Origin of the sequence: Niveispirillum lacus, assembly GCF_002251795.1 — a bacterium.
Classification (GTDB): Bacteria; Pseudomonadota; Alphaproteobacteria; order Azospirillales; family Azospirillaceae; genus Niveispirillum; species Niveispirillum lacus.
Map to the genome: position 1 here is coordinate 173,015 of NZ_NOXU01000032.1, position 115,343 is coordinate 288,357.

Below are 115,343 nucleotides of genomic sequence, written 5' to 3' on the forward strand. Positions count from 1 at the left end.
CGTAAGGTCCGTTTCGCACCAAACCGCATCGCTGATTATCTTTATACCCAGGTCCTCAGCGAGAGTGGTGGCCTGGATGGATAGGTCGTGGCGCTGCCAGTCGGGCCGATCGGCGCCGGCGAGCTGTGCAAGAACGCGCGGGACATAAGCTGTAAGCTTCGTCTTGTCTGTGTCAGGGTGCAGCCAATACCGCATCCGACGAACGTAGGCTGTATCGGCGACAGCCATTGGATCGTCATGAATCCCAGAAACGAAGCCGGGTTCGCCTGGCTTCACGCGGTTTTGCCCGGCACCTGCGGCTGCCCAAAGCGTCGGCCGCAGGGACAGGTCAACAACATCGCCGTGCTGCTGGAGCGTGACAAGGGTCGGTTGGTCAGTAAGCGCTGTTGCCTCGAACTGGGCAACCCGGCCGTCCGGCCCACGGGCCGGGTAGGAATAGCGTATTATGCTGTCAGCTGCTGCCAGTCCGGCGGTGGTCATGTCTGCGATCTCCTGGCGCTGGCGGTGGCTGCCGCCTTGGTGCGCTTCTTTGGATGACAATAGCCCGGATGGATGATGTGTCGCAAGACGTTTTTCGCCAAATCGACGAAAGTGCGGTAATCCAGAAGGTGGACATGTAGTCATGTAGGAGCTATGTAGGGCCGCTACATGGCGTAACTATCTGATATGACTGCCAAAAATGCTGAAAATGTAGTTATGTAGTCTAAACCGAAGAATCCCTATACGTATATATAAGGAGCCAATATATCAGTTCGATACCCTCCCATATTTTTCCATCACAAAAATTCTTTTGAGCTACATAACTACATAAACTGCAAAAACTCTAATTAGATCAATGCATTGATGGATGTAGTGAGGCTACATAGCTTCTACATCCCTACATAACCTTGGCCAGGGTTTCTGCACCGAAAATTAATGAATGTTAACCACCGCCTTCACCGAAGGCAGGATTCCGCCATGATCCCCACCGCCTTAACCACGGCGCCGAAGGCGTCGGTGGACCCGCAGGGAGGGGCGAGTGCGATGGCTGGTTGTGTCGGTTTTGCTGATCGTCAACGACAACCGAATCAGCGCAAAAAGACGAATGGCGGCCCAACCGAGCCGCCACCCATCACTCATTTATAAATGTAGCAGGCTGGGCCGTCTCTTGACCTCTCAAAACCGCATTCTGCGCTGCTGCTGCGCCGGAGCCTGTTGCTGCACATGACCGCCGTTGTAATAGCTGCCAGTCCTACCGGCGGCCTGGTCATTTCGATCCGAAGAAGCCGGCTCCGGCAACAGATACAGGCCCTTCCAGATCATTCCGCCTGCATTGCGGCTTTCATGAAAACCATGATCCTTCAAAGCACCCTTCAGCCGATCTTTCGCCATCGGCTGCGTTCCAGAGTCCAGGCACCACTTCTTGTATGCGTCGTACAGCCTCGATTGTGCGACCCAGGGCTTATCACTACTCTCATCCCGCTCAACCCGCTCAGCAATGAACTGACCAACGCGGTCTTGCTCCCCGCGGTACTCAACCACAGCATCCGTCACGCGTCGCGGCCGGATCAGCCCATGTTTGTGCCAGTCCACAGCCCCCTCAACGATCCAAGCCAGAATCCCGTCCATCTCCCCACGCAGATCCATAGCGAGATTCTTGTCCGCCAGCGGCAAATCCTTCATCCGCTGGTCATTTTCTTCACCAGCGACGCGCCACAGACGCAGGAACCGCAGAACTTCCTGCCGCCTCCAGATGCCCCTGTCGGTACCCGAAATGCGCAGCAAACTATTGCAAAGCAAGAAGATTTTTCCGTTGAAGCGAAACTCGACGACCTCGTTGCTGTAGCCATACCGGGCGCTCATCTGATCGCCGCCGGTCAACCTTTTCACGAGCCCCTCAGCCATCGCTTCCCCGCGTTCAGGTTCGCTGGCTAACACGAACCGGGCTGCCCGCAAGGCAAGAATGTCGGCCCGGGGCTTACCGCCGGAGTCAGCGTCAGCCTTTATCAGCAGCGCCGGTTCTATCGTCCGGGCGTAGCTACCGAGGATGTCCCTGACTGCCTCGAACAACACCGTTTTCCCGTTCGCGCCTTCGCCCCAAACCGACACAAGCTTCTGTTCTGTCGCAATCCCCCATGCAGCGTAGCCAATCAAAGCTTTGAAATACCGCACATATTCAGGATCAACGGAGCCATCTTCTTCAGCCAGCACCTCCTCGACGAACCTGGTCCAGCGTGGGCACGACGCCGGCCTGGGCGACCATCCGCAGCTGGTGATTTGGGTAAGTAGCATTGCCGGATCGTGGGGTGTCAGCGCGCCGGTGCGGAGGTCAACAATGCCGGACCGGGTGTTGAGAAGGTGCGGGTGAGCATCCAAGGCTTTATCGTCCACCTCCAGGTGCGGCCTAAGGAAAGACACAGCGGAGCGGATGAAAGCAGCGGACTGAGTGTGATCACAGTATTTCGCGTGTTCGGCCCGCTCTTTGTCAGCAAAATCCCGCATTTCTCCGTCGGACGGGCCGTGAAGATTCCCGGCGACTTTCCTGTATTCAGCGGCCGCCTTGGATGCCTTCGTTGGCCCGTAAACCCCTGCAAGAGCGCACGCTTCTGCAAAATCCAGCTCAGCCTCGATCTCGAAGGTGAGCTGTTGGGCTTTGGCCATGACTCGTACCTCGTCCGGGTCATGGACCCACGACATGCCGTCCCATACGTACCAGCCAAGGCCGCCGGCATGCAGGATTTCGTGGCGGAAACGGGCGGCCATACGAAGCGCAAAGCCGACCTCAGTCCGAGCGTGTGAGAGGTATCCTTCAAGGGCCCGGCGGGCAGGTGCGGCGAAGCCGTCGGCCGACAGGGCTGTGTCGACTTTCCTGAAAAGCTCAATGATGGGCTTGTAGATGCGCAGCCGGGTGCATTCGGCTTCACCGAGCGTTTCCACATGCGCCAAAAAGGCCCGCCTGAGATCGTCATCCAGAAGCAGCTCCTTCCGGGGGCGGTCAACGATCCGGCGAACAGCGACCTTGGCTGCGTCGACCGCGAATTCCTGCTGTTCCTGCATTTCCATCTTCCGTATATGCCCCTCGCTGCCCACTTCCTGGGTTTCGTCAATCAAGCCGCGCAGCGCGTCACCCGCCAGCCGATCGTATTCTTCGTAATCATCCTCGCCGCCGATCGCAGGGCTCTCATCAACGCCGCCAGCCGCAGCAGCAGCGGCATCCCGCCGGTCCTGCTCTTCCTGAAGCAGCCGGTCCGCCAGAGCCTGCAGCTCTTCAACCAGCTCTTCCGTCACCTGCCGGAACGTCGCGCCGGCATACAGATCTGGGCCACGGCCAGCACCTTCGCGGGTCAAAAAGTCATCCAGGCCTTTGCCCAGGGCCTCGGGCCAGTCCAGCACCGAAGCGGGGATATTGCGCGCCAGTGCTTCTGCGGCCATTGCCGCAACTGCTTGAGCAACGCCAAATTTCCGTTTGAAATCAGCGTCCAGTGCGATGACGAGTTCATTGTAAAATGATCCGCCGTCAGCATCTACCAGCTGGCAATCGACGACCTCATCGATTGCCAGGCGCCACGATGACACACCCGGGATGGACAGGGCGTAATCGCCTATGGACGTAACGAGATCGGCCTTGATCTCACCTTCTGTAACTATCAGCCTGCCGCTTTGACGGGCGGCCGTAACGGCCGGGAAATGGACAGCGGGTACGCTGCCCGGAAGCCACAGATACTTTTTCCCGCCATCCTCAGTCTCAACGCGCTGGCGCATTCCAACGATGTCGCCCGCGTGATTGCGGACTGGTACGAGCAGTGCGCCGGCGACCATTTGAAAACGCTGCGAACCGGGTTCAGGCATACCGGGAACTTTTTCGGCGCCCTTGATGTCTCGTATCAGCAGCCCCACGCCGTCCAGCGCCTTCGCCGTAGCATAGCCAGCCACCTTCATGATCTCTTCGGTCATGCCGGGCCGGGCCAGCAGCGCGCCCCTATGCCCATCGCTCAACGGGCACATAGAAAGCACTTTTTCATAAACGGCGTCGCAGGTCAGCGCGCTGGCCGCAGGCTTCCTGGCGCGGGCCTCGGCTTTCGCGTCCCGCGCTGCCAGCCGCCGCCGCGCTGTGGGCACCCAACCGTCGCGCCGTTCGTACCCACGGGCTTCATGCCATGAGATCTCGCGACCTTCTGGAGAATAATGGAATTCGTCGTGCGCATGTCCGCAGGTCCAGCGTATCGCGCCAGTCGTGACGTGCGTTTGATAGCAGCAAGGCCAATCCTTCGCGCCACAAGCCCAACAAGGGTTTTTCCGATTTGCCCGTGTCGCCGACGTTATGTCGGACCACACTCTACCTTCTGCCATTTTTCCTACTCCTGTTTGCCTATTTTCCTAAAACCGCCTTGTTTGGCGAGATGTTTGATGATGGCGTTCGGTGTTTTCTACACCTTAGGCAGCCAAAAACGCCTTTTTCGTGGCCGCTTTACCCTGCCGGTCGCCGAAGGCGGCCAGGTTTTCCCCGATCAGCCGCCAGCCAGACCTTTCCGGCTTCGCCTTGTCCGCCTCGGCTGCGATTCTGATCCTTGTCTTAATGCATGCTGGGATAGCCTCGATCCCGGCATAGTCGCACAAGTCCTGAATCTCATTGCAACGGGCTGGGTCCAGAATCATGGCCCTGGCTTCCAGCGTCACCGCCGCACGGTCTCTGGCGTCTTCATAGCGCTCATCGTCTGCCACCATTCCCGAAGGGAGGGGCCGGCAGGCATCGGATATGACTTGCTCGACAACGGCCCCCCAAAGGCGCCGGTAAGCCGCATCAGATATCGGTTGCGGCTGGCTTCCTATCACGGGTTCCGTCGTCGGGCGCATATTCGTATCTCCTAGCTGGCTCTGGGACTGGCTTCCTCCCTGGCTCCAACCTATAGCTCCAAAATCGCCTGTTGAAAAGCATTTTGTTGTCGACCGACAAATCGGCATATGCTATACCTAAAATGCAGAAACACGGACCGCCACCGACCATCCCCAGGGCGGCCCTTATATAGAGTGTGGAGAGCCAGCCCAGATGACCAAGTCCAGCGCAGTCCTTCCGCCGCCGACCCTTGCCGGCCCCAGCCTCCTCGACATTGGCGCGCCCGCCGAAGCTGTGAAGGCCGATTTCGCGCGTCGGTTGCAGCATGCGCTGAACGCGAAGGGCTGGAATCAGAGCGATTTGGCCCGTGCGGCTGATATCGGACGGGACAGCGTTTCGGTCTACCTGCGCGCAAAGAGCCTGCCGGGACCCAAGCATTTGACCAGCATCGCTGCGGCTTTGGGCGTCGAACCGGACGATTTGTTGCCGGGCGCATCGGATGCGGCAACGGCGCGGACTGGCGTCGCTGCCATGGAAGTGATGCAAACCGCCGCTGCCGGCCGGGTCTGGCTGAAAATCAACCGTAGCGTGTCCATGCGCCAGTTGGGAAAGATAATAGAGATCCTAGATAGTGAGCCCGCCGGCGACGATAGCTGAAATCGGCAGTCGTCCCCGTGGGAGCAGTGGATCGGATCTCATCACGCTCCAGGTGATCCTGCGTCATGACCATGCTTTTGACTCTTGAAGAAGCAGCCGTCCGTCTTCGACCGGACGGTCTGATCTCAGCTCGGAGCTTGCGCTCCGAAATCTCAGCCGGCCGCCTTCAGCCGACACGGATCGCGGGCCGTATTTTCGTGGCTGAGTCCGATTTGGACGAGTTCATCCAAGCCGCCAGACAGTCCGCTCTGGTGCCTAAAGGGCGTGCTCACGCCGACGCAATCGCTACGAAGCAACCCCGTGCCCGCCGCACCGGGGCCGCTCCCATTTCGTCCTCCGCTCATCTCACCGCCGTAGCCGATAGGCTGACGCGCCGTCGGGGTTGACCGGAACTCTCTCTACAATACATAGGGTCTGCTCCACATGGCCAAGGCCAAGCCGAAGACGGCGACAACCGGTGCGTCCAGCCCCCATCTCGTTCCTGTGCTGTCACCAGGTTCGGTTACCTGGCGCTGGTCCATTCGTTGGCGAGAGGATGGTCGTAAGCGGGAAAAGGCAACCGGCCTGCCGGTCGAGGACCGGGCAGGTGCAGAGCGGCTGTTAGGTGAATTTCTGGTAGAGTGGTCTGCGCGACAGAGCGCTGCGCCGGGCGCTGCTCTGCGGCCGGACCGTATTACCTGCGGACAGGCAATGACGATTTACGCCCATGAGCACGTCCCAGGCACCGCAGCGCCCGAACGGATCGGTTGGGCACTCAAGGCCCTGGCAGAATTCTGGGGCGACGTTCCTGTTTCTGAGGTACGTGGCGAAACATGCAGGCGCTACGTCGCCAGCCGCACAATGGAAAGGCGCATTCCAGACACAGACCCGGCGGAATACCGAACGGTTCCCATTGCTCCGGCGACAGTGCGTCGGGAACTTGGCGTTCTTGCCGCTGCCCTCAACTACTGCGCAAAAGAGGGGCACATTACTGCGGCGCCAAGGGTGTGGTTGCCGGAAGCGCCACCGCCCAAGGAAACTTATCTGTCGCGGCAGGAGGTTGCTGGACTGGTCAAGGCCGCTCGAAGGGACAGGCGGACCCGATGGCACCTACCACTGTTTGTGCTGGTGGGCTATTACACGGGCAGGCGCAAGGATGCGATCTTGTCGCTTCGGTGGGAACCGAACGCGGAGGGAGGACATGTCGACCTGGATAAGGGCGTCATTGACTTCCGGCCGGTCGGGCGGGCCGAAACTGCCAAACGCCGAGGACGGCTTCAGGTTCCGGCCAGGCTCTTGCGCTTCCTGCGGTACGCTCGGCAGCGAACCGAGAAGTTCGTCTTCGAATATGGAGCAGACGGGAAAGAGCCGCGTCGAATCAAAGATGTGAAGCGCAGCTTTGCCAGCGCGGCAGCTGCTGCTGGCCTGGATCCGACGAAGGTCACTCCCCACGTCCTGCGCCACACTTGCTTGAGTTACCTGGCCAACGCTGGGGTGCCCCTATTCAGGGCTGCCGCCTGGGTCGATCTGACACTGGATACCGCAGAGAAGGTCTACGCTCACCACGACGGGCGCCATGACGATATCAGGGACCTGCTGGACCGCGGCGGTCGTGCAGGGCGCTGACACCTGATTCACCGCCGACGATCCCGCCTGACCGACCACCACCACGGCCACGGTCGGGACCATGGCGTCAGTGATGCGGTCAGTGATTTGACTTCAATCACTGCCGTAACATGGCTAAGTTATTGATTTCATTGAGAGAAAATGGCGGACCCGACACGATTCGAACGTGCGACCTCTGCCTTCGGAGGGCAGCGCTCTATCCAGCTGAGCTACGGGTCCATGCCGGCATTGGGGGAAAACCCCAAGCGGCGCGGACCATAGCGCATCGGTCCGGCCGGTGCAAATGCTTCTTACATAAAATGTGATTGTACAATATCACGTTGGAATCGATAGGTTTTTTAACCAAGCATCGCCCGCAGCGCCTGACGCGACAGGTCTTTCAGGGCGTCACGCATGCGTTGAAGCTCGTCGGCGGCGGCTTCGTAATCCTGGATCAGGCCGCCCACAAGGGTCGCGGGGTCGTCCGCTTCATCGGGGTAACGATCACGGGCACGGGCGGCGCGACGGCGCAGACGTTCAACAATATCTTCTTCTGCCGGCATATCGGCCTTCCTTCTACAGGGCCTGAGACCAGGGTCCGCACTATCTGAGCCTGGCCCCCGCGCCGACTGACGCGGCGGCGCGCGCATAACGTCCTTAAAACATGCCCTCCCCTGCCGCGTCATCCCTTTCCTGCATTGCGTATCACGACCGCAGAAGCCTATCCGGATGGGGTATGGCACTTGCACTACACGTCAGGGGTTGATTTTAGGAACGCTCATGCCCTATTCAGAGTTTGGGGCGTTCATCTAGATTACGGTACGAGGTTTCCAATGTTTTCCATGATCCGTGTGTCAGCGGGCCTCGGCGCGCTGGCCTGGATATGGGCGTTCGCCCCGCTGTCGGTTGCCCAAGCCGCCACCGAGTCCGCACATGAACAATGCATCGCCCCTGCGGGCTATTGCGATTTCACACCAGGTCGGGAAGGCGTACACCGTATCCAACTGCGTCTTCCTGCCGCGCAAGCTGAAAAGCTGGGCGAATTGTCAATAAGCGGCCAGCAATGCCCGCTGACCCGCGGCAAGGCGGAAGACGGCGCCGTCAGCCTTTCTTGCTTTGCCTATTTGTCGGGCGGCATGAGCTACCGTGTCAAAGTGCCCGCCGAGACGGCGGTGACCATTACCAGAGCCGACCCAGGAAACGGGGAACCGGTGACCCTTATCCCTTGATACTGGCGCTGGCCGCGGCCTGCCGGGCCTTTTCCGCCGCCACCATCATGGCGACAAGGGCCGGCAGATCGACCGTGGGGGACCAGCCCAGCCGTTCGCGCGCGAGGCCACTGTCCCCCCGGAGTTCCCCCACCTCCGCCGGGCGGAAGAGGGCCGCATCGACCGTGACGCAGGTGCGGCCACTGTCCAGATCAATGGCCGTCTCCGCCGTTCCTTTTCCCCGCCATTCCAGACGCAGGCCCAGAGTCTGCGCCGTCAAGCCGACAAAATCGCGTACACTCCATGTACATCCGCTGGCCAGCACATAATCGTCTGGCGCGCCGGCCTGCAGCATTGACCACATGCCCCGGACATAATCACCGGCATAGCCCCAGTCGCGGCGAGCATCCAGGCGCCCCAGCGTGATTGGGGCATCTTCTGCTCCACCCTGCCAACGCACCAGACGCCGGACAATCTTGGCCGTCACAAATTCCGGTCCACGCAGGGGCGATTCATGGTTGAACAGGATGCCGTTGACACAGAACAGGCCGTAAGCAAGGCGATACAGGGTGGTCATCTGGTGGGCAGCCACCTTGGCGACTGCATAAGGGCTGCGCGGCCGGAACAGGGTGGTTTCCCGTTGCGGCACCTCCGGCGCGTCCCCGAACATCTCTGATGTGGATGCATGGTAAAAGCGGGCTTCCGGATGCCGGGTCCGGATAACCTCCAGCAGGTTGGTGGTGGAGACCGCGTTGCTGGCAAAGGTTTCTGCCGGCACGTGGAATGAGGAATGGACCGAACTATGGGCCGCCAGATGGTAGATCTCGTCTGGTGCATGGTCGTCCAGCAGCCAGGAAACGGCACGGGCATCAGTCAGATCGACGGTCACGCTGGTCACCCGACCCGTCAACCCCATCTCCGCCAATCGCCAAGCCGCGCTGATCGGGGTGCCGCCGGGACGCAACGTGCCGGTCACGCGATACCCCTTATCCAGCAGCAAGGCAGCCAGATAGGCCCCATCCTGGCTGGTAATGCCGGTAATCAGCGCCCGCCGGCCCCCTGTTCCGCTATGCCCACTCATACGCCAATTCCGACAATTGCGATGGCATCGGCAGTGCCGATGCGGATAATGACTATCTATAGAGTGTTCGGCACCGGTTTGGTTCGGGAATATCGGTGCCAATGGTGGTCTTTCCCGATGTTTCATTCGGAACTGGTCTATGCCCCCGCCACCCGATCTTTTCGCCGCCGCTTCCGCCGATCATGACGCAGGGCGCATCAATGAGGCGCTGGCGGGATACAGGGCGGTGCTGGACCGTAACCCGGCCCATGCGGGGGCGCTGCATCGGCTGGGTATCCTGCATCTTCAGACCGGGGATTTTGTGGCAGCCCTGCCTGTACTGGAGAGGGCCGTGATGGCGGAACCGGATGGTGCGGTCCAACATTCCAACCTGGCCAGCGCCTTGCGTCGGCTGGGCCGGCTGCCTGAGGCCCTGAACGCCTGTATTCAAGCCCTGCGCCTGTCACCGGATTTTGTCGATGCCCATATCAATCTGGTCAATATTCTGGACCAGATGCAGCGTTACGGCGATGCCATCAGGGCCCAGAAACAACTGATCTCGCTGCGTCCGTACCAAGGTGAGGCCCGGTTGCAGTTGGCCCGGCTTCTGATTCTGGATAACCGGCCCGAAGAAGCGGTGGAGGCGCTGTATGACCTGTTAGGCATGCAGCCGCTGTCGGTACACGCCTATACCAATCTGGGCGTGGCACTGCGCCGGCTGGGCCGGCTGGACGATGCCGCCGCTGCCTATCGGACGGCTTTGGGGTTTGCCCCCGATGATACGGGCCTGCTCAATAATCTCGGCATCGTGCTTCAGGATCAGTATCGGTATCCAGAAGCCATGGATTGTTTCCGGCAAGCCCTGGTTCGACAGCCAAACAGTGCGACCACCCATCTCAACTTGTCCGTCGCCTATCGGGAAGAGATGAGGATCGCGCAATCGGTGGACTGTGCGCGCGCTGCTGTCCGATGTGACCCCAGCCTTGCCGCCGCCCACACGGCCCTGGCCGTCAGCCTGCTGATGCAGGGAGAATATGAAGAGGGCCTGGCCGAGTATGAATGGCGCAGCCGCATGGCGGACTTTCCCTCACCCCGCCGCGACTTCACCTCACCCGTTTGGGACGGGTCGGACCGCGCGGGTGGCACCCTGCTGGTGCATGATGAACAAGGTGTGGGTGATGCACTGCAATTCGTGCGCTATCTGCCGATGCTGAAAGCGCGCGGTTTCAAGGTCATCTTGGAATGCAACAGCCAACTGGTCCGTCTGCTTGGGCGCATGCCGGGTGTGGATCAGGTTGTCGGGCGGTTCCAGCCGCTGCCGCCGCACGATGCGCATATCTCTTTGCTGTCGCTGCCCTATCTGCTGGGGGCGCGTGTCGATAATGTCCCCGCGCAGGTGCCTTATCTCGCCACGGAGCCGGATGTGCAGGCGCACTGGGCAAACCGGCTGTCGGATTTCGCGGGAGTGAAGGTCGGCTTGGTCTGGGCTGGCAATCCGGAATTCAAGGCTGACCGCCTGCGTTCCCCCGGTCTGCGGGCCTTCCGGCCCCTTCTGGACCTGCCTGGCGTTTCCTTCTTCGGGCTGCAAAAAGGGCCAGGGCGTCAAGATCTAGACACCATCGGCCCCCTGCCTGTCAGCTTCACGGATCTGGGGCCGGAGATCGGGGATTTCGCCGATACGGCCGCCATCATGGCAAACCTGGACCTGATCATCACCTCCTGCACCGGCCCTGCCCACCTGGCGGGGGGATTGGGAAGGCCAACCTGGACGGTGCTGCCCTTCTCCCCTGACTGGCGCTGGCTGGCGGCAGGGGAAGACACGTTCTGGTACCCAACCATGCGCTTGTTCCGACAGCCTGAGCGGGGTGACTGGGGCACGGTCATCGGCCGGGTAAGCGCTGCATTGCGGGCCCGGACCGGCCTCGTTTTCACCCCCTAGACCCATCCAACGAAGGGTTTGATCCCGCCTGTCGCCAGATCGGGTTCCACACATAGTACAGCATTCTTGTTCAGGCGGGCCGCCAACTGACTGAATCCGCTGGCAGCGCTGATACCGACAATGTCGGCCTGTGTCAGCACATGGAAATCCTGGAGGAATTCCAGCCCCGGCCAAGCCGGCCCCGCATCATGCAGGGTGACGGGCCGAAATTCGCGGAAGGCCGCTCTCACACCTGGAATATCATCGCTGGCAAGGTAGAGGACCGGCTTATCCAGCGTCGGCCACAGACGGCGCAGCCAGTCAACATAGCTCTGGGTTTCCGTGATCGGATAGCCGTACTGCAGAAAATCCCCGCGCCTGATATGAATTGCCACGATTGTCTTCCCCACGGCACGCAGCGCGTTCACGGGCGGGTCAATCCAGGGGGCCCATTGCCGACGCGGGCGAAGCCACGACCGCACGCGATCACGCAACGCCAATGGATAATCATAGAGGAACAGCGGCGACAGGGCGTCGCGATCCACCGGTGCCTCCCCTTGGTAGTGCCCGGTGACAAAGCCGTTCAGGATGCGGCGGCCAAAGGGCCAGGGCGGCAAGGGACCGCTGGGTACCGGATCGTCCAGTTCGAAATAGGCACCGCCTACCCAGTCTGGTGTCTCAAGGATGCAGCCCCGCTGCTGCGCGTAAAGGCGCAGCAGCACATATTCCAGCACATTGTGGGCGAACCGCCCCCGGTTGCCCAGGGTGGTCGATGTCAGGCGGGGGCGCGTCGGATCATGGTTGGAGGGCCGATGCCAGTGCCATCCCTGCTGCCGGCGTGTCCGTTCCAAGGCGGCCAGGGAACGCACAGTAAACATCCAGCAGTTGTCGCTGCGCAGATTTTCCAGGCGCGCGACCGCCTTGGCCGGGTCCCCATCAGCCAGATCCAGGGCCGACAGCGCTGTACGACATTCTACCGGATAAAGCCGGCCTGCCATGGGCACCGTTTCCAGCCTGCTGAACAGGCTGCGTGCCTCGGACTGCCGGTCTCCGCGCACCAGAAGCAGGTAAAGATACTCAAGGCAGGTGGATACATCCGTACCGTCCAGCGGCAGATAGGCCACCAGCGCCACCTCGGCCTCGCCATCGCGTCGAAGATCGACCAGGGTCGCAACGACACGCGCCCGCGCTGCCGCCAGCCCCAACGCCGCCGAGCGCCGGTAACAGGTCAGCGCCATCTCCAGATTGGCATTGCGGTAGTGCAGATTACCCAGGTTAAACCAGATTTCCGGCCGATGCGGTGCCAGACAGATGGCGCGTTTGAGGGCAGTTTCGGCCTCCAGCACCTCGCCCTTTTCCAGCAGCGCGTTGCCCAGACTCATCCAGGCGGACAGCATGCCCGGCTGCAAGGACAGGGCCTGCCGCTGGCAGGCGATGGCCTCCTCATTCTGGTCATCCTGGCGAAGCAACAGACCCAGATCATGATGGATTTCAGCCCGTGTCGGTTCCAGCCTGGCGGCGCGACGCAGAGCGCGGATGGCACCAGCCCGGCCCGCCCCCCCATGCCCGGCCGATGCCGCCCCCAGCGCATGCCACGCCGCTGTGTTTGACGGGTCCAGCGCCAGTACGGACCGCCACATTGCCAATGCATTGTCCCTGTCACCCCGCTGCGACAGCGCATTGGCTAGGTTCAGTCGCGCCTCGACCATCCAGGGGGCCAGTTGCACAGCGCGCGCCATCAATGCCACGGCCTGATCGGTACGCCCGGCCTGCAGCTCTGTCAGGCCCAGCAGATGGAGGGCATCAACATTGTTGGGGTCAGCCTTCAACATCTGCCGATAGGCATCGGCCGCGCGGTCGATATGACCGTCGCGATGATCGGCCAGCGCGGTGGCCAGACGCTCAGATATTGTTTTCATTCGACAGATCGACGGGACCGTGCCGGAAGGGCACCCAGTCCTTGTGGTCCGGCCGGTACTGTAATCCATAGGGAGATTTCAGGAAGATTTTGTCGTGCAGCGGGCTTTCGCGCAAAGTGCGCTCATGATCCACCAGCGGCGAAGGAGCAAACACCTTCTCCCACACCTCCGATGCCTCTACAGAACGGCCTGCCTTTTTTACATAGTCCAGGGCCGCATCGCTTAGCTGCCAGCAGCTTTCGACCATATCATAGTAGCCCATAACATTCCTCCCCTGCGCCCGGCCAGCAGGCTGACTGATACAGGAACCCGGTCAGGCCCCGCAAGATTTGACGGCGGCGCGCCGGGCACGGGCCAACTCGCGCAACCCTTCCACCGCAGCCTGGAACACCGGTTCCCAGTCCTGGTCGCTGGTCTGCCGGAACAGCCGCATACTGGGATACCAGGGGGTACCAGCCGTACGGTCGCCATAGACCCAGTAAGGCATGTACTGCACCAAGTTCCAGACCGGCGTACCCAGCGATCCTGCCAAGTGCGCCGTGGAGCTGTCGGTCATGATCAGGAGATCGAGCTTTTCCAGCATAGCGGCGGTATCGGCGAAATCATCGATATGCGGTCCCAGCGGTGTGACCAGAAGCCGGCTGGACAGTGCGTCTAGCTGTTCTTCTGGCGGACCTTTCTGCAAACTGTACAGGCGTACGCCTGGCACCTCGCCAAAACGCAGGAAGCGCGACAGGTCAGTGGCCCGGCGTTGGTTGTCGGCGAAGGTCACACGACCAGACCAGATGATGCCAACGCGCAGGATACCCGGTTCCGCAGACCCCAGGACCCGGGCCGCCTTGGCCCTGGCTTCGGGGGGTATATGAAGCCGGACCGGCGGCGGTATTGTGTCAAAGGTGGTACCGCACAGATAAGGCAGGCTCATCTGCGAAGCCTGAACATCGAATTCCGGGAAGTCAGATCCGGCGGGCACGAACTCATCCACCGGCAATCCGCCCAGCACGCGACGCAGTTCCGGGTGGCATTCGAACAGGATGCGGCCACCGCGGGCCTTAACCAATTCAACATAGCGGGCGGCCATGAGCGTGTCGCCGAACCCCTGTTCGGTGGAAAGGAAGATGCGCTTTCCATTCAGGGGACTGCCATCCCAGGCAGCACCCGGCGTCGGCCGGGTCCGATAGGCGGCAATATGCCGGCGGGCTTCATATTCGCGAAAGCCCAGCTCGTACTCGCCCACCTGCAGAAGGGTCAAGGCTCGTTCCCAGCACAGGGCCGGTGTGACCGGCCCCAATGCCACAGCCTTGTCCAGCAGGAACAGCGCTTCACGATAGGCCGCAGCCTTGCGGCGGCCGATGACGGCATTGAACAGCAATTGCGGGTTGTCGGGGACCAGACGCATAGCTTGGGCGTGGGCTTCCGCAGCTTCATCATGGCGACCGGCCTCGGTCAGCAGATTGCCCAGGTTGGACCAGATGCCAGCATTGCCGGGATCAAATTCCAGACCACGGCGATGACAGATCATCGCCTCGTCAATGCGGCCGAGCCGTCGCAATAAAATCCCCAGCGTGCTCCATGCCCCGCCATCGCGTGGATTGGCGCGCAGCGTCTCCTCGGTCGCCTGCAACGCCTGTTCATCCGCATTGGTGGGGGCTGGCACGGCCGCTGTCAGCAGCGGCGCCGCCGGAAGTGGAACCATAGCCGGCGCGCCGGTCACCGGCACCGGTGCCGGGGCGGCACGGTGGACGGGCGGTGGTTTCGGTGAGGCAGCGGCTTTACGCTTCTTGGCGGTCACTTTACTCTGGCTCTCAGACGCGGGCTGCCGCCTCACCAGGCGACGCGGACTTGGGCGGTCAGCGCATGCTGGGTGCGGTTATCGCTCAACTCCGCATCATAGCGCGCCGACAGGCGGATGTTATCGGCTATTTCGGTGCTGACACCACCGCCCAGGACAGCCATATCGCGTCCCGGCTTTGCCGCGCGGATCCTAAAGGACTGGCCCAGCAGGGTCTGGCCGGTGCTATAGCCGGGATTGACCAAGTCATGTTCCCAGCGGGCTGACAGTTCCGGGACCAGAATGCCGCCACCAGCCAGCGCCACCGGATGGGTGAAGCGAAGGCCGAAGCCACCGCGCAGACCGGCCTGCTTATCATTAGTCACTGACAGGTTGAGGGCGTCGGCCCCGACCTCCGTAAACCCGTCAGCATCGCTGCCGTCATAACGCAGGAAAGCGCTTGGCGTAACCACAGCGGGGCCCATGTGCAGCCGATAGCCCGTCTCAAAGGCGGCACCGACACTCTTGCCGTCAGTTTTGCCAGTGGCAATGCGGTTCAGACTGCCAACAATGACGGCCCGGCGCGTCTCATAATCGCTAAAGGTCATGCCGGCCTGAGCATCGATAAACAGCGCTGCGTCGCTCCAACCTAGGTAACCGCCAACATAGTAACTGCTGATGCTGGCCCGGCCGCTGTCGTTGCGGCCTGTCACACGGCTGTCGGCATAACCGACGGCCGCACCGAGTCGCACCCCGTCTGCGGCGACACCATAATCGACCCCAGCCAAACCACCCGCCATGCGGTGGCGAAAGCCTGGATTGTTACCGTCACTACCCGTGTGCGCCTTGTTTCCAAAGGCGCGGCCCCAAGCCTGCCAGCCATCGGTGCTCTGTTGCAGACTGCCCTGACGACTGGCCACCAGCGTCCCGAAACCTCGGCTGACATCAATGGCGACCAGGGGCAAGTTGGCGTTGAACTGGCCGGAGAGGCTGGATAATGCATCAGGGACAGCATTGAGACCCAACGGGATCAGCGCATTCAAGATCGGCTGCGCCGCCGTGCTGCGCGCCGCTTCCAACGCATCCACGGCGCTGCCGGCCGCACGCTGGTTAAACGTCAGACCCGACAGTCCAGCATAAGAAGCGACGCCGACATAAAGATCGACACTGTTGGCGCTGTACAGGGCCACGATGCGGCCGCTGGCCGGCAAACCCGCCGTCGGCTGCGTAATGGTGGTGAAGGTGCCAGTCACCCCACCTTCCGCCTGCACAACACCCGCCAGACGTTGGCCCAGCGACAATGTATAGCTGTTGCTGCCAGCCGGTTCCCCGGGGGCGTAGGTAATCCCGCGCAGAACCGGCGTGAGCGTGACGCCCGCACCAATCGTGTATGCATTGCCCGCACCCGTGACGAGGACACGCGAATAATTGCCCGCGCCATTGCCCGTTCCAGCGCCGTCGATCTCCAGCACCAGGCTGCTGTTGGCCTGTTGTGTGACCGGGCCGGTGAAGGTCATCGTGCCGGGGGAATTGCCGGGGCGCAGGGCACCGACGATGGTCGTGGTGCCCACAACACGGCCCGTTCCACGCAAGATGCCCTGGGCGCCCACTGTAACGGGTGCAGTCAGCAGACTATTGACCGAGAGTTGGCCATTTTCTACCTGCACCACGCCCCCGGTCAGCCCCCCCGTCAGGTTGGCCTGGCCACCATTCCGCACTGCGACAGTGCCGCCAGCATTGTTGATGGCACCGGTCAACAGGGTGCGCCCGCTCGTGGCAATGACCAGGGTACCCAAATTGGTGATCGGGCCGGCAATCACCCCCTGTCCCGAACCGATAAGGGCAAAGGGTGTAGCAGCGGCAGCCGTATTGATGATGCTTCCTGCCAGCCCGATATTCTGCCCGGCATTATCAAGAGCACCACCAACCGAGCCAATATTCAGCACTAGTGTGACGGGTTGGCTGATGCTGCCCAGCGCGCCGACGGCACCTGGGCGCAGGGTGCCGCCATCGAAAGTCAGGGTCCGGGTTCCCGAAAGAGTGGTCCCCAGACCCGCTGCGTCATTCGTCGTATAGAACGCCTGGTTCCGGTCGATGACAGCACCCAGATTGCCAGCGACATTGGGCGTACAGGTCGGGCACAGCGTGATCATGACATTGTCAATATTCTGCGCGGCCCCAAGACTGTTCGCCACAAAGCGCAAAACCGACTGGCTGCTGAAGGCCTGAACATTGAAGCTGTAGGTGACCCAACCCGTTGGTGGGGCGCTGTCACCGGCATAGTCGAAGATGCGGGCATCGCCGAAATAGGCGGTCAGACCTTGGCCGCCATCGCTCTTATACTGAAACGTGACATTGTAACGGGCACCAACGCCGGTCGCCACCGTCTGGGTCAACATGTTGGTGGAGAACAGGAATTCCACACTGTTGCCGCTGCCGTCGGCACCGATGCCGGCCCGCAGGCCCGTAGGGTCGGTACTGGTCCAGTTATCGAAGGCCACCGTCTCTGACCCTGCGATTTTTGTCATCGCCTCAAAACTGCCATTGCACAGCAATGCGCCGGCATCACAGGCAGCGGCGCCAGCCTCCCCGGCCAACAAAGGCGGCATCATTACGCTCGCCAGGAGGGCCATCTTGATGCTGGACAAGGCCACAGGCCGGCGCGCAAACCCGTTCATGAATTCTGCCCCCACATCAAGATTAACGGCACTTGAACAGCCAATAGAGGTGAGTATGTAGAGTATGCCCAAAACCAGAAGGCATATGGACAACAGACAGAGTTTATAACCCACGATCGTCGGAAATGCTTATCATTTCATAAAGTTCATCCCTGGCACGGTATAACCTTAAGGTTAATAAGATCAATTGTGCTCTGTGCGATCCGACGCAGGACGCCGTCCCATCCACTTTCCCGTTCGCATCTGAACATACGGATGCCGTCGTACCAGACGGTGCGGTCGGGGTGGGTCAGCCAGCGCCAGTCGGCCAACCAGGGCAGGGCCAGGAACGCCGGCTTGCCCATCGCCCCTGCCAAGTGGATCATGGCGCTGTCACAACTGACGACCAGATCCAGGTTGGCGATGATGGCCGCAGTATCCATAAAACTGCCATGGGTTTGGTCCTGCTCGGCATCGGGGAAACAGGTGATCCCAAAAGGGCCGGCAAGCGCCTGCAACTGATCCAATCCGACCTTCTGCTGAAGATTGAACAGCCTTATTCCCGGCACCGCCGCCAGGGGCGCGAACGCACCCAGCGGGATAGACCGTTCGTCCCCGGCTGCCTGCCAGTTGATCCCCACCTTGAACCCATCCCTTGCGATGCGCCGACCCCAGGCGGCAACCCTGTCGGCGTCAGGATGGAGATAGGGCTCCTTGGCCCCCGGCACGGACTGTGGTGAGCTGCCGCACAGGCCCGGCAAGCTCATCAGCGGTGCGTGACAGTCAGCCTGCGGTAATGGCTCACCGTGACACACAAGCTGGTCGATACCGGCCACGCCACGCAGGATATCCCGCATCGTGGGCTGGCATTCGAACAGGGTCCGGGCGCCCTGGTTCTTCAGCACCGACAGGTAGCGGATAAATTGCAGCGTGTCGCCCAGCCCTTGCTCAAAATGCACCAAAATGGTGCGCCCGGCCAACGGTGACCCGTCCCAGCGCGGCACACCCGGAATGTCACGGCGCCAGCCCCACGCCGCCTGCCGATGGCGCCAGTCATAGTGCGGCCATCCTTCCTCCCACTGGCCCAGGCTGATTAAACAAGCCCCTAGATTCTTATGGTAGTCGGCGAAGTCTGGCGCCAGTCGGACAGCCCTCTTGTAGAGCCGCGCCGCCTCAACCGCCCTCCCCTGCCGTCGTAGCGCCCCAGCCAAGTTGTTGGTTACCGACCCTGCATCAGGGGCCAGCACCAGAGCCCGACGGTAAGCCGCCGCCGCCGCATCGTAACGACCCAGGGCCATCTGTACGTTACCCAACCGGAAGGCCGCGTCCGGGTAGTCGGGCTGACCCTCCAGCAGCCGCATCAGCAGCGCCGTCGCGCGCTCCAGCCCTCCCTTTAACACCAGTAGGCTGCCCAGCCGGAACAACGTATGGGCATGGTCGGGGCGCCGTCGCAAAGCCTCTTCCAGCACTGGCAGCGCCGCATCGCCCTGGCCGGCATCCTCCAGCGCAATGCCCAGATTAAAAAGCGCCACGGGATGGTCGGGCGCGATTTTCACGGCATGGGCAAAGTGAGCAGCGGCCAGATCAGGCCGGCCACCGGCATGGGCCTGCACACCCGCGTTGATTGCCATACGGAAAGCATCATCGACCATCGCCCGCCCCCCGCCGCCGTTCCTCTGATGCATAGGACCTGACAAGCGGCTTGGCAATGCCGCCCCAGCCCGGCATCCTTACCGGACCCTGCTGAAAGACGCCCCCTGTTGCCCCCCGCCATGCCTACAGACCTGCTTCGTGCCGCCATGGTCGCCTATCGCCAGGGCCAGATGGCGACGGCAGAGGGGATGTGCACGGCACTTCTGCGCGCGCAGCCAGGCCATAGCGGTGGTCTGTTTCTGCGGGCCGTATTGTGTGTGGCCACAGGACGGGATGATGCGGCGGCCGATCTGTTCCAGACGGTCTTGACCCTGGACCCAGCCATCGCCGATGCCCATGGCAATCTGGCCATGATCCGGCAACGGCAAGGGCGCCTGATTGAGGCAGAAATCCTGTTCCAGCGCGCCGCCACCTTGGCGCCGGACAATGCCGGCTGGCGGATCGGCCGTGCCCTGCTGCGCCTGAACAGGCCGCAGGAGTCGGCATGTGATTTCCGCTATGCGCTGTCCCAGGACCCCGCTTCGGCGGCAGCTTGGCGGGGTCTGGGCCTGCTATATCGAAGGCAGGGTAACCTGACCGCAGCGGCGTGCGCATTGGACCGGGCCTATCGCATCGATCCCACCCTCGAACTGGCCGACAGTGAAGCCTTCGGCTGCCGCCTGCAAGCCGCTGACTGGCGGGATTACGCATCCCGGCGGCAGCGGATTGTAAAGCGCATAGATCAGGGAGGGGTCGTGCTGCCACTATTGATGCAGTGGATCGGGATCGATCCCAGACGTCAACACCGCGCCGCAACGACAATCTTCGGCACGCATGTTGCTCCGGCCCCGGCTTCGCCGATCCCACGCCGCAATCGGGGCGATGGCACTCTTACGATCGCGTATCTGTCAGCCGATTACCATGATCATGCCACAGCCCATCTGATCACCGGCTTGTTTGAATGCCATGACCGGCGGCATTTCCGCGTCCTCGCGGGCTGTTATGGGCCTGACGATGATAGTGCGGCGCGGCGCCGCATTCGCGCGGCTGTAGACAGCTTCCACAGCTTGAGCGGACTGACAGCCGACGATGCCGCCATGTGGGCGGCGTCGGAAGGCATCGATATCCTGGTGGATCTGAAGGGTTATACCGCTGGGGCACGGCTGGACCTGCTGTCGCGCCGTCTGGCCCCGGTGCAGGTGGCCTATCTGGGCTATCCTGGCACAATGGGCGGTGCGGTACTGGACTATCTCATCGGTGATCCTGTGGTCACCCCGGCCAGTGACCAACCTTATTTCACTGAACGGTTGGTGCTGCTGCCCGACAGCTATCAGGTCAATGACCGAAAACGCCCACTGCCGGGGGCGTGCGATCCGTCCGTAAGGTCGACCTCCGGCTTCGTCTTCGGCGCGCTGCATCCCCCGCACAAGCTGACACCGGATCTGTTCGCCTGCTGGATGCGGCTTCTGTGGGCTGTGCCCGACGCCTGTCTGCATCTTTACGACCCTCATGGGGCTGCCACCCCCAACCTGCGGGCTTCGGCACAGGCAGCGGGGATCGATCCGGACCGACTTGTCTTCGCTGGCCCAGCCCCTCTGGCGACCCATCTGGCCCGATATCGTGCTATTGATCTGTGTCTGGACAGCTTTCCCTACACCGGCCACACCACATCGTCCGATGCACTGTGGATGGGCGTGCCGGTTGTCACCTGCCGGGGAGATGCATTTGCTGCACGGGTGACAGCCAGCCTGCTTTATGCCGTCGGCCTACCGGAGTTGATCGCCGATGACCAGATCGGATACGAAACACTGGCCCTATCGCTGGCCCGTAACAGGGACCGTTTGTCCCGACTAGCCGCACATCTGGAGCGGGTCCGCAGCACCGCCCCGCTGTTCGACACGCCCCGCTTTACCCGCCATCTGGAAACAGCCTATCGGCTGATGTGGGAACGTCACACCGCGGGGCTGGCGCTGGCCGGGTTCAGCATTCCGCCACAAACCTGACCAGGGCCGCGCGCATACGCCCTACCACTGGCTCCCAGTCCCCCGCACAATCCTGTCGGAACAGGGTCATTGACGGATACCAGTTGGTCCGATCCCCATGATCCCGCCAGCGCCAATCGGCATTCAACGGCAGAATGGTCCAGGTCCGCCGACCCAGGGCACCGGCCAGATGCGCGGGCGCCGTACAGGAACTGATGACCAGATCAAGATTGGCCATGATGGCTGCGGTATCGGCAAAGTCCGTGATCTCCGGCCCCAGATCGGTGAATTGCAGCCCCGGTGACTGAGGCGTCAGCAACGCCAGATCGGCACGCCCCCCGCCCTTTTGCAACGCGACGAAACGCACCCCCGGCACCGACAGCAGCGGCAGCAGCGCCGCCAGCCCCGGCGACCGCCGCCGGTCGTCCTTGAATTCCGGATTGCCAGCCCAAACCAGCCCAACCTTCACCCCATCATCTCTACCCAGCCGTGCCGCCCAGCGTTCCACCAGCGCAGGTTCTGCTGATAAATATGGGGCGAAGGTCGGCTCCACCGCCTCATTCAACAAATAGGGCAGGCTCAGCAGCGGCGCGTGGGCATCGTGCGGCGGCAGAGGCTGGCCTGTCGTCAGCACGCCGGCCACACCGGGCAGGCTGGCAAAAAGACGGCGCAGCGGTGCAGCGCATTCGACAAACACCCGCGCCCCGAGTCCTGCCAACAGCGGGGCATAGCGGGCGAACTGGATACCGTCCCCCAGGCCCTGTTCATCATGCAGAAGCAAGGTTCGCCCTGCCGGGTCCCCGCCCTCCCAGGCCGGCGATGGGTAGGCCTGCGCCGGCGCCCGGAATTCCCGCAGCTTCTTACGCCATTCATAGGCCGCGAATCCTGCCTGTATCTTCCCCTTCAGCAGCAGGCAGGTGCCCAGCAGCGTATTCGCCTCCGGATGAAGAGCATCGACGGTCAGGGCCTGACGGCAAAGCACCATCGCCTCGTCCACGCGGTTGCGGTTGCGTTCCAGCAACGCCAGATTGACCCAGGCATCGGCGAAGTCGGGCTTAAGCCGGATGGCACGGTGTAGCCAGACCGACGCGTTCGCGTCGCGCATGCCGGTCTGCGAAAGGACCAGGCCCAGATTATTCAGCACGGCGACTTCACCCGGCATCAGCATCAGCGCCCGATGGTAGGCCTCGATCGCTTCGCAGTAGCGTTGTTGCTGTTTCAGGACGACACCCAGATTGGCATGGGCACGGCCATCCTGTGGCGTCAGTTGCAATAGCTCACGCCAAGCCATCTCGGCCTCTGCATCCCGCTGCAAGGCCATCAGTGCGGTCGCCAGCAGGAAACGCTGCTGCGTACAGTCCGGCACCAAGTCGATATAACGGCGCAGCGGCGCCAACGCGCCTTCGTTGTCCTTCTGATCCAAAAACACAGAGGCCAGATTATGATGGGCCAGCGCAAAATCCGGGTCGATCAGCACCGCTTCGCGTCCCGCGATAGCGGCTTGATCCAACCGTCCCAACTGGCGCAGCGCCGCGCAAAGGTTGGAAAAGGCCGGTGCATTGGCATGTTGCCGGCGCAGCGACCGGGCCAGCAACGGTACCGCACGCTCCGCATCGCCAGCCAGCAGCGCCCCGGTCCCCAGCGCATGCAACGCCTCGGGGTCCTCGGGGCGGATATCCAGGATAAGGCGGAAGACTGCATCAGCCTCTGAGATCCGGCCCGCCCCCTGCAAAGCAATGCCGTCGGCCATCAGTTGCTCAACAGACAGGGTCATGGGCTGGTACCGGGTGCGATCCAACCCATCCGGACAAAATCCGCTAGCCGGGCGCGAAGAGTGGCCGGGAACCCCTCATCAATTGGCACACGGGTCAGGGCCGTCCACATGCCGGGGATGGCACCCTCCTCGAAACGGCCGGTTGCGAAGAACCTTTCGAGCCGCGCACGGTTGATTGCATCATCGGCACCGAAAGTGCCAACCATCTCGCGATGCGCAAAGGCGTCAAGCTTGGCCAGAAACCGATCAATGCCGCCCATCCAGGTAAAATGCCACCCGGCCGACGCGATCACCTGCCCGATCCCCTGCTTGGCCAAATAGCGCATATTGTTGGCGCCCACCCGGCGCACCAGCTCGACCGGTGCTGCCGCGACGGAGACCCAGGGGTCTGGCGCCCGCAGGTTCAGGAAATAGAGATGGATATCCAGATGCGGGGCAAACAGCGACGGCCCGTCGGCCCCCATCGCGCGCAGCCGTGAGATGATCTCCGGCCGCAATATCTCATCGGCGTCACTGACAATTACCATGTCCGCAGGTCCAGCCGCCGTCAGCCCGCGCTGAATGGCCTGACGCTGGTGCGCTTCCCGCACCCAGGCGAAGCCGCCGGGGTCATCTTCCACCACCACATGGATGATCTTGTCCTTATAACGGGCAAACCGATGCCTGTTTTCTGCAAAATACAGTGGTTTGGGCGCGCCGGCATGGGTAAAGGCCGCCTCCACGAGCACAAAATGGTCGACCACGGGAGACAGTTCGGCCAACCGCAGGTCCAACAGGTCCAGTTCGTTATAAAACTGAAAACAATCATAGATCTTGCGTCCCTGCGGCGGCGGCAGTGGCAGCGGTGCGGCCAACGGGCCGGTGGCATCGAACCAGGACAGAAACGCATCATAGCCGCGCAATGTGCCCCACATTAAGGACCGTTCACCCTCATCATTCGCGGGCAGATCCAACAACTGCCCGATCTGGACCATCAGGGCCCGCGCGGTATCCCGCCAATCGACGCCCATCCGGCCATTGGCTCCTTCAGTCAGCACTGTGCCCAGCATCTCCAGCAACAAACGCTGTGACAGGGCCAGCCTTGCGGCGTTCAGGCGGCGATGTCCGTCAGGGTCGGCGCCCGGCTGCACAGCCTGGCGCAGCAATTCCACTTGCTGGTCACGCCGCCCGGCCAGACGGTGACGCGCCGCGATCATTCGCAACATCAGTGACCGGCGCTGGTCCGCATCGGTAGTCTTAGCCGCCTGTCGCGCCAGACTGGCATCCTCTCCCAGCGCAGCCGCGACAAGGGCCATTGCTGAAAAAAGACGCCCGGCCTCAGCCATACCCATACCGTCAGCAGCGGCCAAGGCCGACTGTTCGGCCGCGGACAGCCACAGGGTCAACAGATTACGCCGCTGCCGCCCGCCGAGCACGGCGGCGCTGTCAATGCGCAGGGCTGCCGCGGCCAGTTCCAGGGCGAGCGCATGGTCGCCCAGTCCATGGGCCGCGAGCCCGGCCGCCAGCCGGATGCCGATATCTTGCGGTAGAGCATTGGCGATCAGCAGACAGGCCGACAGCATGGCAGCCCCATCCCCCGCCGCCTGCGCCTGAGTGGCAAGTTGCCGGGCTGTCCCGATCAGCGACGACACCCAGGGGCCATCGGACAAGAGCGGCCAGACACCGCACAGCGCACGCACCCGCAGGCCCAGCGGTCGGTCATCATCCCCGGTGCTGACGCCTTTCAGCAGCGCTCCCATCCAGCCTTGCCATTCCGTCGGCGCCAGCGACACATCCAACCGCAGGGCACGGCCAAGTGACAGAAGGGCATCGGTCGGCCGCGCCAGTGCGGCCTGTATCTGCACTGCCAGGCGCCATGCACCTGCATGCACGGGGTCCAGGACCAAGATGCGCTCGCACAGATCCGCCATGGCGTCATGATCGTTGACCGTCGCCGGGCGGCGCAGGCGGAACAGCAGGGACGACACATTCTCTTCCCGGCCGTCCGTCAACATGTCGGAAAGCAATGAAAGCCACTGCGCTGCCCGCCGGTCCCAACCGCCCTCGGCGCCCGCTTGGGCCATCTGGGCGCGCAGATGGGAGTGCGTGCCAGCGGCATCATCGCGGTGACGACGCAGTTCCTCGACCAGCACCCCGGCGAATAGGGTCGCGTGCTCTGCCGGTGCCGCTGGTACCGGCAGCAGACGCGCAAAGCCGGCGGTTGTTTCCGGCAAGGCGCCGAGCCGGCTGGATACCACCAGACATCCCGCCGCCATCGCCTCCATCACGCTGATGCAGGAAGTCTCGGCGAACCGGTTAGGGTAAGCCAATGCCGTCACGCTACGCAGGGCCGATGCCAGAACCGGCTGTGCGACACCGCCGACATACTCTACCCCATCCATGCGTCGGCATTGTTCGTAAAGCCCGACATAGGGATCGCGGTCCAGCGGCACCTGATAGGCTTCCAGAGAGGAATAGACCCGCAGGATGGTACCGGGGATGGCGGCCCGGATCTGGGGCATGGCAGCCAGCAGTACATCCAACCCCCGAAACGGCGTACTGGTATAGGCCAGTATGGGTGGCCATGGCTTGGCAGCCTGAATGTCGGCATCGTCCGGAAACAAGCCAGCAAAGTATGGGGCCGGCGCATTGCGCAGAATATGACACCGATCGCGGCGCAGACCGAACCGACGGATGAAATCCTCTCGCTGCCATCGGCTGACAAAAACAAAGGCATCCCAGACGGCTGCTGTCGTCGCATCGCTGAGGTTGGCGACGCTGGGTTGGTCGCCCGCATGCTGAGTCCACAAGACCAGTTTCTGCCCATGGGTCATAGCCCCGCGCAGGTTCAACGCCCCTTCCCGGTCGCAGCCCCCCATCACCACCAGCACATCAAACTGTGCCAGCAGCGACAGCGGCATGGTTCGGTGGTGGCGGCACATCACGCCATCAACAGCACCTGGCGTAGCAGTGCCGTTGACCAGGGTGACATCAGCCCCAGCCCGTGCCAGGGCCAGCGCAAGATAACAGGCAGCCGACTGCATACCGCCCAAGGGTGCAGCCCGCACGGTGTGCGGCGTGTAGTCGCCGAAGGTCGTGTCGAGGAATCCGAGTTTCATGACCCTTTGAACCATACCGCCATTCAGCATCTTTGCTGTTAGCATAATCTGACTGCTATTGGATGCGTGAGGATACAGGCTAGGGACTGGTTGATGCGAATGAACCCGGCGGAATGCCGCCGCCTGCTGGCGGACGATCCGGCCCATCTGTTGGCCTTGCAGCATCTGGCGACCCATCTGCGTGATGAAGGCGACGGCCTGCATGCCATGCGCCTCTTACGGCGCGCCTACGCCCTGCATCAGGACAAACGGGTGTTCGACCATCAGGTGGAAACCACCCTTCATGTGGCCCTGAACCAGATTTCCGGGCTGCTGGACCCCGGCCGTTTTGAGGAGGCGGCGGTCCATCTGGAGTGGCTGGCGGCATTCATTCCGCCATCAGGCCATCTTGCGCGGCTGCTGACCATCGTCTGGCTGATCCTGGGACGGGAGGGCGATGCCATTGCCATGCTGCCGAAAGCCGGCGTCACGGCGCCATCCGACAGCGGCATCGCCATCGCCCTGGCCGCCCTGGAAACCCATCGCCGCCATTATGGTGTGATCGGCACCGTTGTAATCCCCGCTTATAAGGCGGCTGGCACCATTGTCGAAAGTCTGGACAGCATCCGGGCCACCCTGGCCCATTACCGCACCGCTTCGGGTCGCGAAGATGCCCAGGTTCATATTGTTGTGGTTGATGATTGCTCTCCCGACGACACGGTAGATGTGGTCAGGGCCTGGGGGCGGGCACATCCCGACCAGGGGTTGGCGCTGATCGTGAACAACCGGAACTGTGGGGCTGGTCGCGCCCGTAATGCTGGGGTGGCGGCCGCTTTAGGCCCCTATCTCTGGTTTCTCGATGCTGACGACCGCTATCTGGAACGGCATTTTCATTTAACGGCCAGCGCCCTGGATGCCAATCCGCATTGGGATTATGTGCGTACGGACATGGTGTTCGACCAGATCGACAGCCAAGTGTCCACGGTCTGGCGGGAAGCCTCGGTGCGCACCTATCCGTGCAACCTGTGCATCCGGCGGGAGGCCCATGAACGCACCGGCGGTTTCCCAGAAGAAACGCCCTTCTGGCCGGCCACCGCCGACGATGTCGCCTATTCGCGTGCGATTACACAGACCCTGAAAGGCGTAAAGATCGGCATCAAGACCGTCTTCTACCGAATGAGTCCCGGCAATGTCCTGGACCGTTTGCAGGCGGAGATGGTCAGCGGCCGGCAGCCAGGAGAAGGGGCGCATGTCGATGGGCGCTTCATGGCCATCGAAATCCTGATCCGAAGCCGTCTCCATGCTCTGTCCACCGGGCCAGAGATGATGGCGCAGGTACGGCACAACACCGTCAATCCCCTGCTGGCCTTGGCCAACGAACGGACCCAAGCTGGTGACCATGCGGAGGCCCACAGGCTGCTGCGCCGGGCCGTCGATATCGCCCCATCTCAGCCCCTGGCCTGGTTTGAACTGGCGATGGCCGCGCATCGATTATCACGACGCGCGGAGGCGAAATCAGCGTTCGCCCGCGCTGCTGGCCTGCGCCCGGACCTGGCAGCGGCACAGACCAATCTGGGCCTGCTGATGCTGGAGGATGGAGAGGCAGCGGATGCCGTGCCGCATCTGCGCCAGGCCATGGACAGGGCGCCAGGGAACCCCAATGTCCCGTTCCTGCTGGGTCGCGCCCAACGCCGTCTTGGCCAACGGGCCGAAGCAACCGCAAACCTCCGGCGTGCCATGATATTGGACCCTGCCCGGGCCGAATATCAGGCTGAATGGTCGGGATTGCTGCTGGATGGCGGGAATGTGCCGGCGGCCCTGTCAGCATCGAACCGTGCCGCGACCCTTTCCCCCAGACTCTATGATGCCCATGCCGCCCGCGCCATGGCCTTGGAAGCGGCTGGCCGTAGGGCTGAGGCATTGGGGGCCTGGGAACGGGCCATTGCCTGCAACCCAGGCTATGGCGAGGCCTTCACCCGCCGTGCCCTGCTTCTGTTGACGGAACAGTGGGGCCCTGCGCCGGTCGCGCGACCCAATGCCAAAAAGGAGAGCCACCGGCTGGCTGTTACCCGCCTGGGCTGCAATGGGCGTTTTGGCAATCAGTTGCTGCAATATGGTGTCGCGCGGCTTTATGCGGAACGCCATGGCCTGACCCTTGAAACACCGGCCTGGATAGGCCGACATCTCTTCGATCTGGACGATCCGTTACCCGGACCGTCACTGCCGCGCCTGTCGGAACAGGATGCCGGCCTGTCCGCTGGTCTTGCCCCTGGATCAACACCCGATGCTGCCGGTCATGATATTGATGGCTATTTCTGTGGGGACATGACACCCCTTGCCCCCTACGCTGAGGGTTTTCGCCGTTTGTTTACCGGCAGTCGCTTCTGGCAGGAGCGGGCGGAACAGGTTGCAGACCGGTTATGCCGGCCGGGCGGCACGGTCATTGCCCTGCACCTGCGGCGCGGCGATTTTGGCTGGGGTCCCTTCTGGATCGCACCGGAATCCTGGTACCTGGAATGGCTAACCTCAATCTGGCCGGGTTTGAACCGCCCAACCCTCTACATCGCCACCGATGATCCGACCAGCATGGCCCCGTTTGCGGCGTTCCAGCCGGTTTGCGCTGCTGATCTTGGGCTGCCGCCGGTGCCGGGGGCTGATTTCCTTGATGATTTCCAGGTGCTGTGCGTGGCCGACATCGTCGCCATCTCCAACAGTACTTTTTCATTTACAGCCGGCCTGCTTAACCGTCGGGCACAGGCTTTCTATCGCCCAGACCGAGCCTCGACCAGCCTTTGCCCCTATAGCCCTTGGTCGTCACCTGTGCTTCTAGGGTAAGAAAAAAAGTCTGAGAAAGTTTGAATATATTAATCAGAAAGCAATTATCTTATAAAATTATTTACTAATAATACCCCCTATTGCGATTAAGACGCAGCCTTATATCGCGGCCCCTAATGTAAATGCCATCTTAATGGTGTTTGGGGAGAATGATTCCCAATCGGCTCCTCGTCGCCTAACATACTTAAGATCTTTTCAAAACAAGCAATACCAATGGTTTTTCATTTTGCCGCGCCATCTTCATAGGGTACTACAATAGTGTGTGATGAGAGTGCTCCGACCCCACTCGGGCGGTGAAGCTTATTTCTTTCGGACGGGCGAAGCCTGGGCCGGAACTGAATTGGGGAATAGACATGGCTGCTGGTGGTACCTTGACCCTTTCGGGTGGTGCAGACGTCACCCTGTCCACCGGTACGGTTTATTCCTTCGTCCGGGGTGTCGGTGGTTCCCAGGGCCTGGTGCTTAACACCAACGGACAAACCCTCACCGTCACCAATATTGATCATATTTATTCACCTAAAGTCACGGCATCGACATCCAGGAAATTAGTAAATCTAGGCTCTACTGGCGGGAACACCCTTGGCATCACCTTTATCGATACGCTAGTAGGCAATACCGGTAGAGACACGCTGACATTTCTGTCTACTGGTAACTCGATATTGGTCAGCAATATCGAGACATTTATTGGCGCCGCCACCGGAACCGACTTCATCACTTTGTCCGGTACCGGTGGCAACACCGTTTCCATCAGCTTTATTGAATCGATGTTGGGCGACAGTGGCAAAGATGTCATGGTCTCCACCAACACGGTCGGCACGACGACGACCGTCGGCCTGTTTGAAACCATCATCGGCAATGGCGCCAATGACCTTGTTGCCAGCGTAGCCTCCGCCAATGGCAACACCATGCTGGTCATTGGTTTCGAGTATGTGATGGGTAATGGCTCAAGGACCGACGTGTTGACGCTGGGCAATGGCGGCAACACGGTGGGCGTTTCATTCGCTGACACGCTGTTTGGCGGCTCCGGTTACGACATCGTCACCAACGCCTACCAGTTTAACACGATCCAAACCCGCACCGGCGGCATGACACTGAGCGTGTCGGGCATTGAATACTTCGCCGGCGGGTCGGCCGGCCGCGATGGGCTGACTCTCACGGATGTTAACACCACCATCACCATTGCCGATATCGATACGCTGACCGGCTCCAGCGGGGGGCAGGACGTCGTTACCCTTGACGAGCGGCGGACAACCCCGATCGTCGGATCCACCGCGCTGGTTACCGCGACCAGCATGGGCACAATGCTGATCTCGCTGGTCGAAACGCTGATCGGCACGGCGCAAGTCGACGTGGTCGTGATGGGTGCCCCTGGCTCCACGTCCGGCACCACGATGAGCATCAGCCAGATCGAGACGCTGATCGGCTCTTCCACCAGTACAAGTGATTTCGCCCGCATCCGGCAAACCGGCGGCAGCACGACCAATGTGGCCCTGCTGGAAACGCTGCTGGGTACAACCGGGGCCGACATCGTCACGATGACGAAGGTCGGCAGCTTCACCAACAGCATGCTGATCCAGGATATCGAAACCCTGATCGGCAGTTCAGGTACCGACGCCATCACCTTCACCAATGCCGGCACCCTGACGGCGGCCGCCATTGAAACACTGACCGGCACCAGTGGCGCCGACACCGTTCAGTTCATCGCCGGCACCAGCACGGACGGCTGGGTTGTTGATATCGAGACCCTGACAGGCGGAAACACGGCCAACATCATCCGGCTGTCCAGCGCATCAACCATCAGCGTGGACATGCTCGGTACGCTGATCGGCTCCAGCCAGACCGACATCGTGACCTTGCGTACCGCCGCCTCCGGGCTGGAGGTACGCGCCGTGGAGACACTGATCGGCAGCAGTGCAGTTGATACGGTGCGGGTCGGCGCGGACGGGACGTCAGGCGTCACCATACTCGTATCGCAGATTGAAACCCTGGTCGGCAACGGCGCCGGCGCCGTGCAACTGGCGGGCAGCGGTCAGACAGTAACAGCCGATATGCTGTCTACCCTGATCGGCAGCAGCGGTAAGGATGTCGTCACCCTTGCCAACACTGGCAGCACCATCCAGGTAACGGCGGTCGAAACCTTGATCGGCAGCGGTGGCACCAACGCCGTTACCTTCACCGACACCCAGGCCACCATCCTTGTGTCTGGGGTTAATACCGTCATCACCGCCTCACAAACCCTGGCCCTGGCCGGTGCCAGCCAGACCATTGTCATTGGCGGTGTCACCAACATTCTGACCATGCCGGCCACCGGCGGCAGCAGCGATGTTGTCCTGCCGTTTGAAACTGTCATCGGCAATAGCGGCACCGACATCGTCACGGTCACACAAACGCAGGGCTCCACGCTGGCCGTGCAGTTGCTGGAGAGCCTGGTCGGCAGCAGCGCCGTTGAGCAGGTGAACATTATTGGTACGCATGGCATCACCATGCAGGTCAGCCAACTGGAAAGCCTCGCGGGCGGCACGGGTGTCGATGCCATTCTGTTTGGCACCAACGCTGGCACTGTGGCCGTACAGGGCATCGAAAGCCTGATCGGCAGCGATGGTCAGGATGCGGTTACCGGCGGCGGGACAACCGGTTTCACCATGGCCGTCACGGCCATTGATACCATCACCGGTAGTGCCGGCATCAACGTGATCACGGCGACCGGCAGCACGGCTACGTCAGCCGCGACCATGCTGGTCAGTGCGTTGGAAACAATCATCGGCAGTGTCGGCGCCGACAGTGTGACGCTGATCAGCGGTTCAACGTTACTTGTCTCGGCGCTGGAGACCCTGGTCGGTAACAGCGTGACCGACATTGTGACGATCGACAGCGGTGGCAGCACGATGAATGTTTCCACAGTGGAGACATTGATCGGGTCGGGCGCCGGGGTGGATGTCATCAGTTTCACCGGGAACAACAGCAATGTTCTGGTGACCGGTATCGAAAGCCTGATCGGCTCCGCCGGCCAAGAAGCGATTGCGCTGTCAAGCAATGGCAACACCGTCAATGTCTCGGCGCTGGACTCACTCATCGGCGGCGGCGGCACCGACGTTGTCAGCATGGGCAGCAATGGGAATTCGCTGGCAGCGCAACAGATCGATACCCTGATCGGTGGCTCCGGCCTGGATCTGCTTCAACTTTTGGGTACTGACCGAACGACTATCGCGGTCTCATTGCTGGAATCGATCGCAGGCGCCATTGGTGGAACCGATATTGTTCTTCTGAATAACACGAACGGCAACACGCTGGTTGTGGCGACCATCGAGACACTGATTGGCAGCGCCGGTTCGGCCGATGTTGTCGGCAGCACAAGCTTCAGTGGCCTGAGCGTGTTGATTTCGGGGGTCGAGACATTTATCGGCACCTCAAACCGTGAAATTCTGACTTTCGCCAGCGGGGGCGGCACCATGATGGTGACCGCTGTTGACAGCCTGATCGGCAGCGCCGCGATCGATCTGGTCAGTTTTACCACCACCAGCGGCACGGTCAGTGTGCAAGGGGTGGAAAGTCTGGTTGGCGGTGGCGGATCAGACCTCGCCAACCTGTATCACAGCGGCGGGAACACCGTCACGGCCACCAATGTTGAGTCCATCATCGGTGGCAGCGGAACTGACAGGGTTACCCTGGCCGGCACAACGGCAGGCACCTTCACAGTGTCTCAGATCGAGACATTGGTGGGCAGCAATGCCACGGAAACGGCAATCTTCGACAGCTTTGGGTCGACCACAACCGTCTCCATGATTGAAAGCCTGGTGGGCAACTCCTCCTTCACTGAGGTTGCCCTGCTGGTATCGGGCGGCAACACCGTCTCTGTTTCCTTTATGGATACTTTGATCGGTGGCAGCGGTGCGGACACCGCATTGATGAGCAGCAGCAGCAGCACCATGTCGGTGTCGCAGATCGAAAGCCTGGTCGGTGGCGCCGGGAACGATGCCGTTGTGCTGCGGGCCGACGGTAACACCGTCAATGCCAGCTTGATTGAAACGCTTGTCGGCGGCAGCGGCAGCGATGTCGTCAACTTGGGTGACGCCGCTGGAAGCACCGTCCGGGTCTCGCTGATCGAAAGCCTGATCGGTAACAACGGCGCAGACATTGTGACAGCCGGCAACAGCGGCTCCACGCTTGCCGTGACGTTGGTCGAAAGCATCATCGGGGGTAGTGGTATTGACCAGGCCGTCATGGGGGGCAGCCTAGGCGGTACTCTCTTTGTCGCCGGTGTTGAGAGTGTCAGCGGCAGCGACGGGGGCGATCTGGTCAGCATTGGCATGACTGCCGCCAACACCCTCGCCGTTTCCCTGGTCGAAAGTGTGCAGGGGGGCAGCGGCAACGACACCCTTGTGACGGGGCCGGGCAGCAACACATTGCTTGTTTCCCTTGTGGAAAGCATTGTTGGCAACAGCGGTGTCGACACGGTCCTACTGGCTGCCCGCACCAATGGCAATGTGTTGACAGTCCAGGGTGTGGAACGTGTCCTGGGTGCAGCGGATGCCACGGTTGATCAGGTGATCATGGCTGCGGGCGGCGGTACGCTGGCCGTCTCGCTGATTGAAAGCCTGACCGGCAGCACCGGCACAGACATCGCATCGGTCACGGGCACCAACGGCAGCACCATGATGGTCGCGTTGGTGGAAACCCTGACCGGTGGCACGGGCACAGACCATGTCACCCTGGCCGGCACTGGTGGCGGCAGCATCAGCATTACCGCTGTAGAAAGCCTGACCGGCAACAGCGGTACCGACAACGTTACCCTGGCGAGCACGGGTGGCAGCACCCTGACCGTCACACAGGTGGAAAGCATCACCGGCAATAGCGGTAATGACGCCGTGCTGATCGGCAGCACCAGCGGCAGCACCGCCACCATCGCTGTCACCCTGGTGGAAAGCCTGACCGGTGGTGACGGGTCTGATATTGCGTTGCTGTCATCGGGCGGGAACACACTGACCACACGCCTGCTGGAAACCATCATCGGCAATACCGGTCCGGATGTGGTGCAGTTCGGCAGCGGCGGTAGCACCGTCAGCGCCATCGGCCTGGAAAGCCTCATCGGTGGCGCCGGGACGGAGTCGGTCACCTTCACCGATAGCGCTGCGACAATCTTTGTCACCGGCCTGGAAAGCGTCTTTACCAATAACGCCACGCTGGCACTGGCCGGCGCGACCGCCACGGTCGTGATTACTGCCGACAGCATCCTGCAGGTACCCAGCATCAGCGGCAATACCGTCAGTGTTGACAGTTACCAGACCATTATCGGCAAGGCCGGTACAGACGTTGTCACGTTTACCCACGCGTCCACCCTGGCGACGCAACTGCTGGAAACGCTGATCGGTAACGGTGCCATAAACGTCATCACCGATACGGGTACTGACGGCTCCACCCTGTTGGTTTCCGATATAGAGACGATTATCGGTGGGACGGGCCTGGACCGGCTGCGGCTGTCGAGCAATGGCAACAGCCTTTCCGTAGCGGCGTTGGAGGCCGTGACCGGCGGTGCGGGTACAGATGTGGTCGCCACGGCTGGCACAGCCGGGTTCACCATGGCGGTGGAGTTGCTGGAAACCATCATCGGCAACGCCACCACCAATGTCATTGTCAATACGGGTTCCTTTGGCTCTACCCTGGCGGTCAGCAGCCTTGAAACCCTGATCGGCCATATCGGTCTTGGCAGCGACGTAGCCTTGTTGGACAATGGCGGCAGCACCTTGTTGGTGGGCGAGTTCAGCAGCCTGACCGGCGGCACCGCCACAGATATCATCAGCCTGACCACGCATAGCAGCACGCTGTCAGTCTCTGCGATTGAAGCAATCATCGGCGGCAGTGGGACCGATGCGGTGTTGGTGACAGACGCAGGCGGCGTCACCATGACCGTGTCGCATCTGGAAACGTTGCAGGGCGGTAATGGTGCTGACCATTTCACCCTGGGCAACGACGGTCAGACATTGATGATGGCCGGCGTCGAAACGATTGTTGGCGGCAGTGGCCGGGACGAACTGTTTGCCTATTCCGCCGGCACGACACTGACGGTCATCGGGATCGAGGCTTTCACCGGTACTGCCGGGCATGATCAGGTGACCGTTGCCGGCAACGCTGCCAATACGCTGTCGATCAGCCAGGTGGAGAGCCTGACTGGCGGCACCGGCGCTGACACGGCCCTGCTAGGCACGGGCGGCAACACCAGTGCGGTTTCGCTGATCGAAACGCTGATCGGGAACACCGGTTCCGATTACGTGCTTCTGACCGCCGGTACCACGCTCACCGCTTCGAGCCTGGAAACGCTGATCGGCAGCGGTAGCGGCAATGCTGTGACCTTCACCGACCCCGCCGCGACCATCTGGGTCGTGGGGATCGAGACCGTTCATACGCCCAACGGCACCATCACCGTCAGCGGCACCGACCTCACCAACGGTCGCTACATCATTATCAACAACCAGATCATCAATCTGCCCAGCGGCAACGATATCTCCACCTACCGAACCGTTATCGGCAGCGGTGGCGCGGATGTCGTCACCTTCACCACACCGTCGACCATGTCGGTGGAAGCCGTGGAAACCCTGATCGGCTCCAGCGGCACGGATCTTGTGTCGACCACGGGTCCGTCCGGCATCACCATGCTGGTCTCCCTGATTGAAAGCCTGGGTGGCGGCGCCGGGCTTGATCATATCACCATGGGCACCAGCGCAGGTACGATCGACATATCCCTGGTGGAAACGATCATCGGCGGGAGTGCCACCGATACAGTCCTGCTGGCAGCATCGGGCAACACCGTTGTCGCTTCCTTGGTGGAAAGCCTGATCGGCGGGACCGGCAAGGATGTCGTAACCTATGGTGGCGGCGGCACCTTTGCGTCCAGCGCTATCGAAACCCTGCTTGGCGGTACGGGCGACCAGTTTGTCACCACAACCGGCACCTCTGGCTCTACCATGCTGGTGGAAGAGGTTGAAACCCTGATCGGCGGCACGGGTATCGACGATCTGACACTGGCTGCGTCTGGCAATACTGTCAGTATGGGCGGCGTCGAGACGCTGCGCGGCGGCGCCGGCACCGACATCGTGACCCTGTCGAACCTGGGTAATACGATAACCCTTGTGTCGATAGAGACCGTGACCGGTGGTAACGGTAGTGACATTGTCAGCCTGACCTCTGGCGGCCATACGATCAGCATCAGAAATATCGAAACGCTGCAGGGTGCCGCAGGTACTGACGTTGTGGCGGTAGCAATAGGTGGCAGCACCTTCGCCGTCGCGCTGATCGAAACCTTGACCGGCAGCGCCAGCATAGAGGCAGTGACCAGCACTGGCACGGCGGGTATCACGCTGCTGGTCGACGCCATTGATACCCTGATCGGCGACAGCGGTACTGACATTGCCACACTGGTCAGTAATAGTGGCAACACCATAACCGTTGCCTTGTTGGAAACTCTGACCGGCGGTACTGGGCAAGATGCTGTGCGCTTCCAGGATGGGCGCGACACCACCCTGCGGGCCATCGCCTTGGAAACCCTGATCGGCGGCACCGGCACCGATCATGTTGTTCTGACCAGCAGCGGCACCACAACCACCGTGTCGCTGATCGAACGGTTGGCGGGTGGTGCGGGCACCGACACTGTGGCGCTGGCCGCAGCCACCACCTTGTCGCTGGCGCTGATCGAAACCCTGACCGGGTCAGCCGGGACGGATGTTGTCAATGGCACTGGCACGCTGGGTGCCACCCTTTCCATTCTCTCCGTAGAAACCATCATCGGTGACAACGGCACCGACCTGGTCACATTGGCCGGCACCGGCAACACGGTAGCAGTGGCCCTGCTGGAAACCCTGATCGCCAGCAGCAGTCTGGATGTTGTCAATTTCGCCAGCCTGGGCGGTACCATGGCGGTTTCGGGCGTCGAAAGCCTGATCGGCGGTAGTGGCACCGATGATGTGACCCTGACCGATACCGGCAATAGCGTCACGGTCCGGGCATTGGAACAATTGACCGGCAGCTTTGGTAAGGACGTCGTGACATTCTTGTCCGGCGGTAACACCACCACCGTTTCCTTGGTTGAAACGCTGGTCGGTTCCACGGGCGTCGACGTGGCACTGCTGAGCAGCCTGGGCAACAGCTTGGCCTTTGGTGCTGTGGAAAGCCTGATCGGCAATGTTGGTACGGACGTGCTGACGGCTACGCAGGGCGGCACCTATGCGGTCGCCCTGATTGAAAGCCTAGCGGGCAGCAGCGGCAACGACATTGTCAGCATCGCCAGCAGCAGTGCCACGATGGTTGTCTCGCAGGTGGAGACGCTGACGGGCGGCACGGGTGTGGCGGACACCGTCACCTTGGGTAACCAGGGCAACACCGTCCGGGTCTCCTTGCTGGAGACACTGATTGGCGGTAGCGGCAGGGATCAGGTGACCTTTGCACCGGGTGGCAACACCATCCTTGTTGGTGACATTGAAACGCTGACGGGTGCCTCAGGGACGGATGCCGTTACCCTGACGTCGACCGGCAACACCTTGGGCATGTCCCTGCTGGAAACCATTATTGGCGGCCTGGGAACGGATGTCCTTCTGGCCCTTAGCAACAGCGGCAACTCAGTCGGGATCAGCGGAATTGAAACCCTGATTGGCGGAACAGGAACAGAAGTCGTTACCGTTGTTGGTGTCGACAGCAATACAATGCTGGTCGAGAGGATTGAAACCTTCGTCGGCGGCACCGGGACCGATGTCATTGCTTTGAGTGATGGCGGCGGCAGCATAACAATACGGTTTGTCGAGACATTGACTGGCAGCAGCGGTAACGATGTCGTCACCCTGTCAACCGGCGGCCATACCATTACTGTGTCCGCCGTAGAGACCCTTACCGGGGGCAGCGGGATCGATAACGCCAGTTTGGCCAGCACGGGCAACACGGTACAGGTCTTCCGCTTGGAGTCGCTGACGGGTGGCGCTGGCGTGGATGTAGTCAGCTATCACTCCAATGGCAGCACGTTTGTCATGCGGTTCTTGGAGACGCTGATCGGGGGTGTAGGCGGCGATGCGGCATTGCTCGACAGTGGAGGCAACACACTGTCCGTCAGCGCCATGGAACGGTTGATCAGCACCGGCGAAGGGATCGATGTTGTTACCCTGGCAGCCACCAGCACCTTGGCTGTTGTTGAACGCGTGGAAACCCTGATCGGCACCAGCGGAACAGATGTTGTCAGTTCTCTGGGTACGTCGGGCGCCACCATGCTGATGTCGTCGTTTGAGACAATCATCGGCGGTACCGGCACGCATGTCGTCACCCTGGCCAGCAGCGCGACCGTTCTGGTGACATCGCTGGAAACACTGGTGGGTGGTGCGGATGCCGATCAGGTCAGACTCTCCGCCTCCGGCGGCACCCTTGCCGTTTCGCACATCGAGACCGTGACCGGTAACAGCGGACTTGATGTCATTACCAACATGGATACCAGCGGCGGCACGTTGGCCGTGACGCTGCTGGAATCCCTGACCGGCAGCGGCTCGCGGGATGTCGCTGTTATGGTCAATACCAGCAACACAGTCTCCCTCACCGGGTTTGAGGCGATCATCGGTGGCAGCGGCACCGATCTTGTGCGTCTAGCCGGCAGCACGCTGACCGCTACGCTCATCGAAACACTGATCGGGAATAACAGCAGCGCCGCGGCGATATTGACCAGCAGTGAGGGCAACACGGTCACGGCGTCTGGCCTGGAGGCACTGGTCGCCGGGGCCGGGACCGATGCCGTCACCTTGTCCGGTACCAACAACACCCGCCTGGTTGATTTTGAAACCATCACTGGCAGTGCCGGTTTGGACAACATTACGCTGGGGTCCGGCGGCAACACGCTGGTCGTCGAAGCGCTGGAAACCCTGACCGGTGGCATTGGCACCGATATCGCCACGGCAGCGGTCAGCGCGACGATGGCCGTGGCCCTGCTGGAGACCCTGACAGCCGGCAGCGGCACCGATGTCATCACCGATACCGGCACTGCCGGCCAGACCATCGCCATGCAGGGGGTGGAAACCTTGCTGGGCGGGAGCGGGACCGATGTCGTCAGGTTGATCAGCGGCAGCGGCAACAGCATGCTGATCACGCAGATCGAAACGCTGATCGGCAATAGCGGCGTTGAAAGCGTGACGCTGGGCGATGGCGGCAACAATATCCTTTTGTCCCGGATTGAGACCATCACGGGTGGTGCGGGCGCCGATATTGTGGCGCTGCAATCCACATTGGTTACCATCGACGACGTACCGACTCTGCTGAGCAGCGTTGTGGTCACCGGTATTGAAACCCTGATCGGTGACAATGGCGCGGATCTGGTGACGCTGGGCAGCGGCAACGACACAATGAGCGTGTCCCAGATCGATACGATCAATGCCGGTGCTGGTATTGACCATCTTCGCATGGCTGCCGCTGGCACCATGACCGTCACCAGCCTGGAATCCCTGACGGGCAGCATCGGCTATGACTTGGTCACCTTTGGCGGCACCGCCGGTAGCACCATCGCTGTCACGGATATTGAAGGGCTGATCGGCAGCACCGGCAGCGATGTCGTAACGGTGACCAACGCCGCCACCGGGGGCAGCACCCTGACCCTGACCCTGATCGACACGCTGACCGGTGGCGCCGGTTATGACGTAGCCATCCTGAAAGGCACCGCGGTTGACCGGCAAGAGTTGGATGGCAACACGACCGTAACCGTAACGATGCTGGAGTCCCTTGCCACTCTGACCAATGTTGAAAGCATTGTCGGTGCTGCCGGCACGGTTGATGTGGTGCGGCTCGGCGCCGGCGGCGGCACCACCCTTTCGGCCATCGGCCTGGAAACGCTGATTGGCAACAGCGGCACTGACGTGGTCACCTTCACCGATACCGGCGCCACCATCCTGGTATCCGGGGTGGAGACGGTCTATACGCCCACTGAAACCCTGTCGCTGGCCGGCGCACTGACCACGGTCACGATCTTCGTCCCCGCCACCATCCTTTATCTGCCGTCGGCAGGGGCGACGGTCAGTGTTGATGCGTTCCAGACCATCGTTGGCGATGTGGGCAAGGATGTCGTCACCCTGACCAAGACGACGGGCTCGCAGGTCGCTGTCGAACTGCTGGAAACCCTGACCGGCAGCAGCTACGTCGAGAATGTCACCATCGCCAACACCACTGGCTCCTCCATGCTGGTGGCTCTGCTGGAGACGCTGATCGGCAACAGCGGTGAGGACCTGGTCCGCCTGGACAGCACCGGCACCACCATGGCCATCACCCGGTTGGAGACGCTGCTCGGCGGGTCCGGTACGGATGTCCTGCGCGCCAATGGCACGCTGGGCTTCACCATGATGGTGTCGCAGCTTGAAACACTGGTTGGCAGTGCGGGCACCAATATCGTGAAGGCCATGGGCTCGGGTGGCAACAGCATGCTTGTATCGCTGCTGGAAACCATCGTCGGCGGCGCTGGCCTGGACATGGTCACCTTGTCCTCTGGCAGCAGCATCACCGCATGGCTGTTGGAAACCGTGGTCGGTAGTACCGCCGCCGACATGATCAGTGTCGCCACGGCGGACAATGGCATCTTCACCACCGACGGCACGCTGACCACAGTTCTGGATGGTGGGGCCGACAATGACACGCTGACCGGCGGGGCCGGCAATGACACACTGATCGGCGGGATCGGTAATGACAGCCTGACCGGTGGCAGCGGCAGCGACCTGTTCGATGTCGGGAACGGCGATACGGTGACCGACCTGGCGGAAAGCGAACAGCTACGTGTCTCTGGCAGTGTCTATAGCGAAAGCCAGATGACGATTGTCGATAGCGGCGCGAATGCCGTGCTGACCATCGATGGCGCGATCACCATCACGCTGCTGGGCCGCGCTGGCCTGACCCTAGACAATCTTTATACGCGTGAAAGCACCGGCGGGACCTTGATCAGCGTCGATACGGTCAAGCCCACGGTCACCTCCTCCAGGCCATTCAATACCCACACACCAACCGTCACCTCGATGAGTTTCGAGGTGAAATTCTCCGAGGCGGTCACAGGGGTTGATCTGGCGGATTTCGTCATTACCGACGCTTCCGGCTATGGCCGCACAGTCACCTACACCATGGCCTCGGTCACCGGCAGTGGTGACACGTATTACGTAGCGCTGGAGCGGATTGAAGGCGAGGGACAACTGCGTCTGGATGTGGTTACCGGCGGCATCCGCGACCTGGCCGGCAATATCCTATCGACCAGCTTTAATGGCAACGGGCTGCATTTCGTCGATACACGGGCCCCCACCACCATCACGGGTCAGTTCACCTCGGTTGTGGAAGGCGCGACATCGGGGACAGCGGTCGGCTATGCAAGCGCATTCGACGTCAGCACCGTCACCTATAGTCTTTCCGATAGCGCTGGCGGGCGCTTCGCCATCGACCGCAACACCGGTCTGGTAACCGTCGCCAATGGCGCTCTGATCGACTTTGAAACTGCCACCAGCCACGATATCACGGTGACGGTCTCCGACGGTCGGCTGACCGGTTCGCAGACGCTGACCATCAATGTCACCAACGTGGCCCCAGCCACACCGACCGACACCGACAGCAGTGCCAACAGTGTGGTGGAAGGGGCAGCAACAGGCACTCTGGCCGGCGTCACAGTCAGCACCAGTGATCCGGGCAGCGCCAACCTGGTCTATAGCCTGAGCGACGATGCCGGCGGCCGGTTCCAGATTGATGCCGCGACCGGTGTTGTCTCGGTGAAGGATGGCAGCAAGCTGGATTTTGAAAGCGCGACCAGCCACACGATCACCGCCTTGATCAGTGACGGCAGGACGGGCGTGGCCTTCCAGTCTTTCACCATCGCCGTCACCAATGCCCCACCGGCCACCCCAATCGACAATGACACTGCCGATAACAGTGTCGCCGAAGGTGCAGCAAATGGCACAGCGGTGGGTGTCACAGCCCGTGCGGCCGACCCCGGTCAGTCCGCCGTTACCTATAGTCTGACCAACGATGCCGGCGGTCGTTTCGCCATCGACGCCACCAGTGGTGTCGTGACGGTGAAGGACGCAACCCTGCTGGATCACGAGGCAGCGGCCAGCCACACCGTGACGGTCCAGGCCAGCGACAGCCGCGGCGGCACCAGTAACCAGACTTTCACCATAGCCGTCACCAACGTTGTCCCCACCGCACCGGTGGACAATGACGGCGCCCCGAACAGCGTGGCCGAAGGAGCAGCGACCGGCAGCCTCACTGGGGTGACTGTCCGTGCCACCGATCCCGGCGCCACCGCCGTGACCTACAGCCTGACCAACGATGCAGATGGTCGCTTTGCCATTGATGCCCGCACCGGCGCCATCACGGTCAAGGATGCCAGCAGGCTGGACTTCGAAACGGCAGCAAGCCACGAGATTATCGCCCAGGTCAGCGATGGCAGGGGCGGTGTCAGCAGTCAGGCTTTCACCATCGCCGTCACCAACATTGCCCCTACAACGCCTGTTGACACCGATATTGCGGCCAATCTGGTACGGGTCGGGGCCACGGCCGGCACAGCGGTGGGCATCACGGCCGTCGCCACAGACCCCGGTAGCACCCCCCTCACCTACAGCCTCATAGACGATGCTGGCGGTCTTCTCGCCATCGACAGCAAATCCGGTCTGGTCAGCGTCAAGGAAGGTGTGACCTGGACAACCGGCATCAGCGGTGACCGGACCGTGACGGTCCAGGCCAGTGACGGCAGGGGTGGGCTCAGCCAGCAGAGCTTCACCCTGTCCATCATGGCCCAGACCAAGGCACCCTCTGCCCCAGCCCTGGTGGCGAGCAGTGATCTTGGCCTTTCGGCGAATGACGGGATCACCCGCACCGGGAGCCTGCTGCTGACCGGCACAGCCGAAGCTGGCGCCACCGTCAACCTTTTGATCGGTGGCACCGCTACCGGCCAGACAACCGTGGCCGATGCCAATGGCGCCTACAGTTTCACCGTTGAAGCCACCACAGCCGGCACCCTGCTCTTCAGCGCCACGGCTGTTGGCAAATCCGGGCTGACCAGTGAAGCCAGCACCGCAACCAGCGTGACTGTGGATGCAACCGCACCCACAGTCACCGGCGTGGAACTTGTCGGCACGCCGGCCAGTACGGCCGGTACCCTGACCTGGCGGGTCACCTTCTCTGAACCCGTGGGCGGCGCCACGGCTGCCGGCTTCGGTGTGGCTACAACGGGAACGGCCACTGCTGCAATCGGGGCCGTCAATCTGGTCGATGGCCGGACGGTGGAGGTCACTGCCACGAGCATCACCGGCGGCGGTACCGTCGCCCTGACAGTAAACGGTACAGGCATCATCGACATTGCCGGCAATGGCCTTGGCGGATCCGTGTCCGGCACCCCCTTCATCGTGGGACAGGCGCTGATCGCCGCCACTGGCCTGTCACAGGATCTGATCTATACGGAGGATGGCGGCAGTGTCTCCCTGGCCGGCGCCAGCCTGACCCAGGCACCGGCCAATGCCGTCCTGACGGCGACCTTGACCCTGGCCGACCCGCGCCTTGGCCGTATTGATGGCGGCGGCACATACAACCCGGCAACGGGTGTTTGGACTGCGACAGGCACCCAGGCCCAGATTAACGCCGCCCTGGCGGCGGCTGGTTTTGTGCCCGTGGCCAACAATGACAAGCCGACCAGTATCTTCCTACTGATCACTGACAATGTGGTCGGTAACGCCCCCGTAGGCGGCACCATCCGATTGGTGGCCACGCCAATCAATGATGCACCGGTGGTCGGAACCGCGATTGGCGACCAGACTTTGACGGAAGGCCGGGCATTCAGCCTGACCCTTCCCAGCAGCGCCTTCACAGATGTCGATACTGGCGATACAAGGACGTTGACCGCCGCGCTGGCGGGTGGTGGCGCCCTGCCCGCCTGGCTGGGTTTCGATGCCGCAACGGGCCAGTTCACCGGTACGCCCGGCTTCCAGGATGCTGGCACGGTCAGCGTGACCGTAACCGCCACCGACAAGGCCGGCGCCACAGCCGCACAGACCTTTACCCTTTCCGTGGCCGACGTTAACCAGGCCCCCGTCGCCGTCAATGACACGGGTCGTGTCGCTGAGACGGGCGTGCTGTCCGGGTCTGGCCTGCTGGATAATGATACAGACATTGATCGGGGCGACACGCGTACGATCATCGGCGTCAATGGTGCGGCGGCAGTGGGCAGCACCTTAACACTGGCATCGGGTGCGAAGCTGCAGGTCAATGCGGACGGTACCTATATCTACGACCCTAACGGCGCCTTCAAGTTCCTGCCGACTGGCGGCACCGGTCAGGACAGCTTCACCTACAGCATCACTGACAAGGCGGGTCTGATCTCCACGGCAAGCGTGACCATCACCATTGATGGTGAGAATAACGACCCGCTGATCCAGTCGCCCAAGCAGGTGACAATCGCCAAAAACTCCGGTCCCATCGGTCTGTCCATCGACATGCCGGTTGATCCGGACGGCAACCCGCTGTCGGTGACCATTGGCGAGCTGCCCAGCAATGGTGTGCTGCAATATGCCGATGGCCGGGCCGTTGCTGGCGGCGCCGTTTTGTCGGCGATGGAACTGGCCGGTTTGACCTTCCGCGTTGATCCCGGCTTCTCCGGATCGGCGGGCCGCGTCACCTACTCGGTCAGTGACGGGCAAAGGAATGTAGCAAGCGCGGTGGATATTACCATCGCCGAGGAACAACTGATTTCCATCGCGGTGACGGACGGTACCCCGTCGGTCCAGGTGGAACCCACGACAAACGGGCTTGTCCCCTACACCTTTACCATCAGCCGCACGGCGGGCCAGACCCCCGCGACTGACGGTACTGTCAGCGTTAACTGGCGCATTGATGCGGGCAATGGGATTGACCGGTTCGACTTCGCGAACGACGCACTGCCATTCGGCACTGTGACCCTGCGCCCAGGTCAGGCCAGCCAGGACATCACCATCCTGGTGCGCGCCGATACCCTGGTGGAAGGGGATGAAACCTTTACAATTGCCCTGGATGGTCTGACATCGTCGGGCCTGGTCCTGGCCCCACGCATCAATGATCCTTCCAGCGCGAGCGGCACGATCCTTGATGGGACGCGCGACCGTCTGCCGCCGCAGGTCACCAACATTGACGCACCAGCGGGCGGCGTCCGCTTCGCTGGCGATATGATCGACATTACGCTGACCTTCAGCGAGGTGGTAACGGTCGGTGGTACGCCGTTCCTTGACCTGCTGGTCGGGAATGTTGCTCGGCAGGCCACTTATGTTAGCGGATCAGGCGGCACTGCGCTGACCTTCCGGTACACGGTGGCAATGGACGATGTCGACGGCGACGGGATCTCCGTTGCGGGCCGGATCACCGGGGCCGACGGCATCCGCGACGCGGCTGGCAACGCGACCTTGGCCGATTTTACTGTTCCCGCCAGTGCCTTTTCCAACCTCCTGGTCAATTTTGTCCGCGGCAAAACGGTAGACGGCTATATCAGCGGTGCCCAGGTCTTTGCTGACGCCAATGGTAATGGCCGGTTCGACGCAGGCGAAGCCAACGCCACCACCGATGCTGCCGGCAATTACACGATCGCCGGGGGCAGCGGCGCCTATATCATGGTTGGCGGCACCGACATTTCCACGGGCCAGCGGTTTGATGGCGTCTATGAAGCACCAGCCCGCGCCACCATTATTAATCCGCTGACCAGCGCCATAGTCGGGTTGGCCGGCAGGCAGGCCACAGTACAAGCCAATCTGGCCGCCTCGGCGCAGTTGAAAACAGCCCTGGGTATTGATGCCAGTCTGGATCTGCTGAATGTCGATCCGTTGCAGGCGGCCACGGCCAGCGGTGCCACGGCGTCACAGGTGGCCCGTGCGGTGGATGCGCAAGCAGAGGCCGTAAAGATTGCCAACCTGATCGCGCAGGGCGCGGCCGTGATGAATGGAGCGGCCACGACCACCCTGCCCCCTGGACAAGCGGGTCTCGCTATACTGGATGCGCTGGCCGATGCCATCCGTGTCCTGCCCGCCGGATCTACCCTGAACCTGGCCGACAGCTCCACGTTGGCCACCATCCTGCGGGGCGCAGCGGCACGCCTGTCCGGTGTCGATGCGGGCAGGGTGGGCAACCTGTCCGCCGCTGCCGGCTCAATCATCGCGGCCGGCAATGCCAAAATTGATGCCGCTGCCGCCATTACCGATCCGCTGGCGGCCCTTACCGCCATGGCACGTGTTCAGGTCGTGATCCAGACCGGCAGCCTTGTGGCCCTGCGGGACGGTGTCGCTGCTGGCAGTCTGGACGCCGCCCTTGCCAATCTGACAGGTGCCGGACTGGATGCCGCTGTCACGGGCGCAGTTGTGGGGACGATCATCCCCACTCGCCTGTCGATCACTGCCCTGGATGCCACCAAAGTAGAAGGCGACAGCGGCGCGACCGCTTTCACCTTCCAGGTCACCCGCACGGGCACAGACCTCCGCGCCGCCAGTGTCGATTACCGCGTCAGTGGTGATTCGGGCCTGGATGCGGCTGATTTCGGCAGCACCTTGCCAGCGGGCACCATCAGCTTCGCCGCAGGCGAAACCACCAAGACCATCACCCTCAATGTCAGCGGCGGCACCCTGGTTGAGGCGGATGAACGGTTCACCGTGTCCCTGTCCAATGCCACCGGCGGTATGGATATCCAGGTGGCGCAGGCCATCGGCACTATCTTGAATGACGACCCGGCCAGCCCGCGCATCATTGCGACCGATGGCGCCGCTGTGCTGGCTGGCCGCAGCACACTGCTGGGTGGTATTGCTGTACAGGCCGCCCGCAGCAACAGCGTGACCGTCACCCTGACAGCAACAGGCGGGGCCATCACCCTGGTCGGTCCGGCCAGCCAGAGCCGGGGGAGCGGCAGCGTAACGCTGACCGGTACGCTGGCGGATGTGAATGCCACTTTGGCCGGGCTTTACTTCACGCCCGTCAGTGGCGGCACGGCCGGATCCCTGCGCGTTGTGGCCGGTGACAACGCCGTCCCGTTGAGTGACGATCGCACCATCGCTCTGCGGGTCGCGGCCCCACCGGAGAATATTTTGCCGGTGAAACCGGTTGTGGTGGCCGGTGTGGCCGGAGAGATCATCGGCATCAGCGTCACAGACACCGACAGCCCGACCCTGACCGTCACCCTGACCCCCACCAACGGCACTGTCGCGGTCACCCGATTTGGGGATGTGACAGTAACGGAAGGTACCAATGGTGCGCTGATCCTTGCCGGCTCAACCGCCGCTATCCGGCAGACATTGGCAAGCGTCGAATTCACCGGCCTGATTGGGCAGCCTGCGGCCACGCTGCGTATCGAAACTGATGACCGCGATGCAATCACACCCAACGACAGTGATCTGATCACCATTGAAGTCCTGCAACCGCCACAGACGACCGCACCGGAGCGGCTGACCCTTCCGCGCGGGGCGGCGACCGCGATCTCCGGTGTCAGTATCGCGGACGCGGACAGCCCCGTGCTGTCGGTCACTCTGATTCCGACCGGCGGTGTCGTAGCAGTAACATTGACCGGAAGCGCCAGCCTGACGCAGGTCAGTGACGATGTCATCCGCATCACCGGCAGTGTGGCGGATATCAACGCCACCTTGGCAACCTTGCTGTTCACCTCGTTTGACACGGTCGCAACGGCGCAGTTGCGGGTCCAGACGTCGGACCTGGATGCCCGCACGGCAGACAGTGAAAAGGTCGTGACCATCACCACCGTGGATGATGTGCTGCGCCTGCCAGCATCGGGGGCAACATTGTCCGTCGACCGCTATGCCACCATCATCGGCAATAGCGGCCAAGACGTGATCACCTTCACCCGGACAGCCGGCACCACCATGGCGGTAACCCAACTGGAAACGCTGATCGGCAGTGCTGCCCGCGATGTGGTGACCAGTTCGAGTACCAACGGGTTCACCATGACGGTAGAACTGCTGGAAAGCCTGACCGGTTCCCCGGCCACCGACCTGATCTATCTGGGGGGTGCCGCCAGCAGCATGTGGTTGCAGGGGATCGAAAGCCTGGTCGGTTCTGTTGGGCGCGACACCGTTACCTTGGGGAATGGCGGCAATGACATCACGGTCACGGCCCTGGAAACCCTGATCGGCGGCACCGGCATCGACCGGGCCACACTGGCCGGCACGGGTGGGACGATTAGTGTGGAAGGTATTGATAGCCTGATCGGTGGTACCGGTCTTGATCTGGTCTTTACCAGCCCGGCGGGCGGTTCACTCTGGGCCAGAGGCATCGACGTTCTGGTCGGCGGCAGCGGCATCGACAGCGTAAGGCTGGCCGATGGTGGCAACAGCCTTCTGGTCCGTGGTCTGGAAACGCTGTTGGGCGGCTCGGGCACCGACATCGTGACCTTGGGCAACAGCGGCGCCACAATGCTGGTCAGCGGTATCGAAACCCTCATCGGTGGTGCGTCGAAGGATGTGGTTGCCCTCGGTAGCCTGGGCAGCATTGTCAGGGTCAGCGGTATCGAAACCCTGACCGGCGGCGGCGGGGCGGATATCGTGACGGTGGCTGACGGTAAACCCCTTCGCTTTGATGGGGGGGCCGGGGCCGATCAGGTCACACTCCATAACGACGCGGTGGCAGATCAGATTATCTATCGCACGTCCACTGATGGAGCAGCAGCGGGGACCAACATTGGCTTTGACCGCATCACCAATTTCCAGACCGCGATCGACAGTCTGCTCCTGGCCGGTAGTTTGCGGAGCCAGTTGGATCGCAATGGCGACGGTTTGGTTCAGGCAGCGGACCGGGCAACAGGCCAGATCAACATGGCCACGGACGAGGTGGTTCGCCTGACCACAACGGCCAACAGCCTGACCGATGACAGCCTGATCGCCATCCGCACCGCCATTGGTGCCCTTCGCAATCCACAAGTGGGGGGGAATGTGATGGTGTTGGCCAGCGATGATAAGGATACAGGGGTCTTTGTTGTGACCAAAACCAACAGCGAACAGAGCATTGCGTCCAGTGAGATCAAACTGCTGGGTATCGTCTCCAATACACGGTTGGGGACAGGTAACATCACCTTTGGGGGATGATCCATTCTGCTGACAAAGGGGGCTGACCGGTGCCAAGCTGCCGATCGGCCCCTTTTTTGTCCGGTGCCTTTGACCAGGGGCCATGACCAGCGGCCCAGACACAGGGTTATGCCGGATATAAGCGGGGGCGGGTAATTGGCTGGTGGATGAGAGTGACCTTAGGTCAGAATTTCAGGCCGGTGGCATGATGGGGACGGGGTTTGGCGCAAAATCTGGCTTTGACTTGGCAATTGACGGAGATCCACGGATGGGGCCTGGTGGGGGTCCACACCGCTCTCTGCCTTGTTGACCGTCAACAGCCGCCGCTGCTGCTGGAAAAACCAGCCTTCATCACCATGCGTCCCTCCACCCGGGAGAAACTGGAAGGCCTGATGGAGGGCTATCACCAGATCAGTGCCCTGTCGGTCAAACATGGCGGGCGGAAGCTAAAGCTCCATGACTGCACGGCCCTGCATGCCCTCGGCAACGGGTTCGTCCCCGGCCCACCCTCGGAGCTTTATCACGGCGGTGCCGGCAATATCGGCGTGATCGCGTTCGAGGACACACGGCTGGATGCCGCTACGCTGGACCGCGCGCGCCTTTATGACCGGATCATCGTCCATTCCAGCTTCAACCGGGACCTGCTACTGGATCGGGGTTTGCCCGATGTGCGGGTCGCCTTGCAGGGGGTGGACCCAACGGAAATGCCGCTTTTGCCTGCGACAGGTCTGTTCGGCGACCGGTTCGTGGTCTTTTCTGGCGGCAAGATCGAGTATCGCAAGGCCCAGGATGTGGTCCTGGCGGCCTTCCGGCGGTTCCTGGAACGTCACCCCGACGCCCTGCTGGTCACTGCTTGGCACAATGCGTGGCCGCACACTTCCGCTGACATTGCAGAATCCACGCTGACGCCGACAGCGCCGCGCATCGATAAGGCCACCTTCAAGCTGCGCATCACCGACTGGGCCGCCGATCATGGTGTGCCGGCGAAAAACTTCGTGGATCTGGGTTTCCTGACACGAGCGCAGATCGCACCCATCCTGGCCGAATGCCATGCTGCCCTGTTCCCCAACCGCTGCGAGGGAGCGACCAATCTGGTAGCGATGGAGGCGATGGCCTGTGGTGTGCCGGTGATCCTGTCAGCCAACACGGGCCACCGTGACCTTATCCGAGACGCCAACTGCTTGGCGTTAACGTTGCAAACCCCGCTGCCGGATCGTGAGGGCAGCCGGCAGGGCTGGTGCGACAGTTCAGTGGACGAAGCGCTTGCCCATTTGGAAACCCTCTATGCCAACCGCGAGGCGGCCCGCGCCATGGCCGACCGGGGTAAAATCTTCATCCGCACCGAACGGACATGGCGCGACTTCGCCGAAAACTTTATTGATGCGGCAGCATGAAGCGGCAGGGGGTGTTATCATGTCTGCACTGACCATCCTCACCGGCGGAGCGGGCTTTATCGGCTCCAACATTGCCGGCGCTCTGGCGGCTCGCGGCGAAGAGGTTGTGATCTGCGACCGGCTGGGCTACGGCGACAAATGGCGTAATCTGGCCAGGCATCTGGTAACAGGTTTTGTCGCCCCGGAAGACCTGCCCGGTTGGCTGGCGGCACATGCCGGTTCCGTGAAATCGGTAATCCACATGGGCGCCATCTCAGCTACCACTGAAACCGATGTGGACCTGATCACCGACACCAATATCAAATTCTCCAACCTGCTCTGGGACTGGTGTGCCGCGCAGGATGTGCCGCTGATCTATGCCTCGTCCGCCGCGACTTATGGCGATGGGGCGCAAGGGTTTTCCGATGATAATGATCCGGCCGCCCTGGCGCGGTTGAGGCCGCTGAACGCTTATGGCTGGTCCAAACTGGTCTTTGATCGGTTCGCGGTGGACCAGATACGCCGGGGCCGACGCCGCCCACCACAATGGGCCGGACTGAGGTTCTTCAACGTTTATGGCCCCAATGAGTACCACAAGGGCGAAATGATGAGTGTGACGGCCAAGAACTACGCCACCGCGGTGGCTGGCGGACGGGTTCGTCTGTTCAAATCGCACCGGCCCGATTATGCCGATGGCGGACAATTGCGCGACTTTGTTTATGTGCGTGACTGTGTGGATGTTGTTCTCTGGCTGCTGGACCACCCATCAACCAATGGGATTTTCAATGTCGGCTCGGGTCAAGCCCGGTCCTTCGCAGACCTGATGGCAGCCCTTTACCGTGCCGTGGGTCGGGAACCCGCTATCGACTACATCGACATGCCGGAAACACTGCGGGCCAAGTACCAGTATTTTACGCAAGCCGAGTTGGGGCGCCTGCGAATGGCGGGTTACACCGCCCCGATGACAGTGCTGGAAGACGGGGTGACAGACTATGTCGAGCACTATCTGTCACAGCCCGATCCGTACAGGTAGGTCCATGGACGCCTACGCACAGGCTGTTGCCCATCACCACGCTGGCGAAGGTCCGCAATCCATCGCTGCCGCGCAGGCGGCACGGGCCGCTGCACCTGACGACCCGCTGGTCCACAACCTGCTGGGTGTCTGCCTGATCGACGCCTCACAGAAGGCGGAAGGTATCCAGGTGCTGCGTGACGCGGTTGCGCGCTGGCCCGACCATGAGAAACTGGTCACCAACCTGGCGATGGCATTGTACGCTTACGGGGAACAGGAACAGGCTTGGTACTGCCTGCGACGCCTTTTGGTGTTGAACCCGGCAAATGTTCTGGCCTGCGACCGGTTAGGCTTTCTAACCAATATCTGGCGCGGAGATCGGGAACAAGCAGCCCGGTTGGCAGACCGCGCCGTCCGCCTGTCTCCGAATGACGTCAGTATCCGTGTCAACCAGTCCCTGGCCTGGGCGCCGGATGACCTGAACCGGAGCATCCTGGCACTGAGCGCCGCCACCGTGCTGAACCCACAGGATACGTATCCCTATGTGCAGCGGGCAGGAGCGCTTTTGCGCCAGGGGCGGCTGCAGGCGGCCTTGCACCCGGTGCGCCGTGCGCTGAAACTGGACCCGGCCAATGACGATGCCATCAAACATGCGTTGCGTTGTCAGCGTTACCATGCGGCAAGTCAGTCAGCGGCGTCACAACCACCGGGACCCGGTTCGGGCCTGGTACTACGCGGCCCCTTCTCAACCGCAAGCGGCTATGCCCATATGGGCCGCCGATACATCCAGACTCTGCGTCAGCAGCAGGTGCCGCTACAAATCATCGGGGTGTTTGGGCACGAAACCTGGGCAGACGAGCCCCTGGAAGCGCCGGTGGGCGCCAAGGCCGCCATCAACATCATGGTACCGCTGGCGGTCGAACCGATACCGGGCCTCGCCACCATCCTTTATTCGATGTTTGAAGGCCCCCGCATCTCCCGCACCTGGGCAAAACAGAGCCTCACCGCTGACATGGTGATCGTGCCCACCCAAAGTTCGCGTGTGGCTTGGGCATCTGCGGGCTATCCGGAGGACAGGATCCACGTCTGTCCGCTCGGTGTCGATGCCGAACCGGCGTCGGCGGATGCCCCGCCGCTGACCCTGGTTGACAGCAACGGCCGCCGTGTCGACACGTACCGCCATCGGTTCCTCAATGTATCCGATGCCATCCCACGCAAGAACCTGGATGGCGTGCTGCGGGTTTGGCTGCAGGCCACGAACCGGGAAGACGATGCTGTGCTGATCCTGAAACCCGGCAAGGGTGGGACCGAGGCAGCGCGTCGGCATCTCCAATCCATTGTTGTACGGACACAACAGCATGTCGGCCGTGCCTTTGCGGATGCTGCCCCCATCGTGCTGGTCGACCAGCCGTTGAGCGAGGCGGAAATGACCGGCCTGTTCCGGACCGCTAATCATTATTTCAGCCTCTCGCATGGCGAGGGCTGGGACTTGCCGCTGTCAAAGGCCGGGGCGATGGGGCTGGGCCTGATCGCGCCAGCCCATTCCTCCTATCTTGACTATCTGGATAACCGCATTGCGCACTTGATCCCATGTACCATCGGGCCAGCGCATCTGCCCTATAGCCACGAACCATGGGAACCATTTTTCGGACTGGAATGGTGGGTTCCGGATGAAACAGCCGCGGCTGAGATCATTTCCGGCATCATCTCTGGCCGCGACAAGGGCCTGCCCGATGCCCGTGCTCACCTGATGGGCAATTTCACCTGGGACCAGGCTGCGCGCAAATTGCGGCGCATCCTGGCCGATGCCGGTCTGTTGCATCAGGGGGGTGCGTTGTGAGTGAGCTTTTCGACAAAGCCCTGGCCCATCACCAGCAAGGCAATCTGCGCGAAGCAGAGCAACTCTATCGCGCTGTGCTGGCGGAAGCCCCCGATCACCCTTTCGCCAACAACAATTACGCCATCCTGTTGCGGGCCCAGCGGCGGTGGGAGGAAGCGGTTGCCTGCTACCAGCGGGCGATCACTGCAATGCCGGAAGATGCCAGCATCTATAATAACCTGACATGCGTGCTGACCGATCTGGGCCGCGATGGGCAGGCAGCCAAGGTGGCCATGATTGCCATCGCCTTGCGCCCTGATTACGCAGAAGCGTGGTTCAACCTGGGCAATATACTGCGCAACCTGCGGGGGATGGAACAGGCCCGCCATGCCTATCGCCGGGCATTACGCATCCGCCCGGATATGGCGGAAGCCTGGTCGAACCTGGGTGACATTCATAAGTCAGAGGGTGACCTGACCCACGCTCTGGAATGTTATCGCACCGCGATGCGCCTGCAGCCGCAAATGCCCCAGCCTTATGTCAACCTCGGGGAGGTGTTGAAAGAACAAGGTCGCGTTACCGATGCCATCACCCTGCTTCAACATGCAATGGAACAGCATCCAAACCTGCCTCTGATGCATTCCAACCTGCTGTTCGCCTTGCACTACTCGCCCCACGTGCCGCCGGAGGTTATCTTCCGCGCCCACAAACATTGGGGCGAACGCCACGCCGACCCAGTGACGTCAAACCCGCCCCCGGTGTTCACCAACAGCCGCGAACCCAACCGGCGTCTGCGGATCGGGTATGTCTCTCCCGATTTTTGCGGTCATGCTGTCTCTTGTTTTCTGGAGCCTTTGCTGAGAGGGCATGAAAGGTCACAGGTCGAGATCTTCTGTTACCCGATTTCCAAACGTCAGGATGCCGTCACAGATCGTTTCCGGGCCATCACTGGCCACTGGTTCTCCCTGACCGATCTGACGGACGCACAAGCTGCTGAGCGTATCCGGGCTGATCAGATCGATATTCTGGTCGATGTGGCAGGGCATACCTGCGACTGCCGGCCGCTGATTTTTGCCCATCGCGCCGCACCCGTCCAGGTTTCATGGTTGGGGTATCCGGACGGTACGGGTATGAAAACCATGGATTACCGGCTGACAGACGCCATTGCCGACCCACCGGGTGTAACCGACCGCTGGCACCTGGAAACCTTGGTACGGCTCGACAATGGCTTTCTCTGTTTTCGCCCGTCTTTGGACACGGCCCCCGCCGGGGAGTTGCCCGCGCGCCGTAATGGTTTTGTGACTTTCGGTTCGTTCAACAACAACAGCAAAGTCACGCCTGAAGTGGTGGCGCTCTGGTCGCGCTTGCTGCTGCGCGTCCCGCGGTCCCGGCTGATCCTGAAAAGCAAACCTTTCGCCGACCCGACCACACAGACCCGCTATCAAAGCCTGTTCCATGCCAATGGCATCGCCACCGACCGGATAGACCTGTTGCCCCAGATTGCGGACCAGGGCGACCATCTGCGTGCCTATGACCGCATAGACATCGCACTGGACCCCTTCCCCTACAATGGCACCACGACCAGTTGCGAGGCGCTGTGGATGGGAGTGCCGGTGGTGACCCTGCTGGGCACCCACCATGTCGCCCGCGTCACCGCAAGCCTGCTGCACCGGATCGGCCTGGATGATCTGGTTGCTGACAGCCCGGAAACCTACTTGCAGATCGCCATCGGGCTGGCCGCCGATCTAGACCGGCTGGCAACGCTGCGCCACACCCTGCGCCCGCGTATGCAATCCAGCCCGCTCCGCGATACCTACGGCTTCGCAGCGCAGGTTGAGGCCGCTTATCGCCGAATGTGGAAGGACTGGGTGTCACGCCATGGCGCCGACATCAATGCGGCTTGACCCCAGTGGGGTGCTCTATGCTGTTCAAAGCCTCCGCCAACCGGTGTGATGCGCTGCCCCGCTTGGCCGGCTGCTGCTGCACCGACGCATCCGGCGACCAACCGGCCAGGAAGATCACGTCGAATGTCGCCGGCACGGTGCCGTCCTCCTCGCGGAACAGTTCGGCATAACGTTCGGCGGCGCGGATGATCACCTCCCGCCGGGTCGGGCGTTTCAGGCGCGACAGGGCGGCATTGGTCTCCCCCATACCGCGCAGGTCGCGCATCAGGCGGAACGGGTCGGGATAGGATACGGTCAGGCTATCCATGTCCGCCACCGGCAGGGCGAAACCAGCGCGCTGCAGCAGTCCGGCGGCATCGCGGATGCCGGCCATCGGGCTGATCCGGACCGACACACCGCCGGTGACCTCCATCTCTGCTTCCATCAGGGATCGACGCAGCTCAAACAGGCTATCGCCGCCCAACATCGCGGCGATGAACAGCCCGTCTGGGCGCAAGGCCTGACGCGCCTGGATCATGGCACCGGGCAGGTCGTTCACCCAATGCAGGGACAGGTTGGAGATCACCATATCGAAGCTGTCGGCAGCGAAGGGCAACGCCTCTTCATCCAGCGCCAGGGCGGGGCTGCCGGTATTACGGGCGGCCAGCGCGGCCATGGCCGGGGACAGGTCCGCATGCACCATCTGGGTGATACCATTCCGGCCCGTCAGCGCCGCTTCAACCTCACCGCCATGACTGCCCAGGTTCAGGACGCGGGGAAAATCGCGCCGGATCATATCCAGCCGCTCCCCCAGCCTGTCCGCCACCTCGCGCAGCAGGAAATCATGGGATGCCAGCCCCGCCGCCGCGCGGTCGCGCCGCTGGCGGATCAGGGGCCGGTCGAACAGGAACATGGTATCGGCGTCGCTCATGCCACTGCCATACTCCGGCCGATGGCCGCTGGCAACAATCTGAACCGTTTATCCGTTCTTTGCCGGTGCAGCGAACTTGGCCAGCCAATCGGCGATGGCCTGTGGGGTCATACCGCGCGCATTGGTCAGGTCAGAGCTGTTGGAGGCGTTCAGAAGGGTGCCGTCGGCGGCGACGATCAGGACGCTGGGCACACCGCGCAGCTTTTCCACGCCATAGCGGGCGGGGATATGCAGGTTCTTGTTGATGCGACCCACATCAATCTTCACCACCTCATAATGCGCTGCAACGAAGCCCTTGACCTCGGGCAATTCGGTGATGCCGGCGAAGACCCGGCAATCGGGGCACCAGTCGCCACCGAAATTCAGCAGCACACGCTTGCCATTCACCCTCGCCCGCTCAAATGCGCGGGTCACATCGGCATCCGCGTCGGCTTCTTCATCATAAGGCAGCGGCAGGGGGGTGGGCAGGGCCTTGATATCGGTGACCGATACCGTGGGGGCCACGACCTGGGCCTGGGCCGGTGCCCCAAACACCGACGCCAACAGCAGACTGGCCGACAATAAAGTAATCGTGCGCATGGATGATCCTTGGTTTTTTGATGCCGCCATCATGGCAACCCATGTGGAATTGATAGCGGATCGAACGGCATTGTCCACTTCTCTTATGGGAATACACCATCCATTGCACAGGACCACGCACGGGACGACCGCTGCGCGGTGCTGTCATCAAAATTTGATCGGCTGCTGCTTGACAGGCGGGGTCGGCTTGATTAGGTCTCTGGCACTCACCGGGCGTGAGTGCTAACAACAGGCTCCCGCCCAAACCCTTTTGCCTTTTCAGGGAGAGATCCTATGAAGTTCCGTCCGCTGCACGACCGTGTCGTGGTCAAGCGCGTTGAGTCCGAAAAGAAGACGGCCGGCGGCATCATCATCCCCGACACCGCCTCTGAGAAGCCCCAGGAGGGCGAGGTGGTTGCGGTGGGTCCGGGTGCCCGCGATGAGGCTGGCAAGCTGGTCGCGCTCGACGTTAAGGCCGGCGACCGCGTCCTGTTCGGCAAGTGGTCCGGTACCGAGGTGAAGATCGACGGTGTCGAATACCTGATCATGAAGGAAAGCGACATCATGGGCGTGCTGAACGCCTGAGTCGGATCATCCGATCCCGTCTGACAACCACAGAAATTCAGAGGATAGAGCAATGGCTGCCAAGGAAGTTAAGTTCGGCTCCGACGCCCGCGCCAAGATGCTGCGCGGCGTGGATATTCTGGCTGACGCCGTGAAGGTGACACTGGGTCCGAAGGGCCGCAACGTCGTGATCGAGAAGAGCTTCGGCGCTCCGCGCATCACCAAGGACGGTGTCTCGGTCGCCAAGGAAATCGAACTGTCTGACAAGTTCGAGAATATGGGCGCCCAGATGGTCAAGGAAGTGGCGCAGAAGACGGCCGATCTGGCCGGCGACGGCACCACCACCGCCACCGTGCTGGCCCAGGCCATCGTCCGTGAGGGCGCCAAGGCCATTGCCGCTGGCATGAACCCGATGGACGTGAAGCGCGGCGTCGATCTGGCTGTCTCCACCGTCGTGGCCGACATCCAGTCCCGTTCCCGCAAGGTCACGACCAACGACGAGATCGCCCAGGTCGGCACCATCTCCGCCAATGGCGAAGCCTCCATCGGCAAGCAGATCGCCGAGGCCATGGCCCGCGTCGGCAACGAAGGCGTCATCACGGTTGAAGAGGCCAAGAGCCTGGAGACCGAGCTGGACGTCGTCGAAGGCATGCAGTTCGACCGCGGCTACCTGTCGCCCTACTTCGTGACCAACGCCGACAAGATGGTCGCGGATCTGGAAAATCCCTATATCCTGCTGTTCGAAAAGAAGCTGTCGGGCCTGCAGGCCATGCTGCCGGTGCTGGAAGCCGTCGTACAGTCCTCGCGTCCGCTGGTCATCGTGGCCGAGGATGTGGAAGGCGAGGCTCTGGCCACGCTGGTCGTCAACAAGCTGCGCGGCGGCCTGAAGATCGCCGCCGTGAAGGCTCCGGGCTTCGGTGATCGTCGCAAGGCGATGCTGGAAGACATGGCCATCCTGACCGGCGGCCAGGTCATCTCCGAAGACCTGGGCATCAAGCTGGAAAACGTGACGCTGGATATGCTGGGCCGCGCCAAGAAGGTGACGATCAGCAAGGACAACACCACGATCGTCGACGGCGAAGGCGCCAAGGAAGACATCCAGGCCCGCATCACCCAGATCAAGGCCCAGATCGAAGAGACCACCAGCGACTACGACCGCGAGAAGCTGCAGGAGCGTCTGGCCAAGCTGGCTGGCGGTGTTGCCGTCATCCGCGTCGGTGGCGCCACCGAGGTTGAGGTGAAGGAGCGCAAGGATCGCGTTGATGACGCGATGCACGCCACCCGCGCCGCCGTGGAAGAGGGTATCGTCGCCGGCGGCGGCGTGGCCCTGCTGTACGCCACGAAGAAGCTGGAGCAGTTGGTTGCCCCGAACGCCGACCAGAAGTTCGGCGTGGACATCGTCCGCAAGGCCCTGCAGGCCCCGGTCCGTCAGATCGCCCAGAATGCCGGCTTCGACGGCTCGGTGATCGTCGGCAAGCTGCTGGAGCAGGCGGACACCAACCACGGCTTCAACGCCCAGACCGGCGAATATGGCGACATGTTCAAGTTCGGCGTCATCGACCCGACCAAGGTGGTGCGCGCCGCCCTGCAGGACGCCGCCTCCATCGCCGGCCTGCTGATCACGACGGAAGCCATGATCGGCGAGAAGCCGCAGCCGAAGTCCGCTCCGGCCGGTGGCCCGGGTGGCATGGGCGGCATGGGCGACATGGACTTCTAAGTCCGACGTCGTTCAGCCGAACCGGCTTGAATGCGAAGACCCCCGGCGGAGCAATCCGCCGGGGGTTTTTGTTTGGGATGGACTTGCTGTCGACCTTAGCTATTTCACCGGGACACACGTGGAAACGTCGTGTCAGATTCACGACTCGGCGCGCGCATGAGCGCAAGCTGGTTTTGTTTTCTACACAGATGTGCCTTGAATATTTTGAGATCGCCCAGTCCGAATTGGGCTGCAATACCCTAAGCCCGAGCGCATTTATTCCAGGATTCAGGGCCTATTTACAAAGAATTTAATAAATCGTCCGAAGCGATACTATAGATTTTTGACCATTAAAGTATTAACCAACATGGCTTCTCGCGATGATGGCACAGGGGCTCTGCTGAACAGCGTCCCATAGCACACGGCTTTCTCCCCTTCCCTTCTCGCACATCCCACCTGCCCACCCGCCTGCATCAGTTGACAGCGCACCCGGCGTCGGGGACAAGCTAGCACCTGTCGATCGTAAGCCTGAGACGCTGTTGAAAATGCATCCTGCCCGGACCTATCGCCGCCTGCTCCTGTCCACGGTGCTGGCTTTCGGCCTGTCGGATGCAGCGCTGGCACAGCCGGCGCCGGCTACCGACCAGATGGGCAAGGAAACTGGACAGCCTGTGCTGCTGTCTGCCGACACGGTGGATTACGACGAGGAGCTGGGTATTATCACAGCCCGGGGCAAGGTGGAGCTGTCGCAGGGCGGGCGCCTGCTGCTGGCCGATACAGTCAGTTTTTCAGAAAAGACCAATGTCGTCACCGCCTCGGGCAATGTCTCCATCATGGAGCCGACCGGCGAGGTGCTTTTCGCCAATTACACCGAACTGACCGACGATCTCCAGCAAGGCTTCGTGGATCAGGTTCGCATCCTGTTGTCCGACAATGCGAAATTTGCGGCCCTACAGGGAGAGCGACGCGAAGGCCGCTATACCCGTATGGAGAATGCCGTCTATTCCCCATGCGAACTGTGCGCGACCGACCCTTCGCGCCCACCGATCTGGCAGATCCGGGCCGCCCGCATCACCCATGATCAGCAGGCGCGGGATGTCTATTACCGCGATGCCACGCTGGAAGTTGCGGGCATTCCGGTCATGTGGCTGCCCTTTTTCGGTCATCCCGACCCGACGGTCGAACGGCGCAGCGGGTTCTTGACGCCCGGCGGCGGCATCAGCTCGGACCTGGGCACCTATGCCCGTATCAATTATTTTTTTGATATTGATGAGACAAAGGATTTCACGCTGGAGGTAACCCCCAGCACTGAGGACGGGCTGCTATTGGGCGGTGAGTATCGGCAACGGTTCGCCACCGGCTCTATCACGCTGTCGGGCAGCGCCACCTACACTGATCGCGCGCGGGAAACCACAGCGGGCGTGGTGGAGAAGAAGGATTTCCGGGGCCACATTTTCGGTACCGGCCGTTTTGATATCGATGAAAATTGGCGTTGGGGTTTTGATGTCAAACGCGTGACCGATAACACCCATCTGCTGCGATATGACTATAGCCGGGAAGATATCCTGGCCAGTCGCGCATTTGCAGAACGGTTTCAGGGCCGCGATTACCTCGCCTTCAATGTCTATGATTTCCAGGATCTTCGCCCCGGCAATCCAGAGGAAGAACCGGTCGTCCTGCCCATGGTCACCTACAGCGCGTTGGGCGAACCAGGCGGGGTGTTGGGCGGTCGTTGGTCAGCCGATGCGGGGTTCCTGTCGCTGCTGCGGTCGTCGGGCAATGATACCCGCCGGGTTTCATCGGCGGCGGGCTGGCGGCGCGATGATGTAACGGGCTTCGGCCTTGTCTCCGTGCTGAAAGCCGAAGCACGGGCCGATGGCTATTGGGTATCAAACCTGCGCCGGGCCGATGGCACTGTGGAACCGGATGACAAGGTGCGTTTCCGCGCCTTCCCACATGCCGACTGGACCGTTTCCTATCCGCTGGCCCGCCAGGATGCCACGGTACAGACCCTGGTGGAACCCATGGTCATGCTGTCGGCAGCCCCCAACTATAACAACAACGCCAACATCCCCAACGAGGACAGTCAGGATATTGAGTTCGACTACACAAACCTCTTCCGCGCCTCACGTTACCCCGGCATAGACCGGCTGGAGGGCGGGCAACGTCTGACCTATGGCGTCAAGACTGGCTTTTATGGCTTTGGCGGTGGCTCCTCCACCCTGTTCCTGGGCCAAAGCCAGCGCCTGGAAGGCGATACCGACTTCCCCGGTGGTTCGGGCCTGCGTCGCCGCGCGTCCGATGTCGTGGGCAAGCTGGAACTGACGCCCAGCCCCTGGATGGACATTTCCTATTCATTCCGCCTGGACAGCGACACGATGGCGCAGCGCCTGCACGATGTGTATGGCGTTTTCGGACCCTCGCAATTTCGGGTGTCCGGCTCCTATGTCTATCTAGACAAGCTGACCCAAGAGGGTGGCCTGGCCACCCGCAACCGTGAAGAGCTGACACTGGGCATTTCCTCGGCCCTGACCGACCGCTGGTCAATCGGGGTTAACCATCGGCGTGATCTGGCTCCCGGCGGCGGACCCGTCCTGTCCTCAGCAACCCTCACCTACCAGGAGGATTGCTTGACCTTCCAACTGGTGGCTGAACGCGACAACACACGGCGTACCGGTATTGACCGGGGTGACCGGCTGTTTTTCAGGGTTGCCTTCAAGAATCTGGGCGAGTTCATGAGCCCGTCCCTGTCCGGTTCCGTCTTCGGCCAGCAGGACCAGTAACATTATCGGCCCACTCTGACTGGTGGTCCCTGTGCCAACGCGCGCAGAGTTAGCCCCGGTCACCGGTTCTGAAACAGCGTATATCGCCCTTGGCGTTAAATAACAACTTCATCATGTGGTATTACTGACACCACATAGCAGACACGTGAATTCGCCGATTGCCCGATACTCCTTCCCGCTTCACTCTTCCCGGTGACAGCAATCCAGGGCAGGATCGGTCAACGACCGCCCGATCAGTGACATGGACCCGATTGTGACAGGACAGGACGCGCCCGACGCCTTCATGGTGCGGCTGGCGGGCATCACCAAGATCTTTCATGGCAAGGATGGCCAGACCGTTGCAGCCCTGGCCGGTATTGATCTCAATATTTTGCGGGGTGGCATCACCGCGATTGTCGGACCTAGCGGGGCTGGCAAAAGCAGCCTGCTGCGCGCCGTCAATGTGCTGGAACGGCCAGATACGGGCACCGTCAACGTTGGTGGCCGCGACCTGACATCGCTGGATGACGAAAGCCTGCGCCGCGCGCGGCAATCCATCGGCATGATTTTCCAGCATTTCAATCTGCTGGCCAACCGCACGGTTGCCGGCAATGTCGCCCTGTCGCTGGAACTGGCGGGCTGGCCGACGGCGAAAATCGGCCCCCGCGTTGCCGAACTGCTGAACCTTGTGGGCCTGACAGACAAGGCGACGCACTATCCCGCCGCCTTGTCGGGTGGGCAAAAGCAACGGGTCGGTATCGCCCGCGCGCTCGCCCCCAATCCGCAACTCTTGCTGTGTGATGAGGCGACATCAGCCCTGGACCCAGAAACCACGCGGCAGATCCTGGCCCTGATCCGCAAGATCAACCGGGAACTGGGCCTGACCGTCCTGCTGATCACCCATGAAATGGCGGTAGTGCGGGAGGTGGCCGATCAGGTTGTGGTTCTGGAGGCGGGCCGCATCATTGAACAGGGACCGGTGGCCCAGGTTTTCGCCCATCCGCAACATCAGACTACACGCTGCTTCCTGTTGGGGGAAACCGGCACGGAATTGCCGCCAGCCCTGGCCGCCCGCCTGTTAACCACCCCCATCGCTGATGGCGCCACGCTGATCCGCCTGCATGCCGTAGGCGAACTTGCTGCGTCCCCGCTTCTGTCCGATCTGGGGGCTGCTGGCATTGCGGCGCGTCTGATTGCAGGGCGGGTTCAGCCGCTGGGCGACCGGCCCTTTGCCGGGTTGATCGCCGCTTTGACTGGCAATGTCGGCGCCATCGACAACGCCATCCATCAATTGCGCGCCCGTGGCGCGGAGATCGAGGTTCTGGGCCATGTCGCCACAGATGCTGTCACTGCTGGCTGATGCCACAGTTCAGACCCTGCTGATGGTGGTGGTCGCAGGGGTCCTCGCGACGCTGGCCGGAGTGCCGCTTGGCTTGTTCCTGGCCCTGTCAGGTGCGGGCGATCTGCTGCCGAGACCAGGCTTGCAGCGCGCCATCGGCTTGATCGTAAACGCCACCCGCTCGACGCCGTTCATCATCCTGGTGGTGGCCATTGTGCCATTGACCCGGCTGTTGACCGGTACGTCCATTGGCACTGCTGCCGCCACAGTGCCGCTGACCCTGGCCGCAATCCCCTTTATCGCTCGGGTGGTGGAAAGTGCCGTGCGGGAGGTGGATCATGGTCTGCTCGACGCCGCCCGCGCCATGGGGGCCGGGCCCGGTCAGATCGTGACCAAGATCCTGCTGCCCGAGGCCCGCGCGGGCATTGTGCGCGGCCTGACGCTCGCCGCCGTCAATCTGGTGGGTTACTCCGCCATGGTCGGGGCAGTGGGTGGTGGGGGTCTGGGCGATCTGGGCATTCGCTATGGGTATCAGCGGTTCATGCCAGAGATGATGCTGGCCGTTGTACTGATCCTGATCATCGTGGTTCAGGCCCTGCAATCGGGGGGTGAGGCGCTGGCCCGCCGCCTGGACAAACGCAATCCCGGAAACTGAAGGTCGATCCGATGCGCATCTCCGCCTTGCTGGCCCTTATCACCACTGTCCTGGCCACCGCCCTGCCCGCGCAAGCGGAGAAACTGCGGATCGGTGTTACCCCCGGCCCCCATGCCCAGATCATGGAGGTGGTCAAGAAAGAAGCCGCTGCCCAGGGTCTTGACCTGGAGGTGATGGAATTTAGCGACTATGTTGTACCCAACGCCGCCCTGGACAGCGGTGACCTCGATGCCAACAGCTTCCAGCATCAACCCTACCTGGACAATCAGATCACCGACCGCGGCTTTAATCTGGTGTCCGTCGGCAAGAGTGTGACCTTTCCGCTGGGCATTTTCGCGTCCAAGGCCAAATCCCTGGAGGCGCTGCCCAAAGGGGCCAAGATCGCCATTCCTAACGATCCCACCAATGGCGGCCGGGCCCTGCTGCTGCTTGCCCGGGAGGGGTTGATCAGTGTTGATCCTAAGGTCGGCCTGAAGGCTACGGTACTGGACATCACGCAGAACCCGAAAAACCTGAAGATCATTGAACTGGACGCCGCCCAGTTGCCACGTAGCCTCGGCGATGTCGACGCCGCGGCCATCAATGGCAATTACGCCCTGGAAGCCGGGCTGGACCCGATCAAGGACGCCATCGCACGCGAACCAGCCAACGGTCCCTACGCCAATGTCATCGTGGTCCGCACGTCTGATAAGGATAAACCCTGGGTCAAGAAACTGATGGCGGTGTACAATTCTGCACCGGTCAAGACATTCATCGAAACGACCTATAAGGGCGCCGTCGTACCGGCATGGTGAGGGGACATTGCCGTCTCAGCCGGGGCTAACCACCGACACAATTGTCACAGGCGCGTAACTGCTTTGTTACAGGCCTATCCGATAGGCCCCACCCCTGGCATCCTCCTCGGCAAAATCCTGTCGGATGGAGGAATAGGCATGCGTTTTGGGACCCTGGCCCGGATGGGCCTTTTGCTGACCTGCGCTAACGCCGCCATTGCCAACCCGGCAACGGCGCAGGACAAAAAGGTGATGACCGCCGCCGATATCTGGGGCATGAAGCGGGTCTCCTCCCCTGCCCTGTCGCCGGATGCCAAATCGGTCGTTGTGTCGGTTTCTGTTTTCGATTTGAAGACCGACAAGCGCAGCGCCGATCTCTGGCTGTTTCCCGTCGATGGCGGGCCGGCGCGGCAATTGACCACCGATCCAGCCGCCGAGGCCGATGCGGTATGGAGTCCCGATGGCAAGTACATCGCCTTCACGGCCCGGCGTGACGATGACAAGGCGCCTCAGATCTATGTCCTGCCGATGGGAGGGGGCGAGGCGAAGCGGGTGACCACCCTTCCCACCGGGGCGCGGACACCGAAATGGCTGCCCGATGGCAAGGGACTGGTCTTCATGAGCCGCGTCTGGGCCGACCTGCCCACCTGGGAGGATCAAGCCAAACGTTTGAAAGACCGGGAAGAGTCGAAGATGACGGCCCGCGTCTGGGACAAGGCGCCCATCGCCTACTTTGATCACTACCTGGACGACCGCGAAAACCATCTCTATGTCACCGATCTTGACGGTGCCACCCCGCGTACCATCACCCTGGGTTCCGGTGTGTCGGTGCAGTATAATGAGGGTTCGGCCCCGTTCGACATCTCGCCCGACGGCAAGGAAGTGGCGTTCCCGGTCAATGTCGACAAAGTAGGGAACCGTCCGAATATCGACCTGTTCACCATCGCGGTGACGGGGGGTGCCGCCACCAACATCACGCCGGACAACAAGACCGGGCCGGACAACAATCCCGCCTATTCGCCCGACGGCAAGTCGCTGGCCTATAATCAACGCACGATTTTCGGCTTCTATGGTGAAAATGCGAAACTGATCGTGCGTGACCGGGCCACCGGCACCACGCGCAACATCACCGAGGGTTTTGACCGCTCGGCCAACGATTTTTCCTGGACCGACGACAGTGCCGCCCTGTACGGCGCGGTGGACGATGCTTCGGTGCAGCGGGTCTACCGGTATGATCCCAAGGGCAAGGAAAAGCCCCGGCGGATCACCGATGGGGCCACTGGCGATGTGACCGATGTGGAAGTGGCGGGCAAGGCACTGGTGGGTCTGCGCCAATCAATCAGCGCGCCCGCTGAACTGGTCGCCATTGACGCAAAGTCCGGCAAGATCCGCGACATCTCCGCTGCCAATGCCCAAGCCCTGGCCGGTTTCCAGATGGGTAAGGTGGAGAGCGTCACCTACAAAGGGGCGAACAATGCAGACATCCAGATGTGGGTGATCTATCCGCCCAATTTCGACCCCACGAAAAAGTACCCGGCGATGATGCTGGTCCATGGCGGCCCGCACAATGCCATCACCGACGCTTTCAGCTATCGCTGGAATGCGCAGGTCTTTGCCGGCTGGGGCTATGTTGTCACCTGGCACAACTTCCATGGGTCCAGCGGCTTCGGACAGGCCTTCACCGACAGCATCAACCCCGAGTGGGGTGAGGTGCCGTATCAGGATACAATCAAAGCGGCCGAATGGCTGGCCGCCAAGCCGTTCATCGACAAGGACCGCATGCTGGCCGCCGGTGCCTCCTATGGCGGCTACCTCACCAGTTTCATCCTGGGCCGCGAACATCCGTTCAAGACCCTGGTGATCCATGCGCCGGTCTACAACCTCTATACCCAATATGCCGCCGATTTCAGTGGCAGCCAGGCGCGGTTCAAGGAATTCTGGGAGGACCAGTCGGTGATCGCCCGCAATTCCCCGCATATGCAGGCCGGTAACTTCAAGACCCCGTCACTGATCCTGCATGGCGAACAGGATCTGCGTGTACCCATCAACCACGGCATCGAGTTGTTCAATACGCTGCAGCGCCGTGGTGTGGAAAGCCGTCTGGTCTATTTCCCAGATGAAAATCATTGGGTCCTGAAGCCGCAAAACAGCGTCTTCTGGTACGCCGAAGTCGAACGCTGGGTGAAGGCCCAGGTGAAACCCGGACCAGCCAACTGACCAATCACACCAAGGGGCGGTGCCAAACGGCGCCGCCCTTACTGTGTAGGCTCTGGCGACCGCCAGGATGCGGATGGAAGGCTGAATGAGCGGCTGAAAGACCCAATTATTCCGCTCAATGAAATAATGAACTGTCCAATCAGCAGATTAACGATACTGTCTTCTTGACCCATTCTGCCCTGGACGGCCGCGAACGCCGGCCCCCATGAAACCAGGGATCAGAACCATGAAGCTCCATTATCACCCCCTGTCGGGCAATGCCCACCGCGCCCGCCTGTTCTTGTCCTTGCTGGGCGTCCCGCATGATCTGGTTGAGGTCGATCTGATGGCCGGTGCGCATAAGCAGCCGGACTTCCTGGCACTCAACCCGTTCGGTCAGGTGCCGGTGCTGGAGGATGGCGATGTGGTCATTCCGGACAGCACCGCCATCCTGGTCTATCTGGCCAAAAAGCATGGCGGTGGCTGGCTGCCGGAGGATGCGCAAGGGGCGGCGGCCGTTCAGCGTTGGCTGGCCGTGGCGACGGGCGAGTTGGCCTATGGCCCGGCGGCGGCGCGACTGGTCACATTGTTTGGTGCCAAACTGAACGCCGATGAAGTGATCACCCGCGCACATCTGCTCTTGACCCGGCTGGAGGCGTATCTCGATGGCCGTGACTGGCTGGTCGGCACCCGCCCCAGCATCGCCGATATTGCCCTGTATTCCTACCTCTATAGCGCGCCGGAGGGCAATGTCGACCTGTCCGCTTATCCGCACGTCCGGGCCTTCCTGACCCGGATTGAAGGACTGCCGGGCTTCGTCCCGTTCGCCCGCAACAAAGTCGGCCTTGCGGTCTGACCCGTGCGATAAGCCGACATCCGATGTGCTGTGCATATCGGGTTTCGGACAGCCACGACCGTAGCTGGCTCGAAACAGGAGGGGATCATGGGCAGCAGGGGGCCCGTCTGGCATGAAGGGGAAACCGCGCTTCAGGAAAGGCTGGGCGTGGCCGCGCGGATGCGGGATGTGGGGGCACGGGTGATCCGTGATTTCATGCCCCAGCAGCATCGCGATTTCTATGCTCAGATGCCCTTCATTGTGGCGGGGTCAGTGGATGGCAAGGGCGACACCTGGGCCACGCTGCTGGGCGGCCGGGCGGGGTTCATCACCTCCCCTACCGCTACCCGGCTGGACATCCAGACCCCGTTGAGCCCGCAGGATCCGGCCAGTGCCGGCATGGGCGCGGGTGACGCCGTCGGCCTGTTGGGAATTGAACTGCACACCCGCCGCCGCAACCGGGTCAATGGCATTATCCGCGCCGCCCACCCTGGCCTGCTGCACTTTGAAGTGGATCAAAGCTTCGGAAACTGTCCGCAATATATTCAGTTGCGTGACATCACCCTGGCCCGCGACGCGGACCTGCCCTTCACGGGGGAGGTGCGGGAAAGCGGTCAGATTGATGCCGCGGCGCGGGACATGATCGAAGCGGCAGACACATTCTTTGTCGCCTCCTACGCTGATCGGCAGGGACAGCGCCAGGTCGATGTCTCTCATCGTGGCGGCAAAGCAGGTTTTGTGCGCGTCGGCGAAGACGGCACCCTGACCATCCCGGATTTCGCTGGCAACCTGTTCTTCGCCACGCTGGGCAACATCCTGCTGAACGGCAAGGCCGGGCTGGTTTTTGTCGATTTCAGCACCGGCGACATGTTGCACCTGACGGGCGATGCCAGCCTGATCCTGGACGGGCCGGAGGTGGCGTCGTTCCAGGGGGCCGAGCGGCTCTGGACCTTCCGCGCCCGACGTGTCATCCACCGTCCCGCAGCCTTGCCCCTGCGCTGGTCTTTCCGGGAACAGGGCTGGTCGCCGAATTCCCTGATGACGGGCGACTGGCAACAGGCGGCGGACCGGCTGCGCGCCGCCGAGCTTGGAACCCAGTGGCGTCCCTTCACGGTGGCCCGCATCGTGGAGGAAAGCAGGACCATCCGCTCCTTCCATCTGACCCCGGCTGACGGGGCGGGTCTGCTGCCGCATCTGGCCGGACAGCATCTGCCCATCCGCCTGGCCGTGCCGGGCAGCGACAAGCCGCTGATCCGCACTTACACGCTGTCGGTGGCGCCATCTGATGGATGTTACCGGATCAGTGTGAAGCGCGACGGGCTGGTCTCCCGCTATCTGCATGACCATGTGCGCCGGGGCGACCGGATCGAGGTACGGGCCCCCGCTGGGGCCTTCACCATTGACGCTGCCGAAAAGCGTCCCGCCATCCTGTTGGCCGCTGGCGTCGGCATCACACCACTGCTGGCCATGCTGCGCCATGTGGTTCACGAGGGGCTGCGCACCCGGTCCATCCGCCCGATCATCCTGTTTCAGGCCGCCCGCACCAAGCCAGAGCGCGCCTTCGACCGGGAATTGGCCGAACTGGTCACGGCGGCGGGCGGGGCGGTGCGTATCATCCGGGTCTTGAGCGACCCCGACGATGCCGTGCAAGGCCGCGATTACGACGTTGCGGGCCGGATTGATACAGCCTTGCTGAAGGCGCATCTGCCCTTCAATGATTATGACTTCTACCTTTGCGGCCCGCCCGCCTTTACCCAGGCGCAGTATGACGGCTTGCGGGCGCTGACCATCGCCGACCACCGCATCCATGCCGAAGCCTTTGGCCCCTCCGCCCTGACCCGCACCATCGACAGCGCCAAACCGATAGTACCGCTACCTCCCGCCGCCACCGCCCCGGTACCCGTAGCCTTCACGGCCTCCAGAAAGGAGGCGCGCTGGACACCCGGTTCGGGCACCTTGCTGGAACTGGCGGAGGCGCGTGGCCTTTCCCCGAACTTTAGCTGCCGGTCCGGTTCCTGCGGCGCGTGCAAGTCCCGGCTGCTGGCCGGTACCGTTAGCTATGTCAGGGCACCCACAGCCCCGCGCGCGCCAGATGAAGTGCTGATCTGCTGCGCGGTGCCCAGCGGTGATCAGCCCATACAACTCAACCTGTGATCCCGGAGACCGCCGATGTCCCGTCCACCCCTGCCACCCTTCACCGAACAATCCGCCATTGAGAAGGTGCGCCTGGCCGAAAATGGCTGGAACAGCCGCGACCCGGCCAAGGTGGCGCAGGCCTATACGCCCGACACACGCTGGCGCAACCGCACCGAATTTGTGGTTGGCCGGGCGGCGGTGGAAGCCTTCCTGACCCGCAAATGGAACCGGGAACTGGAATACCGACTGATCAAAGAACTCTGGGCCTTCGCCGGTAACCGTATCGCCGTCCGCTACGCCTATGAGTACCGCGACGATAGCGGCCAGTGGTATCGTGCTTATGGCAATGAGAATTGGGAATTTGCCGGGGATGGGCTGATGCGGTCGCGCTATGCCAGCATTAATGAACATCCCATCGCCGAGGCCGACCGCCGTTTCCGCTGGCCCCAAGGGCGCCGCCCCGACGACCATCCGGGCCTCAGCCATTTCGGGTTTTAATCGGAAGGTTCCCGCAACCCTGCTTTCGTAACGGGAGGGGGAGAGTACGGCAACATCACGCCGCTGCGATCTCTGGTATGATGCCGCGCGCGAATGTCCGCAGGGGAGGGACAAGGATGGATCGCTGGCAATCCATGCGCATCTTCGTAAAAGTCGCGGAGACCGGCAGCTTTGCTGAAGCTGCGCGCCGATTGAACCTGAGCGCGCCCGCCGTCACCCGCGCCATTGCGGCGTTGGAAGAAACCATCGGCGCCCGTCTGTTCGCACGCACCACCCGCTCGGTGAAACTGACAGAGGGCGGGCTTCGTTATCTGGAGGATTGCCGCCGCATCCTGTCCGACATTGTCGAGGCCGAGGCTGCCGCCGCCGGAGCCTACGCCACCCCAACAGGTACATTGTCGGTTACGGCCCCGCTGCTGTTCGGGCAGATGCATGTGTTGCCGATCCTGTTGGATTATATGGATACCTATCCCGCGATGGCGGTACGCACCCTGTTCATCGACCGGTCTGTGAACATCATTGATGAAGGGGTCGATATTGCCTTGCGGATCGGACATTTGCCTGACAGTGCCTTCACCGCCATCCGGGTGGGCCGCGTACGGCGGGTGATCTGTGCGTCCCCGGCCTATCTGGCGCGCCATGGCGAGCCGTCGCTTCCCGTCGATCTCCATGAACACCGCATTGCCGCCCCAACCGGCGCCTGGGCCATTCATGAATGGCGGTTCCGGGGGGATCAGCGCCTGACGGTTCACCCTGCTCTGCAATGCAACACCAACGAGGCCGTGATCAGTGCCGCCCTGGCTGGCTGGGGTCTGACACGGGTGCTGCATTATCAGGTCGGCCCGGCCTTGGCAGAGGGAAGGCTGCGCATCGTGCTGGCCGAACATGAAGAAGAACCGGTCCCGGTCCATATCCTGTATCCGGAGGGTCGGCATGCACCCGCCAAGGTCCGGGCTTTTGTCGACATGGCGGTCGACCGGCTGCGCGCTCATCCGCTGCTGAACGGGTAGCGGGGGCGCCACACTCTTGCTACGGTGGCGTCATAAAATCAAAAAGGAAACACAGGGATGAACGCCAGGGCACTCTTCCTTCTTTTCGTGATGTTAGCGGTACCGGGTTCCTTTGCCGCCGACGGCCCCCTGGTCCGCACCGAAGCAGGGACCGTACGCGGCCTTTCCGCCGATGGTGTGGACCGTTTCCTGGGCATCCCTTTTGCGGCGCCGCCTGTGGGCGACTTGCGCTGGCGCCCGCCAGCCCCCGCTGCCACCTGGACCGGGGAACGCCCCGCCTTCACCTATGGTGCCGACTGCGCGCAGAAGCCATTCATTCGGGATGATGCACCATTGGCGACGCAGCCGTCGGAAGATTGCCTGTTCTTGAATGTGTGGCGTCCAGCGCAGAGGGCCGGGGAAAAACTGCCCGTGATGGTCTGGATCCATGGCGGCGGCTATGTCAATGGCGGTACCTCGCCGGCCATCTATGACGGGTCGCGGCTAGCCCTTGATGGGGTTGTGGTGGTCAGCGCCAATCACCGCCTGGGGCGTTTGGGCTTTTTTGCCCATCCAGCGCTGACGGCGGAAGCAGCGGGCGGCGCCACCGCCAATTTCGGCTTCATGGATCAGATCGCTGCCTTGCGCTGGGTTGCCACCAACATCGCCTCATTTGGCGGTGATCCGGCCAACGTCACGATCTTCGGTGAAAGTGCCGGTGGGGAGTCCGTTAACATCCTGCTGTCGTCACCGCCCGCACAGGGATTGTTCCACAAGGCCATCGCGATGTCGGGGGGCGGTCGCTCTACGCTGCTGCCCACCCCCACGCTGGCGGTGGGCGAGAACGCGGGCCACCGTTTCGCCGCTCGCCAGGGCATCACCGACACCGGCCCTGCGGCGCTGTCAGCCTTGCGGGCCTTGCCGGTAGACATTGTGGTCGGCACCCTTAATTTAGCCTCCTTGTCGGCTGCCGATGATTATTCCGGCCCCGTCATCGATGGCCAACTCATGCCCGCTGAACCGATTGACCAGTTCCGAGCCGGCAAGGCCGCAAAAATACCCGTCATGCTTGGCGCCACAAGCGCCGATGGCTGGTACAGCGGCGGCAGCAAGGAGAATATTCTGGCCGCATTCGGTCCGCTGGCGGCCGAGGCCACCCGCCTCTACGACCCGACCGGTCAGGACAGTGCCTTACAGGTTGGACAGCGCGTCAATGGCGATGCCATGTTCATCGAACCAGCCCGTGCCACAGGGCGTGCCTTGGCCGCACAAGGGCAGCCCGTCTATCTATATCGCTTTTCCTACGTCGCGCAGAACCGGCGGGGGATCTGGACTGGCACCCCGCACGCCAAGGAACTGCCCTTTGTTTTTGATCGGGTCCTGGCCCGTTACGGCACAGCGGCCACGCCGGCAGACCTGACCATGGCGGCCCGGCTGCGGTCCTATTGGACGGGCTTTGCCAGGACGGGTGTGCCAGCGGCCCCCGATGGTCCGGCAGCCCCGCGTCTGACGGCCGATGATGAACGAATAATCGACTTCACCAATGATGGCCCCAGGATCACGATTGATCCACTGCGAGACCGGTTGGATCTGGTGGAAAGATGGCTCGACGGCAAGTGAAGGAACCCGGCTGCCAGGCGCGTTGGCCGGGTCGGGGACGGATCACGACATCATAGCCAGGGCCAATCAGCGGCCCGGCGTGCAGCGAACCTGGTGTATATGGCTGATTTTATATGATAAGTAAGACTATTGAAGTCTGTGGCTTTACACAATGCTGATTTATCATATATATTTCATGCTCATTGACATGAGGGGGATCCATGCGGGGCGACACGCCTTTCATCGCCGGCGACTGGGGAACCAGCAATTTGCGGCTCTGGCTGTGCGGGGCAGATGGCACGGTGTTGGACAGGGCCGACGGACCAGGAGTGGCGGCGGTTCCAGGCCGGGCAGAAGCGGCATTTCTGGACGCCACGGCCGCCTGGCGTGCCGCGGATGGCCCCTTGCCGGCCCTGTTCTGTGGCATGGTGGGGTCGACCATCGGCTGGGTGGAAGCAGCCTATCATCCTTGCCCCGCCAATGTGGGGTCGCTGGCATCCGGGCTGACCCGTTTCACAGCACTGGGGGCGACCATGGCCATCATTCCCGGCCTGTCCACCCGCAACCCGCAAGGGGCGCCGGATGTGATGCGGGGAGAAGAAACGCAGATCCTGGGCGCCCTGGCCAGCCATCCCGACCTGGGCATCGGCCGCCGCCTGCTATGCCTGCCCGGCACCCATGCCAAGTGGGTGCTACTGCGCGACGGCACCGTGGTGATGTTCCAGACCGGGTTCAGCGGTGAATTGTTCGCTCTGCTGCGTGGCCATTCTGTTCTGGGCCGAGGTACGGACGGGCTGCTGCCACAGATTGGACCGGCCTTCATCCAAGGGGTGCAACGGTCCCTGACCAGCGCCCCTCTGCCGCACCTGCTGTTTGAAGCGCGATCACGGCAGTTGCTGGAGGGCATGTCGGCGCAGGACGCGCTTTCTTTCCTGTCGGGTCTGGTGATCGGCGCCGATGTTGTCGGCGGCATCGCCATGGCCGCTGACGGGCTGGACGGGCCGGTCACACTGGTGGCAAGCCCCATCCTGACCGACGCCTATGCTGCCGCTCTGGCTGCAACGGGCCGCGATACCGTTGCCCTGGATGGTGGTGAACTGGCCCTGGCGGGCCTGCTGTCCGTCCGCGCCGCCATCCTGTCCTGACCGCCCTGTCTTGAAAGCCTGTATACCATGACCCTGGACCGCCACCTGACCGACGCACCGCTTGTTGCCATTCTGCGCGGCGTTACCCCTGCTACCGTGGTCGCCATCGGCCAGTCTCTATACGATGCTGGTTTCCGTGCCATCGAAGTGCCGTTGAACAGCCCTGATCCGTTGGACAGCATCGCTCGCCTGTCATCCCATTTCGGCGATACCTGCCTGACCGGGGCCGGCACAGTGTTGAGCAGCGATGCCGTGGATGCCGTCGCCGGAGCCGGCGGCAAGCTGGTTGTCACCCCCAATAGCGACCCGTCGGTCATTGCACGGGCCGTTGCGTTGGGTCTTCTACCCATGCCGGGTTTCGCCACGGCAACCGAAGCGTTTGCCGCCATCAAAGCCGGCGCCCGCCACCTTAAACTTTTTCCCGCTGCCACCTATGGCCATGGCCATATCAAGGCGTTGTCGGCTGTGATCCCGGCGACGGTGAAACTCTATGCTGTGGGGGGGGTCGGGGCCGATAACTTACACATCTGGCGAGCGGCGGGGGTCGCTGGCATCGGCGTTGGCAGTGAAATTTTCAAGCCCGGTTTCAGCGCAGCAGAAGTTGGTGATCGCGCGCGGCAGATTATATCGGCATGGCGGGCAACGGCGGTGTGATATCGGTATCTTGCCTTTCCACCCGGCCTTTAGGATATGCTAACAGCCAGGCGATGAGCGGAACCGCATACGGGACGGGCCGCGATGATGGGGGAGCGCAATCGTATGAGCGGGAATGAACGGGGCTTGCGCGCGGAGTCAGGCCGCAACTTCACTTACGGCATTCTCCAGCAGCTTGGCGTGGACATCGTGACCGGCACCTACGGGCACGCCAACCCCTTCCCCACCGAAGCGGAACTGTGCAAGCGACTTGGGGCCAGCCGCTCGGTTCTGCGCGAGGCGGTGAAAATGCTGACGGCCAAGGGATTGCTGAAGGCACGCCCGCGCCAGGGCACCTGGATCGAGCCAGAGCGCAACTGGAACCTGCTCGACCCCGACGTTCTGCGCTGGCTGCTGGAACGGAAGTTCTCCCCCTCCCTTTTGCTGGAATTTACCCAGGTGCGTCTCGCCATCGAACCGGTGGCCGCCTCGCTGGCGGCACGCCATGCTGATGACAAGGCCAAGGCCGCCATCCAGGCGGCCCTGCGCCGCATGCAAGCGGCGGAACTTGGCGATGATGACCCGCTGACGTCCGACATTGCCTTTCATGTGGCTGTGCTGGAAGCAACGGGGAACCGTTTCTACGCCCAGTTGCGTGATATCATCGACGCGGCCCTGCGCACCTCAATCCGCCTGACAAACCGACGGAAGGGTGTTCGTCTGGCCAGCGTCGCCGACCACCAGAAAGTGGCCGATGCGATAGCTGCCGGCGACGCCGATGGGGCCGCCATCGCCATGCGCCATCTCATCGTCGAGGCCATGACCCTGATCGAAAGCGCCGTTAACAAGGGCGACGAGGGGGAATAACCCCCTGAACCCGGAGTCCCAGTGATCGTCGCCGGTCACTGGGCTTGCGTTAGCGACACCGCCAAACGGACCGTCCCCCCTTCCCTTACACGATGCTCATGGCCTTTAACGCCACCGGCCCCATGGCGAGATAGCCCGCGCGGTTGGGGTGGACAGGGTCCAAGCCCAGTTCGGCCTTCAAGCCGTTGGCGGCATCGGCCAGGGCCGGCCAGTAATCAATATAGGTATACCCCTGATCGCGGCAGAAGCCCTTTATCCAGGTGTTCAGGGCCAGGATACGCGCGGTTGGATCCGCGACCGATTTGCGCCAGTAGATATCGCGGGCGGGTGGCACTGAACCGATAAACACCTTCATCCCCGCAGCATTGGCCAGGGTTGCCATGGCCGCCAGATTGTCGTGGGTCAGGCTGGGATCATAGGGGCCACCATTCTCGGCAACGTCGTTGGTGCCGGCCAGAATATGCACCGCACGCGATTGCAGCTTCAGGACATCCGGCGTGAAGCGCAGCAGCATCTGTGACGTGGTCTGCCCGGAAATCCCGCGTCCGATAAAGCCGTTGGCGGGGAAGAACGCCCCGTCATGTTCGGGCCGGGCCCAGTTCTCCGTGATGCTGTCACCCATGAACACAACCCGTCTTTTGTCGGCGGGCAAGGCCTTGTCTTTAACATTGGTGGGGGCATAACGGCCACGGTTGGCCCAATCACCGTCACCCGCCCCTTCTGCCGAAGCCGGCATGGCTGCCAGCAGCGGCAGGGTGGGAAGGGCGGCCAACAGATGACGACGGTTCATGGTTCCGATCCCTGAATATAAAGAAACGAGGGCCGGGATAAGCCCGACCCTCGCTCACCCTTCTCAGCGCTTCACGACGATCTGCTTGCCGTCGTAAACCACCTCACGCTCTCCCTTCACGTTGAAGTCGGTCGCCTTGCTGTTGGGGCCGTCGATCCAGCGCACGCGGATGGTCCGCTTTTTCACCATGCCGGGGAAGGCACCCTGTCGGTCAGCGATGGTCAATTCGCCCTTGGCCTGGCTCCAGCTTATCTTGATGCGGCTGAATTCACCCTTCTCATAGCCATAGGTGGTGCCTTCATCCTCATAGAGGTCGAAGGACCCATCGGCCCCAGCATAGACGTTGATCAACAGCGAACCATCCTGCTTGTCTGCCGTCGACTGCACGGCCGGGCCGGTCGGGATGATGGCCCCTTCCCGCACGAACAGCGGGATGCGGGTCAGCGGCGCATCCACGGTGACTTGTTGGCCACCCGTCAGCTTCTCACCCGTGTAGAAATCCACCCAGTTAGCCCCGGCGGGCAGATACACTTCCTTGGCCGTGGCGCCTTGCGTATAGACGGGGGCCACCAGGATGCTGGGACCGAAAAGGTACTGCGTGCCCAGATTCTTCACCTTGGGATCGGCCGGAAAATCCTGCGCCAGGGCGCGCATGATGGTGCCGTCCTTGTGCCAGGTGTCACCGGCCAGTGTGTAGATATAGGGCAGCAGGCTGTAGCGCAGCTTGGTGTACCAGACCATGGACTGATACACGTCGGAACCTTCCGGCGCGATATTATAGATCTCGCGCAGCGGGAACTGCCCGTGGCTGCGGAACAGCGGGCTGAAAGCCCCGAACTGGAACCAGCGCAGGTTCAACTCCCGCCATTCAGCCTGATCCTCCGGCTTCATGGGCTGGGCCTCGAACCGCTTTTCAACCGAGAAGCCACCAATATCAGAGGTCCAGTTGGGCAGGCCCGACAGGGAGGTGCTGATGCCTGCCGCGATCTGATGTTCCAGATCGACAAAGCGTGACACCACATCACCCGACCAGACCGCCATACCATGGCGCTGCTGACCGGCGAAGCCAGACCGGGTCAGGATGAAGCTGCGCTGACCGCCATCATCGCGGCGTTCACCCTCATACACGGCCTTGGTCTGCATCAGAGGATAGGTATTGAAAAAGGCCGCCCCCGGCCCCATCGCCGTGGGGCCAATGCGCAGTTTCACCTCTTCAATTGGCAAGTTGGAATGGACGTCCGGTTCGGTATTGTCCAGCCACCAGGCATCAATCTTCAGCACGTTCAGTTTGTCGCGCATCTGTCGCCAGAAGATATCGCGCGCTTCCTGGCTGTAGGGATCGTAATGGGCGTTCAGATAGCCCTCTCCGATCCAATCCCGTTCGCCCATCTCAACATTGCGACGGTAGATATAGCCCTTGGCGTCCAGCTCCTTGTAATGCTCCGTATTGGGATAGAATTTGGGCCAGACGGAGATCATGAAGCGGGCGTTCAGCTTGTGCACTTCCTGCACCATGCCGGCCGGATCGGGGAAGCGGGCCTTATCGAAATCATGGCTGCCCCAGGCATCCTCGGGCCAGTAGTTCCAGTCCAGAACGATATTGTCCAACGGGATACCGCGCTTGCGATATTCCTTGACCGTGCCCACCACCTCGTCCTGGGTCTTGTACCGCTCCCGGCTTTGCCAGAACCCATAGGCCCAGCGCGGCAGCACGACCGACTTGCCGGTCAATTGGCGGTACCCGGCAATCACCCCGTCAATGTCGTCACCGGCGATGACATAATAGTCCAGCGCATGGGCCACTTCCGACGATAGCGACAGGGCATAACGCTGTTCAGGCGGCAGGGGGTCTTGATGCGACACGCCGATATAGCCGCCATCGGGCTGCCATTCGACGCGGATATCGTGCTGTTTGCCCGCTTCCAGGGCGACCTCGAAATTATGGAACCAGGGGTTCCAGTTCTGACGCCAGCGATGGATAATTTCCTTTCCGTCAATGAAGACGGTGGCATAGCCCGATGAATAGAGCTGGAACTTATGCGTGCCGGCCTTGTCGGTGCTGATCTTGCCCTGCCAGGTGACCTTCTGGCCCGGCGTGTCACGGGTCTTGTCGGGGCGGCGGTTTCCGCCCACCTCTGCCGGCCAGACCAACAGATCATCCAGATCGCGCCAGTCGATCTTGCTCTCCCGTCGAACCAGCTTGGCCTCGCCATCCTTGCTATAGGTGGCAGTCAAGGCCCCTTCCTTGCCCTCGGCATCAAACAGCTTCAGCGACCCATCCAGATCGGCGTAATCATGCGGCACGCCAAAACGGGTGATGGAGTTGTTGTCCCATAACAGGCCGTAGTTGCGGCTGGACACCACGAAGGGCACGGCGATGTCCATATTGTGCTGGGCCAGACGCAGATCCTCGCCGTTCCAGTTCAGCACCCCGTTCTGATGCTGACCCAGGCCGTAAAACGCCTCATCCGTACCGGGATTAAAGGTCTGGCTGATCGTGTAATAGTCGCGGTCCAGCACCTTCACGGGCGCGATGGAACCGCGATCCTTTTCGGCCAGCAGTTCTTTGCCGTTCTTGTCCAGGAAACGGACGGTACCCGTAGCCAGTGTCAGTTCCGCGACCAGGGCCGGCGTCTTCAGGCGGGCGACCTTGCCATCCTGTTCGATACTGAAACCATCCTTGGCGGGACCAGCCACCGTGACCAGACTGGCAGGAAGATCCAGACTGTCGGTCGGCGCCGCCGTGACACGGATGGTGCGATCGTTGATCACCTGCAGACGCAGCTTCTTCACCGGGCCCGAAGCCAAGGTGGCGACCAGACCATCCTGGGTCTGCTGCACGGAACCCGGCTGCACCACCTGAACCACGGTGTCGCCACCGGATTTGGCCCCGCCATCACAGCCGGCCAGCAGCAGCAGCGGCAAAAGGGCCGCACGGGCCAGCATTGTGGATCGAAAAGTCATGCGTCTGTTTCTCCCTCGCAAACTGCCAATGTTGTTGATGGGGGCCTGCGCCCCTCACTTCGTCGGATATGTCGCCAGTTTCACGCGCAGGATCTGGGCGCGGTCCGTCAGGTTCAGGCCATAATCGGTTTGGTCGCCGTTCCAGACGCGATCCGCGACCCAGACGCCATCGACAAATCGCCCTTCCTCCACCCGGTCGAAGAGGCGACCGCGCCCGTCGCGCGTGCTGACAAAATCCACGCGCACATGCATGCCGGTGACCAGATAGTCATCCTTGCCCATCTCAATCACCACGGCCCCCCCCATGGGCGTGGGGTTGCCGGGCGGCTTGTCCATGCCGAACTGGCCCAGCCCATAGGACAGTTCCAGTGTCCAGGGTGCCTCGCCCAGGGTGATGGCCTCGCGGTGCTCGGCCTGCGGCTCCGCCCCACCCCAGACTTTGCCCTTCAGGCTGCGTTCGGCAATCAGGCTGGCCAACGGCGTGACCGCACGATAGGCCAAGGCAAAGGGCGCCAGGGTTTCCGGTGTGATCTTCGTGGCCCCCAAGGGGGCGTTGGAATAGCCGGTATAATCCAGACCAAACGGGCTGAACCCGATCCCCTGCTGCCCCAGCACCGCGAACAGATAGCGGGCATAGACCGCCTTGCTGCCCATCTCTGCCACCATCAGGGCATTGTCGGGCCGGCCATATTGTTCCAGCGTCTTGGTATAGGGCGCATAGCCGTCCATATAGATGTCGGGCGCCAGAAAATCGATATTGGGTGCCGCAGCCTTCCAGATATCCAGCACGTTCCAGGTCGGTCCGCCGGCAGAATAGGTGTAGGGGTCCTGGTCATTGAACGGGTCGCGCAGCGCCGCGTTCACATACATGGGCAGGTCATATTCCTTGATACCCGCGGCCGCCACCTCGTCGCAGTAGCGACCGATATGCCAGGCGTGGAAAAATTCATCAGCATCCTTGCCGAACACGTCGCGCCAGGTTCCAGGCTTCTTGCCCATGGCCTTCACCAGATCGGCGGGAACGGGGCCGTTGAACAGCTTTTCCGCCACCTTGCCATGGTCACGGATGGCGCCATAGGTGCCGACCTCATTCTGTACCTGAACCATGATGACCGTGCGCTGGGGGTCCACCTTCTTCAGATGGCGCATCAGGGCGGCAAAGGCGCGTTTGTCGGCCTCCAGCGTTTCCTTACCATGGGGGGACAAGGAATTGCGGATGATGCCCTTGGCCTCCACCACACGCGGGAAACGGTCATTGTTCAGCTTGACCCAGGCAGGTGCGTAATTGGGGCTGTTATTCTTCCAGGTGGCAAACCACAGCGGGATCAGCCGTACATTATTGGCGCGGGCCTGTTCCAGCAGATGATCGACAAAGCTGAAATCGAACTGACCTTCCTTGGGTTCGATCTGCTCCCAGGCGATGGGCACCTGAACCGTGTTGGCGCCCACCTCCTTCACCGCCGGCCAGACCTGGGTCAGGGGAGCGGGATAGTTGCTGGAATTATTGACCTGCGCGCCCAGGATCAGGAACGGCTTGCCATCCACCAGCAGGGCATGGCGTCCCTGTTCAGTGACCATACGCGGCAGGGGGGCATCGGCGGCCAGCACCGGGCCGGCCAACAGGCCGACCGACAGAAGGCCGGCAGCCAACAGTTTGGAAAAGCAGGAAACAGGCATCACGGCTCCATTCGGGGTCGGGTGCAGAACATCTCAGGCGGCAGTGGCTGACGCTTTGCAGTGGCGGTTGATGAAATCACGGTGTAATGGCATCGCAGCCACGGACCGGCGCACATGGTCCAGATGCCGCGACAGGCGCTGTCGCAAATCAGGCTCGCGCACCACATCCGCCATCGGGTCGTAGGCGATGGGCTCTATCCCCTGACCCAGGAACACCGCAACCCAACTGGCCTCGACAAATAGCTGCCCATCGACCCTTGCCACCCGTCCGCGCGCGCGGAACAGCTCCATCTTGTGGCGCAGACTGTCGGGAACGGGCATGGTCCGCACATAATTCCAGAAGTCGGAATCATCACGGTCTGTCGCGTGGTAATGCAGGATCAGGAAGTCGCGGATATGTTCATATTCCGCCTCTGTCAGGCGGTTGAACTCATCGCGCGTCACCTGATCCTTGATATCGGTAGGCATCAGGGCCAGCAGACGGAACAGGGCTGTCTGCACCAGATGGATCGATGTGCTTTCCAGTGGCTCCAGGAAACCTGACGCCAGGCCGATGGCCACTACATTGCGTTCCCAGCACCGTTCGCGCCGTCCCGCAGTGAAGCGCAGGGGCCGTGGATCGGCCTGCACCTTGCCATCCAGATTGCCAAGCAGAATGGCTTCTGCCTCTTCGTCCGACATGAAAGCAGATGAATAGACATGGCCGTTGCCGATCCTGTGCTGCAAGGGAATACGCCACTGCCAGCCGGCGGTATGCGCGGTGGAGCGGGTATAGGGCGTGATCGCCTCTCCCCCTTCGCACGGGACAGCCAGGGCGCGGTCACAGGGCAAATACCGGCTCCAATCCTTGAACCCGACCCCCAGCGTCTGGCCCAGCAACAGGGAGCGGAAGCCAGAGCAGTCGATGAACAGGTCGCCGGTGACGCTGCTGCCATCGGCGAGATCAAGATGGGTGACATAACCATCTTCGGCGCGCTGCCGGATACTGGTGATGCGCCCCTCGATCCGCGTCACACCGGCGCGCGTCGCGTAGTCGCGCAGATAGGCCGCATAAAGGGCCGCATCGAAATGATAGGCATAGGCCAGAACCGGCCCGCCCGGCGGCCCATCGGGCATTTCCGGCGCAAAGCGCCCCTGTCGTGCAGCGGCAATGGCAGGGCAGTAATCACCGATATCCGTGCCATCGCCCAGTGCGCGCAGGCGCAACCAGTAATGATGGAACGATACGGCATCCATGTTGCCGCCATAGGTGCCGAACGGATGGATGTAGGACTGGCCCTTGCGGTGCCAGTTACGAAACTCAATTCCCAGCTTAAAGCTGGCTTGGGTGCGAGCGACAAAGTCGCGTTCATCAATACCCAGAAGCTGGTTAAAGAATTGGATGGGCGGAATGGTGGCCTCACCCACGCCGACCGTGCCGATTTCGGTAGATTCAATCAGGGTAATCCGACCCAAACGGCCCTTCGTCGACTTGGCCAGAATGGCTGCCGCCATCCACCCTGCGGTACCACCGCCGACAATGACAATGTCATGTGCCTTGGACTTCATCATCCATCCTCCCGGTCACCTGCGCCTTTGCGGCACTTTGGATAACGGTAACATCGTCCGACTTAGGCCCGCCCTAAAAAAGAAGGCCCGGACCGGCGGTGACGCCGGTCCGGAAGTTTCCAGCCCTGGGAGGGGTCTGGGAGCCTTAACGGGCGCCCATCGGTCAGGGTGACCGACCGATGCCAAGCCGCAGAAGAGCGGCGCCCGGTACCTGAGGAACAGTTAGTAAGTCGCACGCAGGACAAAGGTGTAACGCCGGTCGGCATCCACCCAGTTATGCATGGTCAGCCTGCCTGGGAACCCGACCAAAACCTTGGTGCGGGAGTTGGACAGGTTGGCGGCTTCAACGCCTGCCTTCAGATGTTCATTGATGGTGAAGAAGGCTGATGCATCCAACTGACCATAATCATCCGCCCAAGCCGGGATGTTGATATTGGCAGCCGTAGTGGTCAGCAGGTAACGCTGACGCCAGTTCCACGCCAGACGCAGGGAAACAGGTCCCTTTTCGTACAAGGCCTGAACATTGTAGGACCATTTCGACATGCCTTCCAATGGCAGGTTGGTTGATCCTTGGACGTTGGCCTGCTGGTTGGCATCAAACGGGTTAACAGCGGCGTTGCGGGTACCCTTGGACTGGATATGGGTAACGTTGGCCTGCAGGCCCAGACCGTTGAACGGCTCTGGCAGGAAATCATAGAACTGCGAATAGGCCAGTTCAAAACCCTTGATGCTGCCCTTGCCGGCATTATAGGGCCGGGTGGCAAACACATCACGGGTCACGCCATTATTGGTGAATTTCACCGTCTGGAGCGTATTGGTGATGAAGTCGTAGATATCCTTATAGAACACCACGCCCGTCAGGCTGCCGGTCGGCGCAAAGTACCATTCCAGCGACGTGTCGAACTGGTTGGAACGCAGCGGTTTCAGGTCCGGATTACCGGCATTACCTTTGAACTGGTAGACGCAGTTGGTGACATTGCCAGGACCGGAGCCGCTCTGGCAGACGCCATTGACCAGGTGCCCACCCTCAGCAGAAATATTGGCCGTCGGCTGCAACTGCTGAAGGTCCGGCCGCACAATCGAACTGCCAGCGGCGAAACGCCATTGTAGTTCATCGGTCAGCTTCACGCGGACATTCAGGCTGGGCAGCACATAGTCATAGCTGCGGCCCCCTTCGATGGGTGAACGTGCCCCGTTCAGGAATGCCAGATCCTGCGCAAGAGCCCCTGGGCCGAGGTTGAGGGACCCCGCCGACTGCACGACAGAGAAGCCCTGACCCTTTGTCTCAGTATGGACGTAACGCAGGCCGATATTGCCATCCAGATCCTTGTCCTCACCGAACAACTTGATCTGATTGGAGAAGCGGAGCAGGCCGTAGGCAGCCCAGGTTTCTTCCTGCTGACGGTTCACACCGCCGCCGCCACCGGTCTGGGCCTCGAAGTCACCGTTGAACGGGCGCCAACCGCCACCCCAATCCGGTTCCTTCTGGATCGACCGGACAGCGGCGGCACCGGCAACATAATTCTTGGCCAGCGTGCCGTCCGGCACTAGGAACACGCCCGGCAGCTTGATGTCGCCGCGCATGAAATCATCATCGCCATAGGTGGTGAAAGGCACCGCCGTGGATGTGCTCAGTGTGGCCAGACCGGCCCCCGTCCAGGGTTGGCTGATCCAACCCCAGTTGTAGTTGCTGTCACGGGTGATGGCCTCACGCTTATTATGGCGCACGCCGAACCGGGCCGACGCCAGCCAATCATCGTCGAACGTGTATTCGGTATCGAACCGTTCGGCCCACTGGTCAGCTTGGTTGCGCTGATGGTTATCCATCGCGGCGCTGTAGAAATAATTGGCAGGGTTAGACAGGTAGCTGCTGGCAATATCCAGCGTCACCTTGGGCAACCCGCCCGTCAGATCCAGTGTTGAAGCGGGAACTGCCGACCCACCAGGCAACACGTTAAAGATGGTGAAGTCGATCGACTTGGTCTTTGACTTCACATATTGCACGTCACCGGTGAACGACCAGCGGTCATTCGGGTTGAACTTAATGTTCAGCGATGCATCTTCGGTAGTGGAGTACCGCCGATTCCAGCGGGCGTCCAGCAGGTCGATATCCTGCGTGGTGCCGGTGCCGTCAGCAGCATTGGCAATCGTACCCTTGATGAAATAGCCGCGATCATCATAGGTGAAACTGGTGCCACGCGCCGGGCCGTTAGCCGATCCGGTATTCAGGCCCACCACATGTTCAAGCGCCGCCTGCTCGGCGGCGGAACGCAGATATTGGGCCGTAATGTCCCAGCGCGCGTCGGGCCGCCATTGCACCACGCCGGCCACACCGAACCGCTCACGCTCGAAATCCAGGGTACGATAGCCCCAGCCGTCGGGCACAAAGACGGTCCGGCCGGGCGCCACGCCAGCAATATAGTTGGCGGGCTTGTTGGTGGCATTGGGGTCGGCACCGACACGCTCACGATAGGCATTGACAGAGAAGGTGTCGGCCCGGGTCGCCAGCTCTGAATAGGCGACATCGACCAGAACGCCGAACTCACCGAGCTTGTTATGGTCCCACCGATCGGAGTAAAGGACCGAACCGGACGGTTTTCCTTGCTTGCGCAGGTCAGCATAGGAATAGTCGACAGACCCGGCGATAATCCGCCCTTTGGCGTCGAATGGTGTACGGGTACGCAGGTTGACCAGACCGCCAAGGCCCCCTTCGATCATGTCGGCCGAGGGATTCTTATACACGTCCACGCCGGCCATAAGTTCGGGCGGCACATCCTCAAAGCCCAACGCCCGGCCATTGCTGGCACCGAAACTGTCGCGGCCGTTGAACTCACCCCGCACCAGCGACAGGCCACGGATCTGCACGCCGCTGCCTTCGATCGACAAACGGTCAGCGTCACGGCCATTGGCGGTACGGCCAATGGTGATGCCGGGGATACGCTGCAGCACTTCGGTTACCGACCGGTCCGGCAACGCACCGATATCCACAGCAGTCACGCTGTCGACCAGTTGTTCGGCATTCTGCTTGATGGCCTGGGCGGACTGAACCTGGGCGCGGATACCGGTGACGATAATCTCTTCGAGCTGTGTGCCACCATCCGCCGTCTGCGCCAGCGTCGCCTGCATTGGCAACAGCGCTGTCAACGCGACCAGCGACGCACCACGACAGATGCTTCTTCCAACCTTGCTACCGCTCATCTCAATTCCCCCCGTCGTTGCTTTCTTGACTAGGCTGGACCATGGTGACCGCCATGGTGCTTGGGTGGTGACCATCCCCGATCCGGGTTGCGGCCTCAGGGCTGCTGTACAGCGGCGGGACAGATGGCGTCGGACACGTCCGACACGATCCTGACCGTCGCCACGGAAAGGCCCGCGGGCGCGCCCGTGGCCAAACTGAACGGCGTTTCGACTGATGTCAGCGATGCTCCGGCCTGCTTAAAACAGGACAAACGCAGCTTGACCGATTGCCATTGTCCGATGGGGGCCGTACGCAGGGTGGGTGTGAGGTCCAGGGCCGCGCCCTGGCCGATGGCGACCCGCACGATACCGGCAGGAGCCTGATCGACCCGGTAATCGATCAACAGGGCATTACCCAACGACAAGCGGTCCAGATTCAGGGCCGGACCACCAGTCACGATCAGGGCCGCATCGCCCTTGCCCGTCCAGGACAGGGCGCGCCCGGCCCCCTGCAGCCCGCCGGCATCGACTGGCCGCAGCGACAGCGCCTCGCCTGCTGTCACTATACTGCCGTCATTGCCGACGGGCACCTGCACCGCCCCGTGGCGCAGGGCAAAGGTCCAAGGCGCTGGGTTACGACCGCGCACGAACCAGGTATCGGTATTGGCCGCCGCCGGCGACACGCCCGATTGTTCGGACAAAGGACGCGCCAGCGCCGCCACGGGCTTGGACGTGCCTGCGTAATCCAGGCCATACCCCAGCGGGAACAGCGGCGCGTAACCTGGCTGATCCTTGTTCAGCACGGCCTGTGCGGCATTGTTCGGCCAGGAAAAGGACAACCGCCCCTGGAAATCCCGGCGGGGTTTGCCGTCTTTGTCACCGATCAGCACATCGGCCACGGCCCCACCTTCGCTGCCGGGCAGCCAGGCTGCCACAAATGCGTCGGATGCGTTGATTTCGGGATTGACCCAGAGCGGCCGACCCGACAGGAACACCGCCACCACCGGAATGCCCCGCGCCCGCAGCTTTTTCAGCAGAGCCAGGTCGGACTTGTCGCCCGGTTGATATTCCAGGGTTGGGATGTCGCCCTGCCCTTCCGCGTAGGGTGTTTCACCGAACACGACGATGGCGGCATCGACCTTATCCTGGGCACTACCGTCGACGGACAGCACCGCCGCGCCGCCCTGCGCGGCCAGCGTCTCCTGCACCCCCGCAAAGATCGACTGACCGTTGGGAAAATCGCTGTTCTTGTTGCCCGTCCCTTGCCAGGACAGCGACCAGCCGCCGGACTGCCGACCAATGTCATCGGCACCGCTGCCGGCAACCATGACCCTCGCATTGCCTTTCAAAGGCAGGACATTGCCCTGGTTCTTTAACAATACCAATGATTTGGCTGCTGCTTCCCGTGCCAGGGCCCGGTGGTCGGCATTGCCCAACAACTCTGCGCGTCCTTCCAGCGGCCGCGCCGCCTCGAACAGGCCCAGACGGAATTTCACGCGCAAGATGCGGCGTACCGCATCATCCAGGCGGGCCGTCGGGATGGTCCCCGCCTTCACCTGCGCGACCATGGTCTTGAACAACGCCTTCCAATCGTAGGGCGTCATCAACATGTCAATCCCGGCCAGGACGGCGGCAACGCAATCATCCTCCTTACACCCAGGCACCTGGGCATGGCCATTCCAGTCGCTGATGACGAACCCGTCGAAACCCCAGCGATCCTTCAGTACACCCTGTAACAACGTGCCATTGCCGTGCATCTTCACCCCCTGCCAGGAGGAAAAGCTGACCATGACGGTCATGGCCCCGGCCTGAATTGCGGGGGGATAGCCGGCCGCATGAATGCGGACCAGTTCATCCTCACTCACCACCGTATCGCCCTGGTCAATGCCGCCGGTCGTACCGCCATCACCGAGAAAATGTTTGGCCGAGGCTGCAACCCGCCCCTTCTGGACAGCGCTGTCATTATTACCAAGGGAATAAACGCCCTGCAGCCCTTCTACCATGGCCCCGGCATAGCGGCGCACAAGGTCGGGATCTTCCGAATAGCCTTCATAAGTGCGGCCCCAGCGGTCATCCCGTGGCACAGCCAATGTCGGCGCGAAAGCCCAGTCCATGCCCGCCGCCGCGGTTTCAACCGCTGTTGCGGCACCGATCCGACGGATCAGGTCGGGATCATTGGCTGCGCCCAAACCGATATTATGCGGAAACAACGTCGCACCAACGACATTACTGTTCCCATGCACGGCATCGATGCCGAAAATCAGGGGGATCGGTTCATGCCCCGGCCGCTGTTCCAGGGCCACGGCACGCAAGGCACGGGCCGTTTCCACCCACGGCCCCACAGCCGACCGGTCGGGTGCGCCGAACGGCGCACTGTCGCCGCCGGCCAACACTGATCCCAAGGGGTACTCACGCAGATCCGACGGCTTTATCGACGGCAGGTCGGCCTGGATCATTTGGCCAACCTTCTGCTCCACGCTCATACGGGATAACAGGACAGTGATCCGGTCCTCAGTTGCAGCATCGGCCAGTTTCGGCGCAGCAAAAGCGGGCCAACGGGCGGGATTGGCAATCCCGGTCTTACCATCGGAACCGGGGGGCACCACACCAGCGCCCGCACCAGCCGACAGGAGCAAACCCACGGTTAAGCCACCGGCAATCCCGCACAAAAGGATGTTGCGCAACTTCATCGGACGCCTTCCCTATGGGCGGCAGGACGGCCTTTTCATCGCCGTTCTCTGTGCCCGCATTTCCCCCAAAAACCACCCGCGTTCCATTCGGATGTTTGTCTTATTTATCGAATGATAGCGCTATCAACGACGGTATGCAAGGGTGTATAGATTATTTATCCGATAAATACGTCCGTTATATCGCCAAGCGCCGAAGCAAAAACAACCGCAAGGGGGGAAAGGGAAATGTTGCTGACCAGACGCCATCTTCTGGGTGCGGTGTCGGCTGCGGGGCTGGCAGCCCTGCCGGCCGGGGCCAGTGCAAACGGCCCGTTTCAGCCGACATGGGATAGTCTTGCCAACGGCTATCGCACACCGGATTGGTTCCGCGATGCCAAGCTGGGTCTATGGGCGCATTGGGGACCGCAATGCGTGCCCGAGGTCGGGGACTGGTATGGCCGCTTCATGTATATGCAAGGCCATCGCATGTATGATCATCACCTGAAGACCTATGGCCACCCGGCTGACACCGGCTTCATGGAAATCATCGGTCGCTGGAAAGCGGAGAATTGGAATCCGGCGGACCTGATGGGCCGCTATCAGCGGGCTGGCGCCCGCTATGTCGTGGCGATGGCCCAACATCATGACAATTTCGACTGTTTCGACAGTCGCTGGCATGGTTGGAATTCAACGCGGGTGGGGCCAAAACGCGACATTGTCGGGATCTGGGCAAGACTGGCACGGCGGGCCGGCCTGCGTTTTGGCATCTCCAATCATGGTGCCCATTCCTGGCATTGGTTCCAAACGGCCTATGGCTATGATCCGGAAGGACCGAAAGCCGGCATCCGCTATGACGCCCACCGCCTGACACGCGCTGACGGCAAGGGCACATGGTGGGACGGGCTGGACCCGCAGGACCTTTATGGTGGCCCGATGCGAGTGGCCCCCGACGGCATCGCCACGGTAAAGGCGATGAAGGAATGGCACGACACTCATACCGGCCAGTGGCTTGAAACACCGCCACCGGGCCATCCCGCCTTCGTCAAATCCTGGTATCTGCGTGCCCTGGACGTCATTGAAAAATACCGGCCCGATCTGGTTTATTTCGATAATTACGGCCTGCCCTTCGGACAGGTCGGGCTGGATTTGGTGGCTCGATACTACAACCTGTCGCACCAATGGCATGGCGGTCGAATGGACGTGGTGGCCAATGGCAAACGGCTGGCCACCGACACACAGCGCCGCGCCATTGTGGAGGATCATGAACGCAGCTTTGTCGAGGATATCCGACCGGACCCCTGGCAAACCTGCACCTGCATCGGTCAGTGGCATTACGACCGGCCGCTTTACGAACGTGGCGGCTACAAATCCCTGCGGCAGGTGGTGCAAAGCCTGTCCGACATCGTTTCAAAGAACGGCAATCTGTTGCTGTCTGTGCCCCTGCGGGGCGATGGCAGCCTCGATGATTTGGAGATACGCTTTCTCGACGGTCTGGCCGCCTGGACAACCACCAATGGAGAGGCGATTTTTGCCACCCGGCCCTGGCGGCGCTTTGGTGAAGGCCCAACCCGGTTCGCGCAGGATGAGGCAAAGCAGGCGCCCTTCACCCCGGCTGATCTGCGCTTCACGGTACGCGGGCAGCATCTTTACGTTCTGGTCATGGACTGGCCCGCCGACGGGCGCCTGTTGGTGACATCCCTGGCCGGCGACGGCAATGGTGTGGTTGACCGGGTCGACCTGCTGGGCCGTGACGGCACACCCCTGGCCTTTCGTCAGACCGAAACCGGGCTGGAACTTAGCCTGCCCGACCGGCCCAACGACACGCCCATGCTGGCCCTGCGCCTCTCGGGGCGCGGTCTCGTCTGATCGCGCGCAAAAACTACAAAGCCGGAGGAAACCATGCCCCTACCCCGTTTCCTGGTTCTCGCCCTGATACTGACCCTGACCACACCTGCTTTCGCGGCCCCCATCGACCTTGCCTCCCCCAATGGCAAGGTCCGTGTCCGCCTTGACCAGGACAATGCGGCGCGGTTGACCTATGCCGTCACCTATGATGGCACAGCCATCCTATCGCCTTCCATCCTGGGCCTGGATCTGGACGGACAGCGCAAGCCCCTGGTCGGCGGCCTCACCATCACCGACACCAGCACGCGCAGCCACGATGGCCAGTATCGTCTCACTGTGGGCAAGGTCGCCTCGGCCCGTGACCATTTCAACGAGCTGACCGTGTCTCTGGCGGAAACCAATGCACCGGGGCGCCGGTTGGATATCATCCTGCGCGCCTATGATGACGGGGTGGCTTTGCGTTACCGGGTGCCGGCCCAATCGGGAATGACCGATTTTGTCCTTCGCCAGGAACGCACCCGCTTCAGCTTCGCCGGCGATTTTTCTTGCTGGGGCCTCAATCTAGGCCATTTCCGCACCGCGCATGAGGGCGAGTTTGACCCCGTCATGGCGAGCCGCATCCGGCCCACCCATCTGTACGAAGCGCCGCTGGTCTGCCAAACGGCACCCGGTGGCCCGGCCTTTGCCATCGCGGAGGCGGATTTACGCGATTATGCCGGCCTGTACTTGACCCGCCCCGGTGATGGTAGCCTCGGGGTGGAAAGCGTGCTGTCCCCGCGTCCCGATGAACCCAAGATCGCCGTCCGGCGCCCCCTGCCCGCCGCTGGTGCCTTCAGTCCCTGGCGCGTGCTGATGCTGGCCCGACATCCCGGTGCGTTGAATGAAAGCAATCTGATCACCACCCTCAATCCTGATCCCGGCTTTAGGGACACAAGCTGGATCAAACCGGGCAAGGCGACCTGGGACTGGTGGAATGGGTGGCGGGCGCCCGACGCGCAGAATAAGGCGCAGGCCAATGACGCCACCGTCACCGCTTTTATCGACCAAGCCGCTGCCCTAGGGCTGGAATACATGCTCATTGATGACGGCTGGTACCTGAATTCCGGGGGCGAAGGTACGGTGAAGGACGGGGCCAACCTCATGCAGGTCACGCCTGGCCTGGATCTGCCCGCGATGATTGCTTATGCCCACAAAAAGGGGGTCGGCCTCTGGTTGTGGATGCATTGGGAAGTGCTGGAGCCTCGGATGGACGAGGTCCTGGCCCACTATGCCAGCCTGGGGATCAAGGGCATCAAGGTCGACTTCATGGACCGGGATGACCAATGGATGGTGGACTTCTACCACCGTCTGCTCTCCACAGCGGCCAAGCATAAACTGATGGTCAACCTGCACGGCGCTTATCACCCGACGGGCCTGATCCGCAGTTACCCCCACTATTTGACCCAGGAAGGTGTGTTGGGGGCGGAGTACAATAAATGGTCCAGCCGAATCACGCCCAGCCACAATGTGATGCTGGCCTATACCCGTCTGCTGCTGGGGCCGATGGACTACACGCCCGGCGGTTTCCGCCATGCCACACCGGACACGTTCCAGTCCCGCTACACGCTTCCGGAGGTGCAGACCAGCCGCGCTCACGGTCTGGCACTTTATGTCGTTTATGATAGTCCGTTTGCCTGCGTCTCTGATAGTCCCGACGCCTATGCCGGGCAAGACGGGTTGGACTTCATCCGCGACGTCCCCACCAGTTGGGACGAGGTGCGGTTTGTCGCAGGCGAAGTCGGAACCTCTATCGCACTGGCACGGCGCAAGGGGGATGTCTGGTATGTTGGCATCCTGAACAATGAACAGGCCCGCCGCCTAGACCTGCCCCTGTCGTTCCTTGGCGCGGGCCGTTTCACCGCCGACATCATCGGCGATGGCCCCACCCCCTCCACGTTGACCCGCAACACCCGCTCCGCCAGCAGCAGCGACCGCCTTCTCGTGCCACTGGCCGCTGCCGGCGGCGGGGTCCTGATCCTGCGACCGATCAGATGATGGCAGCGCGGCAAGCTGGCGGCCATTCACCGGTTCAAAGTATAATCCGGTCACGGTACGTGGCGCATCTCAGAATGGCGTCGGGCGGCGCTGGCGACTGGCCCCCAGCAGTCGGCACCCTTCACGAGGTCAGGACGTAACGCCGTACGCGTCCCTGCCTTGCAGGAACCGCCCTTAACGCTTCACGTTCACTGGGGCCATAGTTTCGGTATCGCCCGTCACGTGCTCCGGTGCCATGTCCGACGCCAACCCAATCGCCTCGCCGACCAGCCCCTTCGCGTATGTGCCTTTTCGGCTGTTCTGGTTTGCCCGCATCGCGGCGATCCTGGCCCTGCAAATGCAGATCGTCGCTACCGGCTGGCGGGTCTACGACATATCGGGAAGCCCCCTGGCGCTGGGTCTGATCGGACTGGCGGAATTCTTGCCGTCTATTCTGTTGGTGCTTGTGACTGGTCACGTTGCTGACCGGTTCGATCGTCGTCGGGTGATCAATTTCTGTCAGGGGCTCGCCATTCTGGCCATGCTGGTGCTGTGGCTGGCGCTGTGGGATGACCAGACAAAGGCCCTTTGGCCGGCTTTTGTTGCCGTCACCATCCTGGGCACGGCACGGGCCTTTGAAATGCCGGCGGCGTCTTCTCTGGTGCCCAATCTGGTGCCGCCAGGGCTGTTTCCCCGAGCAGTCGCGCTGAACTCATCGGCCTGGCAGGCATCGGCCATCGTCGGGCCAGCGCTGGGCGGGTTGCTCTATGGTCTAATCGGCCATTGGGTTTTTGCCATCTGCGCCTTGCTGTTTGTCATTGCTTTCATTCTGGTGGCCCTGATTCGCCTGCCGGCGCGCACCATGGCAGCGGCCGTAAAGAAGGTCAGCCTGGAAACCCTGTTTGCCGGGTTCCGTTTCATCTGGTCGAAACCCATCGTGCTGGGCGCGATATCGCTAGATTTGTTTGCCGTGCTGCTGGGCGGCGCGACAGCGTTGCTGCCGGTGCTGGCCAAGGACCAGTTCGATGCCGGCCCGGTCATGGCCGGCATCCTGCGTGCCGCCCCCTCGGTTGGCGCCTTGGCCACGGGCTTGGCCCTGTCTGTGTGGCCGGTGCGACGACGGGTAGGCCGGGTGCTGTTTGTCTGCGTCGCAGCCTTTGGCGTCTGCACCATTCTCTTCGGGATGACCAGTTCGGCCCTGATCGCCGGCGGTGCGCTGGTGGTGATGGGGGCCGTCGATATGGTCAGCGTTTTTATCCGGCAGTCATTGGTCCAATTGGAAACACCCGATGATATGCGTGGCCGCGTCAGCGCCGTCAGCAGCCTGTTCATCGGCGCCTCCAACCAACTCGGCGAGTTCGAAAGTGGGCTCACCGCCTCGTGGTGGGGGGCCGGCCCGGCCGTCATTGTCGGCGGGGTGGGCACGCTGGTGGTGGTCGCACTCTGGTGCCTGCTGTTTCCGGCCCTGCGCAAGGTCGACCGGTTTCCCGGCGCATCCCCATCCGCCTAAGGGGCGGCAAACCATATCGTTCCGGGCAACACATCCTGCGCCGGCACGGCAACGGCCGCTAGGGCGCCGTTACACCCTGTTGCATCGCGCCCAATGCAAGGGCCAATGATGATTTTTCCGTTAGTGTAGCCTTTCGGACACATTTTTCACTTTTCAAAGCCCGTGGAGATGGGCTATAAGAAAGTGACTTGACCGTTGCATATGAGCAACTGTCAGGGACTTTACCTCCTTATGAGGCTCCCTTCATCTCTGGCCGGCTGCCACGCGCAGCCGGCTTTCTTTTTTAGATTAGGCGATAATCATTGATCAAACCCGTTGCGGATGCAACGGGTTTCAGGGCGGTCTTTCAGGCCAACCGGATGAACCGTGTCCGCGGGAACAGGTTGCAGCCAGTCAGGACCAAGGCCACGAAGGCCATGATGCCCAGGTTCAGCGGGAACTGGAAAAAGTTCAGATAGCCAGGCGCCAGCATCAACAAGGCCAGGAAGATGTAGAAATGATGGGTCCGGACAAAATCCGGCCCCCGGTCGCGCAGCCGGGTCAGCAGCAGGAACGCCATCAGCACCGATCCAAGGTAGGACCAGTCGGTCAGGCCGAACAGCACCACCCCCGGCACCCCGAAATCGGCATAGGCCAGGATGGGGCCGCCAAAGGCCGGGGTGTGCCCGGCCTCGGCCATACCGGGATAGAACATCTCGTTCAGCAGCGTGGGGCCGTAAACATAGGGCTTGCCCGGCCATAGGCCGCGCGGCACTGCCCCGATGATGTCGGTTGATGCGATCTGACCATAAAACAGGTCGGTCAATCCGTTCTGATAGGCGCGCACAAAATAGGCGCTGTTGGAGTAATAGTCGAAATACAGGAAGATATCGACCAGATCGGCCGAACCAAAGTTAGCCAGCACCGCGGCCGACATCACCAACCCCACCGCCGCGACGGTGGAAATCTTCAGCTTGAAACCGGATATCAGCATGAAGGCAAACGCAGTAACAGTATAGAGTACCAGATAGCCTTTAGACCCAAGCAGAAAGACAAAAGGCAGATAGACCAGCCATGTGGTGATGATGCGCCGCTGGGTGCCGGCCGCAAGCATGGCCAGGATATAGGAAACGGCAATCATCGACACGGACATGGCATAAAATGGCCCTGCCCCGGACCGGTGCAACTGATACCCCGTGCGTGGGCTGAGCAACCAGTTGACCAACCCAAAACTCCAACTGGCAGTGATGACAAACGCCAGCAGAAACACCCCAAAAAACAGCACCGCACAGAGGCGCAGTCGCTGCACCGGCAGAGGACGGAAATGGAACCGGTCAACAAACCGTCCCAACACGTCGTCGCGCGTCAGGTAGAAGACGAGCAGCGCCGCAACGCCGGTTCGCAGGGTGAAATGCAGGTTCTCCAGGAGGATCAGGTACTGATATGTCTGATCAAACACACCATTGTTGAAATGTACCGACGGCCCAGCCAACAACCAGAGCAGCCGCACCGGCAGCAGGGCAAATACGGTGATTGAGTACGGGTTAAGATAGGCAAGACCCAGAAGCCGCGCAAAAAACAGCAGGAACAACGGTTCGAGCCCGAAATTATACAGCAGGTTCAGCGCGAACAGCGCGTCGAAGAAGACGTCCATCATGCCCACGCTTGGTCCGGGTCCGCAGCAGAGAGTTACCTCAGCGATCGCCGGCACGTTAGTGAAGCGATCACCCTTGGTCAAGCCGCACCCCCAGCCCCCGACGGGCCAGCGGAGTCGCGGCGGAGTCGCCCTGACCAGACGGACGCCAGACCCTGAGAATGCCTTGCGTCGGCCACGTTCTGGCCGTTTTACAGGCATTTCATCGTATGCGACCGCGTGGAAGCCGTCCCCCTCGAACACGGGCGAGAGAAAAGTGGTAATCTGTTATAAAGTCGCTTATGTTCGCAGCAGGCATAGTCGACGGGGTGTCGGATGTACTCACATCCTCAACATGGTGGCGGTGAAGAGGTCAAGGAACTGCGCCGGCAGGCGGGGGCTTGGCTGAAAAACCGCCGGACAGAGGTCGGGCTGACCCAGCGTGCGCTGGCGGAGGCTGTCGGTCTTGAATATTACACGATGGTCTCGATGATCGAGGCGGGGCGCGGTCGCATCCCGCCGGACAGCTATTTGGCGTGGGCTGCTGCGCTGCAGATGCAGCCCGCAGAGTTCGTGCGGACCTTGATGCAGTTCTACGATCCGATTACCCATTCTATTCTGTTCGGCGACGCCGGTACCACTTCTCCTTCCGGCTCTGCCGGTGGTGGGGAGCAGGCGGCGCCAAAGTTCCGCGTGGTCTGAACCCGGCACGGGTATAATCCATAGAAGGTATTGAGCCGCCGCCATGGGCGAAATCGTCTCCATCCAGATCGCACAGTTGAAGGCCGCCCGCCCCGAGGCGGCCGACAATACTGCACGCGAACGGATGATGGCCTTGCGCGAACGCCGGGCCGCCTGGGGGCGCGCCATCCGGCAACGGCGGCTGGATCATGGGTTCACCACCCGGTCGCTGGCTGACACGGTTGGTCTACCCAGCCCCACCCTGGTCAGTGCGATTGAAAGTGGCCGTGGCCGCCTCCCTGATGGCGTTCTTGCCGGCTGGGCATTGGCCATCGGCATGGAACCGTCCGATTTCGCCGCCGGCTATCTGTCGGCTTTTGAGCCCGACGCTTTCGCCGCCCTGCGGCCGAGCCAGGAAGAAGGGAGGCCGGCATGAGCGCGTCGGCCGAAATATTCCGCTTCCCCAGCCGGGGTGCGGACAATGCCAGCAAAGGTGCCTGGACCAACCAGGAAATCGCCGACGTTTATCGTTGCCTGGATATGTTTGCCCGCCATGGTCTGGTGGTTGAGGCGGCGTCCGGCTTGTCAGAGGAAGGCGATCCTTGGTTCGCGATTGAGGATGTGTCGTCCGGCGATGCGTTGATCCATATTGCGCGCATTGATGGTTTCTTTGTGGTGCATGTGCTGGACGGCGAGACTTGGTCTGGCGAAACGCTGCGCGCGGCCCTGTCACAGATCGACATGGGCACCTTGCCGGGTACCGATACCGGTGCTGCACATCATGACAACAATGCCGCCGATGGCGATGATGATCGCGACGGCACCCATGCGTTCCTGCGCATTGTCAGCGCTGTGGTGGCGGTGCTGACAGCGGACGTGATCGCCAGCGCCGTCACACACGATGCGGTGGCATCGCCCCTGCCCCCGACCGGTGCGCCAGACGCTGGCGACCACGGCGCCGATGGTAACAAGGCCGTGCTGGATTTGCCAGCCGTGCAGGCCAGCCTGCCGAACGCTGATCGTCAGGACGCGCCATCTGATCCGGCCGCGTCGAACCTAGCCGATAAGCCACTGATGCTGGTGAAGGCTGAAAAGCTGGCGAACGGCACCGATGCGCCCGCAACAGTCACGGCCCCGATGGCCCTGGCCACAGCGCTGCCGTCGGATGCCGTAACCGCTGATAACGCCAAGGCCGAGGAGATTGTCAACACGGCCAAGGCGCAGGCAATCGTCGCCGTGACCGACCATGATGACGGCATCGCCCTGTCCTTTACCGCACGGGGCGGCGACACGGTGCAGGTTTCTTACAATGAAAACGCCTACTTCATGGGGACGGAGAACAAGGCGGATACCTTCCTGATCATTCTGGGCAAGAATGACCGTGAAGTGACGACCAAGGTGGGGAATTTTGAAAAGGGGCAAGATAGTCTGGTGATCGAACAATCCGGCGATTTGGGCACCAGCAGCGCCCTTATCACGGATTTGGGGGTTTTGGTTACCAACGGCGCACAACAGTTGACGGTGATTGGTCAGGCAGCGGCGGAGATCCATCTGTCGGTGCAGACCACTTCGCTGGTCGTTGGAGGTTGAGTGACATGAGTATCGCAGCCCTGGTTACCCTTCTTCCCGGAAGCAATAGCCTGTCGATCGACGAGCTTGCGCTCTATCATGCGATCAATGATCTGCGTCTGGCCAAGGGTCTGACGCCGCTGAAACCGTCGCTCGACCTGACAATCCTGGCAGGTCAGCATGCCACCGATTTCGACACCAATGTCGGCTTTGTCGCCTGGTCGAATGCGACGGTGACGGCGCGGACGGTCCCGTCGCTGCATCATTGGAGTGATGGGCAGAGCTACACAGCCGGCGTCCTGGCCTTGGCTGCTTCCCTCAAACTCACCCTGCCGCAAAGCATCGGTGAGAATGCTGAGGGTCTGCTGGTTGCTAACGCCGGCAGTGATGTGCTGGCAAGCTGGCTCGCCAAGCCAGCAATGACCAGTAATCTGCTGGCCGTGAACTGGGATGCTGTTGGCATCGGTATAGCTGGCAACATGGTTTATGCCACCTTCGGCACTTATACGGATAAGGCCGCCAAGACTGCCGTTGTGCCCATTCTGGGCAGCAATAGTGGTGAGAGCATCCGCACCACGGCCTGGGCTGACAGTATCGCTGCCAGCGGCGGCAACGATGTGATCTTTGGTCTTACCGATGGTGATCGCGTGGATGGCGGTGCCGGCCTGGACCGAATCACCTTGTCCGGTACCGCAGCCAGCTACAAGATTGCGCCGGTCACGGCGGCTGATGGCAGCACGTGGGCCGTCATTACGGGGGCCGAGGGCCAGATCAGTATCCATAATGTGGAATATGTGGAATTCGCCGACCGCGTCATCGACAGCAGCAATTGGGGGGAAAACCTCACCCGGATTCGCTTTGATGATAGTTTCTATGGCCTCCGCAATGTGGATGTGGCGGCTGCGGTGACTGGCGGTGCCATCTCTTCGCTGGAAGATCATTTCTGGTCCTTTGGCGTCAACGAAGGGCGCGACCCCGCTGCCTTTTTTGATACCGACTATTATCTGGCCCGTAATCCCGACATCGTTGCTGCGATGGCGGCCGGGACCGTAACCAGTGCTTTTGAACATTACCTGCTGTTCGGTCAGTTTGAAGGCCGCAACCCCAATGCCTATTTCAACACCGCTGACTATCTGGAACTGAACCCCGACGTGGCTGCCGCCATCAGCGCGGGCCTGGTGGGGTCGGCCATCGATCATTACCTGAATTTCGGGCGGTTTGAAGGGCGGCTGGCCACTGATCAGTTCAGCGAAACGTTCTACTTGGCGCAGAATCCGGATGTAGCGGCTGCCGTCGCCGCCGGTGTGTTTGAGAGCGGGCTCAGCCATTACCGGTTGGTCGGGCAGGTAGAGGGTCGCTTGCCCTTTGATGCGGACGGTATCTTGGGCTGAGCCGGTACGCGGTAACCACCGGCCAGTCTCTACCCTGGCCGCTGCGCGGCGCGGACCCGGAACATGGCGCGTTCAGCCGCCTCCAGCAGCCGTTCGACATTTTTGCCATCTTCCGGGGCCAAGGCTGCCCCCAGGGTGAATTCTGGCGTCTGCACCAGGTCACCGATGACCAGCGGGATCGACAGGGCCAGGCGTAGCCCGTCGGCTCTGACCATCAGGTCAGCCCGCGTCGACAGACCGGGCAGCAGCAAGGCGAATTGTGCGCCGGTCAATCGCCCGATCAGGGTACCCGGCGGCGCCGTGTCGCGCAGACGGGCGGCAAAGGCGGACAGCATGCGGTCACCCATCCCATGACCAAGACTGCTGTTCAAGGTACGCAGCCCCTCCATGCCCAGCAGCAACAACCCGTACTGCCGGTCGCTAACCACCTCTGCCTGTGACAGGAAAGCCGTACGGCTGGCCACGCCGGTCAGAGTATCCCGTTCCGCTTGCTGACGCAGGCTTTCCCCTTCGGTGGCGGCAACCAGTGTCGGAAACAGGCCCGTCCAGCCCAAGGCCCAGGCCAGCGTTGCGGCCAGCAGCCAGGAAGGCATGCGGGTGTCCGCCGCTCCCAAATCCAGCCCCGTGATGAGCAGGTTCAGCCCGCGCCACGCCATCAGCATGGCCAATGTTGCAAACAGCACCCCCAGTCCGACAGCCGGCAGCCAGGACCAGCGTGGCGCCCGCCAGACCAGCGTTAGGGCCGTCGCCATCAGCAGCAGAAAGGCGAAGCCGTCATGCAGACTGATACGCAGCCAGGGGTGGCCAGCGGAAACCAGCATCAGGGCTAGAATGGCCAGGCACAGGGTTACGACTGGCATCCGTCGCCGGGCCGCATCGCCAAAGCCACGCAGCGCCAGGCTGCCATCCAGCATGAACAGCATGGCGGACAGCGTCAGTCCGCAATTGATGGCAATCCCCAAGTCAGGCCGGGCCCATTGCACGGCCGGTGGCAGCAGATAGGCTATGGCCGACAGCAGAGCCGCCATCAGCCATGCGCCCGTTCCCGGCACCCGCGCACGGGCCTGCCACAAGGTTGCTGTCACCAGCAGCGACAGCAATCCGGTGTACCCCAAGCCCAGGCGCAAGGTCGCGATGTCCGCTGCCCCCATGCCACCTCCCTTTTCCTGACATCAGACACACCCGTTAGCCCCGGTGCGTCAAGCCCTTGGCATTGGTCGCTGACAAGAAGCGCAGCACAGACCACAGCCGGCCCGGCCATTATACCGCAACGGCCTGTTGTCATAGCCCCGCACCAGCACCGCCGATCAACCGCCTGGAGCAGGTGGATTGACCGACGCCTTGGCGCGGTTAGGGCGTTGGTGACCACCCGATACCCGCGGCAGCATGAGACACGACCCGCAGGCGGTATTGATCGCCGTCACTGGCGGCGTTGACGGCGAAGATAGGGGAATGATCGTCTTGACCGACTTTCCAGTGCTGCTAGGCCGGAGCCGCCGCCCTCACTTCCCGTACCGCGCCACCACCGGCGCATACAGGTCCCAGACCTGACGATCACGCACCGACCGCAGCAGCTTAACATATTCGGCATGGCTCCAGGCCAACGGGGTGGCGCTGTTGGTGCCTTCGCCCAACTTGTATCCCTTGGGCGACACACCAACGCCGTCCCACACCTGTTCGGGGATCATCAGACCGTCATTGGCGAATTTCTCCATCCCGCGGACATAAGTCATGCGGATGGCATCTAGGTCCGCCGCCGTGACACCGCCCGGCTTGGCATTGGCGCGGGCCAACTCATAGTGCCCCCGCTCGCCGGTGAAAATCGGCCAGACGCGCCCGCGCTGCCCGGGCCCCATGCCGCCGGTCAGCTCACCGGTGCCGTAATTGCCGCCATTGCGGACATCCTCGCCATAGCCGTCATTGCCGTACCGGCGCCAGCCGGGATATGTGGCCGGATCGCCTGCGAAGGTGAACGTGTATTTCACGCGGAAATGGTCGGGGATCGACATATCGTCCAGTTCGCCCAGACTGTCCACAATGCTGTCAGCATTGGGCGCGCGCACACCATAGCGGACCAGTTCCAGGAACCCACCATCCAGATAGACATTTTCGGTCAGGCCCTGCTGCCCATTGGCGGGGTTGACCGGGCCCTTGTCATTGGGATTGTCATTCTGGTTGACGCGCAGGAAGTAGCGGCCATTGCCATAGGTGCCCTGGGTCGTGAACATCCGCGCCTCGATGGCGGCGTTGATCGTATCCGCCGTGGCGCGATAGGTCTTGGCATCCTCAGTCTGGCCCAACTTGTCGGCAATCTCCGCAGCGCTGATCAACCCCGCCACGATAGCGGCGGTTGTGGAAGGCGAATGGCCCGGCTGTTCTTCCCAGCGCTCCTGCTGACTGCTGGGTGGGGTAATGGTGGCCTTGTTCCAGTCCAACCCGATCTTGCCGCCCTTGACCAGGAAGTCCGCCGCCGGCTTCAACATGGCCGGGTACATGGCTTTCAGTGTCGCATCATCCACGACCCCGGCCTGCCAAAGCTTCCATCCCAGCATGATGGGCATGGCCGTCTGATCCAACTGCACGCCCACCCATTCGATGGTACCATCGACATGGGTCTTCTGCAGGAACCAGCCATTGGCGCCCTTATTGCCCTTGGTCTGGGCGGATACCTGCACGGTCGTCAGATAGTTGAAGGCGGCCAGTGGCGTTGCCGTGTCGCCCAGCGCCAGCAGCGCCATGGCGCATTGATAGAAATCGCGCGGCCAGACGGCCTTGTACCCGGTGGCCAGCTTTTCGGTCGACACTGTCTCGCCCCACGGCGCCGACAAGGACGCGATCAGGGCGCCCGCATAGGTCTTATCCTCTTGCGCCTTCAACACCAGGGCCGACACGAAGGCCAGACTGCCCCCGTCCGTCGCCATGGCGGCCAGGTCCTTCAGTGGCGCCAGACCCTGGATGTAATCCTCCCAACCGACAGCCTCTCCCTGACCGTTGAATTTCGCCAACGTGGCGGCATAGCCGGCCTTCAGGGTGGCATCAGCCAGGGCATTGGCGGCGGCACGGTCGGCCCCGAAGGCCACGACCACATCATAGGTCGCCTCCTGACCGGCGGACAGTGCCGGCAGTTCACCCGCCAGCGCGACATTGCCGGCCTTGGTTCCCGTCGTGTCATAGACCGCAAGCGCGCCGCGTTCGCGCAACTGGCTCAACCCGTCCGACGCGCCGACAAAGCCGACGCTGGTCTTCACAAACGGCTTATCCGCCTTGATAACCAGGCTGTGCGTGCCCTCCACGGCGTTCAGCGTACCGCCGACCGTGTCGGCCTTGTCATTGCTGCCCGTCCCCGCCATCTGCGGGTCGGCCAGAAGGACGGGCGTGATCCCCGTCTTCAGCGCGCGGAAAATGGTCCGCACGAACAATGTGTCGCGATCGGGATCGGTGAAGACATGCTTCTCGATCTCATAGCGGCCCTGGCGGTCGCGGTTGACCACCTTGTACGCCAGCGACAGGGGCCGCCCGGCTTCATCCTTGTGCAGATAATCGACCTGGGTGTCCATGTCGTCATATTCGGTATGGACGAAGCCTTCGCCCTTCACGGCGAATTGCAGTTCGCGCAACTGCGCCTCATGGATCATACCCTGCATGGTTTCCGTGATGACGCCACGGGCCAGCGAGAACCAGACCTTGGACACCGGTCCCGTCACACCGCCATCCTGATAGCGGCCCTGCACATAGGCCTCATAGGAGGTGCCGATCCCGTCCTTACCAGCGTAGGAAAAAGTGGGTTTGGCCCCCGGCGCCCCCGGTGCGGTTGCGGCCAGGGCCGTCCCACTCATCAACAAGGCGGCAAGGGTGCCAGTCGCGGTGAGGGCGGCGGCAATGCGCAAGGTCCTGGTCATGTCTCTCCCCAATCCAACCGATTACCGCCCGGACTTCATGGCCGTGGCGTTTGAGGAGAATAGATCGGGTATCACCGCCGACTTTGTCGGCTGAATACGTATGTTGTGCGCTGCGAAGCCGGGCGAAATACGTATGCGGGGGGCCGAAAGCCCCCCTATTTCGTTAGATCCAAGACATAGACCTGCCCGATCTCCACCACCTGTTTGGCACCGGCGATCTGAAAGCCCAGGACGCCCTTGCCGGCATCAAGCGCCATGCTGGACCGCATCTTCACCTGATGCAGTTTCCAATCGGGTCCAACGGAGAGCATGCCATCGCCAAACCCGGCATAGGGGGCGGCATTCTCCTGCATCCGCAGACCAATCCGCCCCATCCCGTCCGGTGTGTCTGCCGATACAGTCCGCGCCCAAAAGGCAACCGTGATGTCGCGGTCGGCTGCGATGGCCGTCACCAGGGGAACGCTGACGCCGATATTGTATGGCTTTTCGTTCGCCACAGGACTGCTGATCCGCATGGCATAGCCGCCGCCGATATCCGGCGTCTGCACCTTGGCATTGGTCTGGCCGGCGCCATAGACGGGCCAGTCGATACTCGCCGGATCGTTCAGCAGCACCCCCGGCAGCCGCTCGGGCACGGGCATGCGGATGGCGGTCGCCCCTCCCCCGCCGCCGGGTGCGGCCGCCATGGCCTTCATGCCCATATCCAGAACGAAGATCTGCCCGATCTCCACCACCTGTTTGGCAGCGGCGACCTGAAAGCCCAGGACCGCCTTGCCGGGATCAACGCTAATGCTGGCCTGTGCTTTCGCCTCGTACATTTTCCACTCAGGCCCGATGGCCAGCATCGTATCCCCAAACCCGCTATAGGGTGCCTCGTTCAATTGCAGGCGCAGGCCCAGCTTGCCCTTGCCGTCGGGCGTGTCGGCTGAAACGGTGCGTGCCCAAAAAGCCACCGTAATGGCCTGCCCCGGCGTGAAGCCGGCTTTCAGGGGCACATTCACGCCAATATTGTGCGCCGCATCCGATGCGACCGGTGATGTCACCTGTAACGCCGCCCCGCCGCCGATGCCCGGCGTCTTGACCCGCTTGTTCTTCTGACCCTGACCATAAACGGTCCAATCCAGTACCGTCGGGTCGTTCATCAGTTTGCCGGGTAATTGCGCCTGCAAAGCCGCCAGTGCCGCCTCGTCGGCGGCAGCATCACCAGGCAACGCAAATCCACTGCCTGCCAGCAGGACAAAAGCCATCGCCGGCAGGACCCAAGACTTCCTGACCATGTTTCCTCCCTTTCCCGGTTCACCGGGTTCTTTACGACGACAGTAAAGCGTTCCTTCGCATGGCAAGCAATCAAAAATGTGAGCGCTATCACAACAACCATAAATTCTTTTTAGTGTATTGATAAATTATAACGCTATCAATGAGTGTGGATTTACCCCTCTGCCTGACCAGCGATTTGTCATACATGTCTACCTGTCGGACAAAATTCCCGACAACGCTGACAATTGTCACCGGTTACCCAGACGCTCCACAATGCAGGCATGGCAGCGGAAGCTCAGCCGGTAATCGCGCATGATGTACATAGCGACCAGGATGCCGACTAGCGGGATCAGGCCCATGACGACCCGCAACCCCGCTTCCGATGATGGTCCCTGGCCCTTGGTGACATCGAATCCATGAAAGACTGCGGCCATCAGCAAGCCGGAAACACCCAGCGCCGCTTTCTGCAGAAAGGCGGCCAGCCCAAAAATTTTCCCCTCATCGCGGCGGCGGAATCGCCATTCACTCCAATCAACCGTATCGGGCAGCATCGCCCAGATACAGACGGCATAGGCCGTATGCCCAACACAAGCGATGGCCAGGGCGGCAAAGCCGCTCCAATAGGACCAATGCGGAATCAGCGCGAATCCAGCGCTCCCCAGGGCGAACAACGCACCGCCCAGCATAAAACCTGTACGTTTCTCCGTTCGCCGGATCAACCACACCCAGAGCGGCACACAGATGACATTGATAATGCCAAACAGCGCCAACGCCTGATCGGCGCGCCCCAGGTCCCCTACGCCATATTTGAAGAAATACAGATAGTTACGGGATTGCAGCGGCACCATGATCTGCGAGATCAGAATACAGAGATAAAGCTGCACCGTCGGACCGCCCCGCCGAACCAGACCCAGGAAACCGGTCAGATCCTGCCACAGGCTGCCCACCGGCGGCTGGCGGCTTTCCGCCATTGGCTGTTCCCGCACAATCAGGAAACACAGGACAAAGGCCACCACCGATAGACCACCAATGATCAGAGCAGCGATCGCATAGCCTTGGGCCCCGTCCAGGCCGGCAAACCGTTTAGCCAGCACCGGCATCAGGGTGGCAACGACAGCACCGCCCAGAAAAGCGAACTGCATGCGCCATCCGGTAAGCGATGTGCGTTCGTCAGCGTCACTGGTCATGCTGGCTGACAGGCTAGAATAAGGGATGGCAACAACCGTATAGGCAGTGCGAAGCAACATATGGGTAGCCAGCCCATACATCACGGCCGCAGGCCCCGTGAAGCCGGGCGCCGTGAAGGCCAGTGCCAGGCAAGCGGCCAACGGCACCGCGCCAAAGAGCAGGTACGGACGATGGCGTCCCCAGCGGCCCCTGGTACGATCAGCAATCAGCCCCATGATTGGATCGGTAACGCCGTCCCACAGGGCCGCAATGAAGAAGGTCACCCCCGCCCAAACGGGCGACAGCCCCATGATTTCGGTCTGGAAAAAGGTCAGGAACAGGCCCATCGCCTGCCAATGCAGGTTTAGGCCGAAATCACCAAGCCCATAGCCAAACTTCCGGCCCAGGCTTACCCTGCCCGCCTTACGCTCCAATGGCTTGTCCTCCCAGGGACGCGCTGGTAGCGGTGGTTTCCACCTGTCCCCAACGCTTCTTGTTGCCCACCACTGAACATGGTTCGAACGCTGCTGCCAAGGCTGTTTACGAAATTACACAATCATACCCGTTTTCCTGTTGCATCGTTACGGGTTTCGGCAGAAAAAGAACCGTTCGTACAAATCAGTGTCGACAGCGTTGTCAATTTCTGCGACATGTCGAGACAAAGCAAAATAATGGGAGGTCGCCTTGGCGCAGTCCGGTCCAATTTCCGCATCCGGGGGGGACAGCACGTTCCCGGTGGCCCGTTCGATGCTGCCCTTCACCTTCATGTTGTTCTTCGTCGTGGGTTTCGTGACCGTGCTGGTCGACCCGCTGGTGGCGAAGTTCAAGGCGGCCTTCAGCCTTGGTTATGCCGAGGCGATGCTGACGCAGTTCTGCTATTTCCTGGCCTATTTCCTGGTCTCGCTGCCGGCCAGTCGGGTGCTTGACCGGGTGGGCTATCTGCGCGGTGCCATTATTGGCTTCGTCACGGTCGGGCTGGGCATCCTGCTGTTCGTTCCCGCTATTGAGATCGGTCAATACTGGGTATTCCTGGCAGCCCTGTTCATCATCGCCACCGGTGTGACGATGATCCAGGTCGTGATGAACCCGTTGACCTCCGGCCTGGGTTCGCCGGAAACGGCCCCCCAGCGTCTGACCCTGGCGCAGGCCTTCAATTCAGTCGCCACCTTCATCGGCCCGCTGCTGGCCGGGGCGATCATCTTTGACGCGGTGACGGAAGTTGTACCCGCCGGGGAAGGCTCCGCCACAACTGCACTGCGCGTTCTGGAAACGCCCTGCATTGTCCTGGCTGGTATGATGTTTGCGGTAGCCGGTCTGTTCTGGTTCCTGCGCGGCAAGGAAACAGTCGTGCGCCGGGAAACCGCCCACTGGCACATGCCGTCCCTGAAGGAAAACCCGCGGCTTGCCTTTGGTGCACTCTGCATCTTCGTCTATGTCGGGGCTGAAGTGGCCATCGGTTCGCTGATGATCAATTATTTGGGCCTGGAGAGCACTCTGGGCCTGACCGAAGAAGAGGCGACCCGATATCTGGCCTTCTATTGGGGCGGAGCCATGGTCGGCCGCTTCATTGGGTCTGCCGCGATGTCAAAAATCGCGCCGTCGAAGGTGCTGGCCTTCTGCGCCATCATGACCACCGCGCTGGCCGCCATCTCCGGCTTCACCACCGGCCCGGTCTCGGCCTACACGGCCATCGCCATCGGCCTGTTCAACTCCATCATGTTCCCCACCATCTTCTCCTTGTCGGTGAAGGACATGGATGATCAGACACCGGCGGCGTCGGGCCTGCTCTGCCTGTCCATCGTCGGTGGGGCGATCATCCCGGTGCTGACCGGCCTGTTTGCCGATGCGACCAACCTGCACCTGTCCATGATCGTGCCGGTGGTCTGCTATCTGGTGATCGTGGCCTTCGGTCTGAAATGCACTAACGGCACGCTGGAGAACGGCTACGGCCGCATCCGCTGACGGATTCATCGGTTGTTTGGGTAGCGGGGACCATACAGTCCCCGCTACCCTTCCACTTTTGGTGGACCCGGCAATCGAATAAGCAGACAATTGCACCGGTTGAACCGGGAGAGACTTCGAACATGGCGCAGTCGCATCGCAAGCCGACGATTAACGACGTCGCGGCCCTGGCCGAGGTGTCGATCAAGACCGTCAGCCGCGTGATGAACAAGGAACCGAATGTCCGCGACGTGGTGCGCCAACGGGTGCAGGCGGCCATCACGCAACTGGGTTATCAGCCCTCGTTATCGGCAAGGTCGCTGGCCGGTGAGCGTTCTTTTCTGATCGGCCATTTCTATGGCGATACGGGCGGCCAATATACCCACGATATCCAGCTTGGCATGCTGAACCGCTGCCGCGCGGCCGGCTATCATCTGCTGATCGAGGAAATCGCCTATAACGCCCCGGATGTGGAGGAGCGTGCGGCAGCATTGGTTAATCAGGTGCGGATGGCCGGCGTGGTCCTGACCCCACCGGTGACCGATAATCCCATCGTGCTGGGTGTTCTACAGCGGGCTGGCGTGCCCTATGTTCGCATCGCGCCCGACCGCGATATCGACACGTCGCCCATCGTCCGTATTGATGAATGGAAGGCAACGCGCGACCTGACGGAACATCTGATCCGCCTGGGCCATACGCGCATCGGGTTCATCAAGGGCAAGGCGCAGCACGCCGCCACCCGCCTGCGCTATGCCGGCTTCTGCGAGGCGCTGGCCGATCACGGCCTGGCGCCCATGCCAGACTTAATCGAGGTGGGCGAATTCAACTACGCCTCCGCCCTGCCGGCGGCCACACGCCTGCTGGAACGGGCCGACCGTCCCACCGCCATCCTGGCATCAAACGACGAAATGGCCGCCGCCACACTGGCGGTGGCGCATGGCATGGGCATTACCGTGCCTGAACAGCTTTCCGTGGTCGGCTTTGACGACATGCCGATTGCCAGCATGGTCTGGCCGCAATTGGTGACCATCCGCCAACCTGTGATCCAGATGGCCGAGGCCGCGGCCGATATTCTTCTGGAACTGATCAAGCGCAAGGATGCGGGCGTGTGGGAAAACCCGATGCCGCATCGGCAACTCGATCACGCCCTGATCGTCCGCGGCTCCACGGGACCGGCCCCCGGTGCGCCGGGGGCCGCACTGCGAACCAAACGCAGCGCCTGATCACCCCTTCGCCTCATCTGCCTGCCTGGAACGACTCGCATGACCGACGGTACCGCCCCCTTCCTGATCGCCGATATCGGTGGCACCAATGCCCGCTTCGCCCTGGTAGGGCCAACTGGCGCGCCCTTTAACGAAAAGGTGCTGCGCTGCGCGGACTACCCCACCCTGCAGGATGCGGCCCTGGCCTATCTGACGATGCAGGATCTGGTAGGCAAGGTTCACGCCGCCACCTTTGCTGTCGCCTCCCCCGTCACAGGCGACCTGATCCGCATGACCAATCTGGCCTGGGAATTCTCGATCAGGGCCGTGGCCCAGGATCTTGGTTTCGCGCGCCTTGACCTGATCAATGATTTCACCGCTGTCGCACTCGGCATCCCGGAACTGACCCCGGATGATTACACCCAGGTGGGGGAAGGCGAACCCGTCGCGGGCGCCCCTATCGCCGTGTTAGGCCCCGGTTCTGGTCTGGGTGTGTCTGCCTTGGTGCCGGACAGTGCCGGCCATTTCACGGCGCTGGCGACCGAGGGCGGGCATGTCACCATGGCCCCCATCACCGACCGTGAAAGTGCCGTGCTGGCGCAACTGCGCAAACAGTTCGAACATGTCTCGGCCGAACGGCTTGTCTGCGGACCTGGCCTTGTGAACCTTTATGAAACGCTCTGTTTTCTGGACGGGGTGGACCATGAGAAACTGACCGCCGCCGACATCTCCGATCGGGCGGTGGGCAAGCGCGACGCGATTTGTGTTGAAGCGCTGGACATGTTCTGCGCCATGCTGGGGGCGGTCGCGGGCAATCTGGCCCTGTCGCTGGGCTCTCGTGGCGGCGTCTTCATTGCCGGCGGCATCATCCCGCGCTTCATGGGCTGGTTCCAGCACAGTCGCTTCCGCAAGCGCTTCGTAGAAAAGGGCCGCATGCGCGCCTTCCTCGGCCCGATCCCGACCTATGTTGTCACCCATCCCTACCCGGCTTTTCTGGGCCTTGCCGCGCATGTGCGGAGGGTCGGGCGCTAAGTGTGTGACGGGGGTGTGTGACGTCACACCCCCCCTTTTGATCTGAACCCTGCGCGGTGCCGCCCTTAACCCGCAACTCCCATCGACACAATGAACATCACAAAAAGTACACTGGTAGCCAGCGTAATGAACAGCAAAGCCACCGTCCGCCACAGCGCACTAAAAATTGACAGGCGATAGGTGCCGCGCAGGTGAAAGAACATATGCAGCGGCGGGGCCAGCAAGATCAGGAACGCGATCACCCCTTCCCATGTCGGTGCAAATTTGATCACCAGCGAGAGGGTGATAAACAGTAGTGACATGAAGGACAGGGAATAAAGCGAGAAGATGGCATGATCATACATGGCCACGCCGCGTTTCCAGAAGAACAGTAGCCACAGGAACGGCAGTGAGATGGGAATCAGTATCCAGGAGAACTTATAGGCCGTGTTCTGCATCTTGTAGAGTAGCAGTTCCGGGTTCTTCAGTTTCTTCTTGATCTTCTCCTCAAGCTCAGGGTTGCCGATATTGATGTCCAGATCCTCACCCAGATTCCGGGTCAGGACATCTGACAGGTTCTCCGTGGTGACCGGGCCATTGGTCACAACCTTGGGCAGATCGGGGGCGGTCGGCGGCTCGCCCGGCTTGGGCGGGGTGGGCGGTACAATGGCAACGCCGGCCGCTGCCAGGGCGGCATCCATAGCCTCGATTGATTTCAACGCCGTTTCCAGGCGCCGCTGCGCCTTGTCGCGCTGCCTTGTCTCCGCTGTGACGTCTTCGCCCGTGCTGAGCGCCTGGGCCAGTTCCGCCTCTGCCTCTGCCAGATCGGCCCGCGCTTCCTCCAGTCCCTGCCGAGCTTGGGCCAGCGCCTCTTGCTGCTGCGCGACCGGAAGGGCAACCGGGACATTGGTGGTGACGCCCAGGAGCGAAAAGCTCATGAACATCAGGAACACAGAAAACAAGAACATGGCCATGGGCGTCACATATCGCGCGCGGTGACCATGGATGTAGTCATAGGTCAACTTGCCCGGCCGAAAGGCCAGTAACGGCAAAGTACGCCAGGCTTTACTATCGAAATGCAGGATGCCGTGGAAGAACTCCTCCACGATATGCAGCATGGACCGGTGAAGATGACCGGCCTGTCCACAAGCATGACAGAAATCACCGGTCAGAACCGTGCCGCAATTGGCGCAGACCCCATGTGCCCCGTGCCCATGCTTGCCGCTTTCGCCCTCAATGGCCGCCGCCGCCATGCCAGCCGTGGCCATGGCGCCCACAGATTCGATCCCGTCGCTCATGCAACCCCCCGTCCCCACGCAAGCGCAGGGTGCCAGGGAAACCCTATGAAGATCAAGGACAAGCGTGGGGCCACGCCGGTCTCATCACCGATCAGCTCACCTTAGGGTCCAGTTCAACCTCCTGCCCTTCACGCAGCCGTTCAGCCCCCCGCACGATGGTGCGGTCGCCGTCGCGGATATCGCCTGTCACCTGCACCCAATCGCCGATGCTGGTGCCGGTCTTCACGGCCACACGCTCAGCCTTGTTCTGGGCATTGACCCGGAAAAGCCAGGTTCCGTCCCCGCGCAGCACCAGGGCGTCGCGATGGACGGCCACCACCTGTTCGGCGGTGGCCGAGGGCAGGCCAACCTTGACCGCGGACCCGACGATCCAGTTTGCCTCCCCGCGCGGCAGAGCCACCCGGACCTGGAACGTGCGCGACTGCGCCTCACCGATGCCGATGATGCGCGTCACCTTACCCTGGGTGGGCTGACCTTCGATATCCAGGGAAACACTGATCCCCTCGCTTAGATGCCGGGCGATGGAAACGGGGGCCTGGGCCCGCACCTCTATCTGGTCGACGGCCACCAGACGGGCCACCTTCACGCCGGGGGCGGAAAATTCACCGACCTCCAGCATACGCTCCGCCACCTGTCCGGCAAACGGTGCTTTCACGACGGTGCGCTCGATTTCCAGGGCGGTGCGGTCGCGGCTGGCCTGGGCACGGATCAGATCCTGGGCCAGCACGTCGCGGCGGCTGTTGGCCTCCTCCAGCTTGACAATGGTGGCCGTGCCGCGCTCGGCCAACTGACGCTGTCGCTCCAGCTCGCGCTCCTGGAAGGCCAACTGGCTTTGCAGGCTCTTGATCTGCGCCTCATACTGGCGCAGTTCCAGGCGCAGCAGCCGGTCATCGACCCGCGCCAGGGCCTCGCCCGCCGCCAGCTTGGTGCCGGCCTCGGCCACCCAGGTAACGCGACCTGACACTTCCGCTGCCACATCGGCATCCTGGCGCGACATCACACTGCCCGGCACCTGCAGCACAGGCGCCATCTGCCGCAGGCTGGCCATCTCGACCTTCACCTTGGCCGCGGGCGGCGGCGGTGCCTGCTGTGCCGATGCCGGCAGGGCGAGCGTACCGATCAGCAGGGCGGCGGCGATCTGATGCGCGATACAGCGGGTCATGGCGATATCCTCAAACAAGGTTTACTGCATCCTTGTAATCAAAACCCCGTTACCTGCGGGTTTCGAACTGTAACGGGTGTGTAAAGGCAAAGAAGAGGCGAGGGTGATCATTCTGCCGCATCCGGACCTGCACCCTTATGTGACCTCCATCCGTTCGTCGGTCGCATAAGCAATGCGCATATAACAAACCTCGCCCGTCACTCCGCCGCCAGCCGCGTGACTTTCTGGCCATAATCGGGCTCCGGTTCCTCCACAGCCTGGCGGTCCTTCTCACCCATACGCAGCAGGGCCGGCAGCAGCAGCAGGGTAAAGACCGTTGAAACAGCCAAACCACCGGTGAGGACAGCCGCAATACCGCGATAGATGACACTGCCCTCCCCTGGCACCACGATCATGGGCGCCATACCGGCCACGGTCGTCAGGGTACCCATGAAAATCGGCTGAATTCGCGAACGCAGGGCCTGATGCACAGCCTCCGCCCTGCCCTTGCCTTCCGCCTCGCACAGACGCGTTTCATCGACCAGCAGGATGGCATTATTGACGACAATACCCAGCAGGATGATGAAGCCAATCATGGTCAGCAGATCCAACGGCTGGAACGTGAACAGATTGGTCAGGTCCAGTAACGCCAGCCCGCCAACGGTGGCCAGCGGGATGGACACCATCACCATGGCGCTGTGTTTGACCGACTTGAAGGTCAAGGCCATCAGCAGGAACAGCAGGCCCAGGGCAATCACGAAATTCTTGCCCATGGCGGCCACCGTGGCATCCAGACGATCGGCCGAGCCGCCATAGCGCAATGTGCCGTCAGCCGGCAGCAACGCGCGGAGCTGCGGTTCGATATCCCGCCGCAGCATGGTCATCACATCCTCCAGCGCGATATTCTCTCCGGGCTGCAGGTTCAAGGTGATGGTGCGGCGTCCATCAACACGGGTGATGCTGGACGGGCCCACCTCCCGCGTTACTGTCACAAGCTGGCCCAGCGGCACAACCGTGCCCGACGGGGTCGCCACCGGCACCTGTTCCAGTTCCTCCGGACCCGTCCAGGCGGGCGACCGCAGGATGATGTCCAGCCGGTTCTGCCCGTCAAAATGCTCACCCAGCCACAGACCATCGCCCAGCGCGCGGACCGCCTGACCCACCTGCACACGGGTCCAGCCCACCTCGGAGATGCGGCGGTCATTGGGGATGACGGTCAACTGCGGCTGCGCCATCTCCGGGTTGGGATTGGACCAGGATTGCACATCGGGCAGCTTTTCGCGCAGCAGGGCCAGCCCCTTGGCTGCCGCCTCCGACAGACCGGCCGCGTCCGACGATTGCAGGAGGATGGAGACATTACCTTCCGCGCCTAAGCCCCCAAACAGGTTGCCGCGATTGGTGAAACCCTGCACATCCGGGAAACCGGCCAGGATCTCGTTCTTCACGATGCCCATCATCTCGTCCAGCTTGGTGTCGTCTTCCAGACGCACCGCGATGGACCCGCCGCCGGGCCAGCCCAGGACATAGAAATTCTTGGCCTTGGGCAGTTTCTCGCCCGTGTAATAGGGCATGAACCGGTCCACGATGACCTTCGCCACCTCCTCGCGCGACAGATCGACCGAGGTGCCGACGGGGAAGTTCAGGAAGGCATCGACCGAGTCACGCTTCACCGGCGGCAGGTACGACATGGACGGGAACAGCAGATAGGACCCGCCCAGCGACAGGGTCACCAGACCCGCGACCACGGCGGCGCGGCGTCTGTTGGTGTTGGTCAGATCTATGATCTTCAGCGACAGCCATTCCACCCAGCGCGCCTCACCGGCCATACGTGGCGTCATCTTCATCAGCTTGGCGGCGGCCACGGGAAGCACTGTGGCACAGACAATCAGGCTGATGGTGACGCCCACGGCGATGGTCAGGGCGAGATCGGCGAAAATCTGCCCCTCGACCTCACGCATGAACACGATAGGGACAAAGGTGATGACCGTGGTGGCCGTACTGGCGAACAGGGCCTTGATCACGCGCCGGGTGCCCTCATGGCTGGCCTCATCATTGCCCATGCCCCGGTCACGCATGCGGACGATGTTTTCCAGAACAACAATGGCGCTGTCGATCACCATACCGACCGCAAAGGCAAGTCCTGCCAGGGAGATGACATTAATCGACCGGCCCGTGATGGCCAATACGGCGAACAGCGACAGAAGCGAGATAGGAATGGTCATGGCGACCAGCAGGGTCAACTGCGTGCGTCGCAGGAACAGCCACAGCACGCCAACCGCCAACAGGATACCCGACAGAAGATTGCCGGTCAGCAGGCCGATGGCACTCTCGATATAGACGGACGGGTCAAAGCTCTGATTATTGGTCAGGCCCTTTTCCTTCATCTCGCCATCGCGCAACTCGGCCATCAGTTCCTTGACCTCGGTCAAGGTGGCCAGAACATTGGCGCCTTCGCGGCGGATGACGCGCAACCCGATGGCCTCGTTGCCATTTTGGAAGGCGTATTGCCACTGCCGGCCCAGTTGCACCTTGACCTCGGCCACATCGCCCAGCTTGACCGGGCGGCCATCGCGCCATTCCAGCACCAGGTCGCTGAACTGTTCCGGCTTGAACCGGCCCTTGTAGCGGACGGTGTAAATGCGCCGACCATCATCGACAAAGCCGCCCGTGACATCCTGCGCCCGGCCCACCAGACCCGACACAGTGGGGATCGTGATGCCATACTGCGCCATCTTGAACGGGTCGAAGATGATCTGCACTTCCTGTTGCGGTGCCTCGGCCTGCCCGCCGAAATCCACCCGCGCCACGCCCTCGATCGCCTCGATCCGGGGGATCACATCCTCGATGATGTAATGATACTGGTCGGTCAGGACGCCCGGCGTGCCCGGCATCTTCTGCACAAAATAATAGATCAGGGTCTCATTGGCGTTACCACCGCCATCACCCCCGCCCATGATCAGGCGCGGCGGATCGGCATCGGCGGGGCGCGAGGGGATGCGGTTCAACCGGCTGATGACATCCAGCATTGTCTGCTGCATGTCGGTCTTGGCATCAAACTCCAGACTGACAAAGGCACCGCCAGGATTGGCAAAGCCCTGCATCTCCGTGACGCCGGTCAGGCCCTTCATCACCTCTTCGATGGGTTCAAGGATTTCGCTTTCCACCTCCTGCGGCGATGCGGCACGCCAGGAGGCCTCTATGCCCAGCGTCGGCTGCTTGATTTCCGGGAACAACTGGACCGGCAATGTCAGCGCCGACCAGATCCCCAAACCCAACACCAACAGCACCGCGACCGCCAAGGCCGCCGGATTGCGCAAACCCAGCCTGATGACATCCATGACCAACCTCTGTCCATTTGGGACATGCGGAAACGCGGTTACGGTCGTCCGACAAACCGACCCGCCATGGCGCCACCATAGGCGCGAGCGTGTAACCTGTCCGTTGGGCTTGGTTAATGGATGGTAGGGAATTGTAACGGGATGTTACAGGCGGCGGGGGAGCAGGCGCCATCCCATGGCGGGAGCAGCATGCCGGCAAGGCGCCTAGCTCAACCCCAACACCCGTTCCACCACCCTTTCCAGGATGTCTGTTGCCGCGATCAGTTCATCCAAGGGTACAAACTCATTGGCCCTATGACCCTGCCAGCCGGCACCCGGCCCAAAATTGACAATCTCGATGCCGTCATCGGCGAAGTAGCGGCCATCGCTGGCCCCGGTATCTTTCAGGAACCGGGCCGGTGCCCCCGTTACCCCCGCAATCGCCGCACATAGCGCACTCACC

At 61.8% G+C, this 115,343-nt stretch carries 65 protein-coding genes and 1 tRNA gene (2 of these 66 running past the window's edge); 36 read left to right on the plus strand and 30 right to left on the minus strand.

Annotated features, from left to right (window positions below; genetic code table 11):
* The 3 genes from CHU95_RS20115 to CHU95_RS20130 form a co-directional block, all read right to left on the minus strand.
* Nucleotides 1–480, minus strand: the start of a protein-coding gene (locus CHU95_RS20115) for a hypothetical protein (protein WP_133065596.1). It extends 1,473 nt beyond the left edge of the window; 480 of the gene's 1,953 nt are visible here — the first part of the coding sequence; it begins with the start codon at nucleotides 478–480; its stop codon lies beyond the left edge, outside the window.
* Between the two features lie 675 nt (nucleotides 481–1,155).
* Entirely contained in the window at nucleotides 1,156–3,933 is a 2,778-nt protein-coding gene (locus CHU95_RS20125) for a phage/plasmid primase, P4 family (protein WP_165772281.1), read from the minus strand.
* Between the two features lie 480 nt (nucleotides 3,934–4,413).
* Nucleotides 4,414–4,833, minus strand: coding sequence for a hypothetical protein (locus CHU95_RS20130; RefSeq protein WP_094458144.1), 420 nt, complete (start codon nucleotides 4,831–4,833; stop codon nucleotides 4,414–4,416).
* A 193-nt stretch (nucleotides 4,834–5,026) separates the two neighbouring features.
* Between CHU95_RS20130 and CHU95_RS20135 the strand changes: the two genes are divergently transcribed.
* Both CHU95_RS20135 and CHU95_RS20145 read left to right on the plus strand, forming a co-directional pair.
* The gene (locus tag CHU95_RS20135; RefSeq protein ID WP_094458145.1) at nucleotides 5,027–5,470 is read left to right on the plus strand and encodes a helix-turn-helix domain-containing protein; all 444 of its coding nucleotides are present in this window, start codon (nucleotides 5,027–5,029) and stop codon (nucleotides 5,468–5,470) included.
* A 423-nt stretch (nucleotides 5,471–5,893) separates the two neighbouring features.
* On the plus strand, nucleotides 5,894–7,075 hold the full coding sequence (locus CHU95_RS20145) for a tyrosine-type recombinase/integrase (protein ID WP_094458147.1): 1,182 nt from the start codon (nucleotides 5,894–5,896) through the stop codon (nucleotides 7,073–7,075).
* A 142-nt stretch (nucleotides 7,076–7,217) separates the two neighbouring features.
* Here CHU95_RS20145 and CHU95_RS20150 read toward each other — a convergent pair.
* Nucleotides 7,218–7,294 (minus strand) — tRNA-Arg (locus CHU95_RS20150).
* 119 nt (nucleotides 7,295–7,413) lie between these two features.
* Nucleotides 7,414–7,617: a hypothetical protein gene (locus CHU95_RS20155; RefSeq protein WP_094458148.1), complete on the minus strand. Its 204-nt coding sequence runs from the start codon at nucleotides 7,615–7,617 to the stop codon at nucleotides 7,414–7,416.
* 270 nt (nucleotides 7,618–7,887) lie between these two features.
* On the opposite strand from CHU95_RS20155, the gene CHU95_RS20160 reads away from it, so the two are divergent.
* The gene (locus CHU95_RS20160; protein ID WP_094458149.1) at nucleotides 7,888–8,283 is read left to right on the plus strand and encodes a hypothetical protein; all 396 of its coding nucleotides are present in this window, start codon (nucleotides 7,888–7,890) and stop codon (nucleotides 8,281–8,283) included.
* Here CHU95_RS20160 and CHU95_RS20165 read toward each other — a convergent pair.
* Complete coding sequence (locus CHU95_RS20165) at nucleotides 8,273–9,343, minus strand: GDP-mannose 4,6-dehydratase (protein WP_094458150.1); 1,071 nt, start codon at nucleotides 9,341–9,343, stop codon at nucleotides 8,273–8,275. The genes CHU95_RS20160 and CHU95_RS20165 overlap by 11 nt on opposite strands.
* Before the next feature lie 139 nt (nucleotides 9,344–9,482).
* Between CHU95_RS20165 and CHU95_RS20170 the strand changes: the two genes are divergently transcribed.
* The gene (locus tag CHU95_RS20170; RefSeq protein ID WP_094458151.1) at nucleotides 9,483–11,261 is read left to right on the plus strand and encodes a tetratricopeptide repeat protein; all 1,779 of its coding nucleotides are present in this window, start codon (nucleotides 9,483–9,485) and stop codon (nucleotides 11,259–11,261) included.
* Here CHU95_RS20170 and CHU95_RS20175 read toward each other — a convergent pair.
* From CHU95_RS20175 to CHU95_RS20195, 5 genes are all read right to left on the minus strand, one after another.
* Complete coding sequence (locus CHU95_RS20175) at nucleotides 11,258–13,159, minus strand: tetratricopeptide repeat protein (protein ID WP_094458152.1); 1,902 nt, start codon at nucleotides 13,157–13,159, stop codon at nucleotides 11,258–11,260. The two genes, CHU95_RS20170 and CHU95_RS20175, sit on opposite strands and share 4 nt — an antisense overlap.
* Nucleotides 13,143–13,421, minus strand: coding sequence for a hypothetical protein (locus CHU95_RS20180; RefSeq protein ID WP_094458153.1), 279 nt, complete (start codon nucleotides 13,419–13,421; stop codon nucleotides 13,143–13,145). Before CHU95_RS20180 ends, CHU95_RS20175 begins: the two co-directional genes overlap by 17 nt.
* 51 nt (nucleotides 13,422–13,472) lie before the next feature.
* The gene (locus tag CHU95_RS20185; RefSeq protein ID WP_245838433.1) at nucleotides 13,473–14,951 is read right to left on the minus strand and encodes a tetratricopeptide repeat-containing glycosyltransferase family protein; all 1,479 of its coding nucleotides are present in this window, start codon (nucleotides 14,949–14,951) and stop codon (nucleotides 13,473–13,475) included.
* A 32-nt stretch (nucleotides 14,952–14,983) separates the two neighbouring features.
* A complete protein-coding gene (locus tag CHU95_RS20190) occupies nucleotides 14,984–17,608 on the minus strand; it encodes an autotransporter outer membrane beta-barrel domain-containing protein (protein ID WP_094458154.1) in 2,625 nt (874 codons plus the stop codon).
* 146 nt (nucleotides 17,609–17,754) lie between these two features.
* Nucleotides 17,755–19,239 carry a tetratricopeptide repeat protein gene (locus CHU95_RS20195; RefSeq protein ID WP_165772283.1) on the minus strand — a complete coding sequence of 495 codons (1,485 nt, stop codon included), beginning with the start codon at nucleotides 19,237–19,239 and terminating at the stop codon, nucleotides 17,755–17,757.
* Between the two features lie 120 nt (nucleotides 19,240–19,359).
* On the opposite strand from CHU95_RS20195, the gene CHU95_RS20200 reads away from it, so the two are divergent.
* Nucleotides 19,360–21,222 carry an O-linked N-acetylglucosamine transferase, SPINDLY family protein gene (locus tag CHU95_RS20200; protein WP_094458156.1) on the plus strand — a complete coding sequence of 621 codons (1,863 nt, stop codon included), beginning with the start codon at nucleotides 19,360–19,362 and terminating at the stop codon, nucleotides 21,220–21,222.
* On the opposite strand, the gene CHU95_RS20205 is transcribed toward CHU95_RS20200, so the two are convergent.
* Together CHU95_RS20205 and CHU95_RS20210 are read right to left on the minus strand one after the other, a co-directional pair.
* Complete coding sequence (locus CHU95_RS20205) at nucleotides 21,200–22,975, minus strand: tetratricopeptide repeat protein (RefSeq protein ID WP_094458157.1); 1,776 nt, start codon at nucleotides 22,973–22,975, stop codon at nucleotides 21,200–21,202. The two genes, CHU95_RS20200 and CHU95_RS20205, sit on opposite strands and share 23 nt — an antisense overlap.
* The gene (locus CHU95_RS20210; RefSeq protein ID WP_165772284.1) at nucleotides 22,972–26,073 is read right to left on the minus strand and encodes a glycosyltransferase; all 3,102 of its coding nucleotides are present in this window, start codon (nucleotides 26,071–26,073) and stop codon (nucleotides 22,972–22,974) included. The genes CHU95_RS20205 and CHU95_RS20210 overlap by 4 nt, the downstream gene beginning before the upstream one ends.
* 93 nt (nucleotides 26,074–26,166) lie before the next feature.
* On the opposite strand from CHU95_RS20210, the gene CHU95_RS20215 reads away from it, so the two are divergent.
* From CHU95_RS20215 to CHU95_RS20240, 6 genes are all read left to right on the plus strand, one after another.
* Complete coding sequence (locus tag CHU95_RS20215) at nucleotides 26,167–28,887, plus strand: glycosyltransferase (protein ID WP_094458159.1); 2,721 nt, start codon at nucleotides 26,167–26,169, stop codon at nucleotides 28,885–28,887.
* A gap of 353 nt (nucleotides 28,888–29,240) precedes the next feature.
* Nucleotides 29,241–48,959, plus strand: a complete 19,719-nt coding sequence (locus tag CHU95_RS20220; RefSeq protein WP_133065598.1) for a cadherin domain-containing protein — start codon at nucleotides 29,241–29,243, stop codon at nucleotides 48,957–48,959.
* A gap of 200 nt (nucleotides 48,960–49,159) precedes the next feature.
* Nucleotides 49,160–50,332, plus strand: coding sequence for a glycosyltransferase family 4 protein (locus CHU95_RS20225; protein WP_094458161.1), 1,173 nt, complete (start codon nucleotides 49,160–49,162; stop codon nucleotides 50,330–50,332).
* Between the two features lie 28 nt (nucleotides 50,333–50,360).
* On the plus strand, nucleotides 50,361–51,344 hold the full coding sequence (gene rfaD, locus CHU95_RS20230; RefSeq protein WP_207762590.1) for an ADP-glyceromanno-heptose 6-epimerase: 984 nt from the start codon (nucleotides 50,361–50,363) through the stop codon (nucleotides 51,342–51,344).
* A 4-nt stretch (nucleotides 51,345–51,348) separates the two neighbouring features.
* The gene (locus CHU95_RS20235) at nucleotides 51,349–53,163 is read left to right on the plus strand and encodes a tetratricopeptide repeat-containing glycosyltransferase family protein (protein ID WP_094458162.1); all 1,815 of its coding nucleotides are present in this window, start codon (nucleotides 51,349–51,351) and stop codon (nucleotides 53,161–53,163) included.
* Complete coding sequence (locus CHU95_RS20240) at nucleotides 53,160–55,046, plus strand: O-linked N-acetylglucosamine transferase, SPINDLY family protein (protein ID WP_094458163.1); 1,887 nt, start codon at nucleotides 53,160–53,162, stop codon at nucleotides 55,044–55,046. Before CHU95_RS20235 ends, CHU95_RS20240 begins: the two co-directional genes overlap by 4 nt.
* Here CHU95_RS20240 and CHU95_RS20245 read toward each other — a convergent pair.
* Nucleotides 55,033–55,956, minus strand: coding sequence for a methyltransferase domain-containing protein (locus CHU95_RS20245; RefSeq protein WP_094458164.1), 924 nt, complete (start codon nucleotides 55,954–55,956; stop codon nucleotides 55,033–55,035). The two genes, CHU95_RS20240 and CHU95_RS20245, sit on opposite strands and share 14 nt — an antisense overlap.
* Nucleotides 55,957–56,004: 48 nt before the next feature.
* Nucleotides 56,005–56,535, minus strand: a complete 531-nt coding sequence (locus CHU95_RS20250) for a thioredoxin family protein (protein WP_094458165.1) — start codon at nucleotides 56,533–56,535, stop codon at nucleotides 56,005–56,007.
* 273 nt (nucleotides 56,536–56,808) lie between these two features.
* Here CHU95_RS20250 and groES point away from each other — a divergent pair, with 273 nt between their 5' ends.
* From groES to CHU95_RS20325, 15 genes are all read left to right on the plus strand, one after another.
* Complete coding sequence (groES, locus tag CHU95_RS20255; RefSeq protein WP_094458166.1) at nucleotides 56,809–57,099, plus strand: co-chaperone GroES; 291 nt, start codon at nucleotides 56,809–56,811, stop codon at nucleotides 57,097–57,099.
* A gap of 52 nt (nucleotides 57,100–57,151) precedes the next feature.
* Nucleotides 57,152–58,795 (plus strand): chaperonin GroEL, encoded by a 1,644-nt coding sequence (gene groL, locus CHU95_RS20260; protein ID WP_094458167.1) that lies wholly within the window; start codon nucleotides 57,152–57,154, stop codon nucleotides 58,793–58,795.
* 524 nt (nucleotides 58,796–59,319) lie between these two features.
* Complete coding sequence (locus tag CHU95_RS20265; protein WP_094458168.1) at nucleotides 59,320–61,557, plus strand: LPS-assembly protein LptD; 2,238 nt, start codon at nucleotides 59,320–59,322, stop codon at nucleotides 61,555–61,557.
* 283 nt (nucleotides 61,558–61,840) lie between these two features.
* Nucleotides 61,841–62,896, plus strand: a complete 1,056-nt coding sequence (locus CHU95_RS20270) for a methionine ABC transporter ATP-binding protein (protein WP_094458581.1) — start codon at nucleotides 61,841–61,843, stop codon at nucleotides 62,894–62,896.
* Nucleotides 62,865–63,530: a methionine ABC transporter permease gene (locus tag CHU95_RS20275; protein ID WP_094458169.1), complete on the plus strand. Its 666-nt coding sequence runs from the start codon at nucleotides 62,865–62,867 to the stop codon at nucleotides 63,528–63,530. Before CHU95_RS20270 ends, CHU95_RS20275 begins: the two co-directional genes overlap by 32 nt.
* An 11-nt stretch (nucleotides 63,531–63,541) precedes the next feature.
* A complete protein-coding gene (locus CHU95_RS20280) occupies nucleotides 63,542–64,324 on the plus strand; it encodes a MetQ/NlpA family ABC transporter substrate-binding protein (protein ID WP_094458170.1) in 783 nt (260 codons plus the stop codon).
* Between the two features lie 138 nt (nucleotides 64,325–64,462).
* Nucleotides 64,463–66,520, plus strand: a complete 2,058-nt coding sequence (locus CHU95_RS20285) for a S9 family peptidase (RefSeq protein ID WP_094458171.1) — start codon at nucleotides 64,463–64,465, stop codon at nucleotides 66,518–66,520.
* Between the two features lie 226 nt (nucleotides 66,521–66,746).
* Nucleotides 66,747–67,355 carry a glutathione S-transferase family protein gene (locus CHU95_RS20290; RefSeq protein WP_094458172.1) on the plus strand — a complete coding sequence of 203 codons (609 nt, stop codon included), beginning with the start codon at nucleotides 66,747–66,749 and terminating at the stop codon, nucleotides 67,353–67,355.
* A gap of 87 nt (nucleotides 67,356–67,442) precedes the next feature.
* Nucleotides 67,443–69,488: a 2Fe-2S iron-sulfur cluster-binding protein gene (locus CHU95_RS20295; protein ID WP_094458173.1), complete on the plus strand. Its 2,046-nt coding sequence runs from the start codon at nucleotides 67,443–67,445 to the stop codon at nucleotides 69,486–69,488.
* A gap of 15 nt (nucleotides 69,489–69,503) precedes the next feature.
* A complete protein-coding gene (locus CHU95_RS20300) occupies nucleotides 69,504–69,968 on the plus strand; it encodes a nuclear transport factor 2 family protein (protein WP_094458174.1) in 465 nt (154 codons plus the stop codon).
* A gap of 116 nt (nucleotides 69,969–70,084) precedes the next feature.
* On the plus strand, nucleotides 70,085–70,978 hold the full coding sequence (locus CHU95_RS20305; RefSeq protein WP_094458175.1) for a LysR family transcriptional regulator: 894 nt from the start codon (nucleotides 70,085–70,087) through the stop codon (nucleotides 70,976–70,978).
* Nucleotides 70,979–71,035: 57 nt separating this feature from the next.
* Entirely contained in the window at nucleotides 71,036–72,577 is a 1,542-nt protein-coding gene (locus tag CHU95_RS20310) for a carboxylesterase/lipase family protein (RefSeq protein WP_094458176.1), read from the plus strand.
* Nucleotides 72,578–72,777: 200 nt separating this feature from the next.
* Nucleotides 72,778–73,701, plus strand: a complete 924-nt coding sequence (locus CHU95_RS20315; protein ID WP_094458177.1) for a 2-dehydro-3-deoxygalactonokinase — start codon at nucleotides 72,778–72,780, stop codon at nucleotides 73,699–73,701.
* A gap of 27 nt (nucleotides 73,702–73,728) precedes the next feature.
* Nucleotides 73,729–74,355 (plus strand): 2-dehydro-3-deoxy-6-phosphogalactonate aldolase, encoded by a 627-nt coding sequence (locus tag CHU95_RS20320; RefSeq protein ID WP_094458178.1) that lies wholly within the window; start codon nucleotides 73,729–73,731, stop codon nucleotides 74,353–74,355.
* Between the two features lie 105 nt (nucleotides 74,356–74,460).
* On the plus strand, nucleotides 74,461–75,201 hold the full coding sequence (locus CHU95_RS20325; RefSeq protein ID WP_094458179.1) for a FadR/GntR family transcriptional regulator: 741 nt from the start codon (nucleotides 74,461–74,463) through the stop codon (nucleotides 75,199–75,201).
* A gap of 85 nt (nucleotides 75,202–75,286) precedes the next feature.
* Here CHU95_RS20325 and CHU95_RS20330 read toward each other — a convergent pair whose 3' ends face one another.
* The 6 genes from CHU95_RS20330 to CHU95_RS20355 form a co-directional block, all read right to left on the minus strand.
* A complete protein-coding gene (locus tag CHU95_RS20330; protein WP_094458180.1) occupies nucleotides 75,287–75,991 on the minus strand; it encodes a GDSL-type esterase/lipase family protein in 705 nt (234 codons plus the stop codon).
* Between the two features lie 63 nt (nucleotides 75,992–76,054).
* Nucleotides 76,055–78,955 (minus strand): glycoside hydrolase family 31 protein, encoded by a 2,901-nt coding sequence (locus tag CHU95_RS20335; protein ID WP_245838434.1) that lies wholly within the window; start codon nucleotides 78,953–78,955, stop codon nucleotides 76,055–76,057.
* A 54-nt stretch (nucleotides 78,956–79,009) separates the two neighbouring features.
* Entirely contained in the window at nucleotides 79,010–80,632 is a 1,623-nt protein-coding gene (locus CHU95_RS20340) for a DUF5597 domain-containing protein (RefSeq protein WP_094458181.1), read from the minus strand.
* Between the two features lie 33 nt (nucleotides 80,633–80,665).
* Entirely contained in the window at nucleotides 80,666–82,183 is a 1,518-nt protein-coding gene (locus tag CHU95_RS20345) for a tryptophan halogenase family protein (RefSeq protein WP_094458182.1), read from the minus strand.
* Nucleotides 82,184–82,402: 219 nt separating this feature from the next.
* Complete coding sequence (locus CHU95_RS20350) at nucleotides 82,403–85,378, minus strand: TonB-dependent receptor (RefSeq protein WP_165772285.1); 2,976 nt, start codon at nucleotides 85,376–85,378, stop codon at nucleotides 82,403–82,405.
* 95 nt (nucleotides 85,379–85,473) lie between these two features.
* A complete protein-coding gene (locus CHU95_RS20355; protein ID WP_094458184.1) occupies nucleotides 85,474–88,047 on the minus strand; it encodes a glycoside hydrolase family 3 protein in 2,574 nt (857 codons plus the stop codon).
* 225 nt (nucleotides 88,048–88,272) lie between these two features.
* Here CHU95_RS20355 and CHU95_RS20360 point away from each other — a divergent pair, with 225 nt between their 5' ends.
* The 3 genes from CHU95_RS20360 to CHU95_RS20370 all read left to right on the plus strand — a co-directional run bounded on the left by CHU95_RS20360 (nucleotide 88,273) and on the right by CHU95_RS20370 (nucleotide 93,394).
* Nucleotides 88,273–89,892 (plus strand): alpha-L-fucosidase, encoded by a 1,620-nt coding sequence (locus CHU95_RS20360; RefSeq protein WP_094458185.1) that lies wholly within the window; start codon nucleotides 88,273–88,275, stop codon nucleotides 89,890–89,892.
* A gap of 33 nt (nucleotides 89,893–89,925) precedes the next feature.
* Complete coding sequence (locus CHU95_RS20365) at nucleotides 89,926–91,905, plus strand: glycoside hydrolase family 97 protein (RefSeq protein WP_094458186.1); 1,980 nt, start codon at nucleotides 89,926–89,928, stop codon at nucleotides 91,903–91,905.
* A gap of 235 nt (nucleotides 91,906–92,140) precedes the next feature.
* Nucleotides 92,141–93,394: an MFS transporter gene (locus CHU95_RS20370; RefSeq protein WP_094458187.1), complete on the plus strand. Its 1,254-nt coding sequence runs from the start codon at nucleotides 92,141–92,143 to the stop codon at nucleotides 93,392–93,394.
* A 346-nt stretch (nucleotides 93,395–93,740) separates the two neighbouring features.
* Here CHU95_RS20370 and CHU95_RS22585 read toward each other — a convergent pair whose 3' ends face one another.
* Nucleotides 93,741–95,030: a hypothetical protein gene (locus CHU95_RS22585; RefSeq protein ID WP_094458188.1), complete on the minus strand. Its 1,290-nt coding sequence runs from the start codon at nucleotides 95,028–95,030 to the stop codon at nucleotides 93,741–93,743.
* Nucleotides 95,031–95,342: 312 nt separating this feature from the next.
* Here CHU95_RS22585 and CHU95_RS20380 point away from each other — a divergent pair, with 312 nt between their 5' ends.
* Genes CHU95_RS20380 through CHU95_RS20395 form a run of 4 tightly spaced genes read left to right on the plus strand, consistent with a single transcriptional unit; the run spans nucleotide 95,343 to nucleotide 98,647 of the window.
* The gene (locus CHU95_RS20380; protein ID WP_094458189.1) at nucleotides 95,343–95,708 is read left to right on the plus strand and encodes a helix-turn-helix domain-containing protein; all 366 of its coding nucleotides are present in this window, start codon (nucleotides 95,343–95,345) and stop codon (nucleotides 95,706–95,708) included.
* A gap of 43 nt (nucleotides 95,709–95,751) precedes the next feature.
* The gene (locus CHU95_RS20385; protein WP_094458190.1) at nucleotides 95,752–96,123 is read left to right on the plus strand and encodes a helix-turn-helix domain-containing protein; all 372 of its coding nucleotides are present in this window, start codon (nucleotides 95,752–95,754) and stop codon (nucleotides 96,121–96,123) included.
* Nucleotides 96,120–97,277, plus strand: coding sequence for a hypothetical protein (locus CHU95_RS20390; RefSeq protein WP_094458191.1), 1,158 nt, complete (start codon nucleotides 96,120–96,122; stop codon nucleotides 97,275–97,277). The genes CHU95_RS20385 and CHU95_RS20390 overlap by 4 nt, the downstream gene beginning before the upstream one ends.
* Nucleotides 97,278–97,282: 5 nt before the next feature.
* Nucleotides 97,283–98,647: a CAP domain-containing protein gene (locus CHU95_RS20395; protein WP_094458192.1), complete on the plus strand. Its 1,365-nt coding sequence runs from the start codon at nucleotides 97,283–97,285 to the stop codon at nucleotides 98,645–98,647.
* 29 nt (nucleotides 98,648–98,676) lie between these two features.
* On the opposite strand, the gene CHU95_RS20400 is transcribed toward CHU95_RS20395, so the two are convergent.
* The 4 genes from CHU95_RS20400 to CHU95_RS20415 form a co-directional block, all read right to left on the minus strand.
* Nucleotides 98,677–99,798, minus strand: a complete 1,122-nt coding sequence (locus tag CHU95_RS20400; RefSeq protein ID WP_094458193.1) for a diguanylate cyclase domain-containing protein — start codon at nucleotides 99,796–99,798, stop codon at nucleotides 98,677–98,679.
* A 351-nt stretch (nucleotides 99,799–100,149) separates the two neighbouring features.
* Nucleotides 100,150–102,546, minus strand: coding sequence for a glucan 1,4-alpha-glucosidase (locus CHU95_RS20405; RefSeq protein ID WP_207762564.1), 2,397 nt, complete (start codon nucleotides 102,544–102,546; stop codon nucleotides 100,150–100,152).
* Nucleotides 102,547–102,701: 155 nt separating this feature from the next.
* Nucleotides 102,702–103,823 carry a hypothetical protein gene (locus tag CHU95_RS20410; protein ID WP_094458194.1) on the minus strand — a complete coding sequence of 374 codons (1,122 nt, stop codon included), beginning with the start codon at nucleotides 103,821–103,823 and terminating at the stop codon, nucleotides 102,702–102,704.
* A gap of 228 nt (nucleotides 103,824–104,051) precedes the next feature.
* Nucleotides 104,052–105,404 (minus strand): MFS transporter, encoded by a 1,353-nt coding sequence (locus CHU95_RS20415; RefSeq protein ID WP_094458195.1) that lies wholly within the window; start codon nucleotides 105,402–105,404, stop codon nucleotides 104,052–104,054.
* Nucleotides 105,405–105,654: 250 nt separating this feature from the next.
* Between CHU95_RS20415 and CHU95_RS20420 the strand changes: the two genes are divergently transcribed.
* The 3 genes from CHU95_RS20420 to CHU95_RS20430 all read left to right on the plus strand — a co-directional run bounded on the left by CHU95_RS20420 (nucleotide 105,655) and on the right by CHU95_RS20430 (nucleotide 109,145).
* Nucleotides 105,655–106,932, plus strand: a complete 1,278-nt coding sequence (locus tag CHU95_RS20420; protein WP_133065601.1) for a sugar MFS transporter — start codon at nucleotides 105,655–105,657, stop codon at nucleotides 106,930–106,932.
* 122 nt (nucleotides 106,933–107,054) lie between these two features.
* Entirely contained in the window at nucleotides 107,055–108,134 is a 1,080-nt protein-coding gene (locus CHU95_RS20425) for a LacI family DNA-binding transcriptional regulator (protein ID WP_094458197.1), read from the plus strand.
* Between the two features lie 39 nt (nucleotides 108,135–108,173).
* Complete coding sequence (locus CHU95_RS20430) at nucleotides 108,174–109,145, plus strand: glucokinase (protein ID WP_094458198.1); 972 nt, start codon at nucleotides 108,174–108,176, stop codon at nucleotides 109,143–109,145.
* A 65-nt stretch (nucleotides 109,146–109,210) separates the two neighbouring features.
* Here CHU95_RS20430 and CHU95_RS20435 read toward each other — a convergent pair whose 3' ends face one another.
* The 4 genes from CHU95_RS20435 to CHU95_RS20450 all read right to left on the minus strand — a co-directional run.
* Nucleotides 109,211–110,422, minus strand: a complete 1,212-nt coding sequence (locus CHU95_RS20435) for a DUF3667 domain-containing protein (RefSeq protein WP_094458199.1) — start codon at nucleotides 110,420–110,422, stop codon at nucleotides 109,211–109,213.
* 91 nt (nucleotides 110,423–110,513) lie between these two features.
* Nucleotides 110,514–111,584 carry an efflux RND transporter periplasmic adaptor subunit gene (locus CHU95_RS20440; RefSeq protein WP_133065602.1) on the minus strand — a complete coding sequence of 357 codons (1,071 nt, stop codon included), beginning with the start codon at nucleotides 111,582–111,584 and terminating at the stop codon, nucleotides 110,514–110,516.
* 197 nt (nucleotides 111,585–111,781) lie between these two features.
* Nucleotides 111,782–114,901 carry an efflux RND transporter permease subunit gene (locus CHU95_RS20445; protein ID WP_094458201.1) on the minus strand — a complete coding sequence of 1,040 codons (3,120 nt, stop codon included), beginning with the start codon at nucleotides 114,899–114,901 and terminating at the stop codon, nucleotides 111,782–111,784.
* Nucleotides 114,902–115,105: 204 nt separating this feature from the next.
* Nucleotides 115,106–115,343, minus strand: partial view of a M20 family metallopeptidase gene (locus tag CHU95_RS20450; RefSeq protein ID WP_094458202.1) — the final stretch only. It continues 911 nt past the right edge of the window; only the last 238 of its 1,149 coding nucleotides appear in the window; the start codon falls outside the window, past its right edge; the stop codon is at nucleotides 115,106–115,108.

Bases quoted from the DNA above. Each gene is read 5' to 3' on its own strand.
- CHU95_RS20125 (WP_165772281.1), bottom strand. From the start codon at position 3,933: ATGACCGAAGAGATCATGAAGGTGGCTGGCTATGCTACGGCGAAGGCG.
- CHU95_RS20130 (WP_094458144.1), bottom strand. From the start codon at position 4,833: ATGCGCCCGACGACGGAACCCGTGATAGGAAGCCAGCCGCAACCGATA.
- CHU95_RS20135 (WP_094458145.1), top strand. From the start codon at position 5,027: ATGACCAAGTCCAGCGCAGTCCTTCCGCCGCCGACCCTTGCCGGCCCC.
- CHU95_RS20145 (WP_094458147.1), top strand. From the start codon at position 5,894: ATGGCCAAGGCCAAGCCGAAGACGGCGACAACCGGTGCGTCCAGCCCC.
- CHU95_RS20155 (WP_094458148.1), bottom strand. From the start codon at position 7,617: ATGCCGGCAGAAGAAGATATTGTTGAACGTCTGCGCCGTCGCGCCGCC.
- CHU95_RS20160 (WP_094458149.1), top strand. From the start codon at position 7,888: ATGTTTTCCATGATCCGTGTGTCAGCGGGCCTCGGCGCGCTGGCCTGG.
- CHU95_RS20165 (WP_094458150.1), bottom strand. From the start codon at position 9,343: ATGAGTGGGCATAGCGGAACAGGGGGCCGGCGGGCGCTGATTACCGGC.
- CHU95_RS20170 (WP_094458151.1), top strand. From the start codon at position 9,483: ATGCCCCCGCCACCCGATCTTTTCGCCGCCGCTTCCGCCGATCATGAC.
- CHU95_RS20175 (WP_094458152.1), bottom strand. From the start codon at position 13,159: ATGAAAACAATATCTGAGCGTCTGGCCACCGCGCTGGCCGATCATCGC.
- CHU95_RS20180 (WP_094458153.1), bottom strand. From the start codon at position 13,421: ATGGGCTACTATGATATGGTCGAAAGCTGCTGGCAGCTAAGCGATGCG.
- CHU95_RS20190 (WP_094458154.1), bottom strand. From the start codon at position 17,608: ATGAACGGGTTTGCGCGCCGGCCTGTGGCCTTGTCCAGCATCAAGATG.
- CHU95_RS20195 (WP_165772283.1), bottom strand. From the start codon at position 19,239: ATGGTCGATGATGCTTTCCGTATGGCAATCAACGCGGGTGTGCAGGCC.
- CHU95_RS20200 (WP_094458156.1), top strand. From the start codon at position 19,360: ATGCCTACAGACCTGCTTCGTGCCGCCATGGTCGCCTATCGCCAGGGC.
- CHU95_RS20205 (WP_094458157.1), bottom strand. From the start codon at position 22,975: ATGACCCTGTCTGTTGAGCAACTGATGGCCGACGGCATTGCTTTGCAG.
- CHU95_RS20210 (WP_165772284.1), bottom strand. From the start codon at position 26,073: ATGAAACTCGGATTCCTCGACACGACCTTCGGCGACTACACGCCGCAC.
- CHU95_RS20215 (WP_094458159.1), top strand. From the start codon at position 26,167: ATGCGAATGAACCCGGCGGAATGCCGCCGCCTGCTGGCGGACGATCCG.
- CHU95_RS20220 (WP_133065598.1), top strand. From the start codon at position 29,241: ATGGCTGCTGGTGGTACCTTGACCCTTTCGGGTGGTGCAGACGTCACC.
- CHU95_RS20235 (WP_094458162.1), top strand. From the start codon at position 51,349: ATGGACGCCTACGCACAGGCTGTTGCCCATCACCACGCTGGCGAAGGT.
- CHU95_RS20245 (WP_094458164.1), bottom strand. From the start codon at position 55,956: ATGAGCGACGCCGATACCATGTTCCTGTTCGACCGGCCCCTGATCCGC.
- CHU95_RS20250 (WP_094458165.1), bottom strand. From the start codon at position 56,535: ATGCGCACGATTACTTTATTGTCGGCCAGTCTGCTGTTGGCGTCGGTG.
- groES (WP_094458166.1), top strand. From the start codon at position 56,809: ATGAAGTTCCGTCCGCTGCACGACCGTGTCGTGGTCAAGCGCGTTGAG.
- groL (WP_094458167.1), top strand. From the start codon at position 57,152: ATGGCTGCCAAGGAAGTTAAGTTCGGCTCCGACGCCCGCGCCAAGATG.
- CHU95_RS20265 (WP_094458168.1), top strand. From the start codon at position 59,320: ATGCATCCTGCCCGGACCTATCGCCGCCTGCTCCTGTCCACGGTGCTG.
- CHU95_RS20270 (WP_094458581.1), top strand. From the start codon at position 61,841: ATGGTGCGGCTGGCGGGCATCACCAAGATCTTTCATGGCAAGGATGGC.
- CHU95_RS20275 (WP_094458169.1), top strand. From the start codon at position 62,865: ATGTCGCCACAGATGCTGTCACTGCTGGCTGATGCCACAGTTCAGACC.
- CHU95_RS20280 (WP_094458170.1), top strand. From the start codon at position 63,542: ATGCGCATCTCCGCCTTGCTGGCCCTTATCACCACTGTCCTGGCCACC.
- CHU95_RS20285 (WP_094458171.1), top strand. From the start codon at position 64,463: ATGCGTTTTGGGACCCTGGCCCGGATGGGCCTTTTGCTGACCTGCGCT.
- CHU95_RS20290 (WP_094458172.1), top strand. From the start codon at position 66,747: ATGAAGCTCCATTATCACCCCCTGTCGGGCAATGCCCACCGCGCCCGC.
- CHU95_RS20295 (WP_094458173.1), top strand. From the start codon at position 67,443: ATGGGCAGCAGGGGGCCCGTCTGGCATGAAGGGGAAACCGCGCTTCAG.
- CHU95_RS20300 (WP_094458174.1), top strand. From the start codon at position 69,504: ATGTCCCGTCCACCCCTGCCACCCTTCACCGAACAATCCGCCATTGAG.
- CHU95_RS20305 (WP_094458175.1), top strand. From the start codon at position 70,085: ATGGATCGCTGGCAATCCATGCGCATCTTCGTAAAAGTCGCGGAGACC.
- CHU95_RS20310 (WP_094458176.1), top strand. From the start codon at position 71,036: ATGAACGCCAGGGCACTCTTCCTTCTTTTCGTGATGTTAGCGGTACCG.
- CHU95_RS20315 (WP_094458177.1), top strand. From the start codon at position 72,778: ATGCGGGGCGACACGCCTTTCATCGCCGGCGACTGGGGAACCAGCAAT.
- CHU95_RS20320 (WP_094458178.1), top strand. From the start codon at position 73,729: ATGACCCTGGACCGCCACCTGACCGACGCACCGCTTGTTGCCATTCTG.
- CHU95_RS20325 (WP_094458179.1), top strand. From the start codon at position 74,461: ATGAGCGGGAATGAACGGGGCTTGCGCGCGGAGTCAGGCCGCAACTTC.
- CHU95_RS20330 (WP_094458180.1), bottom strand. From the start codon at position 75,991: ATGAACCGTCGTCATCTGTTGGCCGCCCTTCCCACCCTGCCGCTGCTG.
- CHU95_RS20335 (WP_245838434.1), bottom strand. From the start codon at position 78,955: ATGACTTTTCGATCCACAATGCTGGCCCGTGCGGCCCTTTTGCCGCTG.
- CHU95_RS20340 (WP_094458181.1), bottom strand. From the start codon at position 80,632: ATGCCTGTTTCCTGCTTTTCCAAACTGTTGGCTGCCGGCCTTCTGTCG.
- CHU95_RS20345 (WP_094458182.1), bottom strand. From the start codon at position 82,183: ATGATGAAGTCCAAGGCACATGACATTGTCATTGTCGGCGGTGGTACC.
- CHU95_RS20350 (WP_165772285.1), bottom strand. From the start codon at position 85,378: ATGAGCGGTAGCAAGGTTGGAAGAAGCATCTGTCGTGGTGCGTCGCTG.
- CHU95_RS20355 (WP_094458184.1), bottom strand. From the start codon at position 88,047: ATGAAGTTGCGCAACATCCTTTTGTGCGGGATTGCCGGTGGCTTAACC.
- CHU95_RS20360 (WP_094458185.1), top strand. From the start codon at position 88,273: ATGTTGCTGACCAGACGCCATCTTCTGGGTGCGGTGTCGGCTGCGGGG.
- CHU95_RS20365 (WP_094458186.1), top strand. From the start codon at position 89,926: ATGCCCCTACCCCGTTTCCTGGTTCTCGCCCTGATACTGACCCTGACC.
- CHU95_RS20370 (WP_094458187.1), top strand. From the start codon at position 92,141: ATGTCCGACGCCAACCCAATCGCCTCGCCGACCAGCCCCTTCGCGTAT.
- CHU95_RS22585 (WP_094458188.1), bottom strand. From the start codon at position 95,030: ATGATGGACGTCTTCTTCGACGCGCTGTTCGCGCTGAACCTGCTGTAT.
- CHU95_RS20380 (WP_094458189.1), top strand. From the start codon at position 95,343: ATGTACTCACATCCTCAACATGGTGGCGGTGAAGAGGTCAAGGAACTG.
- CHU95_RS20385 (WP_094458190.1), top strand. From the start codon at position 95,752: ATGGGCGAAATCGTCTCCATCCAGATCGCACAGTTGAAGGCCGCCCGC.
- CHU95_RS20390 (WP_094458191.1), top strand. From the start codon at position 96,120: ATGAGCGCGTCGGCCGAAATATTCCGCTTCCCCAGCCGGGGTGCGGAC.
- CHU95_RS20395 (WP_094458192.1), top strand. From the start codon at position 97,283: ATGAGTATCGCAGCCCTGGTTACCCTTCTTCCCGGAAGCAATAGCCTG.
- CHU95_RS20400 (WP_094458193.1), bottom strand. From the start codon at position 99,798: ATGGGGGCAGCGGACATCGCGACCTTGCGCCTGGGCTTGGGGTACACC.
- CHU95_RS20405 (WP_207762564.1), bottom strand. From the start codon at position 102,546: ATGACCAGGACCTTGCGCATTGCCGCCGCCCTCACCGCGACTGGCACC.
- CHU95_RS20410 (WP_094458194.1), bottom strand. From the start codon at position 103,823: ATGGTCAGGAAGTCTTGGGTCCTGCCGGCGATGGCTTTTGTCCTGCTG.
- CHU95_RS20425 (WP_094458197.1), top strand. From the start codon at position 107,055: ATGGCGCAGTCGCATCGCAAGCCGACGATTAACGACGTCGCGGCCCTG.
- CHU95_RS20430 (WP_094458198.1), top strand. From the start codon at position 108,174: ATGACCGACGGTACCGCCCCCTTCCTGATCGCCGATATCGGTGGCACC.
- CHU95_RS20435 (WP_094458199.1), bottom strand. From the start codon at position 110,422: ATGAGCGACGGGATCGAATCTGTGGGCGCCATGGCCACGGCTGGCATG.
- CHU95_RS20440 (WP_133065602.1), bottom strand. From the start codon at position 111,584: ATGACCCGCTGTATCGCGCATCAGATCGCCGCCGCCCTGCTGATCGGT.
- CHU95_RS20445 (WP_094458201.1), bottom strand. From the start codon at position 114,901: ATGGATGTCATCAGGCTGGGTTTGCGCAATCCGGCGGCCTTGGCGGTC.